This window comes from Alcaligenes faecalis (assembly GCF_041521385.1).
Taxonomy (GTDB): domain Bacteria; phylum Pseudomonadota; class Gammaproteobacteria; order Burkholderiales; family Burkholderiaceae_B; genus Alcaligenes; species Alcaligenes faecalis_E.
This window is the reverse complement of sequence record NZ_CP168006.1, coordinates 1,942,390-2,056,834: the sequence shown is the minus strand read 5'-3', so window position 1 is coordinate 2,056,834 and position 114,445 is coordinate 1,942,390. Positions and strand designations below refer to the sequence as shown.

General features: G+C 54.9%; 107 protein-coding genes and 1 tRNA gene (2 of these 108 running past the window's edge). 62 read left to right on the top strand and 46 right to left on the bottom strand.

What is annotated here, in order from left to right; all coding sequences use genetic code 11:
* The 12 genes from ACDI13_RS09285 to ACDI13_RS09230 form a co-directional block, all read left to right on the top strand.
* Nucleotides 1–895 carry the 3' portion of an ABC transporter substrate-binding protein gene (locus ACDI13_RS09285; RefSeq protein WP_316989830.1) on the top strand. 641 nt of this gene lie to the left of the window's left edge, so 895 of the gene's 1,536 nt are visible here — the last part of the coding sequence; the start codon falls outside the window, past its left edge; its stop codon occupies nt 893–895.
* Entirely contained in the window at nt 877–1,710 is an 834-nt protein-coding gene (locus ACDI13_RS09280; RefSeq protein ID WP_316989829.1) for an ABC transporter permease, read from the top strand. The genes ACDI13_RS09285 and ACDI13_RS09280 overlap by 19 nt, the downstream gene beginning before the upstream one ends.
* On the top strand, nt 1,682–2,620 hold the full coding sequence (locus ACDI13_RS09275; RefSeq protein ID WP_316989828.1) for an ABC transporter permease: 939 nt from the start codon (nt 1,682–1,684) through the stop codon (nt 2,618–2,620). The genes ACDI13_RS09280 and ACDI13_RS09275 overlap by 29 nt, the downstream gene beginning before the upstream one ends.
* Complete coding sequence (locus tag ACDI13_RS09270; RefSeq protein ID WP_316989827.1) at nt 2,620–4,227, top strand: ABC transporter ATP-binding protein; 1,608 nt, start codon at nt 2,620–2,622, stop codon at nt 4,225–4,227. The genes ACDI13_RS09275 and ACDI13_RS09270 overlap by 1 nt, the downstream gene beginning before the upstream one ends.
* A gap of 131 nt (nt 4,228–4,358) precedes the next feature.
* Nucleotides 4,359–5,441 carry an iron-containing alcohol dehydrogenase PsrA gene (gene psrA / locus ACDI13_RS09265; RefSeq protein ID WP_316989826.1) on the top strand — a complete coding sequence of 361 codons (1,083 nt, stop codon included), beginning with the start codon at nt 4,359–4,361 and terminating at the stop codon, nt 5,439–5,441.
* A gap of 138 nt (nt 5,442–5,579) precedes the next feature.
* Nucleotides 5,580–6,875, top strand: coding sequence for an MFS transporter (locus ACDI13_RS09260; protein ID WP_316989825.1), 1,296 nt, complete (start codon nt 5,580–5,582; stop codon nt 6,873–6,875).
* 18 nt (nt 6,876–6,893) lie between these two features.
* A complete protein-coding gene (locus ACDI13_RS09255) occupies nt 6,894–7,763 on the top strand; it encodes a LysR substrate-binding domain-containing protein (protein WP_316989824.1) in 870 nt (289 codons plus the stop codon).
* Nucleotides 7,764–7,804: 41 nt separating this feature from the next.
* Nucleotides 7,805–8,632 (top strand): phosphonoacetaldehyde hydrolase, encoded by an 828-nt coding sequence (gene phnX, locus ACDI13_RS09250; RefSeq protein ID WP_316989823.1) that lies wholly within the window; start codon nt 7,805–7,807, stop codon nt 8,630–8,632.
* A gap of 114 nt (nt 8,633–8,746) precedes the next feature.
* Entirely contained in the window at nt 8,747–10,669 is a 1,923-nt protein-coding gene (locus tag ACDI13_RS09245; protein ID WP_316989822.1) for a sigma-54-dependent Fis family transcriptional regulator, read from the top strand.
* 191 nt (nt 10,670–10,860) lie between these two features.
* Nucleotides 10,861–12,678, top strand: coding sequence for an NAD(P)/FAD-dependent oxidoreductase (locus tag ACDI13_RS09240; protein ID WP_316989821.1), 1,818 nt, complete (start codon nt 10,861–10,863; stop codon nt 12,676–12,678).
* A 596-nt stretch (nt 12,679–13,274) separates the two neighbouring features.
* Entirely contained in the window at nt 13,275–13,619 is a 345-nt protein-coding gene (locus ACDI13_RS09235) for a BON domain-containing protein (RefSeq protein ID WP_316989820.1), read from the top strand.
* A 53-nt stretch (nt 13,620–13,672) separates the two neighbouring features.
* A complete protein-coding gene (locus ACDI13_RS09230; RefSeq protein WP_009456875.1) occupies nt 13,673–13,870 on the top strand; it encodes a CsbD family protein in 198 nt (65 codons plus the stop codon).
* A 97-nt stretch (nt 13,871–13,967) separates the two neighbouring features.
* On the opposite strand, the gene ACDI13_RS09225 is transcribed toward ACDI13_RS09230, so the two are convergent.
* Nucleotides 13,968–14,873 carry a LysR family transcriptional regulator gene (locus ACDI13_RS09225; protein WP_316989819.1) on the bottom strand — a complete coding sequence of 302 codons (906 nt, stop codon included), beginning with the start codon at nt 14,871–14,873 and terminating at the stop codon, nt 13,968–13,970.
* A 108-nt stretch (nt 14,874–14,981) separates the two neighbouring features.
* On the opposite strand from ACDI13_RS09225, the gene ACDI13_RS09220 reads away from it, so the two are divergent.
* The 3 genes from ACDI13_RS09220 to fabG all read left to right on the top strand — a co-directional run bounded on the left by ACDI13_RS09220 (nt 14,982) and on the right by fabG (nt 17,583).
* Entirely contained in the window at nt 14,982–15,863 is an 882-nt protein-coding gene (locus ACDI13_RS09220) for a pirin family protein (protein ID WP_316989818.1), read from the top strand.
* Nucleotides 15,864–16,016: 153 nt separating this feature from the next.
* Nucleotides 16,017–16,643: an isochorismate family cysteine hydrolase YcaC gene (ycaC, locus tag ACDI13_RS09215; protein WP_316989817.1), complete on the top strand. Its 627-nt coding sequence runs from the start codon at nt 16,017–16,019 to the stop codon at nt 16,641–16,643.
* 199 nt (nt 16,644–16,842) lie between these two features.
* Nucleotides 16,843–17,583 (top strand): 3-oxoacyl-ACP reductase FabG, encoded by a 741-nt coding sequence (gene fabG / locus ACDI13_RS09210; RefSeq protein ID WP_316989816.1) that lies wholly within the window; start codon nt 16,843–16,845, stop codon nt 17,581–17,583.
* 409 nt (nt 17,584–17,992) lie between these two features.
* Here the strand turns inward: fabG and ACDI13_RS09205 are convergent, their stop codons facing one another.
* Complete coding sequence (locus ACDI13_RS09205) at nt 17,993–18,937, bottom strand: LysR family transcriptional regulator (RefSeq protein WP_316989815.1); 945 nt, start codon at nt 18,935–18,937, stop codon at nt 17,993–17,995.
* 107 nt (nt 18,938–19,044) lie between these two features.
* Here ACDI13_RS09205 and ACDI13_RS09200 point away from each other — a divergent pair, with 107 nt between their 5' ends.
* From ACDI13_RS09200 to ACDI13_RS09175, 6 genes are all read left to right on the top strand, one after another.
* Nucleotides 19,045–20,529, top strand: coding sequence for a D-aminoacylase (locus ACDI13_RS09200; RefSeq protein ID WP_316989814.1), 1,485 nt, complete (start codon nt 19,045–19,047; stop codon nt 20,527–20,529).
* A gap of 122 nt (nt 20,530–20,651) precedes the next feature.
* The gene (locus ACDI13_RS09195) at nt 20,652–22,064 is read left to right on the top strand and encodes a gluconate:proton symporter (protein ID WP_316989813.1); all 1,413 of its coding nucleotides are present in this window, start codon (nt 20,652–20,654) and stop codon (nt 22,062–22,064) included.
* A gap of 19 nt (nt 22,065–22,083) precedes the next feature.
* Complete coding sequence (locus tag ACDI13_RS09190; RefSeq protein WP_316989812.1) at nt 22,084–22,929, top strand: serine hydrolase; 846 nt, start codon at nt 22,084–22,086, stop codon at nt 22,927–22,929.
* A 22-nt stretch (nt 22,930–22,951) separates the two neighbouring features.
* Nucleotides 22,952–23,776, top strand: coding sequence for a carbon-nitrogen hydrolase family protein (locus ACDI13_RS09185; RefSeq protein WP_316989811.1), 825 nt, complete (start codon nt 22,952–22,954; stop codon nt 23,774–23,776).
* Between the two features lie 29 nt (nt 23,777–23,805).
* Entirely contained in the window at nt 23,806–24,609 is an 804-nt protein-coding gene (hutG, locus tag ACDI13_RS09180) for an N-formylglutamate deformylase (RefSeq protein WP_316989810.1), read from the top strand.
* Nucleotides 24,610–24,690: 81 nt separating this feature from the next.
* On the top strand, nt 24,691–25,539 hold the full coding sequence (locus tag ACDI13_RS09175) for a putative RNA methyltransferase (protein WP_316989809.1): 849 nt from the start codon (nt 24,691–24,693) through the stop codon (nt 25,537–25,539).
* Nucleotides 25,540–25,558: 19 nt separating this feature from the next.
* Here the strand turns inward: ACDI13_RS09175 and ACDI13_RS09170 are convergent, their stop codons facing one another.
* A complete protein-coding gene (locus tag ACDI13_RS09170; RefSeq protein ID WP_316989808.1) occupies nt 25,559–27,148 on the bottom strand; it encodes a sensor domain-containing diguanylate cyclase in 1,590 nt (529 codons plus the stop codon).
* Between the two features lie 263 nt (nt 27,149–27,411).
* On the opposite strand from ACDI13_RS09170, the gene acnA reads away from it, so the two are divergent.
* Both acnA and ACDI13_RS09160 read left to right on the top strand, forming a co-directional pair.
* The gene (gene acnA, locus ACDI13_RS09165) at nt 27,412–30,165 is read left to right on the top strand and encodes an aconitate hydratase AcnA (protein ID WP_316989807.1); all 2,754 of its coding nucleotides are present in this window, start codon (nt 27,412–27,414) and stop codon (nt 30,163–30,165) included.
* A 124-nt stretch (nt 30,166–30,289) separates the two neighbouring features.
* Complete coding sequence (locus tag ACDI13_RS09160) at nt 30,290–31,705, top strand: MFS transporter (protein WP_316989806.1); 1,416 nt, start codon at nt 30,290–30,292, stop codon at nt 31,703–31,705.
* Between the two features lie 2 nt (nt 31,706–31,707).
* Here ACDI13_RS09160 and ACDI13_RS09155 read toward each other — a convergent pair whose 3' ends face one another.
* Nucleotides 31,708–32,556 (bottom strand): aldo/keto reductase, encoded by an 849-nt coding sequence (locus tag ACDI13_RS09155; protein WP_316989805.1) that lies wholly within the window; start codon nt 32,554–32,556, stop codon nt 31,708–31,710.
* 300 nt (nt 32,557–32,856) lie between these two features.
* Here ACDI13_RS09155 and panB point away from each other — a divergent pair, with 300 nt between their 5' ends.
* Together panB and ACDI13_RS09145 are read left to right on the top strand one after the other, a co-directional pair.
* On the top strand, nt 32,857–33,678 hold the full coding sequence (gene panB, locus ACDI13_RS09150) for a 3-methyl-2-oxobutanoate hydroxymethyltransferase (RefSeq protein WP_316989804.1): 822 nt from the start codon (nt 32,857–32,859) through the stop codon (nt 33,676–33,678).
* 100 nt (nt 33,679–33,778) lie between these two features.
* Nucleotides 33,779–34,708, top strand: a complete 930-nt coding sequence (locus tag ACDI13_RS09145; protein ID WP_372373064.1) for a LysR family transcriptional regulator — start codon at nt 33,779–33,781, stop codon at nt 34,706–34,708.
* A gap of 62 nt (nt 34,709–34,770) precedes the next feature.
* Here the strand turns inward: ACDI13_RS09145 and ACDI13_RS09140 are convergent, their stop codons facing one another.
* From ACDI13_RS09140 to ACDI13_RS09125, 4 genes are read right to left on the bottom strand one after another with little or no spacing between them, the layout of a single operon-like run.
* Complete coding sequence (locus ACDI13_RS09140; protein WP_316989802.1) at nt 34,771–35,148, bottom strand: RidA family protein; 378 nt, start codon at nt 35,146–35,148, stop codon at nt 34,771–34,773.
* Nucleotides 35,145–36,053 (bottom strand): alpha/beta hydrolase, encoded by a 909-nt coding sequence (locus ACDI13_RS09135; protein ID WP_316989801.1) that lies wholly within the window; start codon nt 36,051–36,053, stop codon nt 35,145–35,147. Before ACDI13_RS09135 ends, ACDI13_RS09140 begins: the two co-directional genes overlap by 4 nt.
* Nucleotides 36,053–36,925: a tryptophan 2,3-dioxygenase gene (gene kynA, locus ACDI13_RS09130; RefSeq protein WP_316989800.1), complete on the bottom strand. Its 873-nt coding sequence runs from the start codon at nt 36,923–36,925 to the stop codon at nt 36,053–36,055. Before kynA ends, ACDI13_RS09135 begins: the two co-directional genes overlap by 1 nt.
* A gap of 19 nt (nt 36,926–36,944) precedes the next feature.
* The gene (locus ACDI13_RS09125; RefSeq protein WP_316989799.1) at nt 36,945–37,124 is read right to left on the bottom strand and encodes a hypothetical protein; all 180 of its coding nucleotides are present in this window, start codon (nt 37,122–37,124) and stop codon (nt 36,945–36,947) included.
* Between the two features lie 114 nt (nt 37,125–37,238).
* On the opposite strand from ACDI13_RS09125, the gene ACDI13_RS09120 reads away from it, so the two are divergent.
* The 13 genes from ACDI13_RS09120 to ACDI13_RS09060 all read left to right on the top strand — a co-directional run bounded on the left by ACDI13_RS09120 (nt 37,239) and on the right by ACDI13_RS09060 (nt 52,027).
* The gene (locus ACDI13_RS09120) at nt 37,239–37,727 is read left to right on the top strand and encodes an Lrp/AsnC family transcriptional regulator (protein WP_316989798.1); all 489 of its coding nucleotides are present in this window, start codon (nt 37,239–37,241) and stop codon (nt 37,725–37,727) included.
* Between the two features lie 170 nt (nt 37,728–37,897).
* Nucleotides 37,898–38,590, top strand: coding sequence for a GntR family transcriptional regulator (locus ACDI13_RS09115; RefSeq protein WP_316989797.1), 693 nt, complete (start codon nt 37,898–37,900; stop codon nt 38,588–38,590).
* A 35-nt stretch (nt 38,591–38,625) separates the two neighbouring features.
* The gene (gene ilvD, locus ACDI13_RS09110) at nt 38,626–40,338 is read left to right on the top strand and encodes a dihydroxy-acid dehydratase (RefSeq protein ID WP_316989796.1); all 1,713 of its coding nucleotides are present in this window, start codon (nt 38,626–38,628) and stop codon (nt 40,336–40,338) included.
* Nucleotide 40,339: 1 nt separating this feature from the next.
* Nucleotides 40,340–41,236 carry an NAD(P)-dependent oxidoreductase gene (locus tag ACDI13_RS09105; RefSeq protein WP_316989795.1) on the top strand — a complete coding sequence of 299 codons (897 nt, stop codon included), beginning with the start codon at nt 40,340–40,342 and terminating at the stop codon, nt 41,234–41,236.
* A gap of 13 nt (nt 41,237–41,249) precedes the next feature.
* Entirely contained in the window at nt 41,250–42,080 is an 831-nt protein-coding gene (locus tag ACDI13_RS09100; RefSeq protein ID WP_316989794.1) for a TIM barrel protein, read from the top strand.
* A 3-nt stretch (nt 42,081–42,083) separates the two neighbouring features.
* Complete coding sequence (locus ACDI13_RS09095; protein ID WP_316989793.1) at nt 42,084–43,031, top strand: NAD-dependent epimerase/dehydratase family protein; 948 nt, start codon at nt 42,084–42,086, stop codon at nt 43,029–43,031.
* Between the two features lie 52 nt (nt 43,032–43,083).
* Nucleotides 43,084–44,124: a TRAP transporter substrate-binding protein gene (locus ACDI13_RS09090; protein ID WP_316989792.1), complete on the top strand. Its 1,041-nt coding sequence runs from the start codon at nt 43,084–43,086 to the stop codon at nt 44,122–44,124.
* 68 nt (nt 44,125–44,192) lie between these two features.
* Complete coding sequence (locus ACDI13_RS09085) at nt 44,193–44,696, top strand: TRAP transporter small permease (RefSeq protein ID WP_316989791.1); 504 nt, start codon at nt 44,193–44,195, stop codon at nt 44,694–44,696.
* On the top strand, nt 44,689–45,981 hold the full coding sequence (locus tag ACDI13_RS09080; protein ID WP_316989790.1) for a TRAP transporter large permease: 1,293 nt from the start codon (nt 44,689–44,691) through the stop codon (nt 45,979–45,981). Before ACDI13_RS09085 ends, ACDI13_RS09080 begins: the two co-directional genes overlap by 8 nt.
* A 15-nt stretch (nt 45,982–45,996) precedes the next feature.
* Complete coding sequence (locus ACDI13_RS09075; RefSeq protein WP_316989789.1) at nt 45,997–46,326, top strand: NIPSNAP family protein; 330 nt, start codon at nt 45,997–45,999, stop codon at nt 46,324–46,326.
* Nucleotides 46,323–47,273, top strand: coding sequence for a 2-hydroxyacid dehydrogenase (locus tag ACDI13_RS09070; RefSeq protein WP_372373060.1), 951 nt, complete (start codon nt 46,323–46,325; stop codon nt 47,271–47,273). Before ACDI13_RS09075 ends, ACDI13_RS09070 begins: the two co-directional genes overlap by 4 nt.
* Nucleotides 47,274–47,739: 466 nt before the next feature.
* The gene (locus tag ACDI13_RS09065) at nt 47,740–48,873 is read left to right on the top strand and encodes an alpha-hydroxy acid oxidase (RefSeq protein ID WP_316989787.1); all 1,134 of its coding nucleotides are present in this window, start codon (nt 47,740–47,742) and stop codon (nt 48,871–48,873) included.
* Between the two features lie 724 nt (nt 48,874–49,597).
* On the top strand, nt 49,598–52,027 hold the full coding sequence (locus ACDI13_RS09060; RefSeq protein ID WP_316989786.1) for a glycosyltransferase: 2,430 nt from the start codon (nt 49,598–49,600) through the stop codon (nt 52,025–52,027).
* An 88-nt stretch (nt 52,028–52,115) separates the two neighbouring features.
* Here ACDI13_RS09060 and ACDI13_RS09055 read toward each other — a convergent pair whose 3' ends face one another.
* Both ACDI13_RS09055 and ACDI13_RS09050 read right to left on the bottom strand, forming a co-directional pair.
* Entirely contained in the window at nt 52,116–52,931 is an 816-nt protein-coding gene (locus ACDI13_RS09055) for a prolyl oligopeptidase family serine peptidase (protein ID WP_316989785.1), read from the bottom strand.
* Between the two features lie 71 nt (nt 52,932–53,002).
* Complete coding sequence (locus ACDI13_RS09050; protein ID WP_316989784.1) at nt 53,003–54,286, bottom strand: ATP-grasp fold amidoligase family protein; 1,284 nt, start codon at nt 54,284–54,286, stop codon at nt 53,003–53,005.
* Nucleotides 54,287–54,875: 589 nt separating this feature from the next.
* On the opposite strand from ACDI13_RS09050, the gene ACDI13_RS09045 reads away from it, so the two are divergent.
* From ACDI13_RS09045 to ACDI13_RS09020, 6 genes are all read left to right on the top strand, one after another.
* Nucleotides 54,876–56,147, top strand: a complete 1,272-nt coding sequence (locus ACDI13_RS09045) for a tyrosine-type recombinase/integrase (protein WP_372373057.1) — start codon at nt 54,876–54,878, stop codon at nt 56,145–56,147.
* 117 nt (nt 56,148–56,264) lie between these two features.
* A complete protein-coding gene (locus ACDI13_RS09040; protein WP_316989782.1) occupies nt 56,265–57,122 on the top strand; it encodes a hypothetical protein in 858 nt (285 codons plus the stop codon).
* A gap of 325 nt (nt 57,123–57,447) precedes the next feature.
* Nucleotides 57,448–57,840 carry a helix-turn-helix domain-containing protein gene (locus ACDI13_RS09035; protein ID WP_316989781.1) on the top strand — a complete coding sequence of 131 codons (393 nt, stop codon included), beginning with the start codon at nt 57,448–57,450 and terminating at the stop codon, nt 57,838–57,840.
* Nucleotides 57,833–58,060, top strand: a complete 228-nt coding sequence (locus tag ACDI13_RS09030) for a hypothetical protein (RefSeq protein WP_316989780.1) — start codon at nt 57,833–57,835, stop codon at nt 58,058–58,060. Before ACDI13_RS09035 ends, ACDI13_RS09030 begins: the two co-directional genes overlap by 8 nt.
* Nucleotides 58,061–58,122: 62 nt before the next feature.
* Complete coding sequence (locus ACDI13_RS09025; protein WP_316989779.1) at nt 58,123–58,545, top strand: hypothetical protein; 423 nt, start codon at nt 58,123–58,125, stop codon at nt 58,543–58,545.
* Nucleotides 58,546–59,075: 530 nt separating this feature from the next.
* Entirely contained in the window at nt 59,076–59,450 is a 375-nt protein-coding gene (locus ACDI13_RS09020; protein ID WP_316989778.1) for a hypothetical protein, read from the top strand.
* 268 nt (nt 59,451–59,718) lie between these two features.
* Here ACDI13_RS09020 and ACDI13_RS09015 read toward each other — a convergent pair whose 3' ends face one another.
* The 3 genes from ACDI13_RS09015 to ACDI13_RS09005 form a co-directional block, all read right to left on the bottom strand.
* Nucleotides 59,719–60,666 (bottom strand): YpsA SLOG family protein, encoded by a 948-nt coding sequence (locus tag ACDI13_RS09015; RefSeq protein ID WP_316989777.1) that lies wholly within the window; start codon nt 60,664–60,666, stop codon nt 59,719–59,721.
* Between the two features lie 78 nt (nt 60,667–60,744).
* Nucleotides 60,745–61,260: a Sir2 family NAD-dependent protein deacetylase gene (locus ACDI13_RS09010; protein ID WP_316989776.1), complete on the bottom strand. Its 516-nt coding sequence runs from the start codon at nt 61,258–61,260 to the stop codon at nt 60,745–60,747.
* 296 nt (nt 61,261–61,556) lie between these two features.
* The gene (locus ACDI13_RS09005; protein WP_316989775.1) at nt 61,557–62,198 is read right to left on the bottom strand and encodes a hypothetical protein; all 642 of its coding nucleotides are present in this window, start codon (nt 62,196–62,198) and stop codon (nt 61,557–61,559) included.
* 571 nt (nt 62,199–62,769) lie between these two features.
* On the opposite strand from ACDI13_RS09005, the gene ACDI13_RS09000 reads away from it, so the two are divergent.
* Together ACDI13_RS09000 and ACDI13_RS08995 are read left to right on the top strand one after the other, a co-directional pair.
* Nucleotides 62,770–62,979, top strand: a complete 210-nt coding sequence (locus tag ACDI13_RS09000) for a helix-turn-helix domain-containing protein (RefSeq protein WP_372373055.1) — start codon at nt 62,770–62,772, stop codon at nt 62,977–62,979.
* 96 nt (nt 62,980–63,075) lie between these two features.
* Nucleotides 63,076–63,699 (top strand): hypothetical protein, encoded by a 624-nt coding sequence (locus ACDI13_RS08995; RefSeq protein ID WP_316989773.1) that lies wholly within the window; start codon nt 63,076–63,078, stop codon nt 63,697–63,699.
* A gap of 239 nt (nt 63,700–63,938) precedes the next feature.
* On the opposite strand, the gene ACDI13_RS08990 is transcribed toward ACDI13_RS08995, so the two are convergent.
* Nucleotides 63,939–64,014: transfer RNA gene (locus ACDI13_RS08990), tRNA-Thr, on the bottom strand.
* Nucleotides 64,015–64,260: 246 nt separating this feature from the next.
* On the opposite strand from ACDI13_RS08990, the gene cysP reads away from it, so the two are divergent.
* Genes cysP through cysW form a run of 3 tightly spaced genes read left to right on the top strand, consistent with a single transcriptional unit; the run spans nt 64,261 to nt 66,998 of the window.
* Nucleotides 64,261–65,265 (top strand): thiosulfate ABC transporter substrate-binding protein CysP, encoded by a 1,005-nt coding sequence (gene cysP / locus ACDI13_RS08985; protein WP_316989772.1) that lies wholly within the window; start codon nt 64,261–64,263, stop codon nt 65,263–65,265.
* A gap of 3 nt (nt 65,266–65,268) precedes the next feature.
* A complete protein-coding gene (gene cysT, locus ACDI13_RS08980) occupies nt 65,269–66,159 on the top strand; it encodes a sulfate ABC transporter permease subunit CysT (RefSeq protein ID WP_316989771.1) in 891 nt (296 codons plus the stop codon).
* Entirely contained in the window at nt 66,156–66,998 is an 843-nt protein-coding gene (gene cysW / locus ACDI13_RS08975) for a sulfate ABC transporter permease subunit CysW (protein ID WP_316989770.1), read from the top strand. The genes cysT and cysW overlap by 4 nt, the downstream gene beginning before the upstream one ends.
* A gap of 298 nt (nt 66,999–67,296) precedes the next feature.
* Here the strand turns inward: cysW and ACDI13_RS08970 are convergent, their stop codons facing one another.
* From ACDI13_RS08970 to petA, 5 genes are all read right to left on the bottom strand, one after another.
* Entirely contained in the window at nt 67,297–67,722 is a 426-nt protein-coding gene (locus ACDI13_RS08970; RefSeq protein ID WP_316989769.1) for a ClpXP protease specificity-enhancing factor, read from the bottom strand.
* Nucleotides 67,723–67,727: 5 nt separating this feature from the next.
* Nucleotides 67,728–68,336, bottom strand: coding sequence for a glutathione S-transferase N-terminal domain-containing protein (locus ACDI13_RS08965; protein ID WP_094198005.1), 609 nt, complete (start codon nt 68,334–68,336; stop codon nt 67,728–67,730).
* 126 nt (nt 68,337–68,462) lie between these two features.
* Nucleotides 68,463–69,317 carry a cytochrome c1 gene (locus ACDI13_RS08960; protein WP_316989768.1) on the bottom strand — a complete coding sequence of 285 codons (855 nt, stop codon included), beginning with the start codon at nt 69,315–69,317 and terminating at the stop codon, nt 68,463–68,465.
* A 19-nt stretch (nt 69,318–69,336) separates the two neighbouring features.
* Nucleotides 69,337–70,725: a cytochrome bc complex cytochrome b subunit gene (locus ACDI13_RS08955; protein WP_042485705.1), complete on the bottom strand. Its 1,389-nt coding sequence runs from the start codon at nt 70,723–70,725 to the stop codon at nt 69,337–69,339.
* Nucleotides 70,726–70,775: 50 nt separating this feature from the next.
* On the bottom strand, nt 70,776–71,420 hold the full coding sequence (gene petA / locus ACDI13_RS08950; RefSeq protein ID WP_316989767.1) for a ubiquinol-cytochrome c reductase iron-sulfur subunit: 645 nt from the start codon (nt 71,418–71,420) through the stop codon (nt 70,776–70,778).
* 126 nt (nt 71,421–71,546) lie between these two features.
* Here petA and mscL point away from each other — a divergent pair, with 126 nt between their 5' ends.
* Nucleotides 71,547–72,002 (top strand): large conductance mechanosensitive channel protein MscL, encoded by a 456-nt coding sequence (gene mscL, locus ACDI13_RS08945; RefSeq protein ID WP_316989766.1) that lies wholly within the window; start codon nt 71,547–71,549, stop codon nt 72,000–72,002.
* Between the two features lie 181 nt (nt 72,003–72,183).
* Here the strand turns inward: mscL and ACDI13_RS08940 are convergent, their stop codons facing one another.
* Complete coding sequence (locus ACDI13_RS08940; protein ID WP_316989765.1) at nt 72,184–72,960, bottom strand: Nif3-like dinuclear metal center hexameric protein; 777 nt, start codon at nt 72,958–72,960, stop codon at nt 72,184–72,186.
* Nucleotides 72,961–72,985: 25 nt separating this feature from the next.
* Here ACDI13_RS08940 and ACDI13_RS08935 point away from each other — a divergent pair, with 25 nt between their 5' ends.
* Nucleotides 72,986–74,146 (top strand): trypsin-like peptidase domain-containing protein, encoded by a 1,161-nt coding sequence (locus ACDI13_RS08935; protein ID WP_316989764.1) that lies wholly within the window; start codon nt 72,986–72,988, stop codon nt 74,144–74,146.
* A 178-nt stretch (nt 74,147–74,324) separates the two neighbouring features.
* On the opposite strand, the gene tatC is transcribed toward ACDI13_RS08935, so the two are convergent.
* The 23 genes from tatC to ACDI13_RS08820 form a co-directional block, all read right to left on the bottom strand.
* Nucleotides 74,325–75,092: a twin-arginine translocase subunit TatC gene (tatC, locus tag ACDI13_RS08930; RefSeq protein ID WP_316989763.1), complete on the bottom strand. Its 768-nt coding sequence runs from the start codon at nt 75,090–75,092 to the stop codon at nt 74,325–74,327.
* On the bottom strand, nt 75,089–75,580 hold the full coding sequence (gene tatB, locus ACDI13_RS08925) for a Sec-independent protein translocase protein TatB (protein ID WP_316989762.1): 492 nt from the start codon (nt 75,578–75,580) through the stop codon (nt 75,089–75,091). The genes tatC and tatB overlap by 4 nt, the downstream gene beginning before the upstream one ends.
* A gap of 17 nt (nt 75,581–75,597) precedes the next feature.
* Nucleotides 75,598–75,831, bottom strand: a complete 234-nt coding sequence (gene tatA, locus ACDI13_RS08920) for a Sec-independent protein translocase subunit TatA (protein ID WP_316989761.1) — start codon at nt 75,829–75,831, stop codon at nt 75,598–75,600.
* 12 nt (nt 75,832–75,843) lie between these two features.
* The gene (locus ACDI13_RS08915; protein ID WP_316988358.1) at nt 75,844–76,212 is read right to left on the bottom strand and encodes a histidine triad nucleotide-binding protein; all 369 of its coding nucleotides are present in this window, start codon (nt 76,210–76,212) and stop codon (nt 75,844–75,846) included.
* 83 nt (nt 76,213–76,295) lie between these two features.
* Entirely contained in the window at nt 76,296–76,649 is a 354-nt protein-coding gene (locus ACDI13_RS08910; RefSeq protein WP_316988357.1) for a phosphoribosyl-ATP diphosphatase, read from the bottom strand.
* Nucleotides 76,646–77,050, bottom strand: a complete 405-nt coding sequence (gene hisI, locus ACDI13_RS08905; protein WP_316988356.1) for a phosphoribosyl-AMP cyclohydrolase — start codon at nt 77,048–77,050, stop codon at nt 76,646–76,648. Before hisI ends, ACDI13_RS08910 begins: the two co-directional genes overlap by 4 nt.
* Nucleotides 77,050–77,841: an imidazole glycerol phosphate synthase subunit HisF gene (gene hisF / locus ACDI13_RS08900; RefSeq protein ID WP_316988355.1), complete on the bottom strand. Its 792-nt coding sequence runs from the start codon at nt 77,839–77,841 to the stop codon at nt 77,050–77,052. Before hisF ends, hisI begins: the two co-directional genes overlap by 1 nt.
* Nucleotides 77,838–78,578: a 1-(5-phosphoribosyl)-5-[(5-phosphoribosylamino)methylideneamino]imidazole-4-carboxamide isomerase gene (gene hisA, locus ACDI13_RS08895; RefSeq protein ID WP_316988354.1), complete on the bottom strand. Its 741-nt coding sequence runs from the start codon at nt 78,576–78,578 to the stop codon at nt 77,838–77,840. The genes hisF and hisA overlap by 4 nt, the downstream gene beginning before the upstream one ends.
* A 78-nt stretch (nt 78,579–78,656) precedes the next feature.
* Nucleotides 78,657–79,304, bottom strand: a complete 648-nt coding sequence (hisH, locus tag ACDI13_RS08890; RefSeq protein ID WP_094197991.1) for an imidazole glycerol phosphate synthase subunit HisH — start codon at nt 79,302–79,304, stop codon at nt 78,657–78,659.
* A gap of 20 nt (nt 79,305–79,324) precedes the next feature.
* Nucleotides 79,325–79,912: an imidazoleglycerol-phosphate dehydratase HisB gene (gene hisB / locus ACDI13_RS08885; RefSeq protein WP_316988353.1), complete on the bottom strand. Its 588-nt coding sequence runs from the start codon at nt 79,910–79,912 to the stop codon at nt 79,325–79,327.
* A 25-nt stretch (nt 79,913–79,937) separates the two neighbouring features.
* The gene (gene hisD / locus ACDI13_RS08880) at nt 79,938–81,242 is read right to left on the bottom strand and encodes a histidinol dehydrogenase (RefSeq protein WP_316988352.1); all 1,305 of its coding nucleotides are present in this window, start codon (nt 81,240–81,242) and stop codon (nt 79,938–79,940) included.
* 129 nt (nt 81,243–81,371) lie between these two features.
* On the bottom strand, nt 81,372–82,046 hold the full coding sequence (gene hisG / locus ACDI13_RS08875) for an ATP phosphoribosyltransferase (protein ID WP_316988351.1): 675 nt from the start codon (nt 82,044–82,046) through the stop codon (nt 81,372–81,374).
* Nucleotides 82,046–83,305, bottom strand: coding sequence for a UDP-N-acetylglucosamine 1-carboxyvinyltransferase (gene murA / locus ACDI13_RS08870; protein WP_316988350.1), 1,260 nt, complete (start codon nt 83,303–83,305; stop codon nt 82,046–82,048). Before murA ends, hisG begins: the two co-directional genes overlap by 1 nt.
* Complete coding sequence (locus ACDI13_RS08865; protein ID WP_009455487.1) at nt 83,298–83,546, bottom strand: BolA family protein; 249 nt, start codon at nt 83,544–83,546, stop codon at nt 83,298–83,300. Before ACDI13_RS08865 ends, murA begins: the two co-directional genes overlap by 8 nt.
* A 4-nt stretch (nt 83,547–83,550) precedes the next feature.
* The gene (locus tag ACDI13_RS08860; protein WP_316988359.1) at nt 83,551–84,309 is read right to left on the bottom strand and encodes an ABC transporter permease; all 759 of its coding nucleotides are present in this window, start codon (nt 84,307–84,309) and stop codon (nt 83,551–83,553) included.
* Between the two features lie 95 nt (nt 84,310–84,404).
* The gene (locus ACDI13_RS08855; RefSeq protein WP_009455490.1) at nt 84,405–85,196 is read right to left on the bottom strand and encodes an ABC transporter ATP-binding protein; all 792 of its coding nucleotides are present in this window, start codon (nt 85,194–85,196) and stop codon (nt 84,405–84,407) included.
* A 185-nt stretch (nt 85,197–85,381) separates the two neighbouring features.
* Nucleotides 85,382–86,053 (bottom strand): ABC transporter substrate-binding protein, encoded by a 672-nt coding sequence (locus ACDI13_RS08850; protein WP_316988349.1) that lies wholly within the window; start codon nt 86,051–86,053, stop codon nt 85,382–85,384.
* 38 nt (nt 86,054–86,091) lie between these two features.
* A complete protein-coding gene (locus ACDI13_RS08845; protein ID WP_316988348.1) occupies nt 86,092–86,871 on the bottom strand; it encodes a VacJ family lipoprotein in 780 nt (259 codons plus the stop codon).
* Nucleotides 86,872–86,909: 38 nt separating this feature from the next.
* Nucleotides 86,910–87,386, bottom strand: coding sequence for an outer membrane lipid asymmetry maintenance protein MlaD (gene mlaD, locus ACDI13_RS08840; protein WP_094197984.1), 477 nt, complete (start codon nt 87,384–87,386; stop codon nt 86,910–86,912).
* Between the two features lie 21 nt (nt 87,387–87,407).
* Nucleotides 87,408–88,193: a lipid asymmetry maintenance ABC transporter permease subunit MlaE gene (gene mlaE / locus ACDI13_RS08835; RefSeq protein ID WP_316988347.1), complete on the bottom strand. Its 786-nt coding sequence runs from the start codon at nt 88,191–88,193 to the stop codon at nt 87,408–87,410.
* On the bottom strand, nt 88,190–89,014 hold the full coding sequence (locus ACDI13_RS08830; protein ID WP_316988346.1) for an ABC transporter ATP-binding protein: 825 nt from the start codon (nt 89,012–89,014) through the stop codon (nt 88,190–88,192). Before ACDI13_RS08830 ends, mlaE begins: the two co-directional genes overlap by 4 nt.
* Before the next feature lie 188 nt (nt 89,015–89,202).
* Complete coding sequence (locus ACDI13_RS08825; protein WP_316988345.1) at nt 89,203–89,733, bottom strand: chromate transporter; 531 nt, start codon at nt 89,731–89,733, stop codon at nt 89,203–89,205.
* Entirely contained in the window at nt 89,730–90,305 is a 576-nt protein-coding gene (locus ACDI13_RS08820; protein WP_316988344.1) for a chromate transporter, read from the bottom strand. The genes ACDI13_RS08825 and ACDI13_RS08820 overlap by 4 nt, the downstream gene beginning before the upstream one ends.
* 723 nt (nt 90,306–91,028) lie before the next feature.
* Between ACDI13_RS08820 and ACDI13_RS08815 the strand changes: the two genes are divergently transcribed.
* The 3 genes from ACDI13_RS08815 to ACDI13_RS08805 all read left to right on the top strand — a co-directional run bounded on the left by ACDI13_RS08815 (nt 91,029) and on the right by ACDI13_RS08805 (nt 95,229).
* Complete coding sequence (locus ACDI13_RS08815) at nt 91,029–93,383, top strand: 3-hydroxyacyl-CoA dehydrogenase NAD-binding domain-containing protein (RefSeq protein WP_316988906.1); 2,355 nt, start codon at nt 91,029–91,031, stop codon at nt 93,381–93,383.
* A gap of 19 nt (nt 93,384–93,402) precedes the next feature.
* Entirely contained in the window at nt 93,403–94,596 is a 1,194-nt protein-coding gene (locus ACDI13_RS08810; protein WP_316988902.1) for an acetyl-CoA C-acyltransferase, read from the top strand.
* A 180-nt stretch (nt 94,597–94,776) separates the two neighbouring features.
* Nucleotides 94,777–95,229: a hypothetical protein gene (locus ACDI13_RS08805; RefSeq protein ID WP_316988901.1), complete on the top strand. Its 453-nt coding sequence runs from the start codon at nt 94,777–94,779 to the stop codon at nt 95,227–95,229.
* A gap of 99 nt (nt 95,230–95,328) precedes the next feature.
* Here the strand turns inward: ACDI13_RS08805 and ACDI13_RS08800 are convergent, their stop codons facing one another.
* Nucleotides 95,329–96,234, bottom strand: coding sequence for a DMT family transporter (locus tag ACDI13_RS08800; protein ID WP_316988900.1), 906 nt, complete (start codon nt 96,232–96,234; stop codon nt 95,329–95,331).
* Between the two features lie 81 nt (nt 96,235–96,315).
* Nucleotides 96,316–97,707, bottom strand: a complete 1,392-nt coding sequence (locus ACDI13_RS08795) for a PLP-dependent aminotransferase family protein (protein ID WP_316988899.1) — start codon at nt 97,705–97,707, stop codon at nt 96,316–96,318.
* Between the two features lie 126 nt (nt 97,708–97,833).
* Between ACDI13_RS08795 and ACDI13_RS08790 the strand changes: the two genes are divergently transcribed.
* Complete coding sequence (locus tag ACDI13_RS08790) at nt 97,834–98,697, top strand: DMT family transporter (RefSeq protein ID WP_316988905.1); 864 nt, start codon at nt 97,834–97,836, stop codon at nt 98,695–98,697.
* Nucleotides 98,698–98,919: 222 nt separating this feature from the next.
* Here the strand turns inward: ACDI13_RS08790 and ACDI13_RS08785 are convergent, their stop codons facing one another.
* Nucleotides 98,920–100,410 carry a nucleobase:cation symporter-2 family protein gene (locus ACDI13_RS08785; RefSeq protein ID WP_316988898.1) on the bottom strand — a complete coding sequence of 497 codons (1,491 nt, stop codon included), beginning with the start codon at nt 100,408–100,410 and terminating at the stop codon, nt 98,920–98,922.
* A 1,001-nt stretch (nt 100,411–101,411) separates the two neighbouring features.
* On the opposite strand from ACDI13_RS08785, the gene ACDI13_RS08780 reads away from it, so the two are divergent.
* The 7 genes in view from ACDI13_RS08780 to ACDI13_RS08750 are tightly spaced (at most 42 nt apart) and all read left to right on the top strand, a layout consistent with a single transcriptional unit that may run on beyond the window.
* Nucleotides 101,412–108,986 (top strand): SDR family NAD(P)-dependent oxidoreductase, encoded by a 7,575-nt coding sequence (locus tag ACDI13_RS08780; RefSeq protein ID WP_316988897.1) that lies wholly within the window; start codon nt 101,412–101,414, stop codon nt 108,984–108,986.
* The gene (locus ACDI13_RS08775) at nt 108,979–110,319 is read left to right on the top strand and encodes an aminotransferase class I/II-fold pyridoxal phosphate-dependent enzyme (RefSeq protein ID WP_316988896.1); all 1,341 of its coding nucleotides are present in this window, start codon (nt 108,979–108,981) and stop codon (nt 110,317–110,319) included. The genes ACDI13_RS08780 and ACDI13_RS08775 overlap by 8 nt, the downstream gene beginning before the upstream one ends.
* A 2-nt stretch (nt 110,320–110,321) precedes the next feature.
* A complete protein-coding gene (locus tag ACDI13_RS08770) occupies nt 110,322–111,521 on the top strand; it encodes a polysaccharide biosynthesis/export family protein (RefSeq protein WP_316988895.1) in 1,200 nt (399 codons plus the stop codon).
* 42 nt (nt 111,522–111,563) lie between these two features.
* Nucleotides 111,564–112,352 carry an ABC transporter permease gene (locus ACDI13_RS08765; RefSeq protein ID WP_316988894.1) on the top strand — a complete coding sequence of 263 codons (789 nt, stop codon included), beginning with the start codon at nt 111,564–111,566 and terminating at the stop codon, nt 112,350–112,352.
* Nucleotides 112,349–113,011: an ABC transporter ATP-binding protein gene (locus ACDI13_RS08760; RefSeq protein WP_316988893.1), complete on the top strand. Its 663-nt coding sequence runs from the start codon at nt 112,349–112,351 to the stop codon at nt 113,009–113,011. Before ACDI13_RS08765 ends, ACDI13_RS08760 begins: the two co-directional genes overlap by 4 nt.
* Entirely contained in the window at nt 113,008–114,195 is a 1,188-nt protein-coding gene (locus ACDI13_RS08755; protein ID WP_316988892.1) for a chain-length determining protein, read from the top strand. The genes ACDI13_RS08760 and ACDI13_RS08755 overlap by 4 nt, the downstream gene beginning before the upstream one ends.
* 24 nt (nt 114,196–114,219) lie before the next feature.
* Nucleotides 114,220–114,445: the 5' end (the start) of a hypothetical protein gene (locus ACDI13_RS08750; protein ID WP_316988891.1), read on the top strand. Its footprint extends 2,816 nt past the window's final position; only the first 226 of its 3,042 coding nucleotides appear in the window; the start codon lies at nt 114,220–114,222; its stop codon lies beyond the right edge, outside the window.

The following is a 114,445-nucleotide window of genomic DNA, read 5'->3' as shown; positions in this document are numbered from 1 at the left end:
TTACCTGGACTCCTTGGTGTTTGACCTTCAGGGCAATAAGGATAATAGCTTAGGGTTGCGAGCCGGTGATCTGCAGGTGGCTTATGTCGCCGCGGATCGTCTGCCCGGCTTGCGCAAGAGCAATTTCGAGATTCAAACCTTAAAGGACAGTGCTTGGTACTTTTTGTCGTTCAATAATCGCAAACCTTCTGCGGTGATGAGCGAACCCTTGGTTCGAGAAGCGATTGCGGCGGCGATTGATAAAACGGCGTACATGAACTTCATTGCTGGCGATGCGGCAGTCATCAGCAATCAAGCGATGAAACCGGGAACGTATTACTGGGACTCAGCGTTGGAGCAAACGGATACGGCCGCCTTACCTAATCTACGCAAAGCTCAGGAGTTGCTGGAGCAGGCTGGGGTCAATCCTCAAGAACACACCTTGAAAGTCGTTTCCTGGCAAAACGAGTACGCGCAGGTTGCTGTCCAGATGGTGCGTCAGCTGGGTTTCAAGGTGGATCACCAAGCCTTGGATGATATCGGTGCCCAGAAGTTATTAAGTGAGTACCAATGGGATTTGGCCCCGTTCCATTCGGGGCCGAGAGCAGATGTGTATTTGCGGTATGCACGCTTTCTCAGTGATGGCCCCAGCCCTATGCTGTGGGGCGGTATTCAGGACGCGCAATTGGATGCCCTGATCCAGAAAGCGGTGGCGTCGTCGTCGGCTGAAAAAGCACGTCAGCTTTATCTGCAAGCCTGGAAGCATGTTCTGGACAAGCAGTACACCGTACCGATTGGGCATGCTGCCGACGCAATCGCGCTGGCTCCCCAAGTCAGGGGCTACCAGACCGGTTACACCTGGAGCCAGAACCGAGTGGATGGCGGAGTCGCTAGGGTATGGCTGGCAAAAGAGTAAGTTTTTCCTGGCCTTGGATGGTGCTGCTGGCTTTGGGTTTATTGGGGCTGGCAGCCCAGTTCGGGGCTTTTCAGGATCCCTACGCCCAGAGCTTTTTACTGCGTAACCAGGCCCCTAGTATTAACCATTGGTTGGGCACCGACCTGTTTGGCCGAGATCTTCTGGCGCGCTTGGCGCATGGTGCCTGGATTACGCTGAGTGTGGCGCTTGGAGCGACGTTGACGGCACTCCTATGCGGTGCGGTGACCGCTTTAATAGCCTGTGTGATCGGTGGTTGGTTTAGGGCGGCTATTTTCTCTGTGTTTGATTTGCTGCGAACCCTGCCGTCCATCCTGTTGGGTTTGGTGATCATGACCTCTGTGGGGGCAGGCACCAGCGCAGTGATCATGGCCATCGGCATCACTTTTGCACCTTTGCTCGCTTACGTGACGGCCGGCGCCTACGACCGGGAGCGGGTAGCGGGTTATATGGTGTCAGCGCGCTTATTGGGTGGGGGGCGCTTTGACGTGATCTACAAGCACTTGGTGCCCAATATCGTTGGTACCTTGTTAGTGCAGATTGTGATTGTGATTCCTCGTGCGATCACAACCGAGTCGGTGTTGAGTTTTCTGGGTTTGGGGGTAGCGCCGGACACGCCGACATGGGGACGAATTATTGCTACGTCGTCTGATTATGCTGAGCAAGCTCCCTGGGGGCTGGTGCTACCGGTTGCCTGTCTAGCCTTGACGACCTTGGCCCTGTCGATCTTGGGGCAGCGTATTAATAGAACGATGCAATTCGGGTTGGATGAGAATCAAAGGTCACGTGATGAATAGATATGTTCGATCCAGTGTCAGGTCTTTGTCGTATTTGCTGTTCAGTGTTTTCTCTATTTCGTTCTTTGTCTTTTATTTGATACGGGCCGTACCGGGTGACATAACAGACTTATATGCCGTATCTGGCGATATGTCTGCTGATCAGCAAGAGGCCCTTCGTCAAGAGCTGGGCCTGGATCAAGCTGTTTTGGCGCAGTTTGTCAGTTTTGCCTCTTTAATGATGCAAGGGGATTGGGGCGTCTCGCTGCGTTACTCCACGCCTGTTGTAGATATGTTGCTGCAAGCGGTTCCACTGACTTTACTGCTGGCCCTGAGTGCCCTGGTGTGTGGCTTGTTGTTAGGAGCCGTCATTGCGTTGTTGGCCTGTGCTTATCCAGACAGTCGGTGGCGCCAGTTGGTTGAAGGGCTGAATGTCTGGTCCATTGCCTTGCCTTCATTTTGTATTGGTGTTGTGGCGGTTTTGGTGTTTTCTATTTGGCTCCAGTGGCTGCCCATCAAGGGCCAGCTTCTGATGCCTGTCTTGATCTTGAGCTTGGATGTGGCGGGTCAGGTTGTTAAACCTTTGTATGAGGAGTTAATGAGCATCACCCGCTGTGGCTATGTGCGCACGGCACGAGCCAAAGGCTTGGGGAACTGGGTGATTGTGGCGCGTCATATTCTGCCCAATACCTCGGTAGTCATGCTCAATTTGATTGGCGTGGTGTTTGGGGGGCTGGTAGGTGGCACGCTCACGATGGAGGTGATTTTTGGCCTGAACGGAGTAGGGGGCTTAACGTTCACTGCCATACAGGGCCGTGACTACCCCTTGATACAGGCAGGGATTACGTGGTTGGCCCTGATGATTATTTTAATGAATCTGGTTACGCGTTCCATCAGTGTCTGGGTTGATCCCCGATTAAGGAAGCAGTAATGGGTGCTTATTTATTAGACGTGCAAAACCTGCATGTGTGCTCGGACAAACACCGCTTGGTCAAAGGCGTCACCTTCAAGCTGCAAGAGGGGGAGATACTGGCCATTGTCGGGGAGTCTGGCAGTGGAAAGTCACTGACTTCAATGGCATGTAGTGGCCTGCTGCCCCCAGAGTTATTCACGATGGGTGAGGTCTTTTTTGATCGTCAGGAAGTTCTTTCGATACCGGCATCCTCGTGGAAAGGCTTGCGCAAAAATGGGATAGGCGTGATTTTTCAGGATCCCATGGCGGCGTTAAATCCCTTGATGCGCATTAGTGCCCAGTTAGCGGAAACGCTTGATGGGAAGGCCAGGCTGTCTCCTGCGAAGAAAAAGCAAATTTTAGCCTTGCTCGATGAAGTCGGTATTCGAGATAAAGAGCGCATCTTGAATGCGTATTCGTATGAGCTGAGCGGAGGACAGCAGCAACGCATCATGATTGCAATGGCCTTGGCCAGCAACCCTAGACTCTTGATTGCCGATGAGCCCACCACGGCGTTGGATGCCTCAACGCAGAATCAGGTGACCGATTTGTTGTTGCGCTTATGTCACCGACGAAAAATGGCCTTGCTGATTGTGACGCATGATCTTTTTATTGTGGAAAAGATGGCCAATCATGTGGCCGTGTTTCACGATGGTCATTGTGTGGAGCAGGGGAGCGTCCATCAAGTGCTTAATACGCCGCAACATCCCTATACGCAGACCTTGGTGGCTGCCAATAAAAAGCAGTTGGAGACCGGGGTGCTGTGTCGTACCCAAGAACACGCTTCTGTTCTTAAGGTGGACCAGGTGTCGTATCGTTATTCGGGTGCTGCTTCATTGGCAATGAACCGTGTCAGCCTGGAGTTGATGCGGGGTGACTGTTTAGGAGTAGTGGGTGAGTCCGGGTCAGGTAAAAGCACCTTGGCCAAGTTGATCGTAGGCTCGCTGCTGCCAGACTCTGGCCACATTAGTGTGTTGGGTATGCCCGTTCAGCAACGCTGGTCTTCGGATGCTGAAAACCTGCGTTTTGCGCGGCAATGCCAGTATGTTTTCCAGGATGCCACCAGCAGTTTGAATCCTATGCTAAGTATCCAGCAAACCTTGAGTGAAGCCGTGCGGCTACGGCGTGACCCCCCTACGGATGTCAGCCTTGAGGTGCGGCGTTTGATGGCTGAAGTAGAGCTCTCTTCCGAGTTGCTGCGCCGCAAGCCTGCTGATCTATCCGGTGGCCAGCGCCAGCGCGTGGTGCTTGCGCGGGCTCTTGCGCTGAATCCTGATGTTCTGGTGTGCGATGAGCCAGTCTCGGCCTTGGATGCGCATTTGCAAAAACAGGCCGTGAGTCTGTTGATTACCTTGCAGCGCAAACGTGCTTTGTCTTTGGTTTTTATTGGTCATGATTTGGCGATGATGAGCCAGTTTTGTACTCAGCTGGCGGTCATGGACGCTGGGCAGCTTGTCGAATCAGGCAGGACAGAGCACGTGTTAGCTGATCCACAGTCTGACGCCTTAAAGACCTTGATTCATCACACCTGGCACGATCAGGACAAAGAGGAGGGTGCTGGCTTGGATCACGCCTTATGTGCGTAAGGGACTTGTCCCGTACGTGCATTGCCCCCAGGAAGAGCCTATTGGTTTTTCCGATGGCCTGGGCCGATTAATCGATTTGTCCCCCTCGGTATGCCCCTCTACGATGAACTTCAATAATGAGGAGGCAAACAATGGCAACGCAGTTTTCAAATCCGGTACGTACGTACTTTGGGCCCGGAAGCTTGAAAGAGATTTCCGGGCTGGCCGCGAACAAGAAAATAACGCTGGTGACCTTCCCGGAGGCACGCTCTTTGGGTCTGGTCGCTCATATCCAGGGCTTGTTGGGGGAGAGTCTGGTTCACATCGTGGAGGATGTGCAACCTAATCCCGATGTCAGTTATTTAAAGGATGTGTACGAGACCTTCTGGCACAAGGCCGGGGACAGTGACATTGTGCTGGCTGTGGGAGGCGGCAGTGCGATTGATACGGCCAAGGCCTTGATTGTGGGGACCCGAACCGGGACATTTCAGGAGCTGCTTGATCTGTTGTCTACCGGCAAAGCGTTTACCCCGGTGGACAGCAAGGCCTTGATTGCGGTTCCCACGACAGCGGGTACCGGCAGTGAAGTGACTCCCTGGGCCACGATCTGGGATCAGCAGGCCCAGAAAAAATATTCCCTGCATCTGGAGCAGACCTGGCCAGCCGTGGCCATTATTGATCCGGAGCTGATGCTGAGCGTGCCGGAAAAAGTGACGGTGTCCACGGGCCTGGATGCTTTGTCCCACGCCTTGGAATCGATCTGGAATGTCAATGCCAACCCGATTTCGGATACTTTTGCGATCTCGGCTATTGAAGATATTTTGCTGTATCTGCCGCAGTTGCAAAAGGATCTGGGGAATATCCAACTGCGCTCAAAAATGGCACTGGCCGCCTTGAAGGCCGGGATGGCTTTTTCCAATACCAAAACTGCGCTGGCGCACTCCATTTCCTATGAAATGACGCTGCGTTATGGCTTGCCGCACGGCATTGCTTGCTCATTTACCTTGCCTTATGTGCTTGGCCTGGCATGGGGCTGTGATCCATCGCGAGATCAGGTTTTTGAAAAGCTGTTTGGCCGTGATCGTCAGCAGGCCCAGGCTAGGCTGCGTCACTTCTTGCACAGCGTGGGCGTCAAGACCGAGTTTATCGACTATGGCGTACAGGCCCAGGAACAGGACGACATGATTGCTTACGCCATGCAGGGCGCACGGGGCAAAAATTTTATTGCCGCCTGAGTGTCGCCTGACAAATACATACAACACGAGACAAGACACAAAGGTAGAGAGGACTGAAGTCCCCCCTTTTTGATACAGCAAAAAAGAGCATCCCACAGGCCGTGACGTGTCAGGGCCAAAGGGTGAAAGGAGCTGATTATGACTCAAGCATCCAGCTTGTCGGGGATGACCCGAGCACCGAGTTTGTCGTTCAGGAAAGCGCAGTGGCGCATGCTGCTGGCTGCGATGTTCTGTTATCTGTTTTTCTATACCGGACGGCAGACGTTTGGGTTTGCCATTCCTGGCTTGCAAGAGGAGTTCGGATTCAGCAGTGCCTCATTGGGTTGGGTCTCTGCTGTCTTGTTGTGGGCCTATGCCGTGGGTCAGGCCATTAATGGCAACTTGGCAGACAAATATGGTGGTCGCCGCATCATGACGGCTGGCGCTGTGTTGTCGTGCGGCGCTAATTGGATTGCGAGTTTTGCCACTGGCTTTTTTAGCTTGCTGATCCCGTGGGGAGCCAATGGCTATTTCCAGGCTTTGGGCTGGGCGCCAGGCAGCCGCCTGATATCCAACTGGTGGGGTATTTCCGAGCGTGGTCGCGCCTATGGTTTATACGTGTTTGCGGCTGGCTGCGCCTCGATCTTGTCCTATGTGACGTCTATGGTGGTTATTGATGTGATGCAGTTGGATTGGCGCTGGATCTTCCGATTGCCCGTTTTGTTGATGCTGGTGGGTGGGATTGTGTTTTATCTGGTGGCACGCGAGCGCCCCGAGGATATGGGCTTTGAGCCTTTGGCTGATACCGGTGTTGCCAATGCGGATGATGCCTCTAAAGCACTGGAAGGCGAGGCCGAAACATCATGGCAGCGTTACAAGGCGGTACTGAAAAACAAACGCTTGCTGATTGCCGCCTTGTCTTTGGGTTTTCAGAATGCTGCCCGTTATGGCTTGATTGTGTGGGTGCCCGTGCATTTTCTGGGTGTGGACTGGAAATCGGGTGACGGCCTGATCGACCCTAAATGGATCACGATTGCGCTGCCCGTGGGCATGGCTGTTGGGGCTTTGAGTAACGGCTGGATATCAGATCGCCTGTTTGGTTCCAAACGCTACTTGGCCATCATGCTCTACACAGGCCTGGGTGCCTTGATGAGCCTGTGGATGTGGTCCTTGCCAGTGCATAGCTCCTTGGGATTGGTGGCTTTGTTCCTGTGCGGTTTCTTTGTTTACGGTCCGGCGACTAGTTTCTGGGCTTTATGCCCCGACCTGGTGGGAGCCAAGCGTTCGGGCACTGCTACCGGCGTCATGAACTTCTCTTCTTACTTGTTTGCTGGCCTGGCCGAGCCAATGATTGGGAGTGTGCTGGACTCGACGGGCGATACCTCCTTGATCTTTGTAATCGTCCTGATTGCATGTGCATGTAGCGCGCTGGTGGCACTATTTATTCGTCGCTAACTTAAATAAAGGCTGTTCATGCACCACTATCACAAATGGTTGAGGTCGTTTTATGCCGTGGCCTATACAGGCGGGTTCACCTCGGCGGCACGGTATCTCAGCATTGGACAGCCCACTGTTAGTGAGCAAGTGCGAGCCTTGGAGCAGCGATTTGACGTGGAGCTTTTCTACCGTTCTGGCAATCAGTTGGCCTTAAGCGCCGCGGGCAAGCAGCTTTACGAAATTACCAGGCCTTTGTTTGATCTGGAGGAAGAAGCCGTCCAGTTGCTGGAGAGCTTCAAGCAGCGCAAATCGGGCTTGCTGCGGATTGGTGCCGTATCACCACCAATCGCCATGGATCTGGTGTTCAAGCTGGGTGAAAGCCAGCCTGATATCGAGTTTAAAACCTACTTTTCGTCTGCTTCCAAGGTGTTGGAAAAGCTGTATGACTTTGATGTGGATGTTGCCATGCTGGCGCATCCCAAGGCAGATCCAAGTTTGTATACGCGTTTGTATCAGCGTTACCCGGTCGTGGCTGTGGTGCCGGAGAAGCATCCGTGGTGTACCCAGGAAAAGGTGAGTCTGGAGCAGTTAAGCCAGGAGTCGGTGATTTTGCGGGAGGCTGGTTCACGGACACGGCAGACGGTGGAGGAAGGCTGTGCGCGACATCAGGTTGCCATCCATTGTGTGATGGAGCTCAACAGCCGAGAAGCCATTGTTCACGCCATTATGAAAGGGGTGGGCATTGGTTTTGTCTCGGCCCCTGAGTATGTGGATACGCCCGGCACCCGTGCCATTTGCTTTGAGCAGCACCCTTTTTACATCGACTATTACTTGTGCTGCCTGGAGCTAAGAAAAGAGCGCCCGCTTATTAGTGATTTGTTCAAGGGTTTTGAAACGAGCAGTTAGTTTTTTATTAACGATAGTCAGTTAAGGGTGTGGAGAACAATATGTCTTATCAGCAAGTGCAACAGATTCAGGCTGTGATTTTTGATTGGGCCGGTACGGTAGTGGATTTCGGCTCGTTTGCGCCTACGCAGATTTTTGTCGAGGCCTTTGCCGAGTTCGGGGTGCAAGTTTCTTTGGAAGAGGCGCGCGGGCCTATGGGTATGGGCAAATGGGATCACATTCGTACTTTGTGCAACGTGCCGGAGATTGCTGAACGCTACAAAACGCAGTTTGGCCGTACGCCTACCGATGAGGACGTCACTGCCATTTACAAGCGTTTCATGCCCTTGCAGATTGAAAAGATTGCGGAGCACTCGGCCTTGATTCCGGGGGCGCTGGAAGTGATCTCTAACCTGAAAAGCTCGGGGGTGAAAATAGGCTCTTGCTCCGGTTACCCCAAAGTGGTGATGGACAAGGTGGTCGAGCTGGCCGCAAAGAACGGCTATATGGCGGACTACGTCGTTGCGACGGATGAAGTACCCAACGGACGCCCTTATCCTGCGCAGTCTTTGGCGAACGTGATCGCGCTGGGCATATCGGATGTAGCTGCCTGCGTCAAAGTGGACGACACCTGGCCCGGTATTGTGGAAGGACGCAGTGCTGGGGTGTGGACGGTGGCACTGACCTGCTCGGGTAATGCCCTGGGTCTGACCTACGACGAGTTCAAGAAGCTGCCTGCCGACAAGCTGCAAAGCGAACGCGAGCGTATTGGGGCCATGTTCAGCGATTCACGACCGCATTATCTGATCGATACCATTGCAGATTTACCGGATGTGCTGGCAGACATTAACCGCCGCTTGGCCAACGGGGAGATGCCTCAAAGCAGTTGATTTGCTGCACCGCATCTCAAGGAAAACCTCCATGTACGGCAGTGAAGCATGGCGGCACACTGGAAGAGAGGCCGCGCCCGTCCGGGGGCAGGCCTGTTTTCGGGATGAGCTCTGATGCAGTCTTCACATGTGGCACACGTCCAAGAGATCACGGCGGTTTGGCAGGGCAGCCTGTCCCGGCGCGATCAGGCCGTGGTCCATAGCTGGCGACGGTGTATTGAGCATCACAGGCTGGACCCGGCGCAGGCGTGCGAGGCCTATATCGTGCCCGATTCCCAGTTGCGCGAGCACCGTCAGCAGTCCGAAGCCCTGATCAATATTGCGCGCTCCGGGCTGGAGCGTCTTTATCAGCAGGTTTCCGGGCTGAATTACGTGTTGCTGCTGTCCGATAACAAGGGCGTTACGGTGGATTTTCTGGGCTCGGATGGTCAGCGCGATGCCTTGCGGCAGGCCGGTTTGTATATGGGCTCGGAATGGTCTGAAGAGCGCGCGGGAACGTGCGCGGTGGGCACTTGCCTGCACACGGGCGAGGCTCTGACCATTCATCAAAACGATCATTTCGATCATATGCATGCGCCCCTGTCCTGCACGGCGGCACCCATCTATCACGATGATGGCAAGCTGGCGGCGGTGCTGGATTTGTCCTTGTTGCAGTCGCCGGAGGCCAAGGCCAGCCAAGGCTTGGCACTGCATCTTGCCAATGCGGCGACCCGTCGCATTGAGCTGGCCAATTTAATGGCCTGCCATCGGCAGGAATGGATTTTATGTTTGTCGCAGTCGCCGGAGTTTCTGGATATTGATCCGGAAGCGGCGATTGCGATTGATGGCTCTGGCCGTATCAAGGGCATGACGCATACGGGTGCTCGCATTCTGGCGCGGGCGGCGGGGGTGGACTGGCGCAACCCTGCGGGCCTGCTCGGGCAGAGCTTGGCGCGCTTTTTGCATCTGGAAGTGGATCAGTTACCTACCTTGATGCGCTATCGCCCTACGCAGGAACGGGTCGTCATGGCGCGGGATGGTAGTGTGCTGTTTGCCCATGCCATTGAACCCCGACGTGTGATGAGTAATCGGTCTGTGGGGATGGATGGGGCCGCCGTGGATGCTGCCTTGCCACCGGCATTGCGTGGTTTGGCGGGCACGGATGCGGCCATGCAGTCCATGCTGTTGAAGGCCGCGCGTTTGGCGACGCGAGAAATGCCAGTGCTGTTGCAGGGCGAGACGGGCTCGGGCAAAGAGTATCTGGCGCGTGCGATTCATACGGCCAGCGGTCGTCGCGGAAATTTTGTGGCTGTCAATTGTGCAGCCTTGCCCGAGAGCCTGATAGAAAGCGAATTGTTTGGTTATCTGGCCGGCACCTATACCGGCGGCGCTGCACGGGGCCGTGCGGGTTTGATCGAGGCGGCCGATGGCGGCACTCTGTTCCTGGACGAGATTGGCGATATGCCGCTGGCCCTGCAAAGCCGCTTGCTGCGCGTGTTGGCCGAGTCCGAGGTAATGCCTTTGGGCGCACGCACAAGTAAGCGCGTAGACCTGCGTGTGATTTCAGCCAGCCATCATGATTTAAATGCCTTGGTAGAGCAAGGCTGCTTCCGTGCGGATTTGCTGTATCGCTTGAATGCGGCTGTGCTGACCTTGCCCGCCTTACGTCAGCGCAGTGACCTGGAATGGCTGGTGCAGCAGATATTGCATCGGCGTAATAAGGGCGATGTGCCCGGTTTGTCGCCCGAGGCCTGGCAAGCACTGCAAGCGTACGAGTGGCCGGGTAATTTGCGCGAGCTGGACAATGCGCTGGTGCTGGCGTTGGCCTTGGCGGAAGGTTCCTGCATTGAGGTACAGGATTTGCCAGAGGTGTTGCGAGAGCGGCGTCTGGCTACATCGACAGGCAGCCCGGCGGCAGCGCCCGTTTCTGCCGGAGAATCCTCTTGGCAGCAGGTTTTACTGGCCTGTGGTGGCAACGTCAGCGCAGCGGCTCGGCAGCTTGGTATCAGCCGGTCCACCTTGCATCGTTATATCAAACGGGCAGGCCTGACTCACTAAGACTCGACCTGTGACACAGGCTGCGACACCTGATGCACCACCTGTGTCATCGCTGGCACAGTTTTATCGTCTTCAAACAAGCAATACCTCTTTAAAACAAGCCATTTCCGGTTTGGCACGGTGTTTGCTATGTACTCCATAGCTGGGCAGCAAAAGCTCGGCGCAATAGTAAAACGATATGGAGACAAATCATGCAAACACAGCAGCAACTGCAGTCGGCTGCGCGACAGTTGGACACGGTTCTTGAACAGTTGACCCATGCGCTTGCCAGCAATGCACCGGACGATGCGGCAGCCCTGTTTGCCGAAGAATGCTTTTGGCGTGATCTGGTCATGTTCACCTGGAATATCCGAACCATGGAAGGGCGTGACCAGATCCGTGACATGCTGAGGCAGCAGCAACAAGGCGCCGTGTCAGGCAGGTTCGAGCGCGACAGCGCGGAGCCGGTCAGTGATGATGGTCAAGGTCTGGTGGAAGGCTGGTTCCGTGTGGAAACCGATGTGGCGCGTGGCTACGGCCATATCCGCGTAAAGGATGGGAAGATCTGGACCTTCCTGACCACCATGTCGGAACTGAAAGGGCACGAAGAGCCTTTGGGTGTTCGCCGTCCCATGGGGGCCGAGCATGGCATTCGACGTGGACGTCAGACCTGGCAGGAGCGTCGTCAGCAGGAGCAGGCAGAACTGGGCACCTCGGAGCAGCCTTATGTGCTGGTGATCGGCGGCGGGCAGGGCGGTATTGCGCTGGGTGCGCGTCTGCGGCAGTTGAATGTACCCACGCTGATCATTGACCAACATGCTCGCCCTGGCGATAGCTGGCGCAAACGCTACAAGTCTCTGTGCCTGCACGACCCCGTCTGGTACGACCACCTGCCTTACATGCCTTTCCCCGATAACTGGCCGGTCTTTGCGCCCAAGGACAAGATTGGTGACTGGCTGGAAATGTACGTCAAGGTGATGGAACTGAATTACTGGAGCAGCACGGTATGCAAGAAGGTGCGCTATGACGAGGATAGCCAGACCTGGGAGGTGGAGATCGAGCGTGATGGCAAGCCCATGACGCTACGGCCACAGCAATTGGTCTTTGCCACGGGCATGTCCGGCAAGGCGAACGTGCCCAGCATGAAGGGGCAGGATGTCTTCAAGGGTGAACAGCAGCACTCCTCACAGCATCCCGGACCGGAAGCCTATGCGGGTAAGAAGGTAGTGGTGATCGGGGCCAATAACTCAGCTCATGATATTTGCGCCGCGCTGTGGGAGGCAGGGGCGGACGTCACCATGGTGCAGCGTTCGTCCACCCACATTGTGCGATCCGACTCCTTGATGGAGATCGGTTTGGGCGATCTGTATTCCGAACGGGCACTGGCATCGGGAGTCACCACGCGCAAGGCAGACTTGCTCTTTGCCTCCCTGCCATACCGCATCATGGCGGACTTCCAGATTCCTGTGTACGACAAGATCCGCGAGCGCGATGCACAGTTCTACCAGAAATTGGAGGCGGCAGGCTTCATGCTGGATTGGGGGGATGATGGCTCCGGCCTGTTCATGAAATACCTGCGCCGTGCGTCGGGCTACTACATTGACGTGGGCGCTTGCGAGTTGATTATTGATGGCAGCATCAAGCTGAAGTCTCGCACTGACATCAGCCATTTAACCGAGAACGCCGTGGTGCTGAGCGACGGCACGCAATTGCCTGCGGACCTGGTGGTGTATGCCACCGGTTACGGCTCCATGAATGGCTGGGTGGCCGATCTGGCAGGCCAGGAAATGGCGGATAGGGTAGGCAAGTGCTGGGGGCTGGGCTCGGAAACCACCAAAGATCCCGGGCCGTGGGAAGGTGAGCAGCGCAATATGTGGAAGCCTACTCAGCAGCCGAATCTGTGGTTTCACGGGGGTAATTTGCATCAGTCACGTCATTATTCACAGTACCTGGCCTTGCAGTTGAAAGCGCGTCAGGCAGGCCTGCCGGTGCACGTATATGGAACGCAGGAGGTACATCATCTGCGTTGATTGATATTGACTTTGTTGTTCGAGGCGGGGTGCGTCGGTCTGCCTCTTGGTTTGATTTCGGCCAGATTGTCGACATGATGATCTGGCTTGTTTTTGCGTGTGTTGGGCGTGGTAGCCGTACTCGCATCGCGAACACCGTCGCTAAGGTGGCGTTTTTGTTAGCAGCCCTGCTCAACTTTTTACCTTATGTATCTGGTCTGAGTACCCTCGCTCCATAGGACGAAGCACGGCTTGACGACTCTGCTTGTGCTTTGGGCTTTCCGCTTCAAGGTGGCCATGGCCTTGTTGAAAATGTGTGAACACCAGGGGTGGCGTGTGCCGGGGGGATTGAGTCCAGTCGGTATGGTGGTTTGGCTCGGGTGGCTAAAGCAGCTTGCCATCGTCCGGATGAATAGGGTTGAATGAAAAATAGAAGAGATTTTTATAAAGAAAATGCTTGTAGCATTTCGTATTTTGCGGGGTGGTCGGAAATGTTACGGTAGAACCATCCATTGGAAGCAACGAGATTTTTGTTGATTGAATTGGACTCCTTTTAATAGCAGGAATAAGAGAATTTTGGATTCTAAAAATACTCTTTCTGATATTGGAGAAAATCTATGAAGAAATCTGCCATCCTATCCAGTTTTTTAATGGCTTCGGCTTTGAGTTTTGGTTTGCAAGGCGGTGCAATGGCCAATGAGCCAGCCGTTAATCAGGACCACTCCGCAACTGCGGGTGAAGCCGTCAGCGATACGTGGATCACTACCAAAATCAAGGCTGATCTGGCCAGTACCAAGGATTTGAAAAGCACGGATATCTCTGTTGAGACCAATAACGGTGTTGCAACATTGACCGGTACCGTGCCCAGCGAAATTGAGCACAAGAAAGCCGTTGCTGCAACGGAAAGTGTGAAAGGCGTTGTGAAAGTCGATTCGTCGGGATTGAAAGTAAAACCGGAATAAAAGTTTCGTTGTCAGTCCTAATTGTGAATTCCCATTGAAACAGGAGAACGACTATGAATGAAGATACGATCAAAGGTAAATGGAAACAGTTGTCTGGCAAGATTCAGGCCAAATGGGGAAAACTGACCAATGATGATATTGATGTTGCCGAAGGCAATACCGAATATCTGGTCGGTAAAATTCAGGAACGCTACGGTATTGCACGTGAAGAAGCTGAAAAGCAAGTTCGCGACTTTAATGGCGGCGCCTGATCCCTTGGCTTGATTGCCCAGGACTACAAAACGCCCTGCATCGGTAGGGCGTTTTTGTGTGTGCCTTACTGCCTGCACGTGAACTGCCAGATTGCTGTCAGTCCTCATCCATTTGCTGGTAGCGTTCGACCAGGTAATCCAGCAACGCCCGCACAGCAGGCATCTGCCCCCGGCGGGAGGAAAACACCGCATGAATGATCTCGCGTCGTGGGGCCCAGTCCGGAATCAGTTTCACCAACGAGCCGTCGGCCAATTGATCGCAGACTACCAGGGTAGGCAACTGCACCACACCAACGCCTTTTAATGCTGCGCAGCGCAAGGCCGTCATATCCGTGGTAATCAGGCGGGGAGTGTGATGCAGCACGGCTTGTGCGCCATCGGGACCATACAAGGTCCAGGTATGGCTTTGCTGTGGCAGCCCCAATGCCAGGCTGGGATAGTCCGCCAGATCAGCTGGCGAACCGGGCATGCCTAGGCGGGCAATCAGCTCCGGGCTGGCTATTAAACATTGGCTTCGGTCGGACAGAACACGCATCACCAGATCGCTGTCTTGCAGGGGGGGCGGGCGCACGCGAATTGCCATATCCAGCGATTCCCCGATCAGGTCGACGCGCCGGTTGGTGGCATCCAATTGCACCGTTACATGCGGGTAGCTGACCATGAAGTCGGCCAACATATCACTGACATGGGCGTTCAGTAAGGTAATGGGACAACTGAGGCGCACCACACCGCGCGGCTCGGCGCGTGTCAGTTCGATGGCTGCCTGCGCAGCTTCAGCCTCTACCAGCATGGCCTTGCAGTGCTCGTAATACGTCTGTCCGATCTCGGTCACGGTAAAGCGGCGGGTAGAACGCTGAATCAGCCGTACCCCTAAGCGTTCCTCCAAAGCTGCCAGCCTGCGGCTAAGGGTGGACTTGGGTAAACCTAATGCGCGACTGGCTGGGGAAAAACCTCCGTGATCCACAATCTGAACGTAGAAGTACAAGTCGTTTAAATCTTGCATGGCAGTTTTATCGTTCCATAAATGGAACATAGATGGCCGGTTTAGGGGGCTACAGGTTTCGTTGTCCCGAGTTTATGCTGTCTCTTATGTTGAAACAAGGAGATGGACATGAAGAAGATTCTTGGTATCTATAGTGCTCCCCGTCCTCATTGGGTGGGCGACGGCTTTCCCGTTCGCTCCCTGTTTTCGTACCACACACACGCAAAACAGTTGAGCCCCTTTCTGCTGCTGGACTACGCCGGGCCTGCCGAGTTTGCACCTGGCCAGCACAAACGCGGCGTTGGCCAGCACCCACATCGTGGTTTTGAAACCGTCACCATTGTCTACAAGGGCGAGGTGTCGCACCACGACTCCACGGGCCAGGGCGGCACGATTGGCCCTGGTGACGTGCAGTGGATGACGGCTGGTTCGGGCATCTTGCACGAGGAGTATCACTCCGACGCGTTTGCGCGTTCGGGCGGCACTTTGGAAATGGTGCAGTTGTGGGTCAACCTGCCAGCCAAAGACAAGCGTGCTCCCGCTGGCTATCAAGCCATTACCGACCAGCAAATTCCTGTGGTCGCACTGCCTGATGCTGCTGGCGTAGTGCGTGTGATTGCCGGAGAAAAGGACGGTGCCACTGGTCCTGCCAAGACCTTTACGCCCATGAATGTCTGGGACCTGCGCCTGAATCAGGGTGGGATTGCCGAGCTGGAAAGCCCGGAGGGTTGGACGGCTGCTTTGGTGGTTCTGCACGGCACGGTGCTGGTCAATGGTCAAAGCGTGGCACGTGAAGGGCAATTGGTGGTGCTGGATCGGGCTGGTAGTCAGTTCGGCATCGAAGCCAATAACGACGCTGTGGTTTTGATGATCAGTGGTCAGCCCATTGATGAGCCCATCGTAGGACACGGTCCGTTTGTCATGAATAGCAAGCAGGAAATTCTGCAGGCTATGGATGACTTCAATAGCGGTCGCTTCGGTGCCATGGCACCCACTACGGCGGTCTTGTAAGGCAAGTGGGTGAGGGCGGCCTGGCCCGCCTTCACTACCTCTTTGCTGGCATGTTTCACCGATTTGATTCGCAGCGCCAATACCTCTGCGCTGTTGCAGTGCCGGGTGCCGTTCCTGCACCCTTCCTTTTCAATCCCTTTGAGGAGAACTGAGATGACTACGTCCTATAAACGACTTGATAAAGACCAAGCTGCTGTTTTGCTGGTAGACCATCAAACCGGATTGCTGTCCCTGGTTCGTGACATTGATCCTGACAAGTTCAAGAACAATGTGCTGGCCCTGGCTGATCTGGCCAAGTACTTCAACTTGCCCACCATCTTGACTACCAGCTTTGAAGAAGGTCCGAATGGTCCTTTGGTTCCCGAGCTGAAAGAAGCCTTTCCTGATGCGCCTTATATTGCCCGTCCTGGCCAGATCAACGCCTGGGATAACGAAGATTTTGTGAAAGCGATCAAGGCTACCGGCAAAAAGCAGTTGATTATTGCCGGTGTAGTCACCGAAGTGTGCGTGGCGTTTCCGGCCCTGTCTGCTCTGGAAGCAGGTTTTGATGTATTTGTGGTAACCGATGCGTCGGGCACTTTTAACGAGTTGACGCGTCATTCCGCCTGGGATCGTATGTCTGGCGCCGGTGCTCAACTGATGACCTGGTTTGGCGTGGCGTGCGAATTGCACCGCGACTGGCGTAACGACGTGGAAGGTCTGGGCGCCTTGTTCTCCAGTCATATCCCCGACTACCGCAACTTGATCAACAGCCATACCAAATTCACTTCTGGCAAGTAAGCGTTTGCGTGTAGTGCGGTTCATTGTGGGGCCATTGCCTTTGGGATGAAATTTGCTCACTTTAACTGGCGATCTGTACGTGATCGGAGTACAAAACAGTGTGCTGGTGTGAACGAGTTGGCAGGCAATGGTCTGTTTGGCTGCGGTAAAAACCTGTGTTTGCATGACAGCGTGGAGCGATTTTTAAAAGGTAGCTGGAATGCGATTGAAAGATAAAGTGGCGGTTGTGACCGGGTCGGCTGCAGGCATTGGTTTGGCAACAGCCAGGAAGTTTGTCCAGGAAGGAGCGGTTGTGGTGTTGTGCGATCGTAATGCGGATGCTGTCAATCAAGCAGCGCAGTCGTTAAGTGGCAATGGCGTTACGGCTGTGGGCTATACCGTGGATGTGACGGACCGTGTGCAGATTGATGCCATGGTGGCGGATGTGAAGCAAAAGTTTGGCCGCATTGATGTGCTGGTGAACAATGCCGGGATCACCAAAGATGCCAAGCTGGTGCGCATGACCGAGCAGCAATTTGACGATGTGATTGATGTCAACCTGAAAGCTGTTTTCAACTTTACCCAGGCTGTGGCGGCGGTGATGCTGGAGCAGGAAAGTGGCTCCATTCTGAACGCTTCCAGTGTAGTGGGTTTGTATGGCAATTATGGTCAAACCAATTACGCAGCCAGCAAGTTTGGGGTGATTGGTTTTACCAAGACCTGGGCCAGGGAATTGGGCCCCAAAGGGATACGCGTTAATGCGGTCTGTCCTGGTTTTATCGAGACAGATATTCTGAAAACCATCCCGGAAAAAGTGCTGCAAGGCTTTCGTGACCATTGCTGGCTGCGCCGCATGGGCAAGCCTGAAGAAATCGCCAATGTGTATGCGTTTTTGGCTTCGGATGAAGCCAGCTTCATCAATGGCACCACGCTGGAAGTGTCGGGCGGTTTGACGGTTTAATGCCGCGTAGACAAAGACTGAATCGCTGTTCGTTTCTATTTAACAGTGATGGAGACTAACAGCACGAAAAAACGGGTCTGAGCGTTTTGTTCAGGCCCGTTTTAAATGTGCTGGTATGTAGGTGGAGCGTTCAAGGATAGGAGGGCGGGCAGGCATGCAGGGGAAAGGCCATGGTCTTAGATGGCCGACGTCCAGATAGGACAGAATTAGCCCAAGCAGGAGGGGGCTGCTCGCCACGATGATCAGGGATAGTACTTTCTGATGACCGAACTGATCCCCCCATCAGCCCGAAGAGCACACCGCGCCCACAGGCCTTACCAAAAAGGCACCGAAAAGGAGCACTGGCATGACGGCATTCTGATCAGGCGAGGCGTGGGGGGATTCTACGTCCGGCTTCGCGGTCCGCCTCTCACAGAGCGCGGCATCCTGGTGGCAAAGGGGCTTTTTTCACGTAGGTTCGTACTTCCTTTGCCAGGGCGGCAGCAGCAGGGGTCAGATCATGCTCCAGATGGAACATCAGGCACAAGGTACGGACCAGTGTGGGGGCTTGCAGCAAGGAAAAGCTCAGACCGGGCATCAAGACCCGTTGTGCGGCCAAGGCGGGTAGCAGGGCAATGGCCAGACCACTTTGCACCAGTGCTGCTTGTGAGGTCGTACTGGAGGCTTCATAGAAAGGGGCTGAGGTTTCGATGGGTAGGTCTGGGCGCGATTGCAGCACGGCCATGATGCCTGTTTCGTCCACCACGCCCACCAGCTTGCGTTCATTCAGGGCAGACCAGCTGACCGTGTTATCGGCATCGGGTTTGATCTGCGGGTCGTCGCTGCGATAGAGCACACCAAACTGGTCTTCCAGCAAAGGCTGACTGTCCAGCCCTTGGACATCTGCCCAGGGGCTGGTCAGACCAAAGTCGATTTCTCCTGCCACGATCTGACGTTGAATGCGGCCCGAGTTGTCATCCCGTAAATACAGACGCACCGCCGGATGCTGCTGCGAAAAATTCGCGGCGGCCGGCGCAATCAAGTCCGTAATGGCCGACGGAGCGGCGGCCACACTGACCCGCCCGCTTTTCAATTCCCCATAACGCATGACATCACTGATGGCGCCATCAAAGTCCGCCAGCAGGCGGGTGATGCGCGGCAGGAACTCCTGACCAATAGGTGTCAGGGATACACGCCGACTGGTGCGGTTGAACAAGGAGGTGTTCAGGGCAACTTCCAGTTGTTGAATCAGGCCAGTGACCGAGGATTGTGTTTGGAAAAGGCGGCGTGCGGCATGGGTGAAACTGGCCTCCTGGGCCACGGCGACAAACGCGTTCAAATGCTTGAGCGTGATGTGCTTGGGAAGTCTGTCCATATCATTTTCTGATTAATCAATTAACTTAAACAATTTTTCATATTAATAATACCTTTGGATAATGCGGTCAACTTCCCCTTTTTGTGGGAGGACGAGTGGAGACGTAGATGCAGGCAGACGACCGCAGGCTGGACGTCAAGATCAGCAATGGCTGGATTATTGATGGCTTGGCCACCCCGCGTTGGCGTGGTGATGTGGGTATTCGAGAAGGGCGTATTGTTGCCGTGGGCGACTTGAGTGCCTGGCACGCCGATCAATCGGTGGACGCCAGCGGCCATGTCGTGGCTCCCGGCTTTATTGATACCCACGGCCATGATGATTTGATGTTCATCGAACGGCCTGTTCTGGACTGGAAAACCAGCCAGGGCATTACGACGGTTGTGGTCGGCAATTGTGGTGTCAGCGCCTTCCCCGCTCCTTTGCCGGGCAACTCGGCAGCGGCTTTGGCCCTGCTGGGCGATTCGCCCTTGTTTGAAGACATGGCGCAATACGTGCAAGCCGTCAGCCAGCTAAAGCCCATGATCAACGTGGCAGCTTTGGTCGGTCACGCGAATTTGCGCATGGCCGTGATGCAGGACCCCTTGTCCCAGCCGAATGCCGATGAGCAAAAGGCCATGGAAGCCTTGCTGGTCAAGGCCTTGGAAGAGGGTGCCGTGGGCTTTAGTACTGGCCTGGCTTACGAGCCCGGCTGCATGGCCGAAGCAGCCGAACTGGAAGGTCTGGCCCGTGTTGCCGCTTCCAAAGGTTCCTTGCATACCAGTCATATTCGCAATGAAGGCGACATGGTGCAGGAGTCGGTAGAAGAAGTGCTGGCGGTAGGTCGCCAGACGCAGTGTGCCACCCTGGTGTCGCACCATAAATGCATGATGCCAGCCAACTGGGGGCGCAGCAGCCATACCTTGGCCAATATTGATCGGGCCCGCGCCGAGGGCGTGCAGGCCACCCTGGATATTTATCCCTATTCGGGCAGCTCCACGATCCTGATCCCTGAGCGTGCCCACACCATAGACCAAATTCGTATTACCTGGTCCGAGCCTCACCCTGAATGCAATGGCCTGTATCTGGTCGAGATTGCCGAGCAGTGGGGTTGCGACCGGGAAACAGCCGCACGGCGTTTGCTGCCTGCTGGCGCGATTTACTTTGCGATGGACGACCAAGAAGTCCAGCGCATTTTCAGCCACCCATGTTGCATGGTGGGCTCGGACGGATTGCCTGCGGATGCGCACCCCCACCCTCGTTTGTGGGGCAGTTTTACGCGCATTTTAGGGCGGTACGTACGCGAAGATGGCCTGATGTCGCTGGAGCAGGCGGTCGCCAAAATGACGGCCATGCCTGCTTCGGTTTTCGGGCTGGAAAACCGCGGCGTGTTGCAAGTCGGCGCCTGGGCGGATCTGGTGGTGTTTAATCCCGAAACGGTGCAGGATTGCGCCACCTGGGAAGAGCCCACCTTACCGTCTCAAGGTGTGCAGACCGTGTTTGTGAATGGTGTGCAGGTGCATCCTGCCGCCCCGGAGCAGCGGCCCGGACAGGTGCTTGATCGCGCCTTTGCCGCTCAGGCGCAAAGCCTGGATGCGCCGATTATCCCGCTATAAGCGGTGCATCGGACAAGAAGACAGTCGCCGGGACCTGGGGTAGTCAAGCAGGGCGGGGCGATTGCATCACATGCAGGCCGGTTATTGATGACTGGTCGGGGAAGGATCGTTAAGGAGACGACATGAGTGTCATTCAGCAACAAATGCCAACGGGCAAGCGCAATGCGGCCATGGTGGTGTTTTTAATTGGCATGGCGATTGCCTTGTATACCCACTTTTACATGCCGGGTGAAAGCTCCCTGTGGGGCTTGACGCCGGTCGTGGTGTTTGCGCTTATCGCCTTGTTGGGGGTGGACATTGTTCTGGCCACGATTGGTGCGATTGTATTGGGTGCCATCATGACCAGCACCACACCGATTGCCATGGGTAAACTGCTGGCCGAGTCCCTGGGCTCGTTCATTGCAGTAGTGGGTTTGATTATTGTGCTGGGCGCCGGAGTGGGTGAAGTGGCCGCCCGTACGGGGGCTGCCGAGCAATTGGTGCGAGCCATTGTCAAGCGTATCGGCTTGTCCAATCCGACTCGTGTGCGTCTGGGCATCATGGTGGCGTCCACCCTGATCTGTGGCGCTCTGGGTACCTTGGCAGGTGGTAACGCCATTATTGCCGCTGTGGTGATCCCGATTGCCGCCGCTGTGCGTCTGTCCCCCCCTGCTGTGGCGGCTTTGTTCCAAAGTGCCGGTTCCGCCGGTCTGGTACTGGGCCCATTCACCCCTAACGTGGTGACGGTAACGGGTCTGACAGGTCTGAGCTACACCGACTACCTGCTGGTTGCCGGTCTGCCTATGGCCGCTGCCACCTTGCTGACGGGCTGGTTCATGTCCGGTCGTATCCAGAAGATGACCAAGGATCAGTTCCAGTACGAAGAAGCCTCGCAAGGTCAGGCTGCGTTTGACGTGAACGCCAAGGCTTCGCCCAAGGCTGTGCGCGCTGCCTGGGCGTTCTGCATCACCATCGTCGGTCTGGCGGCTGTAGGTATCGCCTCCAAAGCCGGTTTTGCCTACGCCATTATTGTGATGGTGTCCCTGGGCGCCACCACGGGTCTGGCCGGTGGCATGAACCCGCGCGAAATTCTGCAGGCCATGTATGCCGGTGCGGGCAAGCTGATCTGGATCTTCTTCCTGTTCTGGCTGTTCAACCCGGTGCTGGTGCTGGTGGACCAACTGAACGCCTATCATGCCTTGCTGGATGCGGTGCAGCCATACTTGATCGGTATCAGTGGCGCGGTGCTGTGCATGTTGATTGTGGCCTTTAACGTGGTCGGGCACATTCCGGGTGCCGCTGTGGCGCAGATGACCTTCACCGCCAAGATTTTTGGTCCCGTTCTGGCTGCGGCCGGTGTGGGCCCTGCTGCAACCGCCGCCGTGATTTTGGGCAGCTCGCAGATCGACTGGTTTGGTCCTTTCCCTTCTTCAGATATGTTCGGCCAGATGGGCCTGGCGCGCTCCACTCAGCTCAAATACATGTTGTATAACGGCTGGGCGGTCATGACGGTCAACTTGTTGATGTTCGTCGGCCTGTTCCTGATTTTGGTCTGAGTGTTGAAGGAGTGTTTGTATGTTTACCTTAGGAAGCGAGTTGTTGGATGTGTCACAGGTTCGTGAGCGCCTGCAAGAACGACTGGAGCCTTTGCTGACCCAGGAGTCCGCCCGTATTTCGATGGCGGTCTACGCTACCGACGGTACCTCCTTGTTTGAGTGGCAGGCGCAGCGCGTCATGCCCTCGGCCAGCCTGATCAAGACGCCCATGCTCCTGTGCCTGCTCGAGCAGGTGGCACAGGGCAAGCTGTCGCTCGATACGGTTTACCCTCTGCCCGAGGGTGACCGGACCCCCGGCACCGGCATTTTGAGCCAATTGCCCGGCGTGCCCAGCCTGAGCCTGCGCGAGCTGGCCTTGCTGATGATCATTCTGAGCGATAACGTTGCCACCAATGCCCTGATCGATTTGCTGGGCATGGATAACATCAACGCCTGGAGTGTCCAGGCCGGTTTGCAGCATACCGATTTGCAGCGTCACATGATGGACATGAAGGCACGCGAGGCCGGCAAAGACAACTGGACCACGGCCCAGGATGCTTGCTCGACCTTGTTGTACCTGTTGCATTCGCCTGCTTTGCCCGAAAACCTGCGTCAGCAGGGGCTGGACATGTTGGCTGATCAGCGTGAACGAGGTCACTTTGCGGCACTGCTGCCTTCTATCGCTCAACTGGCTCACAAGACCGGCTCCTTGCCCGGTTTGCGTCACGACGCCGGTATCTTGACGATGGGTGAACGCAGTGTGGTGTTGGCTGTGCTGGCCGATGGTTTTACCGATGGTCGCACCAGCACCTCTTTATACGGTGGTCAGGGAGCGGGTGTCTTGTCCCGTCTGGCCTTGGAAACGGCCCGCGCGCTGCAGTACTGAGCCGGCCCGAAAGGATAAAAGTATGTCTACGACACGTGTTGCCCTGGTTCAATTGGATAGTGGCCGTGACCTCCAGACCAATCTGGATCAGCTAGAGCATTGGGTGTTGGCTGCTGCCAAAGACGGGGCACAATTGATTGTGACCCCCGAGTACAGCGATGTCCGTGGTGATACAGAATGGTTGCAGCAACACGCCACGCCCATTCCGGGGCTGGTGACCGATCACATGGCCAGCCTGGCGCGCCGCACCGGTGCCTGGATTCATCTGGGTTCCATGCACGAGCGCCGTCCTGATGATCATCGCCTGGGCAACACGAGCGTGACGTTCTCCCCAGAGGGCGAGATCGTGGCGCAATACCGCAAAGTGCATTTGTACGATGCAGTGGTGAACGGTCTGGAATATCGTGAGTCCGACGATTTCTGCCACGGCCAGCATCTGCAAAATGTGCCGGTCGGCGATCTGAATCTGGGCCTGAGCATTTGCTACGACATGCGCTTTGCCGAGCTCTTTCGTACCTTGCGTGCCCGTGGTGCGAATGTGTTGGTGGTGCCAGCAGCCTTTAATGTGCATACTGGCCGTGATCACTGGGAGGTCCTGTTGCGTGCCCGTGCCATTGAGAATCAATGCTATGTGTTGGCCGCTGCGCAGATCGGTGGCCCCGGTCCCGCCATGCCGTGTCTGGGCCGCAGCATGATTATTGATCCTTGGGGCACGGTACTGGCATGTATGCCGGATCACCCAGGTTATATCTGTGCCGATCTGGACCCCACGCGTGTGCAGCGCATGCGTGAATCGCTTCCGGCCTGGCAGCACCGTCGGGGTGATTTGTATCCTATTCCTTCTTGATTGTGTGCTGACACAGACTGGAGTCTGCCATGACCGTTCCTGCGGCCTTTGAGTTTTATCCGGGCACTGCCCCCTTGTTGATTTCCATGCCCCATTCGGGCACCTATGTGCCAACGGCTTTGCTGGCGCGTTTTACGGAGTCAGCGCGTCAGGTGCCGGATACGGATTGGCATATTCCCCGCCTATACGAGTGCGCTCAGCATTTGGGCGCGTCCGTGCTGGTGGCGACGTACTCGCGCTTTGTGGTGGACCAGAACCGTCCGCCGGACAATGCCAGCCTGTATCCCGGCCAAAGCGTGACCAGTCTCTGTCCTTTGGACACCTTTGACGATGAGCCTATTTACCAGCCTGGGCAGGAGCCGGACGAACATGAGATTGCCCAGCGCCGCGAGAGCATCTGGCTACCGTATCACCAGAAACTGGAAGAAGAGCTGACGCGCTTGCTGACCTTGCATGGTCGCGTGGTCCTGTGGGATGCACACTCGATTCGGTCGGTGGTTCCGCGCTTTTTTGAAGGCCGTTTGCCGGATCTGAATTTCGGGACTGCCAGCGGCGATAGTTGTGATGCTGCCCTGAGTGATCGTCTGATGAAAACAGCCTTGGCCAACAAAGATTACAGCAGTGTGCTGAATGGTCGTTTCAAAGGTGGCTACATTACTCGCCACTACGGACGTCCTCAGCAGAACATTCATGCTGTGCAGCTGGAGATGGCACAGTGCTGCTATATGCAAGAGCAGTGGCCCTTTGAGTACAAAGAAGAGGCCGCCCGTAATATTCAGCCCTTGCTAGAGACCTTGCTGCGCGACGCGCTGGCCTTTGCGTCCGAATCGTAAATTTGTCGTGGCCCCCCGGTACAGGCAGGCCGGGGCGCTACACTATTGCCTTGGCCACGGTGGCCGTAGAGCGATTCATTCATGTCTGACTTTTCCCCGCCCCTCTTTGAGCAATTGTGCTGTCCCTTGGACGGCTTGCCGCTCTCGTTTGAGGCTCCCAGTTGGCGCTGCCCGGCAGGCCATTGTTTTGATACGGCCAGTCAGGGCTATATCAATCTGCTTCCTGTACAAAACAAGCGTTCACGTGATCCGGGCGACAGCAAGGAGATGGTGGCGGCGCGGCGTCGTTACCTGGAGTCCGGGGTGTACGAGCCCATCGCTGCTGGCGTGTGGCGTATTTTGATGGATGAATTGGAAGGGGAGGCGCCCTACGCTTGTTTGGATGCGGGCTGTGGAGAAGGTTATTACCCGCGTTATTTGCGTCAGCAGGATAAAAACGGGCAACTGGCTTTGATTGGCCTGGATATCTCCAAATGGGCGGCCATGGCAGCCGCACGCAGTTCGCCCGACATACGTTGGCTGGTGGGCAGCAATGCACAATTGCCTGTCCCCGATGGTGCGTTGGATGCTGTGCTGTGCATGTTTGGTTTTGCCGTGCCCGATGAGTTTCTACGGGCGCTGAAACCCGGCGGAATTTGGGTGCAGGTGCAAGCAGGTGCAGACCATTTGCTGGCGTTGCGTCGTATTATTTACACCAGTCTGAAGCTTGATAAGAGCCAGGAGCAAACCGTGGCAGCCGGTTTTAGCCTGGAGCGCAGCGAGCGCATCTGTTTTGAGGTATCGCTATCCACCCAGCAGCAAATTGCAGACCTGTTGTTGATGACCCCTCATATGTTTCGTGCCAGTATGCCGGGTCTGGAGCGAGTGCGTCAGTTGACAAGTCTTGACCTGCAGGTGGATGTGCAGGTCAAGGTTTTGCGCCGTCTTTAAGTTGGCCCAGTGTTGTTGCTTAGCGGGAAGGGGGCAGGCTTTTCACCTGACCGGTCTGGGTGCTGATTTCAACGCGGTTGCGGCCATTGCGTTTGGCGGTATAGAGAGCTTCATCAGCTAGCTTCAAGACGGCACTGTGTTCACGAGCATGGATGGGCCAATGTGCCACGCCGATGGAGATGGTAATGGGCGCGCCTGTGGGGCTGTTGGTTTTACTGATCAAGATGCGAAGACGCTCGGCCAGTTGTACGGCTTGGTCAATATCCTGATCAGGCAGGAAAATACTGAACTCTTCTCCGCCGACTCGACAGACCAGATCCGTGTCACGGGTGCATGCGCGCATCGTATCGGCCAGAAAACCGAGCACCAAGTCCCCAACGTCGTGGCCGTAGGTGTCGTTGACACGTTTGAAGTGGTCGATATCGACGGCCAGAACGGAAAAGGGCATATCGGTATCTTTCCATTGCTGGAGCATGGCATTCATGCCGCGACGATTGGTCAGGCTCGTTAGCGGGTCGGTATTGCGTTCTATGTCCATGACATCCATCTTGCGATTGACGCGTTTCAGGCCCAGCAGCATGGCCAGCTTGATCTGGCGGGACTCAAAGTACCAGGCATGGACATTGGCAATACGTGAACTGGCCTCGTTGGCGTCCAGGTGAGGTGCCAGTCGGGCCAACTGGCGCAAAGGCTTGGCAATAAGCATGGCCAGCATCCAGATCAGCGCCTGGACAGCAAGAAAAAATGGGATGGAATTGCGCAAGACCTTACCCAACAAGCCACTTAGCTCTTCAAATACGATATCGGTAGGGCTTTGAACCACCAGTCCCCATTGCACATCCTTGCTGGGGGCAAATCCGGTCAGCATGTCCGTGCCGCGAGAGTTCTTCAGGGCAAGTGCATCACTCTTGCCTTGGTTGACGGCATTGATCGCGGGGTTGTTGTTGACGACCTCGCCGATGCGCTCCTTGTCTTGGTGATAAAGCAGCCGGTTGTTTTTATCGACGACATAGATGTAGGAGCCGTCGCGATGAAAGTGCTCGCCCAATAACGTGTTCAAGCTGTTGGGTTCATGCAGATAGATGGATCCGCCTACCAGGCCCTGATAGTGTCCATCGGCGTTCAAAATGGGGTACGACAGAAAGATCAGCAGGCGGCCGGTGGCCGACATGTACGGAGAGCTGACCAGGGGGATTTTGCTGTTCAGGGCATGTCGGGTGCCCTCGCCACGCAATACGGTTCCCAATAGGCCGAGATTGTGAGGGGCATTGGCCAGGACGCGGCCTTTGGCATCCAGGATCAGCACCGAGTTGAAGCTGTTGTTCTGCTCGTGTAGACGGTTGACCTCCGTATTGAGCTGTTGCTTCGTTTTACGGGTGGGGCTCGAGAGCAGATTGGCACTATACCGAAGTTGCTGCTGCAAATTGGCAATGAAGGCATCTGTGCTGCTTGCCAGTTTCAGCGCATAGGCCCGGTTCTTTTCTAAAGCCTGTCCTATTAATAAGGTACGCTCTGCCCAGTAGGCTCCATACAGGGTGTAGCCCATGGTCAGCAGGCTGCTGGCGGTAGCCAGCAGCAGAATTAGCCGGCGCAGATCGACAAAAAACATGAGGATGGGCGGATGCTAGGATGAAAAAGGGCTGGAGGTGACTGGACAGGGTAAGAACGACCCTAATCCATTATACGTAAAGAATTTTTTTGGGGTCGTTTAAATGCGGTAGGAGACCATGGGCAGGGCAGTTCGCCCGGCAGGGTGCAACAGCAACGTGTAAGATGTGAAATGGTCTAGACCAATAGACAATTACCACATGTGTTTTGCTGGCTGGGTAAATTGAATGGTATCGGCCGGCACCTTTCCATGGAGATCCCGATATGAAAAGCGTAGATAGTTTCAAGGCTTTGCACCAGTTGGATGTCGACGGGCAGTCCTACGACTACTATCGGTTGGATGCGGTTCGTGGAGATGGCCTGGATGTTGCCAGCCTGCCCTATGGCTTGAAGATTCTGCTGGAAAACTTGCTGCGCACCGAAGATGGCGCCGATGTGACCGCCGATGACATCCGTGCCCTGGCCGCCTGGGATCCGGCCGCCGAGCCGGATCGTGAAATCGCCTTTACACCGGCACGCGTTGTGCTGCAGGACTTTACGGGTGTCCCCGCTGTTGTGGACCTGGCTGCCATGCGTGAAGCCATGCAGGCTTTGGGCGGAGATCCGCAGAAAATTAATCCTTTGGCTCCTGTTGAGCTGGTCATTGACCACTCAGTGATCGTGGACGATTTTGGCAAGCCCAGCTCGTTCGAGCGTAACGTGGAGATCGAATACGAGCGCAATATGGAGCGTTACCAGTTCCTGCGCTGGGGCCAAAGTGCTTTCGATAATTTTAAAGTCGTGCCACCGGGTACAGGTATTGTTCACCAGGTGAACCTGGAACATTTGGCCCGTGTGGTCTTTACGCGCGACGAACAAGGCCGTCAGTTGGCCTATCCCGATACCTGTGTGGGCACCGACTCGCACACACCCATGGTCAATGGTCTGGGTGTGGTAGCGTGGGGTGTTGGTGGTATCGAGGCCGAAGCCGCTATGCTGGGTCAGCCTATTTCCATGCTGATTCCCCGTGTTGTGGGTTTCAAATTGACGGGTCAAATGCCCGAAGGCACCACGGCGACAGACTTGGTGCTGACTATTACCGATATGCTGCGCAAGCACGGGGTGGTTGGCAAGTTCGTAGAGTTCTATGGCCCCGGTGTGAGTGCTGTGCCGCTGGCCAACCGCGCCACCATCGGCAATATGAGCCCCGAATATGGCTCGACGATCTCCATGTTCCCGATTGACGAGGAAACGCTACGTTATATGGCGTTGACAGGCCGCTCCAAAGAGCAGATCGACTTGGTGCGTGAGTATGCCCAGGCCCAGGGCTTGTGGCATGATCCACAGCACGAGCCGCGCTACTCCGAGCGTCTGGAGCTGGATTTGTCCACGGTCGTCCCCTCGATTGCCGGCCCCAAGCGTCCACAAGACCGCATTGCCCTGTCTTCGTCCCAATCCGCCTTCCGTACCTCGGTGCGTGATCTGCTGGGCGATGATGTGGCTACCTATGACGAAGCCGTTGAAGAGAGCTTTCCTGCCTCGGACGTGCCCTCGCACAAACCGCCTGCACCCCGTAAAGCCGCGGTTACATTCACCTTGGCTGACGGTAGCCAGTGCGAGCTGGATCATGGCTCGGTGGTGATTGCCGCCATTACCTCGTGTACGAATACGTCCAACCCCAGCGTGATGATGGCCGCAGGTCTGCTGGCCAAGAAAGCCGTGGAAAAAGGCCTGAACCGCAAGCCTTGGGTGAAAACCAGTCTGGCTCCAGGCTCGCGTGTAGTCACGGACTACTACGAACGTGCCGGCCTGACTCCCTATCTGGACAAGCTGGGTTTTGATCTGGTGGGCTATGGTTGCACCACGTGTATCGGTAACTCTGGCCCACTGATTCCAGAAGTCAGCCAGGCGATTAATCAAAACGATCTGGCGGTGGTGTCCACCTTGTCGGGGAACCGGAACTTCGAGGGCCGTATTCACCCTGAAGTCAAAATGAACTACCTGATGTCGCCGCCGCTGGTGGTGGCTTACGCCTTGGCGGGCACAATGGATATTGACCTGTACAAGGAGCCGTTGGGGCAGGGTAGCGATGGCAAGGATGTGTACCTGAAAGACATCTGGCCCTCCGCCGCTGAAGTGCAGGACGTGATCAGCAAGGCGATCGCCTCGGATATGTACCGCGATGGTTATGCTGATGTGTTTGCCGGTGATGAACGCTGGCGTTCGCTGCCTACGCCCGAAGGGGATCGTTTTGACTGGCAGGACTCCTCCACCTACGTGCGCAAACCCCCTTATTTCATTGATCTGCAGCGCGACCCCAGTCCTGTCACGGACATTCGCGGTGCGCGCGTGCTGGCCAAGCTGGGTGATTCGGTAACAACCGACCACATCAGCCCAGCCGGGTCGATTGCCCGTACTTCGCCTGCCGCCACCTATCTGATGGATCACGATGTGAAGCCGCAGGATTTCAACTCCTACGGTTCGCGCCGTGGTAACCACGAAGTCATGATTCGCGGCACCTTTGCCAACGTACGTCTGCGTAACCAACTGGCTCCGGGCACAGAGGGTGGCTATACACGCGACTTCACACAAGATGGTGCACCTGTGGCAACCATTTACGATGCCTCGCGCAACTACGTGAATGCCGCTGTCCCGCTGGTCATTCTGGCCGGCAAGGAATATGGTTCGGGTTCTTCGCGTGACTGGGCGGCCAAAGGCACGGTGCTCTTGGGAGTGCGAGCAGTGATTGCCGAGTCTTACGAGCGTATTCACCGCAGCAATTTGCTGGGCATGGGCGTGATGCCTTTGCAGTTCCCGGCTGGTCAAAATGCGGAAACCCTGGGTCTGACGGGCGATGAGGTCTTTGATATCGAAGGCATTACCGTCTTGAATCAGGACAAGATCCCCGAGAGGGTCAAGGTGCGTGCTGGCGATATTGAATTCGAGGCCCTGGTCCGGATTGATACGCCTAGCGAAGCGCATTATTACCGTCATGGCGGTATCATGCAGTACGTGTTGCGGGGTTTGTTGAAGGCGTAAGCTCGGCAGCAGGCCAAGGCGTGATGTGATACGCCAGCAGGTGCGCCAGTGGTGTCATGCCTCTGGCGCATTTGTGTGTTCAGGGGCCGGCTTTTTTGCCGGCCTTTTGCGTGGATAAAGAAAAATGGCGAATACCCAAGAAGCATCTTGGTCTGAGTTGTTGTCTGGTCGTAATGGCTTGCGCTCGCTGGCCTTGGCCGGTGGCGTGGCGGTTCACGCGATCAACGTGTATGTGGCGACCACGATTTTGCCCTCGGTGGTGGAGGATATTGGCGGGCTGGAGTACTACGCGTGGAATACCACGCTCTTTGTAGTGGCGTCGATTCTGGGCTCGGCCCTGTCACCACAGGTTCTGGAAAAATGGGGCCTGCGACACAGCTTTCTGGTGTCGCTGCTGTTCTTTGCGATTGGTACGACCTTGTGCGCGGCAGCGCCTTCCATGCCTTTCCTGCTCTTTGCCCGCACGATTCAGGGGCTGGGGGGCGGTTTGCTGCTGGGTCTGAGCTATTCCTCGATCCGGCTTGTATTTGAAGAAAGGCTCTGGCCGCGCGTGATGGCCCTGGTGTCCAGCATGTGGGGCGTGGCGACCTTGTCAGGACCGGCGATCGGCGGGGTGTTTGCCCAGATGGGCCAATGGCGTCTGGCCTTTTGGAGTGTCCTGCCGGCTGCCGCGTTGCTGGCGATTCTGGTCTGGACCCAGTTGCGCGATGCGCGTGCCCCTGAAACGCGTCAATCCGGTTCGACCTTGGGCAAGGTCTTGTTGTTGACCGCCTCGGTACTGGTTATGTCGGCAGGCAGCTTATCCACGTCCTGGATGATCAATCTGGCGGGTGTCGTAGGCGGTGCCGTTCTGGTCTATCTGATGGCCCGCGCTGACAGCAGATCCACCAGTCGTCTGTTTCCACAAGGAACGTATTCGATCAGCACGGCCTTGGGCAGTTTGTACGCTGGTATTGGTCTGGTCAGTGTGGCGGTGGCAACGGAGATCTTCATTCCTTACTTTTTGCAGATCATTCATCATATGAGCCCGTTGAAAGCAGGTTATCTGACTGCCTTGATGTCCGGTGGCTGGACCTTGGGCTCGATTGCCAGTTCCAGTCGTGGGCTGAAAGCAGGGGATCGCCTGATCATTGCAGGGCCGGTGTTGTCAGGCCTGTCCCTGGCCGCCTTGGGTGTGTTTATCCCGTGGGAGGGCCTGAGCGAAGGCAGGGATGATTCCTGGGCCTTGTACCTGTCCTTATTGGGCGTTGGAATAGGGATTGGTCTGGCCTGGCCGCACTTGCTGACGCGGGTATTTCATTCCGCGCCCAAGGGCCAGGAGAATATTGCTTCGGCTGCCATTACGACCCTGCAGCTATTTACGATGGCCCTGGGGGCTGCATTGGCCGGGATCATCACCACGGCCTCGGGCTTTGCAGACCCCGGTGGGGTGCAGGGCGCGCGCCAGTCAGCGCAGGCTCTGCTGTGGCTGTTTGCCCTGGCCCCTTTTCTTGCCGCCTTTTTGTCTGGGCCTGCGCGTCGGGTGCGCCCCAAGGCTTAGCCTTAGACGGTGCTTTTGGGCAAGCGGAACAATTCTGGATCCGGGCCAAGACGCCCTTCGGCCTGGTCCAGACCGGCAATGGCGGCCATGTCCTGCGCGCTCAGCTCGAAGCTGAAAATGTCCATATTGTCGCGCTGGCGCTCGGGGGAGGTGGACTTGGTAATCACCATATTGCCCAGTTGAATCTGCCAGCGCAGCATGATTTGCGCCACGGAACGGCCATGTTCCTTGGCAATCTTGTTCAATACCGGATTGTCCCACAGCGTGCCCAGCCCCAGCGGGCTCCAGGCCTGGGTCTGGATGGCGTGATCCTCATGGTAGTGGCGTGACTCCGCTTGCTGAAAACCGGGGTGCAGCTCAATTTGGTTCAGCACAGGCAAGACGCCGGTCTTGTCCAGCAAGGTTTGCAGATGCTGGGGCAGGAAGTTGCACACGCCAATGGATTTTACGCGGCCTTCATTGCGCAGATTGATCAGTGTTTCCCAGGTCTGGATGTACTGGCGGTTCTTGGGCACAGGCCAGTGAATCAGGTACAGATCCACGTAATCTAGCTGCAGCTTGTCCATGCTTTCTTCAAAGCCGGCGCGGGTGTTGTCATGGCCATGCCTATCATTCCACAGCTTGGTGGTTACAAACAGCTCTTGGCGTGGCACCTTGGACTGACGAATCCCTTGTCCGACCTCGGCTTCGTTGCCGTAGATAGCGGCAGTATCGATCAGGCGGTAGCCTGCTTCGATGCCACTGCACACCACGTCGGCCGTTTGCTCGGCAGGTACCTGCCACACGCCCATGCCCAGTTGTGGTGCACGGTTATCGTCGTGGAAGGTGATGCTTGGGGGGATAGTCGACATAGGTCTCTCCTCGGTAGAGTACACGGTAAAGCAGCCAAGGTTTGGCTGATGAAACCACCGCGCATGGGGAACGGTCAGGCCCTAGCGTACAGGCGGTGTCAAGGTAAAAGTCCTTAACAAGACCTGAATCCACACGGGCTGGACACGTGAAGCTTGTACGTAGGCAGGAAATTGGCTTATTGTTTTTTGTCCTGCGGCGATTATAGATGCGTCGACTGAATTTTTTATTAAGATGCTGCAATCTGCATCATTCATAATCCCATATCAGCGTTGTCCTATGGGGTTCCAGCTGGAGTAAGTATGAGCGTACATACCACGCAGGTTCGCATTAGCGTTCCCGCTCTGACCGCCTATAAGGGCAAACAAAAAATTGCGTCGTTAACAGCCTATATCGCGCCAATCGCACGAATGCTGGACGAGCATATGGATATGATCCTGGTGGGCGACTCGACCGCGATGGTAGGTTATGCCATGCCTGACACCCTAAGCATTACGGTGGATATGTTGGCTGCCCATGCTGCGGCCGTGGTGCGTGCAACGAAACACGCTTGTATTGTCGTGGATATGCCCTTTGGCAGCTATCAGGAATCACCCCAGCAGGCATTTGCCAATGCATCGCGTATGCTCGCGACCAGCGGCGCCCAGGCGGTGAAAATGGAAGGCGGACAAGCCATGGCTGAAACCACCCGTTTCCTGGTCGAGCGTGGTGTACCTGTGCTGGCCCATGTGGGTTTGATGCCTCAGTATGTGAACACCATGGGCGGTTACAAAGCTCAAGGCATGACCGATGCTGCCGCCCAGCGCGTGTTGGACGATGCTGTTGCGCATGCTCAGGCCGGTGCCTGGGGCGTGGTGCTGGAAGGAGTGGCGGAAAGTGTGGGTCGCCGGATTACCGAAACCATCGCCATTCCTACTATCGGTATTGGCGCATCACCTGCATGTGATGGCCAGGTCCTGGTGACCGAAGATATCCTGGGCCTGACAAACGGCAAAATCCCTAAATTTGCCAAACCCTACGCGGATGTGGGTGCCTTGATCTCCCAGGCAGCCGGTCAATACGCGGCTGAAGTGCGTGATGGTTCTTTCCCCACGTTGGAGCAGTGTTTCGGCGTGAAACGCTAGTCCTGCTAACTATTCCGCATTAGAATATTCCGTGTTGATCAATGCGGCATTCACATAGAACGACATGGAAATTCGCCAATTAGAAGCTTTTGCAGCTGTGATGTCCGCAGGCAGTGTGACCGCTGCCGGCCGCTTGCTGGATCGCTCTCAGCCTGTGGTCAGCCGCCAGATCCAGGAGCTGGAGCAGGAGCTGGGCTTTAGGCTGTTTACCCGCACCCGTCCGCAGGTCACCTTGACCGATCAAGGGCGCGAGTTTTATCTGGAAGCCAGGCCGATGTTGATGAATCTGGAGGTGCTGCAAAGCCGCGCCCTGGAAATCGCTCGTGGGGGCTTGCGGCCTTTGCGTATCGTAGCCACTCATGCGCTGGCTGTTGGGCTGCTGCCCCAGGCGCTGGGTATCATGGAGCATCACGATCCAGCCTTTAAGCAAAAGCTGATTATTGATACGGTAAAGCCGGAAGAGGTGGTGCAAGCCATTGACGAAGGGCGGGCAGATCTGGCTGTCACCAGTCTGCCGCTGGATATTGATGGCTGTACCTTGCACTGGTCAGGACAAAGCCCGTGTCTGTTGGGTATGGCATTGGATCACCCCTTGACCGAGCACGAGTTGGTGCGTCTTAGTGACATTCAGGGTACGCCCCTGATTTCTATTCAGAACCGCCATCGCCTGCGTCATACTCTGGCTACTGCTTTGCTGCGTGCCAGCCCACAAGCCCCGGAAGATATCCGCCATATCGAGGTCGCGTCCTCTTTGGAAGGCTTGGTTCTGGCCAGCCAGGGTGTTGGCGTCTCCTTGATCGACCCCTTCACCGCCCACGGCTTGCCACTGCCGAACGTCGTGCTGCGCCCCATTGATATCCACGTGCCTTATATGGTTGGCGTGGTGTCTTTGCGATCCCGTGAACTGCGTCCCGATGCGCAGCGTTTGGTCGAGGCCATGCGGCAGTATGTGCTGCAGTTCATTCCCCGCTTTGTGCTGGGGGATGATACGGGCTTGCCCAGCACGCATGATCCGTTCGACTCGCTGTAATCCATACACTTGTTGATCAAGGCTTGGGCGGCTTGCTTGATGCTGATCCGCCTCTGCAGGTCTTAGGGAATCATCGCGTACGACAGAACTTCCAGCTTCATGCCAGGCTCAACCAGGGCTGCGACGCCCACGCTGGCGCGGTTGGGGAAGGGTTCGATGAAAAATTCACGATAAACCGCGTCGATAGCGGCCATATCAGCCACATCCGTCATGTAAATCAGCACCTGAGTGACATTGTCCAAGGTGCCGCCCGCCGCGTGTACGGTTTGCTGCAGATTGGCGAAGGTCAGGCGAGCCTGCTGCTCGATGTGGCCTGTGTCTATGCTTCCGTCTGGGCGTACCGGCCCGTACACGGAAAACAGCATGTCCCCCTTGGCCTTCACCGCCCATGAAAAGGCTTGCTTGAGGGGCGGAAGACCCACGTCGATCACTTGTTTCATGAATTGCCCCCAGAAGAAGTGGCAGGCAGCGACGCAAAGAGCGCGTGCGTGGTGTCACCCAAGGCGGTACCGGAACGCGCCTGGTCAAGAATGACATCGAAGTGATTACGTGCTGGTACTTCGAGCGGGGGCAGATATTGGGCACCCAGTGCATTCAGTGCATCGGCAAAAGCCTGACTCTGACGCTTGAATTCCGAGGTTTCGATTTCTCCCCAACTGATGGCAGTGGGAGGGAATCCTTGCAGATCAAGCAGTTGAGGGCTAATCGCCCGTGCGCTTTCCACGTCCAGGGACAGTGCCTCATTGATGCTGGTGCCAATCAGGGCTTGCAGGTCGTAAATGCCGGAAACCAGCACTGCCGCTGCGGGCGCGCCTACCGGCAAATCGGCATCCTCTTTCCATCCACGCAAGCAGCACATGGCCGCCAGATGCGCTCCGGCAGAGCTGCCGGAAACGACGATACGTTGCGGGTCAAAACCCAGTTCTTGGCCGTGTTGATGCAGCCATCGCAGTGCCTGGCGGCACTCCAGCACCATGTCGTGGACAGAGGCTTGCGGTGCCAAGGTGTAATCAATGGCCGCAAAGGCGATGCCAGCGTCAGTGCAATCCGGGGCTGAGAACAAGGAGGAAGCCTTGGAAAGCTCTTGCCAGTAGCCGCCATGAATAAACAGCAACAAAGGCGGAAGCACCTCCGAATCGCGGGGTTCAGGCAGGAACAGGTCAAGCTTGTGCGTGGCCTTATTGCCATAGGCAAGCTCGGTATGCCGTGCTCCGCCTTGCAAGGCTGCTGCGCTAAGCGTGGCGTATGCCTCGATGTAAGGCGCGTAGTTTCCGCCTATACAGGAGCTGGGCGAATATTCGCGCTCGCGCTCCTGCGCGGAGAGGGAGTCGTGTGGAGCCTGCATTACAGCGCGGTCCGAACAGTCCAGATCTCGGGAAACAGCACCACATCCAGCATCTTGCGCAGGTAGCTGACGCCGCCTGTGCCACCGGTGCCGCGCTTGAAACCGATGACGCGTTCAACCGTCGTGACATGGCGGAAACGCCAAAGACGGAAGGCATCCTCAATGTCGGTCAGCTTCTCGCCCAGTTGGTACAGATCCCAATGCGCATGGGGATCACGGTAAACCTGCAACCAGGCGGCCTCGACGTCGGGGCTAGCCACATAGGGTTGCGTCCAGTCACGCTCCAGATAGTCGGCGGGAATGTCAAAACCCTGGCGGGCCAACAGGCGCAGTGACTCGTCATACAGCGAGGGGGCACGGTATGCGGCTTCAACCTGGCGGAGCAGTTCTGGACGGTGCGCATGTGGTTTGAGCATGGCGGCATTCTTGTTGCCCAAAGCAAATTCAATGCAGCGATATTGCGCACTTTGAAAGCCGCTGGAGCTGGCCAGATAAGGCCGCATGGCGGTGTATTCCGGCGGGGTCATGGTCGACAGCACGGTCCAGGCGCTGACCAGTTGTTCCATGATGCGCGAGACACGCGCCAGCATCTTGAAGCTGTCGGCGTATCGATCGGCGGCGACCGATGCCGTGGCCGCGTTTAGCTCATGCAGCATCAGCTTCATCCAGAGTTCACTGGTTTGATGCTGGATGATGAACAGCATTTCGTCGTGGGCAGGCGAGAGCGGGTGCTGGGCGCCCAGCACCTCGTCCAGGTGCAGGTAGTCACCATAGCTCATGGATTGGCTGAAATCCAATTGTGCTTTTTCTTCCGAAACAATGCGTTCTGTCTCGCTGATTCCCTTGTCAGCCGATGCTTTGGAAGCATTCATTTGTTTTGTTCCCGGTACGTTAATCATGACCTGTGCGACGTGTGGAACAGGTCGCGTGGGTCGCTGGAAAACCAAAGTCGTGTTGCGCGCCAAGGGCAGTGGGCAATGCATCTGGCCCGAAGGTCTCCATCAGCAGCACGGTGCAGGCACCCGAGCAGGCGGGCACAGGGGTAAAGCTGAAGTTTGTCTGTGGTTTCATTATCTAATCCCACTTAAATTTATGCGTTGATCTTAGGGATTTAAGGGTCTTGCGCCAAGCTGTTTTTTATAGAAGCATAATTTTTCCTGAAAAACGTTAAAAACAGGTTTTTTTATGCAAATAGAATTGGATGAGGTCGATGGCAGTTTACTGGCCGAGCTGCAAGGAAACGCCAGGCTCACCACAAGCGAGCTGGCGCAAAAAGTGGGTATATCGCAGTCACCTTGCTGGCGTCGGATTCGACGCATGGAAGAAGCCGGGCTTATTTCAGGCTACCACGCCCGGCTGGATCGTCGCGGCCTGGGCTATGGCGTGGTGGCCTTCGTCAGCATTAGTGTGGACTTTCAGAATGAAGAGCGTTCGGTGCAGTTTGTGGAAGCGGTACGCGATATTCCGGAGGTGGTGATGTGCCATGGCATTGCCGGGCCGGCTGATTTTTTGCTTATGGTGGTCGCCAAGGATCTGGACAGTTATTCGGAATTGTTGCAACGAAAATTGCATCGTTTGCCGGGGGTTCGACAAGCGCAGACCAGCTTTTCCTTGCAGGAATTCAAGGGCCTCAACGAACTGCCTATCCCAGCCGTGGCCAGCTCTACGGCCTGATTGACCGCATTGCAAAACCGGATGTGCGGCTTGCTTGCAAGGCTTGCCGCGTTGTCCATCAAGAATTAGGGGGCTAAGGGTTAGCTCTGATTGGTTGTCGTAGAAGTCCGTCCTTAGAATTGATCAAAAATCACAAATCTTTGCTCGAACCTATTTTGTGACGGAATTCAATGAAACATTCAGATGCTGCAAGCACCAGTGCTCCGCTCGAAGCTTTTCAACCCATTGTTCGGCAATCCGTTAACGAAGCGGTCTATCAAGCCCTACGCAACAAGCTGATGCATGGCGAGTACCGTGCGGGCCAAGTGCTAGGCATTCAGTATCTGGCCGATGCGCTGGGCACCAGCACCATGCCGGTGCGCGAAGCACTGCGCCGTCTGGTGGCCCAGCAAGGGCTGGAGCCCTTGCCCAATGGCACCACGCGTGTCCCCCTGATTACCAAAACCTGCCTGAGCGACATTCGCCGTGCACGCGTTCTGATCGAAGGCACCGTCACCGAGTGGGCCGGCCCCTTGCTGACGTCCTCCGTGCTGGATCAGTTAGAACAGTTGGCGCAAGAAATTACACAAGAGCGCCGTACGCCCAAAGGCGTGGCCAGCAGCCTGGAAAAAAACCGCATCTTTCATTTCACGATTTATGCCGCCGCTCAATCGCCCGTCATGCTCGCCATGATCGAAAGCTTGTGGTTGCAGTCGGGCGCTTATCTGCGCGAAACCCGCGAATCACTCCATAACGAGGACTCCTCAGACCAACTGCACGAATCCACCGTAACCGCGTTGCGCGACGGGGATTTTGCCCAGGCACGTCACTACATTCAGGAAGATGTCTCCTGGATATTTGACCGTTTGGATCTGCCCGATTGAATCAATCTTTCAACTACTCATCACCACCAAAGACCATGCTAAAAAAACATAGATCAAAAGCAGTGACCGAGGGCGTGACCCGCACCCCACACCGAGCCTTTCTGCGTGCAACGGGCCTGGACGATGATGATCTGAACCGCTCGATGGTTGCCATCATTGGAACCGCTGGAGACAACACCCCCTGTTCCAAATCGCTGGGCCCGCAGGCGGACAGCGTGCGCCTGGGGGTTGCACAGGGTGGTGGCGTGCCTGTCATGATGAACACGATTTCCGTGTCCGACGGCACCTCCATGAACCACGCTGGCATGCGCATGAGCCTGGTCTCACGCGAGATGATTGCCGACAGTATGGAAATAGCCGTGCGCGGCCACGCCTATGATGCTTTGGTCGGCTTGGGCGGTTGCGACAAGACGCTGCCCGGTACCTTGATGGCTATGGCACGGCTTAACGTTCCCTCTGTCTTCATTTACGGTGGCTCCATGCTGCCGGGTTACTCGCCCGATGGTACTGAAAACACGGTGCTGACCGCCATTGAAGGGGTGGGTCGTTATCAAAGCGGCGTGATTTCTCTGGAGCAGTTGCACGGCATCGAGCGCACCTGTGCCATGACAGTTGGCTCCTGTCCGGGCCAGTTCACTGCCAATACCATGGGTATGGTGGCCGAGGCTTTGGGCCTGTCCTTCCTGGGTTCTTCGACCACGCCAGCGGTTTACAGCCAGCGGCATGCGCTGGCCCGGCGTGCTGGTCGCCGTGTGATGGAGATTCTGGAAAATGGTGGTCCTTTGCCGCGTGATCTCATCACCCGCAAGAGTCTGGAAAATGCTACTGCTGCTGTGGCTGCGACGGGCGGTTCGACCAACGTAGCCCTGCATATTCCTGCCATTGCGCATGAAGTAGGTATTCGTTTCACCACGGACGATATGGCCGAGGTGTTCAACCGCACGCCATTGATTGCCGACTTGCAGCCCGGTGGCCGTTATCTGGCACGCGATCTGGACGTGATTGGTGGGGTGCCCGTAGTGCTCAAGGCACTCTTGAAAAGCGGTCACCTGCACGGTGATGCCTTGACCATTACCGGCGAAACCCTGGCCGAGGCTCTGGAGAGCTTCCCCGATGAAGATGGTCGTATCGTGCGCAGTAGCGATCAGCCTATTCATGCTTCAGGCGGTTTGGTCGTGCTCAAGGGCAATCTGTGTCCAGACGGTGCCTTGTTGAAGATTGCCGGTTTGAAGTCTCTGGTTTTTGATGGCCGCGCACGCGTGTTTGAAACCGAGGAAGACTGCATGGCCGTGGTGTCCAGGCAGGGCTACGAGGCGGGCGATGTGCTGATCATTCGCAACGAAGGGCCTAAAGGCGGCCCCGGCATGCGCGAGATGCTAAGCGTCACCGCTGCTATTTACGGCCATGGCAACGGCGAGAAAGTGGCACTGCTGACCGATGGCCGTTTCTCCGGTGCGACACGCGGTATGTGTATCGGCTATGCCAGCCCCGAAGCGGCTGCCGGTGGGAACATCGGTTTGGTGAAAGACGGCGACCGTATCACCATCGACGCCACGCAAAGCAGCATGCAACTGCATGTGTCCGAGGAGGAGCTGGCCGAACGCCGGGCGCAATGGAAACCCTACGTACGAGACCGTCTGGCTGGCGCGCTGGAGAAATACGCACGTCTGGTTGGACCGACCAACGAAGGGGCAGTGACCCATTCGGGTGCTGCCGAGTGGCCGCAAGAACAGCTTGAGGACATATAAGATGAAACTCGGTTTTTGCGGTTTGGGATTGATGGGCGCGGCCATGGTACAGCGCCTGTTGAAAGCGGGTCACGAGGTCAAAGTCTGGAACCGTTCCAGGGAGAAGGCCGAGCCGCTGGCGGCACTCGGTGCGCAGATTGTAAGTACGCCACGCGAAGCGGCGGAAGGCGTCGACGGTGTCTTGTTATGCCTGTTTGATGCCCAGGCTGCCGAGGCCGTGGTGTTCGGTGCGGACGGCATCGCTCAGGCAGCAGGTCTTAATTGGCTGGTGGACCACTCCAGCATCGACCCGGAAGCCACGCGCAACTTGGCTGCTCGCTTGGCGCAAAGCTGCGGCGCTGACTGGATTGATGCTCCGGTGTCCGGCGGTATTCCCGGCGTGGAGGCCGGTACGCTGGCCATCATGACCGGCGGCAGCGAAACCCATATGCCTGAAGCCGAGGCCGCCATGCGCGCCTACGCCGGCAATATCACGCATATGGGGCCTTCCGGTACCGGGCAGGCAACCAAGTTGTGCAACCAGGCCATCGTGGCAACCTCGATTGCGGCACTGGCCGAAGCCATTGGCTTTGCCCAACGCAATAACATCAATGTAGACAAGCTGGCGCCCGCACTGGCGGGCGGCTGGGCGGACTCCAAGCCCTTGCAGATCTTTGCCCCGCGCATGATAGAAGCACAGGCAAAAAGTATCGGTGCGCTGTCCACCATGCTCAAGGATATCGACACCCTGATCGCCAATGCTCAACAAAGCGATGCACCTATGCCGGTGGCGGCCAGCGTGCAGCAAATGTTGCGTGTGGCCAGCGCCATGGGGCTGGGTCAGGCTGAGGTGTCTGCCTTGGTCAGCGTTGTACTGCCCGAGCAGCGTGACGCCTTCCTGCGCCAGATAAGCACATAAGGCAGGCGGCCCCATGCAACTATCCGCTAACCTCAGTTGGTTGTATCGGCATCGGGACTGGAGCGAGCGCTTTGAAGCTGCAGCGGCCGATGGGTTTCAGGGTGTCGAGATTTTGCTGCCTTACGACTACGCTCCGGCCTGGTACGCCAGTCAGTTGCAAGCCGCCAAGCTGGAGCTGACACTGATCAATACACCAATAGGCGAGGGGCGGGGCAGGCTGGGTTGGGCCGCGATTCCTGGCGCACAGACCCAGTTTCAGGAAGCCTTTGATCGCGCCCGTGCTGTGGCACAGGCGACCGGCTGCCGCCGTATTCATGTGATGGCGGGTGACATCAGCCCTTTTGCACAGGAAGACTGTCGGGCCGCACTGCTCAGTAATCTGGAACAGGCTTTGGCCCTGGCTGAAGCGGATGATCTGGTGCTGACGCTGGAGGCGCTTAACCGCAGCGATATGGCCGGGTACTTCTATTATTTGCCCGAGCAGGTCATTGAGGTGCTCCAGCATTTCAAGTCTCCGCGCTTACGTCTGCAATTTGATTACTACCACTGTGTCAAAGAAAGCCTGGACGTCCTTTCCAGCGTGGCGGCCTGTGCGCCCTGGATTGGTTATGTGCAGATTGCGGGTGCCGATGGGCGTTACGAGCCTGATCTTGCACAGCATGCCTTGCTGGAAGGCGTCGCCGCTTTACCTGCCTTGGCTTACGATGGCTGGCTGGGCTGCGAGTATCAGCCCCGCGGATTGCCGTCAGAGGGTTTGACTTGGTGCCAGCCCTTGCGTGATCGCGGCGTGCTGGCTGCACCACGTCATCATGATGCTGCGTATATGCAGGCTGTCGGGAGATAAGCCATGAAGCATGTCTTGATTACTGGTGCTAACGGCTACATCGGACAAGCCCTTTCCCGTGCGGCGGCCCAGCTTTTGGCGGCCAATGAGATTGAAAGCCTGACGCTGATGGATCTGGCTTTTGACGAGCACGGCGATCACCACCTGCCTGGCCTGCGCTGTATTCGCGGCGACCTGTCCGATACTGCTGCGCTGCAGGCTGCTTTGATGCCTGCACCCGATACGGTTTTCCATCTGGCTTCGGTGACCAGTCGACTGGCTGAAGAGAATTTCGCGCTGGGTCTGCGTGTCAATATCACCGGCACGGTGAGCCTGTTGGAACAGTTGCGACAGCAAGACCAATGTCCCGTTGTGGTGTATGCCAGCAGTATTGGCGTCTTCGGTACACCGCTGCCTCGGCAGGTGGATGATGACACCCCCGTTGCTCCCACCTTAAGTTACGGGACGCAGAAGCGGATGATGGAGTTGCTGCTGGCCGATTACAGCCGCCGGGGTTTTCTGGATGGCCGCTCGGTTCGCTTGCCTACCGTGGTTGCCCGGCCCATGACGGCCGAAACGGCGCTGTCTTCCTTTGCGAGTGCTTTGATTCACGCCCTTGCCACTGGCAGTACGTACGAATGTCCCATCGGCCCACAGGGGTGGATATGGCTGCTTTCCTTACCGGCCTGTGTACGGCACCTTCTGACAACAGCGCGCCTGGAAACAGTGCGTTTACCTGCAGCTCGGGTGTGGAATCTTCCCGCCCAGCGTCTTCAGGTGGCAGACCTGGTACAGGCTGCCAAATCCCGCTATGGCCGGGGGGCCGATGCGGGATTGAGCTTTCAGTCCAACCCTCAGTTTGACCAGCAATTTGCCCAGTGGCCGCCTTTGACAACGGCAATCGCCACGCAACTGGGTATGCATCATGACGGCGATGCCACAACCTTGATTGAGCAGGCTCTTGTTTCCTGAAGGGCCTGACTAACTATACCTATAACGATCTACCACTAAAAAGGATTCCCCCATGAAGAACCGATGGATTTCTCGCCTGTTGGGTATGACCTTAACGAGCCTGGGTGTGGCGGCGGGCCCCGCCAAAGCGGACAAACCGGTGGAACTGACTTTTTCGGCCTGGATTCCGCAGACCCATGTTCTGGTCGCTAATTTCATGAAGCCCTGGGCCAAAGAGGTAGAGCAGGCCACCGACGGGCGCGTCAAGATCAACTTCCTGACCAAGGCGGCCACCAACCCGGTCGGGCATCTGGATGCGGTACGCAATGGTCTCGTTGATCTGGCCTTTATTTCCTATTCTTATTACCCCGGCAATTTCGACTTGATGAAATTTGCCATGCTGCCGTTTTCCGGCAACAGCGCCGAGTCCACCTCACTGGCCGCGTGGGATATCTACAGCAAGTACCTGCAAGATGCCAAAGAGCATCGCGGTATCAAGTTGCTGGGCATTTACGGTCATGGCCCAGGCAGTGTCTACACCACAGAAAAACAGGTACAGAACATGGCCGATTTCGAGGGTCTGAAGCTGCGGATTGGCGGTGGGATGCAAGCGGACCTTTCCAAGGCGCTGAATGTGAACGCGGTGGTCAAGCCCGCATCCGAATCATACGAACTGCTTAGTACCGGCGTGGTGGATGGGGTTCTTTTCCCGCCTGAGTCGGTTGTGTCGTTTCGTCTGGATAGCGTCGTCAAACATGCGACGGTTTTTCCCGGCGGTCTTTATGCCGATTTGCACGGCATCATCATGAATCCGGGTGCCTTTGATCGCTTGTCTGAAAAAGACCGCGAGATCGTGATGGGTCTTTCTGGTGAACATATTGCGCGTCTGGGGGGCAAGGCCTGGGGGGATGCGGATGTGGCCGCCCTGAAAACCCTGCAGGCAAGTAATGTGCAGTTTCACCCTGCCAGTGAAGAGCTGGTTGCCGCCGTCAAGGAGCGTACTGCCGCGTTTGAGCAAACCTGGCTTGCCGCTGCTAAAGCCAAGGGTATAGACGGGCCTGCCGTACTGGCCGAGTTCCGGGCCGACCTGAAAGCGCGGGAAGGTGGTCATTGATCCGCGCATTCAGACTGTCTTGAACCTGCTGTGCGCTTCGTGCGCCAGCAGCCCCGGAGCTACAAAGCATGAACTCCATTCTCTCTTTGTTAAGAGCGGGTCTGCGACGGTTGACCGAGTTGTTTATGGTCTCGCTGGCCTTGCTGACGTTGGCTGATGTATTAGGGCGCTATGTTTTCAATGTTTCAGTCATGGGGGCGGTAGAGCTGACCGAAATACTGATGGTGGGTGTCATTTTTTGCGGCATCGTGTTCGCCACCATGGAGCGTGAGCACGTTGTGGTCGATCTGGTGCCTGTTCCCGGTGGACAGAAGGGGGCGCGTGTCGTCCATGTCTCCAGCCACGTATTGGCAGCGGGAATCAGTGCCTTGCTGGCGATGGTCAGTTGGACGCAAGCCGAATCGGCAGCCGAGTACCTGGATCAGACTACCTTGCTGGGGCTGCCGCTGGCTCCGGTTGTTTATTTCATGAGCATCATGCTGTTTGTCAACACACTGGTGGAGTTGGGACAGCTTTGCCGAGACATGAACGCAGATACGGCCCGTCCGGAAGAAGAGGCACAGAATGACTGAAGCATTGATTGGCTTTGCAGCCATGCTCCTCTTGATTTTCCTGCGGGTGCCCGTAGCGTTTGCCATGGCTCTGGTGGGTTTTATGGGTGTTGGCATCATGCGTAATTGGCCCTCGGCCTACGCCATGACCGGCGCAGTGGTACGCGAGAGCGGATTTCAGTATTTGCTGTCCGTGCTGCCGCTGTTCATCTTGATGGGTAACTTCATTACCCAAGCCAAGTTGTCCAAAGAGCTCTATGCGGCTGCGTATGCGTTCCTGGGCCATCGTAAAGGCGGCTTGGCCATGTCCACGGTGGTGGCCTGTGGTGGTTTTGGTGCCGTCTGCGGCTCCAGCCTGGCAACGGCGGCCACCATGTCCAAGGTGGCGTATCCGGAAATGCGCAGACTGGGTTATAGCCGTGCCTTGGCGTCCGGTTCCATCGCTGCCGGTGGCACACTGGGTATTTTGATTCCACCCTCTATCGTCATGGTGGTCTACGCCATCTTGACTGAGCAAAGCATAGGCAAGATGTTTGCTGCCGGAATCTTGCCGGGGCTGCTGGCGGTGGGTCTCTACCTCTTGGCGGTCAGGTGGACGATATGGCGCGACCCCAAAGCAGGGCCCCCCGGTGAGCGCATGAGCTGGAAAGAACGCTTGCGTGCGTTGCGTGACGTCTGGGGTGTGCTGGTGCTGTTCATCATTGTCATGGGCGGTATTTATGGCGGGGTTTTCAGTTCTACTGAAGCGGCTGGGATTGGTGCTTGCGGTGCCTTTTTGTTCGCTTTGCTGCGTGGCCGTTTGACCTGGCAAGTGCTCTCCAATGTGCTGGTCGAGTCGGCACGTACCACGGGCATGTTGTTCATGGTGTTGATCGGCGCCTTGCTGTTTTCCAGCTTTATCAATTTCACCTCCATGCCTGGCGACTTGCAGGGCTGGGTGCAGCAGTTCGATATGAACCCGATCGTGGTGATTTTGCTGATTTGCGCCATTTACATCGTGCTGGGCAGCGTGCTGGAGAGCATGTCCATGGTCTTGCTGACCGTGCCTATTTTCTACCCGCTGGTGCAGCACCTGGGTTTTGACCTGGTCTGGTTCGGCATCATCGTGGTGGTGGTCACTGAAATCAGTTTCATCACCCCGCCCGTGGGCATGAACGTCATGGTTCTGAGAAGCCTGCTGCCCGACGTGAAGATGGGCACGTTATATCGGGGGGTCTTGCCTTTCGTGGTAGCTGATGTTTTCCGCCTGGCGGTGCTTTTGGCCTTCCCGGTCATTTCGCTGCTCTTGCCCAAATACCTTGGATAAAAACGGATTCGCAACATGATTATCGACCAAAGAACCTATACCATCCCCACCGGCCTGCTGCGTGATTTCCTGTCCCTGTATGCCACGGAAGGGCGTGCCGTACAAATCGAGCATCTGGGTGCTTGTCACGGTTACTACACCACAGAGGTGGGCGAGCTGAATCAGGTGGTTCATCTGTGGGCATACAAGGATATGGCAGACCGGGAAGCCCGTCGTAACGCGCTGGAGGCTGACCCGCGCTGGTTGGCCTATCGTCGCAAGGCCTCTGCTGCCGGCCATGTCATACGCCAGAGCAATGCACTATTGAAACAAGTCGATTTCGACGTCTTTACACGTGAAGCATGACCATGAGCCATAAGATTCTGCAAGCCTGTCCCTTGCCCCCACCGCTGGCGGGCAAACTGCCTGCCTTGTGCCCGGTCGAAACCCTGAGTGATGCGCCTGACCAAGCGGCGTTCTTGCGTGAGCACGGAGGTGAATTTACCGTGCTGATCACCACCGGAACGCAGGGCGCAGACAAGGCACTGATTGATGCCTTGCCAAACCTGAACGCCATTTGCAGCCTGGGTGTGGGCTACGATGCCATCGACCTGGATGCAGTTCGTGCGCGTGGGGTGATGCTGAGCAATACGCCGGACGTATTGAACGATTGCGTGGCTGACTTGGCGATCGGTCTGCTAATAGATACGGTACGGGGCGTCTCTGCTTCAGACCGTCATGTGAGGCGTGGCGACTGGCCGCGTGTCGGCCCCACCCTGCCTGGCACTCGGGTCAGCGGCAAGCGCCTGGGGATGCTGGGCATGGGACGAGTCGGGCAGGTCATTGCGCGTCGTGCGATTGGCTTTGATATGGATATCCGCTATCACACACGTAGCGCCAAACCTGAGTTGCCTTGGCCGCACGAGCCTTCATTGCTGGCTTTGGCGCAATGGTGCGATTTTCTTATCGTGGCTTGCCCCGGCAGCCCGCAAACTTACCATCTGGTGTCTGCCGAGGTCTTGAAAGCCCTCGGGCCCGAGGGCTACCTGGTCAATGTTGCTCGCGGCTCTGTGGTGGATGAAAAAGCATTGGTTGCAGCTCTTGAAAGTGGTCAATTAGGCGGGGCAGGGCTGGATGTGTTCGAGAACGAACCCGAAGTGCCTGCCGAATTGCTCAGCAACGAGCGCGTTGTAGTGCTGCCCCATGTAGGGAGCGCAACCCGTGAAACCCGAGCCGCCATGTGCGAGCTGGTGTTGAAGAATGTTGAGCGTTACGTTACGCAAGGCCGTCTTGTGACGCCGGTTGGAGTGTAAAGACTGCCCCAGGAATAACGCAGCGGTTTCAAGCTTCTGGCTTGAACCGCTGCTTCTTTCTGAGCAAGTGTTAGCCAGTATGGCCTGGTTTGCAAAGTTTGGAGTACTTGTTAAGCACCACGTCACGAAGTTGCCCTATTTACAGGGTTGAAGTAAAAGCTCTGCTTTCGACTGATGACCCAGTACCGAATCTGGAGATGGGTCGTAGTAGTGAGAAGTCCGTGCAGAGCAGGAGTTAGTCAGCCAAGGTGTCGGCGTATCTGTTTGGTTGACCCTTGTACGATCCACGGTCTGCCCGTTGTCAGCTAAGTCGCCTGTTCTTGCCAACACGTTCTCCTTTGGTTGAGCAGAAACAGACGTGTTTTCTTTGCATGGAGCGATGCATTCAGTCATATACTTGATGCTTAAACAATTAAGTTGAATCGGGTCTTGAGCACCCGGCATCAGGTGGGAGACAGCTTGTATCATGCGGCTCAATATTCAGGATTTTCAGGTAGCGGCTCAAGGCAGTCTGCCACGCTTTGTGTATGACTATGTCGCTGGTGGGGCAGAAGACGAACTCTGTTTGACTCGTAATCAGGCAGATTTGCAGACGCTGACTTTATCGCCGTGCAGTTTGCGTGATACGTCGGCGGTATCAACAGAAATAGAGGTCTTTGGACGCCGATGGGCTGCGCCTTTTGGTGTCGCTCCGGTTGGCTTGATCGATGTCGTGCGTCCACGTGGGGATCTGCACGTGGCGCGTGCTGCAGGCAAGGCGGGTTTGCCGTACATTTTGTCCACAGCGTCCAATAGCCCTTTGGAGCAGGTGCGTGAAGTCTGCGAAGGCCCATGCTGGATGCAGTTGTATGTGATGCAAGACAGGGGCATGGCCAATTCCATTCTGGATCGCGCCCGCCAAGCCGGGTTCGAGGCCTTGGTGTTGACCGTCGATGTGCCTGTAGGTGGCTATAGAGAAAAGGACATACGCCACGGCTTCAAATTGCCGTTCCGTCCAGGCCCCCGCCTGTTGCTGGATATGGCCTCGCAGCCCCGCTGGCTGTGGCGCCAGGCTTTGGCGGGACAGCCCCAGTTCGTCAACTTGATGCCTACAGAAGGGGCCAGTTCAGCCCAGGCGCAAGCGGCATTGCTGGCGCGAAGCATGGACCGTCGTCTGGTGTGGGATGATGTTTCCTGGTTGCGTTCCAAGTGGGACGGCCCGTTGCTGATCAAAGGGGTACTTCATCCCGAGGACGCGCGTCTGGCCTTGCATTACGGTGTAGATGGGCTGATCGTGTCCAATCATGGTGGCCGACAATTGGACTGTGCGCCTTCAACAATCAGCGTTCTTCCGCAAATCATGGATATCGTCAAAACGCAGATGCCGGTGTTTATCGACAGCGGCTTTCGGCGGGGTGCTGATGTCGCCAAAGCCATCGCTTGTGGGGCGACGGGCGCATTCCTGGGGCGCGCCGTGGCCTATGGTTTGGCGCAAGGTGGCGAGCAGGGTGTCTCAGAAGTGTTGAGCTTGGTCGCTCAGGAGCTGGAGCGGACGATGGTTCTGTTGGGGGCGACTCAACTTGTGGATTTAGTCGAATGTTTGAACTTTCCTCTTTCCTAGGCAAGAGTGTTGAGCCTTTGCTGCATCACGTCGCTGATTCATTCACTGTGTGTTGATAGTTATCGCTGCTGCTATCGGAATGTTTACGTGCTTTGACATACAAGAACGATTTCACGAGAGATGAAGAATATCTTTATTGTTGATTTTTGTCTTTTTCTTACAAAAATAAATTTTAGTAACTCTAAAATTGGTTTCAAAATAATACTTGTATCTGTTTTGTGGAAAGTGCTCGAGTATAGTTTCAAGTTCATAAAAATCCATCCTGACTCTGAGTGGGAAGAGGTCAGTGGCATGAATGGAAAATGTACATTATGCCTTCTTGATGGCCCTTTACTTTTAAAAGTGCCTCAGGCGAATTATGGTCGACTCCTTAGCAGTCGTTACGCTGTTTTAGGAGCGTCAGTCTGATATCGTCCTCCGACGTTCGGAATGTGCTGCTGTCAGCAGTAGGGAGTTTGGCTTTTATTCGCCACAGATACAGACATAGTGCGCCTTGTCTTTCTTTGCTAGAGATGAGGGTGCTTTGGAGCGAGAAATGCCAACCCCAAGTCGCCCCTTGTGACTTCACTAGAATTGATATATGTCGTTTGTTCTGATGCCGCGATCTGATGTGTTGCGCGGGGTTCGATAGTCGTTATGAAATCAAAATTGGCCAAAATCCCGGATTGATCCAGTTAGGGTATATGTTTGATCGACAGTTATATGGAAGAAGGAAGCAGTAACCATGATGCAGCTCAAAGTACGACTTGCAGCAGATGCGTTCTCGCGAGCGGAATATTCAACGGCTTACGAGCTCTACCAAGAGCTTTCAACGCAACTGGGTGAAAAGTACTTTAGTGTGAACTTGGAGCTTTGCCGTCGCAAGCTGGCCAGTAATGGGGATGGACAGGTTCTCTCCTCAGACTACGGCAGTGATAACAGTAGCAAGCTGGAGTTGAGCTATATCGATGTGCCTGTGTTCAAGTCGGCTGACCCTGTACTCCGGGAAAAGCTGGGTATTCCGAAAGGCGACACTGTAGTTTGTTATTTGGCCGGTTTAGGCCGCTCTGAGGAGCAGCAGGAAGTATTGATGTCGTTTGAACAATTGCAGCAGCAGTATGGCCAGCTTACTTTGCTTTGGGTTGAAGGCGATACTGTGCAGTCGTTCGAAAGCAGGAAGCTGACTGATCAGTACTCTACATCCTCGTGGCTGATCCGTCTTGAGTGCCATGCTCAGCAGGCTTTGGGTGATTACTATGCCCTGAGCGATATGGTGATATTGCCACAGCAAGCGCAGAAGGCATATCGGGCTGGTTCATCCTTTCAAAGAGGCTTGGATGCTCTTTACTTGAATGTACCTGTTCTGATTTCGAGTCAATGGCAACCCTCGAATGACTATTGGAGTAACGCCGTTTCTTACGAAGCGGGTCACCTCCAGGAAAAGCTTGAGGAAATGCTTCCTTTTGTTCATTGCGGGAAATATAAAGACGACAAGCTTGATTTGTTCCGTTATGGCTCTGCTGTTCATGCATCTGTGATTTTCCTGTCGAATGGGGAAGAGCTTGTTACTCCGCTTACCTTGAGATCTGCTATGGCTCGGGTTTTAGGAGATCGACAGAAGACTTTGTCTTTTGATGATGAGGAGCAATGGTGCGAGCTGGTGGCGACAGAGTTGTCTCAAGGAAAGATCAGTAACGCATTGGCATTAGCCAAGTATGGCTACGAAAAATCGGATAGCTACCGAACTTTTGAGTTGTATTTGAAAGCCTTGTTTCATGCTCAAAAGTATAAAAATATTGCTGATTTATGTGTTGAGCGAAAAGTACTGAATAAAACGGCCAATATCCTTCAGAAGAAAAGCGAGTCCTATTTGGCTCTATTTAAAGAGTATTTTCAATACTGCAGGAAGCAGGGGCAGGTTTTTACATCGTATTTTGATAAGAAGAAGTCTGTGTATTTTCTGCATAGCTCTTTGCCATATTTTTCGGGTGGATACGCAACACGAGCTCATGGCTTGGCAAGGTCATTGATAAAAAATGGTCTAGATGTCAGAGCTTATACACGTCCTAATTTTCCATATGATGTGAAGAAAGACCTTAAATCTGAAAGTATTACAGCGCAGATCGACGGGCTTTCTTATCACAAAACATTTTGTGAATCGGTCAGGATTCGTGATGAAGCAACGTATATGAAAGATTGCGTTGATGTGTTTGATGAAGTGCTGAAAAATGAGCAGCCTGATTATGTGCACGGACGTTCAACTTATCAAATATCTTTACCAGGTTTGATTGCTGCCAAGAAAAATGGCCTTCCTTTTGTATACGAAGTGTCGGGGCTTTGGGAGATTGTGCATGAGTCTCGCGATACGGCTCCACAACGCAAGCATGAAACTGAGAAAATTCGCAACTTTGAAACTATGGTGGCCAAACAAGCTGATTTGGTCTTTACCCTGACAGGAGCGATGAAGACAGAGTTGATTTCTCGTGGAGTAGAGGAGGAGAAAATTATCATTCTTCCCAACTGCACGAACCCCGAGGATTTTAGCCCTAGTGATAAATCCCAGGCGTTGTTGGACGAGCTGGGAATCAATAAAGATACTGCCATTATTGGCTACATTGGCTCTTTCCAAGATTATGAAGGCCTGGATGATCTGATATTGGCTTGTGAATTGATGAGCCAGAGAGATCCGTCAGTCGACTTCAAGATTCTCTTGGTGGGTGACGGGCCGTACTTCAGCAAGATCCAAGAGTTGGCTGAGGCAAGTAGCATTCGGGACAAAATCCTGCTGACAGGCCGAGTGCCGCATTCTTTGGCTGCGGAGTATTACTCCATTGTTGATATCGCTGCTTTCCCCCGAAAGTCTTGGCCAGTATGCGAGATGGTTTCTCCAATGAAACCGTTGGAAGCATTGGCCATGGAGAAGGCCGTATTGGTGTCTAGTGTTCAAGCCTTGGCTGAGATGGTTGTGAATGGAAAGACCGGTGTTGTGTTTGAAAAAGGCTCTTTGAGTAGTCTGGCGGAGAGTTTGTTAGAATTAATTGATGACCAAGGGAAACGCTCTAATCTGGGTTCTAATGCCCGTAAATGGGTAATGGAGAATCGAACTTGGGATGTAATTAGTGGGAAATTTATCGATGGGGTGAGAGATATGCTCTTAGGTCAGGTGAAATTCTAGATACTATATTGCGAATTAAATAAATAAAATCCCTTGCTAGTGTTTTCTATTAGCAAGGGATTTTTAATGGAGAATATTTAAAGCTGTGTTAAATATTTATCAGAGACGAAAAATCTTCACCAATTATTTTTTTCAACCCATTAATTGCCGGTGGATTATGCCCTAAGCCGGGGTTAGAAAATAAATGAGGTTTTAAAGCCACTTTAAATCCAGTCTTTGTTAATGAGTCACAGTATGGAAGCATATGCTCCAGGTGATGTATGACATCATCAGTGTTTTGGATATATATAATTTGAGAGTTTTCTTTGGCTTTTTTGAATCCCATTTGGATTAGAGAAAACCTTTGACGATCAGCTTCTGTTGATGTGTATTTTGAGGTTCTACCATACCAGTCTAAATATCGCCTTAAAGGCGGCTTTACTGGATACAATTCAATATCGGTTTGAGGATTCACGGCAATGGCCGTATCAAAGTATCCGAGCTGTAATCCTGCAAGGGCAGCAAACCCACCAGCTGATGAGCCGAATGAGACTATATGTGCATTAGGGGATCTTTGTAGAATATATTGCGTTAGTTTTTCTAAGGCATTAGGTAGATATGGGGTATTTTGAGGGCCCGTATACCAACCTAGATTTAAGCCATTTTCGCCATAAGTTGTAGGATCCGAAATAATAATAACCGGATGGCGAAATTGTGATGCCCATGACCATCTTTGAAACGTATATCCATCTCGACGTTGGCTTGGGCTGACAGCCCCATTGAACATTACGATTACTTTTGACCAGTCGTCGTTATTGTGAAAAAAATATTCTTGATACGATCCATGATCACTGTTCCACAGTTCATCAAAACTATTGTGTTGTTTTATTTCCTGGCTGATTAGGGAATCTATTTTTTGCGTCATGGATTGATTTTTTATGACCTATTATAAGAAACAAAATTTTAAAGTTAGTCTTATTTTTCCAAAATCCAGTTTTATGAAAAAATATTATTTATTGTTTTTTCTTTGAATATATGTTGCATAAATGCCCCTGGCGTTTTCGTGAATTCGCCAAGATAGATTTTATTATTCATATTAAATACGTCTAAGCTCACAAAATCTTTGTAGTTGAGTTTTTTCAATAAGTCTGAGCAAAAATTTAATATATTATCAATTCCGGCATTTTTTAGGGCATCTTCTAGCTCTTTAGCTATGTCTTTATTTGGGCACGGTAAAAGAACCAGCCGAGAGTCTTTCATTGGATTATCTTCAAATTCTCTTTTTGTTACATCAAATCCTTTGATGAATACGCTCCTATACTCTCGCTTATGGTTTCTATTAATTAGAAGAATGTATTTTGGTCGAGCATTCATACAATAGACTTTAATGTCTATTGGAATGACGCCAGATTCTTCTCCTAAGCGTTGTTCAACAATTACGCTTGGTAATGACGCTAACAGAGAAAGGATTGATGCACGATCATATTCCTTGCCATGCATTAAATCATAATATTTCTCACCATCTCTCTTGAATACGTATACATGCTGAGCACTGCAGCCTTCGCCGCCTTTAATAACAAAGCCATGTTTTTTCTCTATCCAGTTTGGAGTGTCTAGTAATATATCATCACCTGTTCGTATGTAATACATAGCAGGTGTTGATATTTTATTTTTCTCGCAAAATAGATATGTTTGTATTTTGTTGCCACTTACTTGTATCAATTCATGAGTTCTGGTGGATTTTTCAAAGTATTTTAATTTTTCTCCGTTTTGAATTAAATCTTCTTGTGTGAATTTTTTATTTATGAAATCATTGTGATATCTCCATATTAGTCTTTTTATGTATTTTTCATTTTCATTTTTTTTAAAATCAGTGATGAATTTATTGCTGGATAATATTAATTTATTTCCATTGTTGATTAGAAAAACCCCATTTTCTATTTTGTCTTGATTTTTTAATGAGTCTTGATCAATAGATATTAATGATTGGCCTGCGCATAAATTTGCGTCTTTAATGCATTCTGAGATTATTTTATCTTCGATTGTATTGAAACGAAGATAATTGATGTTGCGATATAGATAGTTCGGATATTTTTTATTTTTCCTCAAGTCGAAAACGACAGGGCCTGATGGAATATATTTCCCGCGAGTTTCGACGTATGGATGCTTTTCCCATCTTTGATATAGGGCTTTAAGAGCAGTTTTTTTCTTTTTTTCTAATTTCAGTTCTACTGAAGAATTACAGTCTGTAATCTCTTCAATGTTTGTAACATCAACCATTCTGTATGTGCCTTACGAAAACATGATCACATAAAGGAAGTACTGCTGATATGTACCGCGATCAGGTGCAGTTAGGTTCTGCGATTCTAGTAAAAAAATTTTGACCGATGATATCATGTGTACTGATACAACAGCTGTTAGCGTTAGTCACCAAGCTACCTACATTGCGTTCTGGGTGGGGATTTCGCACGTACCACTACACCTACGCTAAGTAGTAATAAAAAAAACGCCAAGCTTTCAAAAGCTTGGCGTTTTTTTATTCATGGTGCCGGCTAAAGGAGTTGAACCCTCGACCTTCGCATTACAAGTGGGAAAAAATAATGATTTCTGGGCGTTCATGCATGTTGATCGAGATTCTGTATAAAGCATGATAACAAGTAAACACGTACCTTTCGTCATGTTTACATAAATGTGAAGGTTGATTGATGTTGAAAGGCATTCCATAATATTGTTTACATAGTGCTTACATGGAAACCTTCACGCAATGACCAAGCGCGTAAAACTCACGGCAGGCAGGGTAAGGGATTTTGTTTGCCCAGCCGGAAAAGCCCAAGCCTTTTTATGGGATAGCGACGCCCCCGGTTTTGCGGTGCGTGCTACCGCAGGCGCAAAGGCTTATATCTTTCAGGGTCGGCTAGACGGTAAAAGCATCCGTGTAACCATTGGCGATGTAAGCGCATGGACAATTGATAAGGCACGCGAGAAAGCCCGTAACTTGCAAATCATTATTGACGATGGCCGCGACCCGCGAGAAGTTAAGGCCGAAGTGACTGCCGCAGATGCCGCCAAACGTGCCAAGGCAGCGAGCGACAAAGCACCCGCCATCGACGCATGGGACAAATACCTGAAAGCCCGCGCACGCAAATGGAGCGACCGCACGCTGCTAGACCATCAACGGCTATCGGATGCAGGTGGTAAGGAAAAAACACGAGGCCGCAAAAAGGGCGAGGGGGATAAGACCTTGCCGGGGCCGCTTCATGGCCTGCTGCAATCGCCGCTGGCGAAAATCGACCGCACTGCCGTTACTGACTGGCTCAGAGAGCAGCAACACCGTCCGACCGTAGCTCGTAGCGCCTTTGTTCGCTTGCGTGCCTTCCTTAACTGGTGTTCTGACCGCCCTGAATACAAAGCCCAAGCTCGGCCGGACGCATGCAGCACCAGTGTTATGCGTGCCGAACTGCCAAAGGCCCAAGCTAAGGATGATTGCTTGCAGCGTGAGCAGTTGAAGCTGTGGTTTGAGCACGTGCGGGCCATCGTCAACCCGGTTATCAGTGCCTACCTGCAAACTGCCTTGCTGACCGGCGCACGCCGCGAGGAAGTGGCCGGGTTGCAATGGACTGACGTGGATTTTCAATGGAACAGCATCCGCATTGCCGACAAGGTCGAAGGTGAGCGCACCATACCGCTGACTCCTTACGTTAAAAGCCTGCTGCTGGATCTGCAGCGACTTAATAGCGTTCAGCCCAATGTCCGCTACCTTGAACGCCTACAAGAGCAGGGCAAGCAGTGGAAACCGTCCAAGTGGGTGTTCTTTAGCCCGACCGCCGAGAGTGGGCGTATTCAGGAGCCGCGCGTGGCACACAACAAAGCTATACAGGCCGCTGGATTGCCGCACTTGACCATACATGGCCTTCGTCGCTCCTTTGGCACGCTGGCCGAATGGGTGGAGTGTCCTGCGGGCGTAGTGGCCCAGATTCAAGGCCATAAGCCGAGTGCTACAGCTGAGAAACACTATCGCCGCCGCCCGCTGGACTTGTTGCGTATGTGGCACACGAAAATCGAGGGCTGGATGTTGGAGCAAGCAGGGATGGCGCAGCCAAAGACCGAGGCAGCCAAGCCTAAAGTAATTACCGCCGCCTGACGGCTTCAGGCAACCGTTTTAAGCCAGCGTCTACCGCGACGGCGGGAAAAGCCGGACACCTTCACCGGCCTGATGCTGGCACCCTTTTTGTGAAGGATGCATTGAAGGTGGCAAAACATGGGCAATGAACGCTTGATTATTGAAATCGGGGGGCGCAATGCCATCCCAGTACGGGCGATTCCATACATAACAGGATGGCGTTTATCGCCGGACAAAGTTGCCCGGCAACTCTCGGGCGATGCAGAAACAGCTATCAATGTTCTCGGTGGCATGACGGCGTATCGCCTCGTTGCTAATGTTCCTATGCAAGTTCTTTCTAAAGAATGGGACGCTATTCTTGCTAGCCTTTATATGCTTCAGCATCAATTGAAAATGCAATATCCGGAAGATGAAAATGACCATGTCAGCCCGGATTTTGGCTATGCCGCATGGCGTGAGCAGTCTCCCTTCAAGCTGCCAGCCAACGTATTTGTCTGGAAGGATGAATTTGAGTCCGCATTCTATGATGCCTATTCACCTAAGAACCTAATCATCTTGGACGAGAGGCCCGGTGATCGTGAGTTAACCTACGCTCCATTGTTACCGGAAGGGGTAACTATTGGTGCGCTACTTGAGGCCTTTAATGCCACGGGGGGGCAGATCGAGACAAGACGGGTTGATGTCGTCGCCCCCTCGTCTGTGGTTGGTGTCGATAAGAAGCAGGAAAACCCCGCCGACTGGAAGGAACAGGCCCGCGCTATTGCCGACGAACTAGATACGCGTGATGCCAAGGGGGGCACATATAGCAGTCTGACGGATATGGCCGACCGCGTGGCCGCCGAAATGCGCAAGCGTGGAGTCAATGGGCAGCGTGGTCCGGTATCTGGGGCAACGGTTAAGCGTGAGGCGTTGCAAGGGGGGCTTTGGACACGTCCGAGAGACAAGAAAGAAGCGGGGGAAAAAGGGGAAAGCGGGGGAACCACAAGTACAGAATAGTTCCCCCGTCGCTTGAAATCCGTCTAAGCCTTTATTCATGAGGGTTTCAGGCGGTTTTTGTTTTTACGATACTTGGCTGGATGGGGGGTATTCCCCCGCGTGAAGTGGCGTTATTTAAACTTGATTGAGATAACGCCATGACGAATACACACCTTTCGACTGAAACCTTAGCGCAGAGCTTGGGGATTAAGCCACAAACTCTTCGTGCCGCCCTGTGTCGCAATGGACACTATTACGGCATTCGCCCGGTAAAGCTGCCTAACCGCCTTTTACTGTGGCCTGCTGATGCTTTGGAGCGACTGACCGCAAAGAAGGGAGGCAAATAATGAAAAATGCCCGTCCCCACGAGCAAACAGAAACGAGCACTAAAGACCAAGGCCATTCCATCACTGTCACGACTGGCAAGACGGAACCACGCAATGATTCTCGTTTGATGGCTCAACATAACACTATCGAGAGCCGTAGTACCACCACGCAAGCGCAACGTGCCAGGCTGATTGCTTTATTGCGCACCGCTCCACGCCATACGCATGAGTTGCGTGCAAACGGCATTTCTCACCCGGCAGGACGCGTTCAAGACCTTCTCAAGATGGGATTTGAAATCAAATCAAGTCGCACTGTCACAGTTGATTCGGATGGCTTCGCCCATTACAGCGTAGCAATGTATGTCCTGATCTCCGAACCGAATTTCTCGAAGGCAGGTGTCGATCATGAATAACGCCATGAATAAGCACGAGCGATTCATTCTAGGCACGCTACTGCCTGCCGTAATCGGTCATGCCAAGCGTATCGGTGTCGGATCGGATGAAGCGGCGTTAGCGTCATTCCTGAGGCTTGGCCCGATCCTGCAAACCAAAGGCTTTACCGCTGATAGGCTGATGGTAGCCATCAAAGCGAGCACCCTACATACCCATGACGCATCGGGGAGGCTGCAATGAGCGAGTTGCAGGTGGTTCTATACTGGCTTTGTGTGTGGTTGTCCGGCAAGGGGGCGCGATGAATGTCCAGATTCAAACGCAACCGCAGCGACGGCAGCCGCTTTTTATTGATGCCGTTTACCGTATTGGAGAGCCAGGCCTATTTGTCACTGACGGGTCAGCAGACGCGATTGCTTATCGACATAGCCCATCAGTACAGGGGCGACAACAACGGGCGCTTGCTGGCCGCCTGGACGTACCTTAACGAGGAGCGCGGCTGGACCTCCAAGCAAACCATAGCGACGGCGCTCGAGGTGCTCTTGAGTCGTGGTTTGCTGTTCAAAACAAGGCAGGGACAACGGCCAAACAAAACAAGCTGGTATGCCCTCACATGGCAGCCTCTCGACCATCACCCCGATATGGACGTAGGACCGCAGAGTCTAGAGAGAGCCGCTTACAAGGATTGGAGGCCAGAAAAAGCACAACAGAAACAGACCCCCGATTAATGGACACATACAGACCCCTACAGCCTCGATTATCGGGGGTCAAGAATCGCTATGTGTCCAATCATCAGGGCTATGCGGGCAGTTTTTCACATTCTATTTGTCCAATTTTCGTACACCTATCTAGAAATACCATCTATAGAGGGAAGGGATTAAGAGAAGGCAGAGAAGGTAAGCAATAGTCAGTCCCTGCCGCTCCCTTGGGATAACGCATAATCGCTGACCATTGCATGCCTTGGCATCGAGGTACGCATTGCTTATCTCGAAACCAAGCCATCAACCCACAAGGAACTGAAAATGAAATCAGCCATCCGTTTGTTAAAGGGGCTTATCCGGCTCCTAACCTTCGGCCACTACCGACGGAACATGAACGCCTGGTCGGACCTAGTTCATGCTCAGTCCATCCTCCAACCGTTAACTTACGAGTCGGGCCGATTCGAGGATGACATGCGAGACCGATACATAGTCGAGGCGGCGTACTACATCGATAATGCAATGCGCAACCTCTACGGGGAAAGGTACACAGGTGGAAAATGAGCACGGCAAACAATAACGCACAACGGCTGGCTGCGTATCGGCAACGCCTTCGAGAGGCTGGTTTTCGGCGTGTCAGCACCTATGTGTCGCTTGACCTGATTGCGTTCCTTCAAAGCCAGAATGTGCAAGGTGAATGCGTTGGACGCACGCTTGAGCGACTTCTGCTTGGTAGCGCCCGGGTTCGCCCACAATACTATTCCGATGAGGAAATTGCCCAGCAGGAAGCACAGCGGCGCGAGTGGGTGGCGAAGCGTGCTCAAGCGCGGAAAGCAGCCCGAGCCGAACTGCGCGTGCTTCGTCGGGTTGAATGGGAGAGGATGCGGCAGGAGGCTATGGAACGACTTGGCCTGTGGAAAAAACCTCAATTTTGAAAGTAGTACAGGTGCGCTTGCGCGCGATGGTGGTGGTAGGCGTGGCGACATGGGCGGCCCGAATGTTGACTTTTGTTAGCCTTTTTAGTTTGACGGTTCGGCTCGGCTGTGGCTTGTACCGGTATTGGCTCGCTTTTGTTTCAGTGCTCAGAGCAATTACAATGCGTTTGTTCCCGCCATCGCCTTGGGCGTTGGGATGCAGGGTGGATGTCAAGGTGTCCATATTCATCGTGGCGGGAAGCTCGCTGACCCTGTTTTGCGCGATGCCTTACGCCCTGGTGGCGATCGCGTCAAGCAGCTCACGTGTAAGGCAATAAATCCCTGGTCGTTTGCTCTCGCGCGGACCTGCCACATTCAGTGTTTGAATGCTGTGAGCCTGTAACCACTCGACAATGCATAGGGCAATGCTGTCTAGGGTGTCGGTGTCCAGTTGAGCAACGAAGTAAGGCCGTCCTAGTTTTTGCGCGAATGTCTTTGTTGCCAGCGTTCCGCCATCAAGCGCACCGATATTGATGATCAATGTGGCATTGCTATCTTCTACATTCCGCTTGGTCCGCTGTCGATATCCGCCTTCAGTCAACTCGATGAGTTGGTATTTCGGAGGAATGGGGCCATCCTCGGCTTCGCGCCGGCGTGGTGCCCAACCGCCGTAGGGGTAGCCATATTCGATAGCGAAGTCCAATGCGGCGCGATCCACGCCTGTCTGGCCGCCAGATATGATGCGTTGACAGAAGAACTGTAGCTCGCGCTCGTCACCGTCATCGCCTGGGTCATAGTCCTCAGGGTAGAGGTATCTCTGGATATGTTCGTTGTCTTCGTCAGTAGCTTCTCGGAGTAAAAGCCGTCTTAGATAAGTCACCACCGTGCCGTGATCCACAGATACCAGTTCCACTCCATCCTCGTCTGCGTGATGATCTTCGAGCCAGTCAAAACCGTCATCGGTTTGGGTCCACAACGCCAGTAGGGATGCGCGGTCTAGGTGGTTCACCTTGTCCAGCAAAATCTGATCAATGATTTCCTCGTAGGCCGACCAGTAAAACGACTCCTCTCCCTGCTGCTGGGCACAGATTTCATCCCATACATTGCGCAATGGCGAGTCTTCACCCGATAGCAAGGAGCCTCCTCCTAACTGACGTAGGCTACGCTTGGTATGGGCAATAACGAATGTTTCGACCCGCCTGGCCAACTTTCCGACGATGTTTTTTTCAATTCGCATGTTCTGATTTCCTCATTCCCGGTTCTATTGATGTTCGGTTGTGGGCGAAGGGAAGTCTTGGTGTGATGGAAATGTATCTTATGCTATTAGCAAAGTGTCGATTTTCTGTAGGGCCTGCATGCCCTCCATGGCTAGGCTGACGTGGCTAGGATTGCCGTAAATCGCAGGGTCTCGCGGGTTGATACGTATTACCGGCGCATGGAAATCAAACGCTATGCGATGTGTTAAGTCGCGGGTGGCGGATATGGCTGTTCCCGCCCCAATTTCGATGATTAGCAGGCGTTCGGCGCTACGAAGCCAATGCTCCAGCCTTCTACGTTGTGCTAAAGCCCGGTCTTCGAGCCATTCTTCGGCACCAAACATGTAGATATTGGGCCGCGCTAGATCGCCGCAATGAGGGCAGAGCGGCAGGTCATTGAGAAGCAGACAATTTTTCTCCTCCACGACGGGATGGAAGCCATCCACCGGCCAAATTTCATCAGTACAGCCGTCCAGGCATTGCAAATGATGAATTGACCCATGGCATTCAGTTATTCGGCTGGCTTCAAAGTCGGCCTTCTGGAAATGTCCATCTACGTTGGTGGTGGATGCCATGCAGCCATAAGGCGCACTGTCGCCCTATTTCTTCAATAGGTCGTAGCCAGCGTGTGGCGGGGTTTGCCGATAGAGATTGAGGCGATGGCCATAAAACCCCCACGCACGTTCGGGCCGCTGCAGAAAGGCTTGGGGCGAGGCGATGGAAGTGAAGTCGATGCCGCTACGCGCCAGAAGCCTGATTGCCGCGAAAGTCGGGTAGGCTGGAATCGACACCCATGCCTGCACCGGTGACGAACAGTAGCATTTCAGCGTCGTTGACTAGGCATGCAGCCTTCTCGGATTGGCTGGCTTCGTCAGAGCCCATAGCGTCCCCTTCCTCCTGCAAGGTCTGGGTCGTAGTGGGGATCGGATTTCAGCCAAAAGTGTGGTGCCTCGCAGTTTATGCCGTCGCACAAGCCCATGATTACTTGGAGAGCTTGAAGTAGCACATATATGATTTCGATCAGAAATGATAATGCCGCGAAAGTTGCCAGCCCCAGGAGCAAGCAGATTAGGGCTTTCTTGATGCCTGATTTGTGACGCTCTTGATAAATTATGAAGGAAATTATGGCAATAAATATTGCACTTATCCATAAAGGGGAGGCGTGCAAGGTTGTCACGACCCCAACAGCAAAAGCAAGGGGCAATAGCGTCCACCAGTATGTTTTTAGTTTATCCAATAGGTAGTCTGCAGTGCCCTCATAAACGGTGCTAGCAGCCAAGCCATATGCTTCCCTAGGGAGTCCAGCCTCGTTGAGTTGACCCTGAACTAAGAGTAGCTGTCCCCCCCGTTCTTCCCATAGCCGAACCCATTTTTTCTCGCGCCAGATGTATAGATTCCGATGTGCATCTTCACGGACGAGTCCAAATTGAGTGCGATACAACTTCTCGTCTCCGCGTTGATCTGAGGGGCTGGAATAAACCAGCTTCTTGGTGAAATATATTTGTTTTGGCATTTTCAACTCCCACCAGCAACAACTAGTATGGCGTAAGCTGCAGTGTAAGTATTTGTGTTTCCCGCTAGCTTTACTGACGGCGGTCCTCAATAACAGTTGTTGGCGCTGGCCTGTATTGAGGACGATGAAGCCCCGGATCATCGCTGTTTAGGCATTGGAATGTAGCAGTGTAGTTGTAGAAAGGGCGGTCGAAATCGGAAGACGTGTTTGTGACGAGCACCTCTTTGCTAAGACCTTGGCAATGGGAGTTCGCGGTTTGCAGGGCGCCAGCCTCGGCGGCGGTCGAACCTCCCGCCATATTGTGTCTAGAGGCGGAAACACGGTATGTATCGGGTCCCATTTTCAAAACACTCCCTGTCGAACCGCACCCTTGAAGGATCACCATTGTGGCAATGATCAAGCCAGCCTTGGATGGTTGCATGTTTTCCTCTTTATTTTATGAGATTTAAAAACAGTAGAGTTACATACTGTAGTGCATTAAGCAGTAGTCCGCCACTCTTCGTGCATGAGCACGAATACAGTTTCCATACCAACGGCGGTGCGTACCAGAATCGCAATAAACCTAAAGCGGTTGCGTACCGAGCGAGGCCTGAGCCAGGAAAGCATGGCCGAGTTGGCAGACTTTCATCGAACCTATGTCTCTCAGCTTGAGCGTTGCGTTACCAACATCAGCATTGATGGGTTGGAGCGTATTGCCCATGCGTTGGGCGTCGATGTCGTTGACCTGCTTGCGCCGACTTCGAGCGACGGGGAACAAGGTAAGCCGCACGCGGACAAGTGACAAGGAAAATCGTAGGGGAATTTTTAAGTGAGCTTGTTCAAGAGGAAAAGGAAAAGCAGCCCAGCAAAGGCTCCAACCGTAGATGAGCAGATCCCAATGTTCTCTAATCTCGTGCCTAGCCGAGAGTACGACGATCTCGCCTATGATGCCGTTGAATTAAGGGTTTGGCTGCCTGAGGCATGTCGTATCGCTTTGGATGAAGTTACGAACGTCATGAACGTGACCGAAGCGTTTTGGTTGCGTGTCGTACTTTTGATGCATCTGTATGGCGAGCATGAATATCGCCGGATGTTCGCACAAAGATCGGATTTTTTTGCGCCACCACGCACGGTGTCTCCGAAAAACGGCCGCTACGGGTTCTCGTTCAGTGCTGCGCCGGGGCCAACTGATCCGGAAAATCCGCTGCCAGAACCCACCACCTGGGTTGCCCCCAACCTGGGCAAGAATATGTGGCCCATCAAAGTGTTTGTGCCCAGACAGCTAAAGGCGGATTTGCAACATGCAGCGGCCAGAACAGGAGTGGCCCTATCGGTCTATGTTCGGGAAATACTGATTACGAAGCTGCTGGGACAGGCGATCGATCGAGATTCGCTTTCGCTCTTTTCACCTGAATTGTTGCATGCAGGCCAAGCCTGGGAGTCTGGGGTTGTTAATGACAGCGAAGTACTAATTAGTGCCGTCCAATCTGAGGGTGCGGAAATCACTCACCTAAGCGGCTGACATGTTGCGACTGCCCCGCACCCATTAGGGCGACACCTTTGGGCATATAAACATGTTGCTGGTGATAGGCTGAACAGTACTACTGCTGTACAAGAAATGCTACGGCCGGCACGAAATCGCCTTTGTAACGATAGGATAAATGTACGCAGCATTTCCCAAAACTGTTTACAAAGTGCTTACACGGAACCAGAAAAGCAAAACGCCACCCGGTTAGGGGTGGCGTATGTGCTTGATAACCATGGTGCCGGCTAAAGGAGTTGAACCCTCGACCTTCGCATTACAAGTGCGCTGCTCTACCAACTGAGCTAAGCCGGCGAATTGATGATTATAGCCGGGTTTTTTGCAAAGAAGCAATCACCAGAAAAATATTGCGGTGTCCAAGACGCACTGGCTCAGCCAGTCAGTAGGTTCTGGTTATAAGCGCATGATGAAAATGTCGTTTTAAATGCCTTTCCCCCTACCCATAATCTGATCTATCCAAGCTGCGCTTATATAGAAAGCACGCGATTGAACATCAGTGACGGGCTCCGAAGGCCGCGTCCGCGAACTCTGGGGAACACCATGAAATTGAAGTCTGTTGTTGGCTCCGCCTTGTTGTTGACGTCTTTGCTGGGTGGCACAGCCAGTGCCCAGGTTTCTTTGCTGAATGCCTCGTTTGACGTGGCGCGCGAGACCTTTGCGGCGATCAACCCCAAGTTTGTCGAGCACTGGAAAGCCACTACGGGTGAAGACATCAAGATTGATCAGTCTTTTGCCGGGACTTCCCGTCAGGCCCAGGACATTATTCAGGGTAAGAAAGTCGATACCGTGACCTTCAACCAGGTGACCGATATCGAGTTCCTGGCCGAGCGCGGCGCGGTGGCCAAGGACTGGGCCACTAAATTCCCGAACAACAGCTCGCCTTACTACAGCACCATCGCTTTCCTGGTGCGCAAGGGCAATCCCAAGAACATCAAGTCCTGGGATGATCTGGTGCGCGACGATGTGAAGCTGGTGTTCCCGAACCCCAAGACCTCAGGTAATGCCCGCTACACCTATTTGGCGTCCTGGTTGTATGCCAATGAAGCCTTCGGCGGTGATGAAGCGAAGATCAAAGAGTTTGTCGGCAAGGTGCTGGCTAATGTCGAGAGCTTTCCCACGGGAGGCCGTGGTGCAACGGTGGCTTTTGCCCAGAATGGTCAGGGCGATGTGTTGCTGACCTTTGAGTCCGAAGTGCTTAATATTGCCGCCAGCGACGAATTCAAGGGCAGCGAACTGGAAGTGGTGGTGCCCCCCGTCAGCGTATTGGCTGAGTTCCCCGTAGCCGTGGTGGACCGTGTGGTTGACCAGAAGGGCACTCGCAAGGAAGCGACCGAATACCTACAGTTCCAGTACACCCCGGAGATTCAGCGTCTGCTGGCTGGTTTCAACTACCGTGTAACGGATCCTGCCGTGGCCAAGGAGTTTGAGTCCAAATACGCACCAGTCAAGTTGATTAACCCTACCGACCTTCTGGGCTCCTGGACTGACATTCAAAGCCGCCACTTTGCTGCGAATGGCGTGTTGGACCAGTTGCTGGCCAAGTAATTCATGAGTCGCACTCTTGTGGGCGAGGCGCAGGATTCCGGGGCGAAGACTGCGCTAAAGCCCATCTTCTTTCTGCGCCGCCCTGTCATGCCGGGTTTTGGGCTGAGTTTTGGCTTTAGCGTCCTGTACCTGTCCATTATTGTGCTGCTGCCGTTGTCGGCCTTGTTCATGTATGTCAGTGACATGAGTCTGGCCGATTACTGGCGTGCGGTGACCGATAAGCGCGTCGTCAGCAGTTATCAGGTCACGATCAGCGCCGCTCTTTACTCCACCCTGACTGCCAGTGTGGTGGGGTTCATTATTGCCTGGATTATTACGCGCTTTGAGTTTCCGGGGCGTCGCCTGATCGATGCTTTGGTAGACCTGCCGTTTGCCTTGCCAACTTCGGTAGCGGGTTTGACCTTGGCGACGCTGTTTGTGCCTGGCGGCTGGTTTGGTCAGTTTCTGCCGGAAGGCTGGAAGATCGCCTATCAATACCCTGGCATTGTTCTGGCTATGACCTTCACCAGCCTGCCTTTTGTCGTACGTATTGTGCAGCCGGTGATTGAAGAGCTGGGAGCCGAGTACGAGGAAGTCGCCCATACATTGGGTGCCAGTGGCTGGCAGACGTTCAGCAAAGTGGTGTTCCCGCCGCTGATTCCGGCTCTGGTCACGGGAGCCTCCCAGGCTTTTATCCGTAGTTTGGGTGAGTTCGGTGCCGTCATCATGATTGCCGGCAACATTCCCTACAAAACGGAAGTGTCATCCCTGATGATTTTTGTACGCCTGCAAGAGTTCAACTATCCGGCGGCGGCGGCGATTGCCTCGGTGATTCTGATCGCCTCCTTGCTGCTGTTGCTTACCTTGCAGTGGGTGCAGAACCGTTTGTTGGGTTGGCAGCGGAGGGCACCATGAGAAAAACACCTAAAAGCACGGCTGACCGTTTGATTCTGACCGTGGGCATTGCCTTGGTGCTGGGTTTGCTGGTGGTGCCCCTGATACTGATTTTCTCCAAAGCCTTGGGTGATGGCTTGCCTGCCTTGTGGAGCAATCTGCAAGAGGACTATATGCTCCACGCCATCGGGCTGACTTTGTTCGTGGCGGTGCTGACGGTGCCCCTGAACATGGTCTTTGGCATCTTGCTGGCTTGGTGTCTGACGCATTATGAGTTCCGTGGCCGTCGTTTGCTCAGTACCTTGGTGGATTTGCCTTACGCCGTCTCGCCTGTGGTAGCGGGTCTGTGCTACCTGGTGGTCTACGGCGTGGAGTCGTCCCTGGGGCAGTGGCTAAGCGCGCGTGATATCCAGCTCATGTTTGCCTGGCCCGGCATTCTGATGGTGACCATCTTTGTGACGACGCCTTATGTGGCTCGCATTCTGATTCCTATCATGCAGGCGCAAGGCTCGGACGCGCAGGCAGCGGCGTTAAGTCTGGGGGCCAATGGTTGGCAGATCTTCTGGCACGTCACCTTGCCGGATATTAAATGGGCCTTGCTCTATGGCGTGGTGCTGACCAATGCTCGTGCGATTGGCGAGTTCGGCGCGGTGTCCGTGGTGTCTGGCACCATCATGAATCAGACCTTGACCTTGTCCCTGCTGGTGGATCAGTTGAACAACGATAACAAGGCGGCTGCGGCCTTTACAGCGGCTGCGCTGCTGGCGGTATTCGCGATTGTGTCGGTGATGCTCAAGAGCCTGCTGGAGTGGCGTGTGGCGGCTGGTCGTCGCCGTAATCAGGAGGAGGCGGTGCAGTAGGGGTAGAACTTGGCGTGTGTGAGATAGTGGTGCAGTGCCTTCGTTCAACATCATTGAGCGCAGTATTGATGGTAGGCGTGGAAAGCCCAGTCTTCTGGGCCAGTTGCTTAGCACTTAATGTAGCAATTGATGTTCTTCTTTACTAAGAGAGAAGCTAAAGTAAGCGTCCTTAATTAAAGAAAGTGTTATTGGCTGTGCTCAGTGACTATGCACGTTGTTGGGCGACCTGTTCTGCTACAGATTACTCAAGAGAAAAAAGGCTCCGTAGGGAGCCTTTTTTGTTTGCATCGAACGCGCCTTACTTGACGATCTTCAGGTGCGAGACCTTGTCCGCGTCTTTTTTGGCAGTGGGTGCTTCTGGTGCCGCTTCAGGAGCTGCATCCTGTGCTTCGCCTTCAGCGTACGGTTCGGATTCCACGACTTCAAAACCCATACCAGCACCTGTTTCACGTGCGTAGATAGCCGACACCGCTGCCACGGGCACAAAAATGTCTTCCGTGACACCGCCAAAGCGGGCCTGGAATTCAATGTAGTCGTTACCCAGAATCAGGCCATTGGTGGCCAGATGTCCAATATTCAGGGTGATTTGACCATCCTGAATATGGCCGCGTGGAACAACGGTGTTGGCGTCAACCGTGACCACAATGTGTGGTGTGTATCCGTGATCGGAACACCATTCGTGTAGAGCGCGCAACAGGTAGGGTTTGGTCGAGGTCTCTTGCATATGGATTAGCGGCGCATGACTTTTTCGGAAGGAGTCAGTGCTTCAATGTAAGCGGGGCGCGAGAACACGCGCTCGGCGTACTTTTGCACAGGAGCGGCGCTCTTGGGCAGTTCGATACCGTAGTGGTCCAGGCGCCAGAGCAGGGGAGCGATCGCCACGTCCAGCATGGAGAACTCTTCACCCAGCATGTATTTGTTCTTGAGCAGGATCGGAGCCAACTGCGACAAGTGGTTGCGGATTTGCTGACGGGCCAGTTCTTGTGCTTTGGCATCCGTGTTGCGGCGGTCTTCCAGGGCAGCCACGTGTACAAACAGTTCCTTCTCGAAGTTGTACAGGAACAGGCGAGTACGGGCGCGCATGGTAGGGTCCGCAGGCATCAGCTGAGGATGCGGGAAACGCTCATCAATGTATTCATTGATGATGTTCGATTCGTACAAGATCAGGTCACGTTCTACCAGGATGGGCACCTGTCCGTAGGGGTTCATGACGGCGATATCTTCAGGCTTGTTGTACAAGTCGATGTCGCGGATCTCGAAATCCATGCCTTTTTCAAACAACACGAAACGGCAGCGTTGTGAGAATGGGCAAGTTGTTCCAGAGTAGAGCACCATCATGGTAGGAGATTCCAGTCGTAGAAATAAAAACAAGAGCCTCACGGCTCAGAATTTAAAACCCTGCAAGGGGTTTTAACAATAAAAAGCCGGGCAGGCTAGTTAGGCCTGCCCGTCTAGCATAGCGTTTTACTTGATGTCTTTCCAGAAAACGCTGTTCAGGCGCCATGCAACGGCAAAGAACAAGAGCAGGAACAGGATCACGCCCACACCAATTTTCTTGCGCTCCAGTTGCACCGGTTCAGCCATCCAGTCCATGAAGTTGGCCAGATCAGCGACATCGTTGTCGTATTTGGCAGCGGCCTTGGCGTTAACTGGCTCAAGCTTGACGGTGTCAGTAGCGTGGCCGGTGTAATCGGCCAATACTTCTTTCTTGACGTCGGAGAAGCCAGCTGGATCGTAGGTAGCCGTGGTCTTGACCCATTCCTTGCTACCGTCGTCCTTGGCGGTTTCAGCCACGGTTGTACGGTGCAAGGTCACGCCACCTTGGCGCTCCCACATGGCGTGAGGCATACCCACACTTGGGAAAACCAGGTTATCCCAGCCAGTTGGGCGGGACACGTCACGGTAAAACGTGCGCAGGTAGGTGTAGATGTAGTCTGCGCCGCTAGGGCCCAGGTTGGTGGACTTGGCGCGTGCAATCACGGACAGGTCAGGAGGAGCGGCACCAAACCACTTCTTGCCCATTTCCGGGGTCATGGCGATCTTCATCAGATCACCCACCTTGTCCGAGGAGAACAGCAAGTTTTTCTTGATGTCCTCTTCGGTCAGGCCGATGTCTGTCAGCTTGTTGTAGCGCATGGAGTTGGCGCTATGACAGTTCAGACAGTAGTTCACAAACAGTTTTGCGCCATTTTGCAACGCCGCCATGTCATTCATGCGGTCGGGCGCGCGCTCCAGGGCATAGCCACCTCCGGCGGCACCAGCCACCGTGCAGGTCAGGGACAAGGCCAGAGCGCCAAGCAGTTTCTTAATCATGGTCATTCCGTTTCGTGTTGGGGGCCTAGTGAGGGCGGAAAGTCACGCGATCAGGTTCGGGTTTGAATGTACCCATGCGGCTCCATACCGGCATCAACAGGAAGAAGGCCAGGTAGATCACCGTACCGATCTGGCTCAGCAGGTTGAACAAGTCGTTCGGGGCCTGCGTGCCCAGGTAACCCAAGATCAGGAAGTTGATGATGAAAATCGCGTACAGCACTTTGTGCCAGGTAGGACGGTAGCGAATCGACTTCACAGGCGATTTGTCCAGCCAAGGCAGGAAGAACAGGATCACGACCGTACCACCCATGGCCACCACGCCCCAGAACTTGGCGTCGATAACACGCAGCAGCACAGCAACAGCGATCAGGACAGCGGGTACGACCAGGCGCCAGATACCGGGCAGCTTGCCTTTGACGAACAGCACCAGAGCGCCCAGCACGGAAGCACCGGCCAGAACCCAGGTAAAGTCAGCCGTTGTGGCGCGCAGCATGGAGTAGAAAGGCGTGAAGTACCAGACAGGCGCAATGTGTGGAGGAGTCTTTAGCGCATCGGCAGGGCTGAAGTTGTTGAACTCCAGGAAGTAGCCGCCCATTTCAGGGGCAAAGAACACAATCGCGGCAAATACAATCAGGAAGCCAGCCACACCCAGGATGTCGTGCACCGAGTAGTAGGGGTGGAAGGGGATGCCATCCAAAGGACGGCCTTGGGCGTCTTTGGGGCCTTGCTTGATTTCGATACCGTCGGGGTTGTTGGAGCCCACTTCGTGCAGAGCGATCAGGTGAGCCACAACCAGACCCAGCAGGACCAGAGGCACAGCAATCACGTGCAGAGCAAAGAAGCGGTTCAAGGTGGCGTCGGACACCACGTAGTCACCACGGATGAAAATAGCCAGGTCAGGACCAATGAAAGGGATGGCCGAGAACAGGTTAACAATCACCTGGGCGCCCCAGTAGGACATCTGGCCCCATGGCAGCAGGTAGCCCATGAAGGCTTCAGCCATCAGACAGAGGAAAATGGCCACACCAAAGATCCAGACCAGTTCACGTGGCTTGCGGTAGGAACCGTAGAACAAGCCGCGCAGCATGTGCAGGTACACCACCACGAAGAACATGGAAGCGCCTGTGGAGTGCATGTAGCGGATGATCCAGCCGCCGGGCACTTCACGCATGATGTACTCGACCGACTCAAAGGCCAGCTTGGCATCAGGCTTGTAGTTCATGACCAGGAAAATACCTGTCACGATCTGGATAACCAGCACCAGCAGTGCCAGAGAACCAAAGAAGTACCAGAAGTTGAAGTTCTTCGGCGCGTAATATTCTGACATGTGCTCTTTGTACATGGATGTCAGGGGGAAGCGCCTGTCAATCCATCCCAAGAGTCCTGTCGTTTCGACGGTTTTCTCGCCAGCCATGAAACGGCTCCTTTATCTTTTTAAATAGTACGTATTGGGTTACAGCCGCCTTAGGCCTTGTTGTTTTCGTCTACGCCGATGGTAACCATCGTGCCGTCAGCCGAGAACTGGTAGGGCGGGATTTCCAGATTGTCTGGAGCAGGCTTGTTGCTGTAGACACGGCCGGCCAGGTCAAATGTGGAGCCGTGGCAGGGGCACAGAAAGCCGCCTTCCCAACCACCGGGCAGACCGGCGCCAGCGCCAGCGGCCAGATGCGGGGTCGGGGAGCAACCTAAGTGGGTGCAAATACCGATACAGATAAAGATTTCAGGGCGACGCGAACGGTATTCGTTCTTGGCGTACGCAGGGGTGTAGCCGGGACGGTCCGAGTCAGGGTCGGCCAATTGGCTATCCAGTTTGGGTAGGGCGTCCAATTGCTCTTGGGTGCGGTGCAGAATCCAGACGGGTTTCCCGCGCCATTCAACGGTGCGCATCTGACCGGGGGCGATACTGGAAATATCAACCTCTACGGGAGCGCCGGCCGCTTTTGCCTTCTCCGAAGGAGCAAAGGAGCTGACAAAGGGAACAGCGGTGGCCACACCAGCGACACCACCTAATGCACAGGCGGTGGCGACCCAGGTGCGGCGCGAAGGATCGGGCGGAAGATTGAAATCAACCGCGCCTATGGCATCGGGCTGTGTCGTGTTCTGACTCATTCTAGTATCCTTATTCCTGCCCGATTCGGGCAATACCACAATTTACGGATTTGGGCCTGGGTATATTATTCAACCGCACATTATACGCGTTACCCAGCGCAGCATAACTTGATCAAAGGTGAACATATGAACAAGGCTCGAGGTTTCCTGAACGAATTCCGGGAGTTCGCCGTTAAGGGCAACATGATGGACCTTGCGGTCGGTGTCATTATTGGCGCTGCTTTCGGCAAGATTATTGACTCGCTGGTAAAAGACGTTGTCATGCCCGTCATCAGTTTCATCCTTGGCGGCGAGGTGAATTTTACCAATCAGTTCACAGTCTTGCGTAGACCAGAGGGCTTTGCCGGCCCAGAAACCCTGGAAGCTTTGAGGTCGGCCGGGGCTGTTGTTCTTTCGTGGGGTAACTTCCTGACCATTTTGATCAACTTCATCTTGCTGGCCTTCGTGGTGTTTTGCATGGTCAAGATGATTAACCGTATGCGTGCCACGGTGGCCAAGGAAGAAGCAGCGGAAGTCGTTCCCGCGCCAACCCCTGAAGACGTGCTGTTGCTGCGTGAGATCAGGGATTCGCTGAAAAAATAAAAGCCCAAACGAATCAAAGCTTTAAGGTGCCTTTCGGCACCTTTTGTTTATGTAAACCCACCGGCAGGGCCAAGTTTGCCCACGCCGGATGCCTGATTTTAGCCTTTCCTGGCCTGGGCTTGTCTAGCCATGCGGTTCGTTAAAGCTTGTTCAAGGTCATATCTGCTGGCTTTTGGTGCAATTAGATCGGGTTGTCCATGTCGATAAACTCCACGTCAATACCGAACCGGCGAGCGATTTCTTCGCCCAAGGCCTGAGCTCCGTAGCGTTCGGTGGCATGGTGACCGGCAGCCATGAAGGCAATATTGTTTTCCTGTGCGCTGTGAAAGGTCTGTTCTGAGGCCTCGCCGCTGATATAAAGATCGGCTTGGGCGGCAACGGCACTCTCGATAAAGCCCTGCGCGCCTCCCGTGCACCAGGCAATTCGACGAACTTTTCGTTGTAAATCACCAACAATCAGTGGTTTGCGGTGTAAGTTATTGCAAACTGTCAGGCCGAATGTTTCCAGTGAGACAGGGGCTGGCAGTTCGCCCAGCCAGACCAATCCGTCCGGACCACAGGTTTGTGCCAAGCCGTTTGCGTCGCGAAGCACCTCAATGCCTAATTGCCGGGCCAATTGAGCGTTGTTGCCGAACTCGGGATGCGTATCCAGGGGCAGGTGATAGCCCAAGAGGTTAAGCTGATGCGACAGGACGCGTTCGAGACGAGTTTTGCGGGTGCCAACAATACATGGGTTCTCGTTTTTCCAGAACCAGCCGTGGTGTACCAAAATAGCGTCCGCCTGGCGGGCAATAGCAGCATCAATCAGTGCCAGCGAGGCCGTCACGCCGGTGACAAGCTTGCCAATATAGGGCTTGCCTTCGACCTGGAGCCCATTGGGGCAGTAGTCCTTGAAACGGGTGATATCCAAGGTGCTATTGAGCCAGTTGACTAGTTCTGCTGTTGAAACCTGAGTCATGGAAATCCTTATCTGAAAGAGTGCTATGCGTCGATTGTGGCTAGTATTTGCTCAAGCAGTGACGATCTGCTTGGCGGGTTTTTTTATTGTGGTGACATTGCGGCCCCAGTGGGTTGGGGTACCCCAGGCACCTGCCCGCACGACTGATGTGGTGGCCTTACCGGCGCCGGCTTTGCTTGCGACGGTCGCGCAGGAGAAACCGTTGTCTTATGCCTCGGCGGTCACCCATGCCGCACCGGCTGTCGTTAATGTGTACACCAGCAAGCATTTGGAAGGCAATTCTCCCTTGCTGGAAGACCCCGACTTGCAGCGTCTGTTCCGTGAGCTGCCTGATCTGATGGGGCGTCGTTCCACCATCAATCTGGGTTCGGGCGTGATCGTACACGAACAAGGTTATATTTTGACCAACTACCACGTGATCGAGGCAGCCGATGCCATTGAGGTGGCGTTGTCGGATGGGCGTCAGGCCAAGGCCCGTCTGATTGGTTCGGATCCGGAAAGCGACCTGGCTGTGCTCAAGATTGACCTGCCCAAGTTGGCGGCCATCCGGCCCCCAGCTCAAGACCAACTACAGGTCGGTGATGTGGTGCTGGCCATCGGCAATCCTTTCGGGGTGGGCCAAACCACGACGATGGGCATTGTGTCCGGACTGGGGCGCAATCGTTTAGGTATCAATATTTACGAGAATTTTATCCAGACCGATGCGGCGATCAATCCGGGCAATTCTGGTGGTGCCCTGGTGGATGCAGCAGGCCGATTGGTAGGTATCAATACCGCTATTTATTCTGAAACGGGTGGGTCGCTGGGTATCGGCTTTGCCATTCCTGCTTCGACCGCCTTGGCCATCATGGACGAGATCATTCGTAATGGAGAGGTGACACGGGGTTGGCTCGGGCTGGAGCCGCAGGACATTACGCCGGATTTGCTCAAGAACTTTCAGTTGAAAAGTGATGCGGGTGTGATTATTGCCAGCGTGCAGCGTCATGGTCCGGCTGCCGAAGCACATTTGCAGGTTGGGGATATCGTGTTGCGCTTGAACGGTCAGCCAGTCACTGATTCGATTGGCTTGCTCAACCAGATTGGCCCAGTGCAACCGGGGCAGACCGTGACACTAAGCGTGCTGCGTGATGGCAAGGAGCGGGATATTCCCGTCAAGGTAGGCATGAGACCTCAGGTGCGCAAGTAAGGCCTGCCGCTTCCCGCTGACGTTCATTTAGCTACGCTGTTGTGCAGATCGTAGTGGCGTAAGGGTAGTGAAGAAAATGGCTCTCTGGACGGCTCCTTTCGGAGCAGGGCAAGAGAGCCATTTTGGGGGCTGCGCTGACAAAACCTAGCGTCTACAGACTGATGCTGCTTTGATCGTTTTACGTGTCCAGCTCACGGCCTTCACTACTTTCTGCTTCTCGTTTTTTGATCAGGCTGGCGGCTAGAATTCCTAACTCATAGAGCAAGCATAGCGGCGTTGCTAATAGAAGCTGGCTGACCACATCTGGTGGAGTCACAATAGCGGCGATGACAAAAGCACCCACAATGACATAGCCACGGATTTCACGCAGTTTGGCCACCGTTACAACGCCTGTTTTAACCAGCAAGATCACTGCGATCGGCACTTCAAACGTAATGCCAAATGCCAGGAACATGGTCATGACAAAACCCAGGTAGGCTTCGATGTCCGGAGCTGGCGTAATCGATTGTGGGGCGAACGTGGCGATGAAATGGAAAACGGTGCGGAACACCACGAAATAACAAAATGCCATGCCAGCGATGAACAGCAAGGTGCTGGTCATGATCAGGGGCAACGCCAGCTTCTTTTCGTGGTTATACAAGCCAGGCGCAATAAAGGCCCATGCCTGATAAAGCACAATCGGCAAGGCCAGCACGAAGGCGGCCATCAGGGTGACTTTGACCGGCACCATGAAAGGGGTAATCACTCCCGTGGCGATCATGCGTGTGCCCTCGGGTAGAGAGCTCATCATGGGCTGTGCCAACACATCATAAATGGCCGAGGCACCTGGGTAGGTGAACAACACGATGAAAATTCCCACCACAGCAATAACGGCGCGTAACAGGCGTGTGCGCAGTTCTACCAAGTGAGAGATAAAGGTGTCTTCTTGAGGCGCGTCGGTGCTCATGCCGTAGGTCCTTTAGCGGGTTGGGCGGGAGCATCCGTAGGACGGGGAGCGTCGTCACTGGCAGGCGCGCTAGGCGCTGGCGGGGCGGCTGCATCCGTGCTCGGCTGGCTGGCAACCGGTTCTGTTAAAGCGGCGTCGGGCGTTGCAGTGGCACTGTCAGAGGTATCTGAGAAGGCCTTACGCGCGGACTCCGACGCATGTTGCAGGGTGTCGCGAGCTTCGGTCAGAGGCTGGCTCAGGCTTTTGCCTGTGTCCTCGACTGAACTACGCACTGAGCGCGCAGCGTCCTCCATCTGGTCTTTGAGCTTATTGACCTCGTCCAGATTGATTTCACGTTGGATATCGGACTTGACCTCGGTGACGTAACGCTGCGCGCGGCCAAGCAGATGCCCGGCTGTGCGAGCCACTTTGGGAAGGCGCTCCGGACCGATCACGATCAAAGCAACTACGCCGATCAGGAGTAGCTCAGTAAAACTGATATCAAACATGGAGACTCACGTAAAAGTCAGGTGCGATCGGACTTTTCCTTGGCCTGCACATCGATGGTTTGGGGATCTGCCGTACGCTGGCTGACGCTTTCGGGTGTTTTTTCTTCTTCACCCACGTCTTTCATGCCTTCCTTGAAGCCTTTGACTGCACCGCCCAGATCCGAGCCGATATTACGCAGTTTTTTGGTGCCGAAAACCAGGGCAACGATGACCAGAACGATCAGCCAGTGCCAAATGCTAAAGCTACCCATAATGTATCTCCCTTAAGCAGCCATGGCTGCGCGTTGTTGCCATGGGCGCTCACCGCCCAAGATGTGCATGTGTAAATGGTTGATTTCCTGCCCGCCATCCAAACCGCTGTTGATGACAATGCGGAAACCGCCTTCGGGGCCGGGGCGACAACCAGCCTTTGCGGCCAGGGAAGGTGCCAAAGCCATCATTTTACCCAACCATTCGCTATCCTGGCCCGATACGTCCTGCATGGACACGACGTGTTTCTTGGGGATGACCAGGATATGGATAGGTGCAGCTGGGTTGATGTCGTGAAATGCCAGAAAGTCCTCGTCCTCGTACACTTTCTTGGACGGGATCTGACCGGCAGCAATTTTACAAAACAGACAGTTCTCGCTCATAGCAACCTCGGTAGCGAAGCACCCGCTGAGCGAATGCTGAAAATCTAGGTATTAGGACAGTGTAGCGCGACTAGATGACAGGATTACGCTTGATCCTTAGGTCGCGAAGCTTTTTCTTCCAATCCCGATGTGCCTTCACGGCGCAGCAGTTCTGTCAGCACATCGCGAGGCCCCAGACCATAATAGGTCAGGGCCACCAGGCTATGAAACCACAGGTCTGCGGTTTCGCAGACAATGCGTTCGCGTTCCTGATCCTTAGCTGCCATGACCAACTCGGTCGCTTCTTCGCCGATCTTCTTCAAGAAGGCATCCGGCCCTTTGGCCAGAAGCCTGGCGGCGTAGGACGAGGAGGGATCCCCGCCTTGTGCCGGCAAACGGGACTTCAAGGTGCGGCCAAGATGATCGAGGATAGTCTCGACAGTAGGTTGTTCGCTCATCGGTAAATATGCTCCGGGTCTTTCAGGACGGGGTCAACCACCACCCATTGTGCTTGGTCGCTCTGGCCTTGCAACTGGCGATAAAAGCAGCTTTCACGACCCGTATGACAGGCGATCTGACCAAGCTGTTCCACGCGGAGCAAAATAACGTCGCCGTCGCAGTCCAGGCGCAAGTCGCTGACGTGTTGCACATGGCCGGATTCCTCGCCCTTGCGCCACAGGCGCTGGCGGGAACGCGACCAGTACACGGCGCGGCCGGTGCTGACGGTCTCTTGCAGGGACTCCTGGTTCATCCAGGCGACCATCAGGATTTTGCCCGTGGCTTGGTCCTGCGCAATCGCGGGGATCAGACCTTGTTCATCAAAGCGGATTTCAGTCAACCAGGTCGGTAAGTCTGCCATTAGCGTCTCACCTGAATACCTTGCGCAGCCATGAAATCCTTGGCTTGGGCAATGGTGTGTTGACCGTAGTGGAAGATGCTGGCGGCCAGTACGGCGCTGGCACCACCTTTGATCACGCCGTCGGCCAGATCTTGCAGGCCACCCACACCGCCAGAGGCGATAACGGGCACCGAGACCGCATCGGACACGGCACGAGTCAGCTCCAGATCAAAGCCGGATTTGGTGCCGTCGCGGTCCATGCTGGTCAGCAGCAGCTCGCCGGCACCATAGTCGGCCATGCGGGCTGCCCACTCCACGACATCTAGTCCTGTTCCACGACGACCGCCGTGGGTAAAGACTTCCCAGCGGGGTGCTTCGTTCTCATTGCTGACGCGGCGTGCATCAATGGCGACAACCATGCACTGTTTGCCATGGTGATCGCTGGCAGCACGCACCAGATCCGGGTTGCTGATGGCGGCGCTGTTAATGGAAACCTTGTCCGCACCGGCATTGAGCAGGCGCTGGATGTCCGTTACTTCACGGACACCGCCACCGACGGTCAGCGGGATGAAAATCTGGCTGGCCACCTGCTCGATGATCGGCAAGATCAAGTCACGGTTGTCCGAGGTGGCGGTAATGTCCAGGAAGGTCAGCTCGTCGGCACCCTGATCGTTGTACTTGCGGGCGATCTCGACCGGGTCTCCGGCATCGACCAGATCGACAAAATTGATCCCTTTGACCACGCGGCCAGCGGTCACGTCCAGACAAGGAATGATGCGGCAGGCTAATTCGTTGGCGACGTCCTGGCTCATGCCGGGTACTCGTCGGCAAAGGTTTGTGCCTCGGCAAAATTCAGGGTGCCTTCGTAAATGCTGCGACCTAAAATGACACCTTCAATCCCTTCGTGCTCTACGGCACACAGGTCTTCAATGTCTTTCAGATTGGTGACGCCACCGGAGGCGATGACAGGAATCTTGACGTGTTGGGACAGCTTGACGGTGGCTTCAATATTGACGCCGGTCAGCATGCCGTCACGGCCAATATCCGTGTAGATAATGGATTCGCAGCCGTAGTCTTCGAATTTCTTGGCCAGGTCCAGTACGTCGTGGCGAGTCAGCTTGCTCCAGCCGTCGGTGGCGATTTTGCCATCACGGGCGTCCAGACCAACAATGATGTTGCCAGGAAAGGCGCTGCAGGCATCTTGTAGGAAGCCTGGGCTTTTGACGGCGGCAGTGCCAATAATGACATAACTGATGCCAACGTCCAGGTAGCGTTCGATGGTGTCCAGATCGCGGATACCGCCACCGATCTGTACCGGAATCTCACCGTCAATGGCCGCAATAATGGATTTGATGGCTTCACCGTTCTTGGGCTTGCCGGCAAAGGCGCCGTTCAAGTCCACCAGATGCAGGCGCCGGGCCCCTTGCTCGAGCCACTGTGTTGCTATTTTGGCTGGATCATCCGAGAAAATAGTGGCGTCGTCCAGGTCACCCTGGCGAAGGCGCACACAACGCCCGTCTTTAAGGTCGATGGCGGGAATCAAAAGCATGGTCTTTAGCCGTAAAAAACGTAAGAAATACTGGGTCGGAAAAAGTCGAAAAGACGCCAGGAAGCTTTATTGAAAAAATCATGGCTTCCAGTTGGCGAAATTCCGGAACAGTTGCAGGCCGTTGTCCGCACTTTTCTCAGGATGGCATTGCAACGCAAAAATATTAGCGTTTGCTATCGCCGAGGTAAAGCGTTGGCCATAGTGCGTCGAACCACAAGTTTGATCTATATGCAGCGGATCGACAAAGTAGCTGTGCACAAAGTAAAAGAACGCGCCATCTTCAATGCCAGCCCATAAGGGATGGTCCTGAGTCTGGTGTACGCGGTTCCAGCCAATATGGGGCACTTTCAGCCCGGTGCCGGAGGCGTGGTCGCTGCTTTTGTAGTTTGGGCCTTCAAAACGGCGTACTTGGCCGGGAATCAGACCTAAACAGGGGACATTGCCTTCCTGGCTGGAGTCGAACAGCATCTGTTCGCCTACGCAAATACCCAATAAAGGTTTGCTGCGAGCTGCAGTCAGCAAGGCGTCGCGCAAACCGGATTGGTCCAGGTGGGCCATGCAATCGGGCATGGCACCCTGGCCGGGTAAGACAACCCGGTCCGCATCCAGAATGGCTTGAGGAGTTTGAGCAAGAACGATGCGCGCATCAGGTGCGGCGGCATGGAGTGCTCGGGCAACCGAGAAGATGTTGCCCGAACCGTAATCGACAATAGCGATAGTGGTCACGATGTGTGTCCGAAGGGCGTTTACAGAACCCCTTTGGTCGAAGGCACCACGCCTTCGCTACGTGGGTCCAGCTCCAGAGCCATGCGCAATGCTCGACCAAAGGCTTTGAACACGGTTTCGCACTGATGGTGTGCGTTTTCGCCGCGCAGGTTATCGATGTGCATAGAAACCAGGGCGTGATTGACAAAACCCTGGAAAAACTCGCGTGCCAAGTCTACATCGAACTGGCCGATTCGTGCGCGGGTAAAGGGCACAAAATAAAACAGGCCAGGGCGACCGGAGAAGTCCACGACCACGCGCGACAGGGCTTCGTCCAGCGGCACGTAGGCGTGGCCATAGCGGCGCAGACCGGCTTTGCTACCGACAGCCTTGGCAAATGCCTGGCCTAGCGCAATGCCGATATCTTCGACGGTATGGTGGTCGTCGATGTGGGTATCGCCTTCACAGTGCACGTCCAGGTCAATCAGACCGTGGCGGGCGATCTGGTCCAGCATGTGGTCCAGAAAAGGCACGCCGCTGTTGAGCGAGTGACGGCCAGTGCCGTCCAGGTTAACGGCCACGCGGATGCGGGTTTCATTGGTATTGCGGGTAATCTCGGCGGTACGCATATCAGAGCCGGCGGCAAGGCCGGTATCAGGATTGGTTCAATCGGAATTGCGCGCTGGCAGCGTGGGCATACAGCCCCTCGCCTTGAGCCAGCGTAGCGGCTATGGGTCCCAGTGTTTGGGCGCCTGATTCTGAAACCTGAATAATGCTGCTGCGTTTCTGGAAATCGTAGACGCCCAAGGGTGACGAGAAACGCGCAGTGCGTGCCGTCGGCAGGACATGGTTAGGCCCGGCACAGTAATCGCCCAGCGATTCAGAGCTGTAGGGGCCCAGGAAAATGGCGCCAGCATGGCGGATTTTGCCCAACAAGTCCTGGGCGTTCCGGGTAGAGACTTCCAGGTGTTCCGGCGCGATATGGTTGCTGATCTTACAGGCCTCGTCCAGATCGCGGACGTGGATCAGGGCACCGCGACCAGACAGGCTGCGACGGATGATGTCCTCGCGTGGCATGGTGGGCAACAGGCGTTCGATAGCGGCTTCAACCTGATCCAGGAAGTCGGCATCCGGGCATAGCAAGATGGCTTGGGCCAACTCGTCGTGTTCGGCCTGGGAGAACAGGTCCATGGCCACCCAGTCAGCAGGAGCACTGCCGTCGCTGATGATCAGGATTTCGGAGGGGCCGGCAATCATGTCGATGCCAACCACACCAAAGACGCGGCGTTTGGCAGCGGCGACATAGGCGTTGCCGGGGCCGACAATCTTGTCTACCGGCGGGATGGTGTCCGTACCGTAAGCCAAAGCGCCTACGGCTTGTGCGCCACCAATGGTGAACACGCGATCGACACCACCCAGGGCGGCAGCCGCCAGCACGATGGGGTTGCGCACGCCATCGGGTGTAGGCGTGACCATGATCAGTTCTGGAACACCAGCCACTTTGGCGGGAATGGCGTTCATCAAAACCGAGGAGGGGTAAGCGGCCTTGCCACCGGGAACATAGAGTCCCACACGGTCCAAGGGGGTAACTTGCTGACCCAGCACGGTGCCGTCGGCTTCCGTGTAGGTCCAGGTTTGTGCGCGTTGGTGCTCGTGATAGCGGCGCACGCGCTCGGCGGCCTGTTCCAGTGCCTTGCGCTGATCGGCAGGCAGGCTGTCCAGGGCCGCGAATAGCTCTTCCTTGGAGATTTCCAGTGCCGAGGCTTGTTCAAGGGCCAACCGGTCAAAGCGTTGGGTGTAATCCAGTAAGGCCGTGTCTCCCTCATGCTGGATACGATGCAGAATTTCGGCACAAGCGTGCTCGATAGACGCGTCTTCAGACGCTTCGTAAGCCAACAGCGTGCGCAGTTCGGCGTCGAACTGGGCGGATTGGGAGGTCAGGCGATGGATCAGTGACATGTCGCTATAGGAAAAAGCTAAGGAGCAAGGGCCAGTGTATAACATTTCGCTTGCGCAAAAGGCGCAGACCGCCTTTTGCTCAAACAGGATTGTCAGGCTGTTTGTCCCTTGGGAAAATCAGGGTTGGGTTTACTCGTCCAACGACGCCCGCGAGAAAGCGTCAATCAGGGGTTGTAGCTGTGCGCCGCGGTTTTTCATGGCGGCCTGATTGACGATCAAGCGCGAGGAAATGGGGGTGATGTCTTCCACTTCCACCAGCTTGTTGGCACGCAAGGTACCGCCGCTGGAGACCAGGTCCACAATGGCGTCGGCCAGACCGACCAGTGGAGCCAGCTCCATGGAGCCGTAGAGCTTGATCAGGTCCACATACACGCCCTTGCCGGCAAAGTGTTCGCGAGCTGCACGTGTGTATTTGGTGGCGATACGCAGGCGCGAACCCTGCTTGACAGCCGAGTGGTAGTCAAAGCCTTCTGCGACGGCCACACACAGGCGGCAACGGGCAATGTTCAGGTCCACAGGTTGGTACAGACCACCGGGGTGCTGTTCCATGTGCTCGTACAGCACGTCCTTGCCGGCAATCCCGATATGAGCGGCGCCGTATTGCACGTAGGTTGGCACGTCCGTGGCGCGCACAATAATCAGACGCAGGTCCGGGCTATTGGTGGGCAGGATCAGTTTGCGTGACGTTTCCGGGCTTTCCAGCACCTTGATACCGGCCTCTTCCAGCAAAGGCAGGGTTTCGTCAAAAATCCGGCCTTTGGACAAGGCCAGTGTCAGAGGTTGATTTAAACCGGCGGGACTCATTAGGTTTCCTTGCTGCTGATTCGCTCAATGTTGGCGCCTACGGCTTGAAGCTTGGCTTCCATACGGTCGTAGCCACGGTCCAGATGGTAGATGCGTTCGACGGTGGTGTCACCCCGAGCAGCCAGACCCGCAATGACCAGACTGGCCGATGCACGCAGGTCGGTTGCCATGACGGTGGCGCCTGTCAGGTAGGGAGCGCCGGTAACCACGGCCATATGACCTTCGATATCGATCTGGGCACCTAGACGGTTTAATTCTTGCACGTGCATGTAGCGATTTTCAAAGATGGTTTCCACCACCGAGGCGGTGCCGTCGGCAATGGTGTTCAGTGCCATCAATTGAGCCTGCATGTCCGTGGGAAAGCCTGGGTACTCGCTGGTGCGGAAGCTGACGGCCTTGGGCCGACCATTCATGCTGGCCTTGATCCAGTCCGGGCCGGTTTCAATCTGCAGGCCGGCTTCGCGCAATTTGTCCAGCGTGGCACCCATGGCGTCGGCATCGGTATTGCGTAAGGTCAGTTCGCCACCGGTAGCGGCAACAGCACACAGGAAAGTCCCGGCTTCGATACGATCTGGGCAGATCGTGTGCTTGGCACCGTGCAGATGCTCGACACCGTCAATGACGATGCGGTCGGTGCCATGGCCCTGGATCTTGGCACCCATTTTGATCAGCAGTTCGGCCAGATCAATAACTTCGGGTTCGCGGGCCGCGTTCTCCAGAATGGTTTGGCCTTCTGCCAGAACAGCCGCCATCATCAGGTTTTCGGTGCCGGTGACGGTGACCATGTCCGTACGCACTACTGCACCACGCAAGCGTTTGGCGCGGGCATGTACAAAGCCGTGCTCGACATGGATTTCTGCTCCCATGGCAGCCAGACCTTTGATGTGCTGATCCACAGGGCGTTGGCCAATGGCACAACCACCGGGCAGGCTGACGCGGGCCTCGCCAAAGCGGGCCAGCAGGGGGCCCAGCACCAGAATGGAGGCGCGCATGGTTTTCACCAGTTCGTAGGGCGCTTCCAGATTGGTGATGTTGCCTGCATTCAGCTCCAGCGTGCCATTGCGCTCCTGGGTGACACCTAACTGCCCCAACAGCTTCAAGGTGGTGTCGATGTCACGCAGACGCGGGACATTGTCCAGGTACACCGTGTCGGCAGTCAGCAGACTGGCGCACAGAATAGGCAGGGCGGCGTTTTTGGCGCCAGAGACGGTGATCTCGCCATTCAGGCGCTGTCCGCCCGTGATGCGTAATTTATCCATTCGGATTGGCCTTGTATTCGTCGGGGGTAAGCGTGCGCATGGACAGGGCGTGGATTTCAGCTTTCATCCGGTCACCCAGAGCCTTGTAGACCAGTTGGTGACGCGCAATCAGACGTTTGCCTTCAAAGGCAGTGCTGACGATCAGGGCCTCAAAGTGGGAACCGTCGCCTTGCACTTGCAGGTGCTCACAGGGCAGGTTGTCGGCAATGTATTGGTGAACTTGTTCGGGGGTCGGCAACATGAGATCAATTCCGTAATTTATAGCCTGAGGCAAGCAGGCGTAGCGAAATCAGACACAGCGCCACAAAGACGCTGGCGACAACGGTCAGGCTGAACCAGGGAGAAATATCCGAGGCGGCAAAAAAACCGTAGCGGAATCCGTCAATGGTATAGAGCAACGGGTTCCAGTGTGAAACAGCTTGCCAAAACGGTGGCAGGCTATGAATCGAATAGAACACACCCGACAAAAAGGTTGCAGGCATGATCAGAAAGTTCTGGAACGCGGCCAATTGGTCGAATTTTTCAGACCACAGACCGGCAATCAGGCCCAAGGTGCCCATAATGCCGCAAGACAGAACGGCAAAGGTCAATACCCACAAAGGGTTGGCCAGGGGCAGGGAGACGAAAAACAGGGACACCAGCCAGACACAGAGGCCCACACAGACGCCACGGGCGATGGACGCCAGTAGATAGGCGGCGAAAATCTCGCGGTGTGACAGGGGAGGCAACAGGATAAACACCAGATTGCCCGTGATGCGACTTTGAATCAGCGAGGACGAGGGGTTGGCAAAGGCGTTTTGCAACATGCTCATCATCATCAGGCCCGGAATCAGGAAGGCGGTGTAGGGCACGGAATCGTACACCGTGACGCGGCCTTCCAGCACGTGGGCGAAAATCAGCAAATACATCAGCGCCGTCAGTACGGGCGCTGCAATGGTCTGAAAGCCCACTTTCCAGAAGCGCATCAGCTCTTTGCGCAGCAGCGTGGGAAAGCCCGAACCCATCTTGGGCTGCGGGGGCAGGCTTAAGGTACCGATCTTGGTAGCGGGAGCGTCCGTGTTTTGAGGCACGCCCCAGTGTTTGGGAGACGGGTTTGGGTTCACAGGGCGACTCCCATTTTTCCTTCGTTGTGCATGATGCGCACAAATGCATCCTCCAGATCGTGGCCGCCTGCGCGTTCCATAATGGCTTGGGTGGTATCCAGGGCGACAATCTTGCCACTTTTCAGCATAGCCAGCCGGCCACAGAGGGCCTGGGCTTCTTCCAGATAGTGGGTGGTCAGCAAGATGGTGTGGCCTTGTTGATTCAGACGAATGATGAATTCCCACAGCGTGCGGCGCAGGTCCACATCCACACCGGCAGTAGGTTCATCCAGAATAATGACCGGGGGGCGGTGCACCAGCGCCTGGGCGACCAGAACGCGGCGCTTCATGCCGCCGGACAAGGCGCGCATGTTCACGTCGGCCTTGTCGCTCAGGGCGAGATTGGCCAGAATTTCGTCGATCCAGTCGTCATTGTTTTTCAGGCCAAAGTAGCCCGATTGCAGACGCAAAGTTTCACGGACGGTGAAAAAGGGATCATAAACAATTTCCTGTGGCACCACGCCCAGCGATTGGCGGGCTTTCTGGTACTGGGTGCGCACATCGTAACCACAGACGCTTACCTGGCCGCTGGTGGGCCGGGTCAGGCCGGCCAACATGGAAATCAGGGTTGTTTTGCCGGCGCCGTTCGGGCCGAGCAAGCCAAAAAATTCACCATGTTCAATAGTCAGGCTGACCTGGTCGACGGCCAGAAAGCCGGCATCGGAACGTGGAGGGGAGAACAGGCTTTTGAGTCCCCGGCTTTGGGGGGCGAAGCGTTTGCTGACGTTATCGAGTTTGAAGGCGGACATGGCAATTTGGTTGGCCTGACGCGAGTGTGGCGTTGGCGGTCGTCGCGGTAGCGTCTTTGTTAACTAAACAGGCCTACGCATGGGCGTAGACCTGTTTGAGGGTGATCAGGCTCTTTATTATAGAGTACGACTCTGGTCTGCTTAAGAAAGCCTGGCCAAAGTGCCCGTGCTTGCCACGGCCTGCCTTAGCCGTTTTGCTTGTTCAGTGCCTGAATCAGGCCATCAATACCATCTTGCTCAATTTGCTGGGCAAACTGGTTTCGGTAGTTTTGGATCAACCAGATACCTTCCACGTTCAAGTCATAGATTCTCCAGCCTTCCGGTGTTTTCTCCAGGCGGTAATCTACGCCAACCGGGCCTCCGTTGGACTGGGTCAGCGAGGAACGCACCACCACGTCGTCCGCATTGGCATCGCCACGGAACGGCAGGATGGTCAGTTGGGTTTTGTCATCCACACGGGACAAGGCACCGCTGTAGGTGCGAACCAAGGTGCCCTTGAACGCGTCGACCAGCTTCTGGCGCTGTTCGGGGCTGGCTTGACGCCAGTAGCGGCCAGCGGACAGGCGAGTGGTCTTTTCCAGGTTTACGTAGGGCATGATGTGTTCGTTCACAGCGGCCATGATGGCAGCACGATCACCCTTGCGGATGGCCTCGCTTGCCTTGACGACTTGCAATGCCTGATTGCCAACTGTTTCAACAAACTTGTTGGGCTCGCCTTTAGGATCGGCGGCTTGGGCTTGCGCGGCGACAGCATACAAAGACAGGGCCAATACGGCACAGATGGTCAGAACCCAGGAAATCAGGCGAGAGGGAGAGGACTGCAAAGCAGTCCCGCCCAGGGCGGGACGGGAAATCATAAAAAACTCCGGAAGAATGTTCGGCGGGCAGGGCGTTTTTATTCGTCTGCGTCCGAGTAGTCAGGCAGGTCCTGGCTGGTGTCGCCACCGGTGCGGCGGTCTTGAACCATCGCATGGCGTCGTTGCAGGTAAGCGTCGCGTATGAAGCTGTAGCGGTCAAGGGCGATGTCGTTAACAAGTTTTTCTGCATCCAGCACGCCAGCGCGGGCATCCAGTGCCCACAGACCCATGATGCTGTTGCGTACCGGTACATCCTTGATCGCCATGATCGGGCCCGTGGAGGAGAAGCCCTCCAGGAAGCTGGTGCCGCGTGCCAAACCGTCGCGAACGGTGCTGGGGCCAAAGAAGGGCAGAACCACGTAAGGTCCAGGCTTGATGCCCCATACGCCCAGCGTTACGCCAAAGTCGTTGGGAATGCGCTTGGAACCGTTCATGGTGGCCACGTCAATACAACCACCCAGACCCATGGTGGAGTTGAACAGGACGCGGCCCAAGGTATTGAAGAAGTCGACGTGTTCGCCTTGCAGGAAGCTGTTGACGGCCGACCAGGCGTCGCCCAGATTGTTGAAAATGTTGCTGATGCATGTGCGTGCGGGCTGTGGTGTCAGGGCGGTATAGCCCTCTGCAATCGGTTTGATCAGCGCGCCGTCCACGGTTTCGTTAAAGGCGTAGATGCCACGGTTCATGCTTTCCCAAGGGTCCTGGGGATTAGGGTTGGGCACACTGGCGCAACCGGCCACAAGGGCAGCACTGGCACCGACCAGACTCAAACGGACTCCACGAGGCAGGGAGTAGGAGTGGCTAGTTGTTGTATTCATGGTTGTGTCGTCTGTAATGAGCAGGTGTCGGCGGGGTACTACTCCGATTTGGAGCCGCCGTCATTGGAGGCCGTGTTGTAAAGGAACTTGCTGATGAGTTCCTCCAGCACAACCGCGCTTTGGGTATAGGTAATGGTGCTGCCGCTTTGCAAATTCTTGTCGTCGCCACCAGCAGTCAGGCCTATGTACTGTTCACCCAGCAGACCCGAGGTCAGGATGGAGGCTGACGTGTCTACGGGAAACTTGTAGTGTTCGTCCATATCCAGTGTGACCACGGCTTTGAAGTCCTGATTGTCAAAACCAATGGAGCTGACTCGACCAACGACTACACCGCTGGCCTTGATGGGCGCACGCGGTTTCAGGCCACCCAGATTATCGAATTTTGCCGATACCTGGTAGGTTTTGGCAAAGGAAAAAGAACTGAGGTTACCTGCCCGCAGGGCCAGGAATGCCAGTGCGACCAGCCCCAGCAAAACAAACAGGCCAACCCAGAAATCGGTTTTCTCGCGATTCATAACTGAGCAATTCCTAAATAGTTAACTGAACATAAGGGCGGTGAGCAGGAAGTCCGTGCCCAATACCGCCAAAGCGCCGCTGACAACTGTGCGTGTGGTCGCGCGAGACACGCCTTCGGGCGTGGCCTTGGCATGCCAACCCATATACAGCGCAATCAAGGTCACGATCAGGCCAAATACCAGGCTTTTGATCACACCGTTCAGGACATCATCAATCACATCGACACCGTTTTGCATTTGCGACCAGAAGGCGCCTGCATCAATGCCGATCATTTGTACGCCGACGATATAGCCGCCCAGGATACCGACCATGGAAAAGACGGCGGCCAGAATGGGCATGGCAATAATGCCGCCCCAAAAGCGCGGCACCAGCAGGCGGCGCAAGGGGTCTACCGCCATGACTTCCATGGCGGCAATCTGTTCACCGGCTTTCATCAGGCCGATTTCGGCAGTCAGTGATGTACCGGCCCGGCCTGCAAATAGCAGGGCGGTGACAACCGGCCCCAGTTCACGCACCAAAGACAGGGCGACCAGCAGACCGAGAGCCTCTTCGGAGCCGTAGCGATTCAGCGTGTAATAGCCCTGCAAGCCCAGCACAAAACCTACGAACAGGCCGGAAACGGCAATGATCAGCAGCGAATAGTTGCCAATAAAGTGGATTTGCTGGGAAATCAGACGCGGACGGCGCCACAGCAGCGATGAACGCGCTAACAAGGCGGCAAAAAGGCGGCTGAATGCGCCCAGCCCGTAAATGCTGTTGCGTATCGCAGCACCTAGCGCGCTAAGCGGGGCGGTAATGAAGTTCATGGGCGCGTCGTCCGATTTTGGAGCCAGGCTTCAAAAGCCGGGGTGACGGGATAGTTAAAGGCGATAGGGCCGTCGGGTTCGCCACGCAGGAACTGTTGCACGTAGGGATCTTTGGAGGCACGCAGCTCGGTAGGGGTGCCCTGGGTCAGCAAACGTCCCTGGCCAACCATATAGACTTGATCCGCAATGGCAAAAGACTCGGCCACATCGTGCGTAATCAGTACCGAGGCGCAGTTCAAGCGGTCGGTCAGGTCTCGAATCAGTTGTGCGGTAATGCCCATAGAAATAGGATCCAGGCCGGCAAAGGGTTCGTCGTACAGAATCAGCTCGGGTTCCAGCACAATGGCGCGGGCCAGGGCAACCCGGCGGGCCATACCGCCGGATATTTCATTGATGCCCAAATGGGCGGCGGCACGTAGTCCAACCGCGTTCAGCTTGTCCAGCACACGGTCTTCAATGGCGGCTTCGGAGTCGTCTGTCAGCTCCCGCAGGGGAAAAGCCACGTTTTCAAACACGTTCAGATCGGTAAACAGGGCACCCTGCTGAAACAGCACGCCCATGCGTTGGCGCGTCTGGCGCAAGGCCTCGCCGTTCAGTTGGGCCAGGTCCTGGCCAAAAACAGTCACAGTCCCTTTCTGAGCACGAATTTGTCCGGTAGCAGCACGCAGAAGTGTTGTTTTTCCGGAACCCGAGCCCCCCATCATGGCGACAACCTGGCCTTTCTGGACGGTCATGGACACATCCGCCAGCACGGTAAAGGCACCATAGCCCAGCGAGGCAGAATCCAGATTTAGTACGGCTTGGTCAGTATTTACAGCCATGTCGCGGGCAAAAGGGGGGTAAAAGGACCTGCCATTGTACTGCTTGCAGCTATGCTGGCTCAATGTCTTGCGCGTTCTGAACACAGGATCGTGACGCTTTTATGACCTATTTTGTGGCTCTTGATACAGCCACTTACTTCCAGGTGGATATAAGTGCCAATTGGGCCTTTTTATGTGGCAAATGTGTGTTAGCCAACAGGTTGTATCAGGGTGAATAGCAATCCACCCCCCGCCAGTAACCATAAAGGGTTGATGCGGCTAAACAGCAGGATGGTTGTACAGGCCAGTGCCGTTCCCCAGGCCCATAGCCCACCTTGGGCTGCTTTCAGAATCGTGCCGCTGGCTGCCAGAATCATTCCGGCGGCAATAGGCAGCAGACCGATCTCGATGGCGCGAATGAGGCGCGTACCTTCATAGCGTTTCCAGATCGTTGCCAGGTAATAGATCAGCAAGGCCGACGGCAGAAAAATGGCGACGGATGCTGCCAATGCCCCTGCCCAGCCTGCTGCTTTCCAGCCCACCAGGGTGACCAATAAGGATTTCGGGCCGGGTGTCAGGCGTGACAGGGCGAACAGATCCAGAAACTCCTGGTTGTTGAGCCAACCATGAATGTCCACTGATTGCCGGTGAATTTCCGGAATGATGCTTTGACCCCCACCGATGGTAAGAAAGGATAGGGGAGCGAACACGCGCATGAGTTGGAGTAGAACCGTGATCATGATTGCTTCGCCGCTTTATCCCCAAGCTGCAGCCAGGCGTACCAGATGGAAAGCGGCGCACAGATCAGAATAACGGGGATCAGGCTCCATTCCATGACGAAAATGCCAATAAAAACCGCCAGCATCAGTGCCATCGGCACGATTCCAGTGGCTGCGCTGCGTGCCGATCGGACGCCCATCTCAAGGGAAAGACCAATAGCGGCAGCGGCAATTCCGGCCATGACTTGTGGCACCAGGGTAGAGCCTGTTAGTTGTTCCAGACCAATCAGCATGAAAATGGCTAGCAGCAGCGGGGGGAGCACCATGCCCAGCGTGGCCACTAAAGCTCCAGGTCCGGCCAGCAGACGGTAACCAATCCAGATAGAAAGGTTCACCACATTGATGCCGGGCAGCGCCTGAGACAAGGCGAGGCCGCTAAGAAAATCTGCTTGGCTCATCAGGCGTCGCTGGACGACGAACTCTCGCATTAACCAGCCGCTCAAGCCTCCGCCAAAGCTGGTCAGGCCGATGCGGGCAAAGATCAAAAACAGGGCGCTTAAGGATAAAGGAGCGGCTTCTTGGGACCGGGTCATAGGGCGATGAAGGCAGATAGGGCTCGGCAATAGTAGAGGTTTGAGCATTCTGGCATACAAAGTAAGCCGTTTTTGCTCTCTCGTGTGTGTGGTCAAGAGGCTGATCTTCCCGGTCGGAGCGGCGGTGGGGGCTGGATGGGCAAGAGTGTGGTTGCTGGGCAGGGATTGCCCACGTTCTTTTTATCCCCCTGAGTGTTTCTTGTTTGTTTGAAAAAATTAAAGAAAAAATTAATTAAAGCAGCTTTAGAAATTAAATAAAAAATGAATTGAAATAAATAAGAAAAAAATTAAATAAATGACTTGAGGCCATGTGCGATGCCAGCTTGAGGGAGTCTGTCATGATCGTTGATAAGGAGTGAGAAAATGGGCTGGTTATGGCTTCAATGCGTTGAAATAAAAGATATTGAAACGATCGTTTGAAATTCGGATGGGGCGTTGAAGAGGATGGGCAGGCTGGTCAGGATCAGAACATGGACAGTTTTATGAAGTTGGATTTGATCTATACCCATCTTTGATTGAAAATAAAAAAGACTTTTGGGTCTTAATGCCGGTTGTGCGTGTACGATTATTCGATTGCCTCGCATCGTAGAGCGTCCGTTTGGGGCCTTATGCTGCGTGGGGTTTCAGTTTCCTGGAGACAAACCTATGACATCTAGTTCAGCCAGTGCAGTGACGGGCAGTGCCCGTACCTTGCGTCGGGTCGCCGTGTGCGGTGCCGGCGTCATGGGCGCGCAAATTGCCGCCCATTGCGTGAATGCAGGCATACCAGTAGTTCTGTTTGATCTGCCCGCCCGCGAGGGGCCAAAAAATGGCATCGCCATCCGTGCCATTGCCAATCTGCGCAAAATGAATCCTGCTCCTTTGGGTACGCCAGACCTGGCCGACCTGATCGAGCCCGCCAACTACGAGGACAATCTGGATCGTCTGGCCGATTGCGATCTGGTGATCGAAGCTATTGCCGAGCGTCTGGACTGGAAACAGGATCTGTACCGCAAGATCGGGCCCGCACTGAATCCCAACGCTATCATCGCCAGCAACACGTCCGGCCTATCCATCACCTCTTTGGCAGATGTTCTGCCAGAGGCCTTGCGTCCACGTTTTTGTGGCGTGCACTTTTTCAACCCACCGCGTTACATGAGCTTGGTGGAGCTGATCCCCACGAAGTACACCCAGCCCGAGCTGCTGGATGTTCTGGAAGCCTTCCTGGTATCACAACTGGGCAAGGGTGTGGTGCGCGCCAAAGATACCCCCAACTTCATCGGTAACCGCATCGGTGTTTTTGGCATTCTGTCTGTATTTGAGCAGGCTCGCCGTTTCTCCCTGACTTACGAGCAGGTTGATGAATTGACGGGCACTCGGCTGGGGCGCGCCAAATCGGGTACTTACCGTACTGCTGACGTGGTTGGCCTGGATACCCTGGCACACGTGATCCGTACCATGCAGGATCAGTTGCCTGATGACAGCTTCAAAGCACACTTTGGCCTGCCCCCAGAAGTGCAGGGCCTGATTGATGCAGGCGCTTTGGGTCAAAAGACCGGTGCCGGTTTCTTCCGCAAGAAGGGCCGTGAAATTCAGCGTTTTGATGCCCAGCAGCGCGATTACGTGGCCGCTGACCAGAAAATCGATCCCGATGTCGCCGCCATTCTGGCCGTACGTGACCCGGCTGAGCGCCTGCGCCAGTTGCGCGAGTCCGACAAGCCTCAGGCTCAATTCGTGTGGGCCGTGCTGCGCGACACGTTCCACTACAGTGCTATTCACCTGCAAGACATTGCCGACAACGCCCGTCAAGTGGATCTGGCCTTGAAATGGGGCTTTGGTCACAAGCAAGGCCCGTTCGAGATCTGGCAAGCTGCCGGATGGCGTCAGGTGGCCGAGTGGATCAACCAGGATATCCAAGACGGCAAGACACTGAGCAGCCAGCCGCTGCCAGACTGGGCTACCCGTGGCCCCGTGTGGGAAGCGCAAGGCGTGCATACCGCTGCTGGTTCCTGGAACCCTGCACAAAGTCGCTTTGAGGGCCGTAGCGATCTGCCCGTTTACCTGCGCCACATTGGTACACCTTTGCTGGTGGGCGAGGTCGAGTCCCTGGAAACCACCACGGTTTTCGAGGATGAATCGGTACGCTGCTGGACGCTGCCTGCGCCGCACCCACAAGATGTGTTGATTGTGTCTTTCAAGACCAAGATGCACACGCTGAGCCCTGGTGTGGTCAATGGCATGTTCAAGGCGGTTGAACTGGCTGAAGCTTCGTATCAGGCTCTGGTGGTGGCCCAGGATGGGGATCCATTCTCCGCTGGCGCTGACCTGAAAGCCATTTTGCCCGTGTTCGAGAAAGAAGGCGTGGCCGGTGTTGAGCCGGTAGAGCGCGCCATGCAGGACATGGTTCTGCGTATCCGTTACGCCCAAGTACCTGTGGTGGCTGCGGTTGCTGGTCTGGCTTTGGGTGGTGGTTGCGAACTGGCTGTGCATTGCGCGCACCGCGTCGCTCACTTCGAGTCCTACATTGGTCTGGTTGAAGTGGGTGTGGGTCTGGTTCCAGGCGCAGGTGGTCTGGCTTACTCGGCTCGTCGCTCGGCTGAACTGCAAGCTATGGGAGCACCTGATGCCCCGCTGCTGGCTTACCTGAAGCGTTTTGCTCTGGCGATCGCCAGCGCACAGGTGTCGCGCTCCGCTCTGGATGCTCGTCAGCTTGGCTTCCTGAAAGAGTCCGACACCATCGTCATGAACCGTCAGGAACTGGTGTACGTGGCCGTCCGTCAGGCACAGGCTCTGGCCAGCGCCGGTTGGCGTGCTCCGTTGCCACGTCGCTTCCCGGTTGCCGGCCGCGATGGCATCGCCACGCTGAAAGCTCAACTGGTGAACATGAAAGAAGGTGGTTTCATCTCGGAATATGACTTCCATATTGCCGAGAAGGTCGTAACCGTGATCTGCGGGGGCGATGTGGATCCAGGCTCGCTGGTGGATGAAGCCTGGATGATGGCGCAAGAGCGGCAGGCTTTCCTGGAGCTGCTCAATTCCCCCAAGACCCAGGAACGTATTACTGGGATGTTGAGCACTGGCAAGCCAGTGCGTAACTAGAGCGGATCAAGGAGTAGACATGACTGTACAACAAGCTTATATCGTCGCTGCCAAGCGTACGCCCATCGGAAAAGCGCCTCGCGGTGTGTTTTCGTCCTACCGCCCTGACGAGCTCTTGGCGGAAGCCATTCGCGGCATGCTGGCCGATGTGCCCAAACTGGACCCTGCCGCCATTGAAGAAGTGGTAGCCGGTTGCGCCCTGCCTGAAGGCCCGCAAGGTTTTAACGTTGCGCGTATCTCTGCCTTGCTGGCAGGCCTGCCGCACACCGTAGCCGGGATGACTGTCAACCGTTTCTGCGCCTCGGGCTTGAGCGCCATTGCGATTGCTGCTGACCGTATTCGTACGGGTCAAGCAGATATCATCGTGGCTTCGGGTGTGGAATCCATGAGCCAGGTGCCGGTAATGGGCGTGAACACCACGTTCAGCCCCGAGATTTTCGCCTCGGACGAAAACTACGGTATTGCCTATGGCATGGGGCTGACCGCTGAAGAAGTGGCGCGTCAGTGGAAAGTGTCCCGTGAAGATCAGGATGCGTTTGCCCTGGCTTCGCACCAGAAAGCCGTCAAGGCCTGGGAATCAGGCGAGTTCACGGGCGAAGTTCTGCCTGTGAGCGTGACGCGTCGCCAACCGAACCTGAGCACTCAGGAAATCTCCGTCAAAACCCAAGTGGTTGATCGTGACGAAGGTCCACGTCCTGATACCAGCCTGGACGTGCTGGGCAAGCTGCGACCTGTGTTTGCTGCGCGTGGCTCGGTCACGGCTGGCAACAGCTCGCAGACCTCGGACGGGGCAGGTGCCTTGCTGGTGGTGTCCGAGCGTGCTTTGCGCGAACACAATCTGACACCGCTGGCCCGTTTCGTGACCTTCTCGGTCCGTGGTGTGCCACCCCAGATCATGGGTATCGGCCCTAAAGAAGCCGTGCCTCATGCGCTGGCCTTGGCTGGCCTGAAGCAAGACCAGATGGACTGGATCGAGCTGAACGAAGCCTTTGCTGCTCAATCTCTGGCGGTGATTCGTGATCTGGGCCTGGACCCCGAGCGCGTCAACCCGCTGGGTGGTGCTATCGCCATGGGTCACCCTCTGGGTGCAACGGGTGCCATGCGTGCCGCTACCGTGGTTCATGCCTTGCAGCGTCGTCAACTGAAATACGGCATGCTCACCATGTGTATTGGTACCGGCATGGGAGCCGCCGGAATTTTCGAGCGGACATAATTTCCGATCTGCTTCTGTTTCTATCGTTGCTGGACAAAGCCGCCTGCGGGCGGCTTTTTTATGGGCTTGCCCCCTGTGTGAGTGGCTAATGGATTGATATGATTAAGATAGTTTTCGTAAAACCCGCGGTGTGATCGATATACTGATTCAGGACATACGCATCCCTACGGAGGTTCGACATTGAAAACGCACACTGATCCCGTTAAGTATGACGCCGTAGACTGGCATGTTGGGGGAGACTATCCCGCCGATCTGGGCCCGCAAGGAGGTCGTACACACATAGGCATGTATTTGTCTTGGTTGGTGGAAAAAGACCTGCTGGCGAAGGCTTTTGTGGATCGCTTCCCTAACGAGGTTCGCCAGTGCCGTGATCACATGCTCAAAGGCTCACACCTGCTGCAAGCGTGTTGCGAGGATGTGTTGGTCAGCGAAGACTTGTCTGAGCTGGGTAAAGCGTTCAGCGATTTTTATTACGACGAGCTGTTTCTGGACGATTACGTGGATACGCTGGACGACGCGGCCCTGCCATCGATTTATCACGTGTCCGACGATTGGGACAACTATGAAGCCTTGCGCCTGGTGCTGGAACAACGCTATCAGCATTGGCGGCATGAGCAGGGGCTGGATGATTAGCATTGCTGACCGTCTTAGGCATCGCCAGTGAATTTACGTGAAATTGGACGGTGAGGTAGAGCCGTCTGCTCTCTATTTTCCATGGACGGCGTCGCTGATCTACGCTGCCTTGCGCTGGCCGATCAGTCCTGTGGCCAGCACGGTGCCAAACAGCACGGTGCTCATACCGATCAGCATCTGCGCGGTCAGGGCTTCGTCCAGTAGCAAGGCACCCCACAACACTCCGAAAGGCGGCACCAGAAAGGTCACGGTAATGGTTTTGGAGGGGCCGACATTGGACAGCAGGCGGTAAAAAATCAGGTAGGCGACCGCCGTACACAGCAAGGATAAAGACAGCGCCGCGCCCCAGGCGTGTAGACCCGGAAACTGGGTGGGCCACCAGTAAATAGCGGCTGGCAATAAAACCAGCGTTGCGCTGACCATGCTACCTGCGGCTACAGCCTGTGGCGGCACGCCGCGCAGGTAACGGGCAGTAAAGTTGGCGGCAATACCGTAGAACACGGTAGCCAGCAAAGATGCCAGTACGGCCCAGCCTTCGGCACCTTTATTGAAGCTAAGCTTGTCGTACACCAGAATCAGAATGCCCAAAAAACCCAGACAAAGCCCCAAAATGCGGCTGGGTGTCAGGTGCTCTTTCAGCCAGACTCGAGCCACCAGTGCACCGAACAAGGGAGCCATGGCATTCAAGACGGCCAGCAGCCCCGATTCCAGCCGCAAGGCGGCAAAGGCGTATAAGGAGAAAGGCACAGCGGCATTCAGAATACCCAGTGCAAAGATGGGTTTCCAGTTCGCCAGAAAGGAGGGTAAACGTCCGGTGACGGTGATGTAGCTCATCAAGGCCAGGGCGCTGAAACCGACGCGTACGGCAGTCAGTGGAAAGGGGCCAAAATCGGGGACCGCTTGTAGCGTAAATAAAAACGAGCCGCCCCAGATGGCGGCCAGCAGGAATAAATCGCGTAAGTCTTTGGGGGACATGGGAGTGGGGGCAGTGGTGGTGGTCCGCATGGCTCGCATAACAGAGCAGATTGTAATCCTCTGTGCATGCTCGGAATACTGAATGGGTCTTGGTGGCAGGAGGTCTGAAATTTACACAGACAGCTCCTTGTCCAGTGCACGTTTCAGCACGCTAAAAACGCGTTTGTCACCGCACTGTGCGGCGTTGAAACGCAGGAACTGGTTGGCATCAGGGGCTTGGCTAAATACAGGACCTGGAGCCAGTATCACGCCATGTGGCAGGCAGGCACGGGCCAGACTCAGGGCATCATGTCCAGCAGGTAGCCGTGACCATAGAAACATACCCTCGCGGGGGCGTAGCCAGGGCGTCAGACCGAGCTGCTCCAGTTGTGTCACGCTGTGGTCCATTGCTTTGGAGAGCCGGTATCGAACGCGTTCCAGATGCTTGCGATAGCCGCTGTCGCTCAGCGCACTATTCAAAATTTGAGCAGATAGGTGGTTGCTGCTGAAGCTGGTAGCGGTACGCAAATCAACCAGACTTTCGATCCAGGCAGTCTGGGCAGCGATGTATCCGCAACGCAGTGAGGCTGACAGTGTTTTGGAAAAACTGCCTATTTGCACGACGCGGGACAGGCCATCCAGTGCGGCTAGCCGGGTAGCAGGTCGGGTTTCCAGATCTCCAAAAATGTCGTCTTCAATAATGTAGAGGTCGGCACCTTGTGCCATAGCCAGTACGCTATGTGCCGTCGTCGCCGACAGGCGAGCGCCGGTTGGGTTGTGTATACCAGAGTTGGTGATATAGAGGCGGGGCTTGTGCTCTTGCAGTGCTGCTTCAAAAGCGACCAGGTTGGGGCCTTGATGGGTGTAGGGCACACCGACGACCTTGGCGCGGTGGGCGCGCAATAAAGCGTGAAAATTGAAGTAGCACGGGTCATCCACCAGGACGGTATCGCCTGGCTCCAGAAAAAAACGACAGATCAGATCAATGGCCTGTGTGCCCGAGTCGGTCAGCATGATTTGATGGGGAGCGGCATCAATTTCGGACAGCACCAGACGGCGGGCCAGCAGTTGGCGCAACGCTTCCAGGCCTAGCGGTGAACCGTAGTCTGTTAAGTCCGCACTGTGACTACGCGCTGCCTTGCGCAGACCCCGGCGCACCCCTTGGTCGTACATCCAGTCCGAGGGTAACCAGCCACAGCCTGGCATGACGACATCTGCATTGGCTTCCAGAGATTGGCGCGATATCCATAAGGGGTCAATATCCCGCTCCAAAGCCGGGTCCAGGGTGGCCAAGTTCAGGGGGGCCAACGGAGCTGTCACGTAAAAGCCTGACCCTGCACGGGCTTGGATCAGGCCTTCAGCCGCCAACCTGTCATAGGCTTCCACGATGGTGGACACGGAAACCCCTGCTGTCTGGGCTTGGGCGCGTACCGAAGGCAGTCGGGTGCCGGGTGGATAGGTTCGTGCCGCGATGCGTTCACGCACGGATTGCATGATGAGGTCTATACGGGTGACGGCAGGCATGAAGCGGGCTCGGACAGAGTGTATGGGGCTAATTAGCAGTACAGTTTTTTAAAACTGTATTGGACTGTGCCTGTGTATGCTGGCATAGCTGTGTTGTACTGACAAGCATCTTTGTCGGAGCGAATGATGGATAGCAAAGCAGTCAGTTGGCTAAACGGCTTTATGGGCGTCGCAATCTTTGCCGGTTCTTTACCGGCGACCCGTGTTGCTGTGCTGGGTATGGACTCTTTTTTCCTGACTGGAGCGCGAGCGGTAGTGGCGGCGTTGCTGGCTACGATCTGGCTGCTCGTTGGGCGAGTTGCGCGGCCGCAGCGAGCCGATCTGCCCTCCCTGGCTCTGGTCGGTTTTGGGGTGGTTCTGGGCTTTCCCTTGTTGACGGCCTTGGCCTTGCAGTACATCACCTCGGCGCATTCCATTGTGTATCTGGGCTTGCTGCCTTTGTGTACGGCCGTGTTTGGTGTGATTTTGGCGGGTGAACGCCACAAGCCCGTTTTCTGGGGTTTCTCTATTCTGGGCAGTTTGGTGGTCATGACTTATGCCGCACAAGAAGGCCTGGATGCTGCCTGGCAAGGCGATTTGTACATGTTGGCCGCCGTGGTGGTGTGTGGCATGGGCTATGCCGAGGGCGGACGTTTGTCGCGGCGTTTGGGGGGCTGGCAGGTTATTTGCTGGGCGCTGGTGCTGTCCGCACCCTTTATGTTTGTGATGATGGTTTGGTTCTGGCCGCAGAGCGTTAGCAGTGTGAATGCCTCGGCCTGGCTGGGCTTTGGCTATGTGTCGGTCTTTAGCATGTTTTTGGGTTTTGTGTTTTGGTACCGGGGGCTGGCGCATGGCGGGATTGCTGCGGTAGGGCAGTTGCAGTTGTTACAGCCTTTTATGGGTCTGGGTCTGGCTGCTGCCTTATTAGGAGAGGCTGTTCATGCCAGCATGATTTGGGTTACGTTGGGGGCGGCTTTATGTGTGGCCGGTGCGCGTCGCTTTGCGTCGTGATGACAGAAAAAGACGGGCTGTGCATCGCAGCTTGGGCCTAATGCCTCCCAAGGGGGGCGTTTCTAGCCTTGGGTGGCTCAGCAAGAAAAATAACTCATATGCCTGTTGCCGTTGGCCGCATCTGAGCGAGGCATCGTTACTTGATACCTAGCCGGTCGGTAAAAACCGGCCTATCTTTCTGGGAAGAGACAGGCCGGTTTCAAGACACGCTCGGCAAGTGTTTCAGGCTTCGGCGTGCTTGGCCGCTTCTACCGCTGCATGCGTATCTTCTTTAGCACCATTAAAGAACAGGTTCAGTAAAACAGCCGCAATCGAGGTCAGCAAGATGCCCGATTCGATCAGCGGGTGAATGGCGTGAGGCATCCATTGCATGTAGTTGGGAGCAACCAGCGGAATCATGCCCACGCCAATGGAGATGGCCACAATCATGGAGTTGTTGCGGTTGGTCTTGTAATCCACGCCGGACAGAATGCGGATGCCGGTGGCTGTTACCATACCGAACATGACAATCCCGGCGCCACCCAGAACGACCGTGGGCAGGGACTCGACCAGGGCAGCCATCTTGGGCAGCAGGCCCAGAATGACCAGAATCACACCACCGGCCACGCAGACAAAGCGGCTGCGCACGCCAGTGACGGCGACCAGCCCCACGTTTTGCGAGAAGCTGGAGTACGGAAAGGTATTGAAGATACCACCCAGCAAGGTGCCTAGGCCGTCGGTACGCAGGCCGCGCGCCAGATCTTTCTGATCTACTTTTTTGCCTGTCATGTCGCTCAACGCCAGGAACATGCCGGTAGATTCAATCAGCACGACAATCATGACCAGGGTCATGGTCGCAATGTGCAGAATGTTGAATTTGGGCATGCCAAAGTGAAACGGCAGAACCAGATCCACCCAGGCAGCGTTGGCCACTTTTTCGTAAGTCATGATGCCCATGGCCGATGCCACAACTGCGCCAATGACAATACCCAGCAATACGGCCACGTTAGCCAGAAAGCCTTTTGCAAATTTAGCGATCAGCAGAATCGAGGTCAGTACGATGGCCGCAATACCGAGACCGCTCAGGTTGGCATAGCGAGGGTTGGGCACGGTAGCCTTCAAGGCCAGGCCCTCAGGGGGCGGGGGCAAGGCAGAACCGGGCATGGCCGCGGCCGATTGTGCGTGCTGAATCCAGGCCAGGTGGTCGGGGTTAATGACCGTGGGGGCGGTAGGGCCAACAGGATTGCCGAAAATCCAGTTGATCCCCACACGCATCAGCGTAATGCCGATCATGGCAATAATGGTGCCGGTCACCACAGGTGGGAAAAAACGCAGCATGCGACTAACGGCAGGGGCGATGATCATGGTGATGATCCCCGCTCCGATTACGGTGCCAAAGAGCAACTGGGCTCCTTCCTGGCCAGGATTGGCCTGCGCCATGGATACCATGGGGCCGACAGCGGCAAAGGTCACGCCCATCATGACGGGCAGCTTGATACCAAAATACTGTGTAAAGCCCATCGATTGAATGATGGACACGATGCCGCAGACAAACAGGTCAGCCGCAATCAGGATTGATACTTCTTCAGATGTCAGGTTCAATGCCCGGCCCACAATTAGTGGAACCGCGACAGCACCGGCGTACATTACCAAAACGTGCTGCAAGCCCAGCGCCGCCAGCCTGCCGTTTGGTAATCGTTCGTCGACGGGTGCGGTAGTCGCGTTCGTACCCATGAAATGTCTCCAGAGTGGATTAATTATTAGATCAAGCCACTTCAATGTAACGGCGTGCGACAGTCAGGCCATAAGGCAATTCGTATAGAGCCTAGGTGAACCTAGCTATAGATAAGGGATAACCCCCGAAAAAATGTCCTGATTCGGGCGCTTTTGAGGCGGCTAAGGGAAAACACTGCTTTGGCAACACAGGGGGGCAAGTCAGAAAGGGGGGCGTCGTATACCGGCATCAATAGCGGTTTTGCGCTACTTGTCCGTATGTGGTGTTTGTATCAAAAATGAGTTTTTAGATACGATTGGCTGGTCTTTTTTCTCTTGTTGTAACGTACTTGAGTGTCAATTATGGCTGGCCTGTAAGTTGCCTGATAGTCCTGCAGAAGCTTGGTTGATGGCTTTAGTGCAGCATTGGATTGTTACAGTGAGCCTGGCCTCATTTCAATTCTATATAGATTAGAACAACTACGTAATGGTAACATTCCGAGCTGCTAATGTTTTTGCAGTGCGGCAGATGACAGCCAAGAGGGAAAAGTTTTTGGCAAGTAAAAGTCTTTGCTTAATATCAAATTTAAAATTCATTTTGCTTAAGGTGGCAGTGAAGTGAAAATGCCTTCGATATTTTGCCTGGGCGGCTTGATTAGGCTTTCTTGGTGAATATATCTAGGGTTTTGTTGTTTTTCAAACACTCATTTTTTGTTGTAAGCAATAAATAGAACAATATTAATAGTGGATATTTAATTTGGATATTTTATTTTTTTGTGTGAGTAATTAAATAAAAGTCAAAAATGAATATTATTAAATTACATGGAAATTTTATGATTTTCATGTAATTTTCGTTTGTAAGTCATAGTAACGGGTTGTAATTTTTGCCATTGTTTACTGGTGTGCTGCCTAGGACACGACTATGTCAGAAGTCGTTGTCCAAAATAGCGTTTTATCAAATATGACTATTCCGTGCTTCGCGGTGATAGGGCAAGTCAGTAAAGATCGAAAGGGTAGGGTGCGTGTCTCAAAATACAGGCAAGGGTGCTGAGGGCTTGGAAGCATCCCGTACGGATATTAATAAAAGCAATACTGCGTCAGGAGCAATCGCCATTATTGGTATGGCGTTTCGCTTTCCCGGCGATTTATCGCAACCCTATCAGTTCTGGAACGCTTTAATTGAAAAGCGTGATCTGGTTACGGAAATTCCTGCCGACCGCTGGGCGACCGTCGAGTTGCAGCACGACACTAGGTCTGAGCCTGGTCGCAGCATCACGTTTTCGGCTGGCGTCCTGTCGCGTATTGACCAGTTCGATGCGGATTTTTTTGGTATCTCCCCACGCGAAGCTGCCTGGCTGGACCCTCAACAGCGTTTGTTGCTGGAGCTGTCGTGGGAAGCTATGGAAAATGCGGGCGTTGTACCGTCCTCCATGGCCGGCAGTGACTGTGCGGTGTATGTCGGTATTTCCGGTCTGGATTACGGCATGCGCGGCCTGGATGATTTGGCCAGCCTGACTGCCCATATGATGACCGGCAATACCATGAGCATTGCGGCTAACCGTCTGTCTTATATCTACGACCTGCACGGACCGTCCATGGCGGTGGATACCGCTTGCTCGTCTTCCTTGGTGGCCCTGCATCAAGCGTGTTCAAGTTTGCGTAATGGCGAGGCCTCCACCGCTTTGGTCGGTGGCGTCAATCTGTTGCTGCACCCTTATCCCTTTGTTGGTTTTACCAAAGCGTCGATGTTGTCGGCAGACGGCCGCTGCAAGGCGTTCGATGAAGCCGGTAATGGCTATGTCCGTTCTGAAGGCGGTGCGGTACTGATGCTCAAGCCCTTGGAGCAGGCGCTGGCCGACGGTGATTCGGTACAGGCTGTTATTTTGGCAACGGGCGTGAATGCCGATGGTGCTCGCAAGACGGGTATCACCATCCCTAGTTGCCAGGGACAAATTGAGTTGATGCGCTCCGTGCTGGAGCGCAGCGGCCTGACTGCGGGGGATGTGGACTTTGTCGAGGCTCACGGTACGGGTACAGCAGTCGGTGATCCTATTGAAACCACCGCAATCAGTGCGGTGTATGGCAAATCGCGCGAACAGCCTTTACCGATAGGCTCGGTTAAAGCGAATCTGGGGCATATGGAATCGGCCTCTGGCATGGCCGGTTTGGTTAAAACAGTGCTGGCTTTGCAGCATCAGGCCCTACCGCCTGCTTTGCATTTGAAAACACCTAATCCCGCGATTGATTTTGACGGCTTGAATCTGGAGCTGTTGCCTGAGGGTCGTGAGTTGCACCGTACCGACGGCAAGCCTTTGGTGGCGGGGCTTAATTCTTTTGGGTTTGGTGGTGCCAACGCGCACGTTTTGCTACAGGCTCCCGTAGCGACTGCCGTTCAATCGACAGTTGTGCCGAGCTCGGCTTTACCGCCTTTGGTCTTGTCGGCCAAGACAGAAGCGGCGCTGCGTGAGCAGGCAGGTAATTATGCGGACTTGCTGGACGGCAAGACTGCAGAAGCGTTTTACGATGTCAGCTATGCAGTAGCGTACCGTCGCCAGACCTTGGCTCGTGCGTTGATCATTCAGCCTGACACAGTTGAAACAGGCGTGGAGCAACTGCGTGCTTATGCGCAAGGGCAAGACTTGCAGGGTCTGCAAACGGTAGATACCTTGGGTAAAGAAGGCCAACTGGCTTTTATCTACGCCGGTAACGGAGCGCAGTGGTTGGGCATGGGCGTGACCTTGTTGCGCGAGTCCCCCCGTTTCGCGGCTTTGCTGTCCGAGCTGGAAGCCATGATGAAGCCTTTGGCGGGTTTCTCGCTGCGGGAGCAATTGCTGGCCGATTCTGCCGCTTCCCGCATGGATGACACAACCGTTGCCCAGCCCTTGTTGTTTGCCCTGCAAGTTATTGTGACGCGCATGTTGCGCGAAGAGGGCATTGAACCTGATGCGGTGGCCGGACACAGTGTGGGCGAAATCGCTGCCGCCTGGGCCGCCGGTGCTTTGGATTTGGAACAAGCCATACGCGTGATTTGTGCGCGCAGTCAGGCTCAAGGTCTGACTCGTGGCCAAGGCCGGATGGCTGTGATTGGTCTGTCACTGGAAGCGGTGAACACCTTGCTGGACAGTGTGGGTGCGGATTTGGGTGTGAATGTGGCGGGTGTGAACAGCCCCTCCAACATCACGCTGTCCGGCAGTCTGGAAGGTTTGCAGCGCATTCAGTCTAGCCTGGAAGGCCAAAGCGTTTTCTTCCGTCTGCTGGATTTGGATTACGCCTTTCACAGCCCTTATATGGATGGCTTGCTGCCGCATCTGGAAAAGAGCCTGGGCGATTTGCAGCCCGGCCAACAGGCGCCGCAAGCCCGTTTTGTTTCGACTGTTACCGGCCAGGAATTGTCCCCACACGAACTGGGGGTGGATTACTGGTGGCGCAACATTCGTGAGCCTGTACAGTTCGAGCAGGCGATTGATTGCCTGGCCAAACAAGGTTGCCGTGTTTTTCTGGAAATTGGCCCGCATGCCATTTTGCAGCGTTATATCCGTGAAACCCTGACTCAGGCCGATGTTCAGGGTGTGGTGCTGTCCAGCCTGCGCAAGCATGACGATGGCCCACAGCGTCTGGTCGATACGGCCCTGCATACCTTGGCTCTGCTGCCGTTGCAGTTGAAAGCCCGTTTCCCTGTGCCTGGCCAGCCGGTGGAGTTGCCTGTGTATCCGTGGCAGCGCGAGCGTCACTGGTACAAGACCAGTACCGAAGGGATGCGTTCTATCGAACGCCGTCGTGTGCATGATTTGCTGGGCTGGCGCTTGCCCGATAGCGATATCAGCTGGGAAAACGTGCTGGACCCGGTGATTCTGCCTTGGCTGGCTGATCACAAAGTGGGTGGGGCCATGGTGTATCCCGGCGCTGCTTATCTGGAAATGGCCTTGGCTGCTGCCCGTGAGTGGTTGGGTGACGCACTGATCCTGGTGGATGAGCTGGATATTTTGGCTCCGCTCGTTTTTGACGGTGAGCATGCCCGCAGCCTGCGTTTTGTGCTGAACCCGCGTGATGGCAGTTTCTACATCAAGAGCCGCCAACGCCTGAGTCAGGACGAGTGGGTGGTACACGCTAGTGGTCGCATTCTGGCTTCGGATGAACGCATGCCCAAGCCTGAGCTTTCGCCTTTGGCCTCGGCTGAACTGCAGATTGAGCGTGATCACCACTACCGTCTGGCGCATTCCCTGGGCCTGGATTACGGCCCGGCTTTTCAGGGTTTGAAAGCCTCGCAGGTTCAAGATACGTACCTGAATGCGGAACTGGAAATGCCCGTCGGCCTGGAGCAAGACGGCTATCTGTTGCACCCGGCCTTGATGGACGTGTGCTATCAGTCCTTGGTGGATTTCTTCGCACACGATATTGAAGCAGGCCAAGGCGTGGCTTTGCTACCTGTGAAAGTGGGCCGCTTTACCTTGTCCACTGAAGGGCAGGTGACGCATTTCCGTGCACATTTGCGTCGTAGCAGTGCCCGTTCAGTACTGGCGGATTTTGAGCTGTATGGTGCGGATGGCCGCTTGCTGGCCAGCGCCCAGGCTTGCCGTTTCCGCGCGGCACATTTCTTGCGCCAGGATCGCCACGCGGTCTCCACCTGGCAAATTACCCCGTATCTGCGCCCTCATCCTTGTGATGAGCGAGCCGCCGTTACGCTCTCGCCTGAACAATTGGCGCAACGTGGCTGGGCAGCATTGGCTGATCAACAGCAAGAACGCGAAACATGGTTTCAGCAAACCTTGCCCTTGCTGGATGCCTTGAGCCTGTCCTTTGTTTATGAGGCTTTCCAGGACGTAAAGCCTTCCGAACTCAGCCCTGAAGTATTGAATAGCCCGTATGTCCGCTGGATGAGCGAGCTGCTGCGTGGTGAAAATCTATTGCAAGATGGCGAAGGCTGGCGTGTGGTGGAGCAGGCCGATATACCTGCCGCCCAGGATTTGTGGCGCATGATTTTGCAGGACTCGCCGAGCAGCTTGCCACAACTGACCCAGATTGGTTCGGTGGGCCGCCAACTGCCCGCTTTGTTGCGTGGAGAGCTGTCGGGCGAAGAACTGCTGGCTTCCTTGCGCCGTTCTCCGGTGGTTGAAGTGCTGTATGACGATGACCCCATGTATCTGGGTGTACGTCTGGCACTGGAAGCTCAGTTGCGAGAGCTGGCTACGAACTTGCCCGCTTCCCAGCGATTGCGAGTGCTGGAAATCGCCGTAGGCCCAAGCGATTTGCCCAAGACTCTGGCTGCTTGTCTGTCTGAGGACCAGTTTGAGTATGTCTTGGCCTTGCCGGATGCCGATTTGCAGGCACGTCAGGCGACGCAACATCATGCTTTGGCCAATGTGCAGGTGGTCGGTGTTGACCTGCAAGAGTGGCGACTGGAGCAGGACGACAATACACCGTTTGATGTCGTGATTTTGCGTCATAGCCTGCACCGTACCGTGCATGTGCCGCCAGCCCTGATGCGTAGCAAGCAATGGCTGGCAAGCGGTGGTGTCTTGCTCTTGGCCGAGTGCCACCCTGACTGGCATGCCGATTTTCTGTCCGGTTTGGATCAGAACTGGTGGTATGCCGCCGGTGAGTCGCAATCCTCCTCTTTGTTATCGCCAGAAGGCTGGAAGAAGGCTTTGGAGCAAGCGGGTTTTGAGCCGATTCAAACTGCACTAGAGCTTGCTGCCCAGGAATTGAGTGAAGGGGCTTACTTGCTTCTGGCCAGCGCCGCGACAAAGCAGGAGGGTCACAACCCAGACACGGCCACTACAGCACAGTGGCTGCTGGTGTTTGACGAGGCGTCCCAAACGCAAGCCCATTCTTTGCAGGCCCGTTTGGAAGCCGCTGGCCAGACGGTCAACACCCAAGCCTGGCCACTGAGTGCCGACGCGTTGGCTGATGAAAGCACTCTGAACGTGGTGCAGATGCTGGGTTGGGCTGACACCGCTGCTGCTGCCAGCCAGACCAGCGCGCAATTGCTGACTTTGACGCAAGACTTGTCCGCCCGTACCGCTGCAAGTCGCCTGTTTCTGGTGACGCAAGGTGGTGCCTTGCCGGCGATGGCAGAGGAATTGGATTGGGCGGTGAATCCAGCCCAGTCGGCCTTGTGGGGTTTTGGGCGTGTCGTGATGAACGAGCTGCCGGCCTTGTCCTGCACCTTGATTGATCTGGCCGGGGATGTGAGTGCCAGCAATATCGCTCAGCGTCTGGAGCGCGAGCTACTGTGGCCAGATGGTGCGACAGAAATTGTCTTGTCCCAAGACGCGCGCCATACCTTGGTGTTGGAAGAGGCTACGGCGGCAGCGACGGCTCGGCAAAGCCAGGATGCTCGCTTCAAGTTGGACTTCCAGGTGCCCGGACAGTTGCGTAATCTGGAATGGCAGGCTGCTCAAACTCCGAGTCTGGCTGCGGATCAGGTTGAAGTCCGTACCATGGCAGCGGGTCTGAATTTCCGTGACGTCATGTATTTGATGGGTTTGTTGCCGGACGAAGCTGTGGAAAACGGCTTTGCCGGTGCCAGTCTGGGCCTGGAGTTCTCGGGCGTGGTGACACGCGTTGGCGCTGATGTCGCCAATGTGGCTGTTGGCCAGCCCGTGATGGGCTTTGGCTCTTCCTGCTTTGCCAGCCATGTGGTGACACGCGCGGATGCCGTCGCCCCTATGCCCGAAGGTTGGAGTTTTGAAGCGGCTGCAACGGTTCCCACCGTGTTCTTCACGGTGTATTACGCCCTGACGCATCTGGCTCATATCCAGCCCGGTGAAAAAGTACTGATACATGGCGCGGCAGGTGGCGTAGGGATTGCCGCAATCCAGTTGGCCCGCCATTTGGGCGCAGAGATTTATGCTACCGCCGGTACGGACGAGAAACGTGTGTTCGCCTCCTTGCTGGGCGCTGATCATGTGTTCGATTCGCGTAGTCTGAGCTTCGCCCAGGACGTGATGGATGCCACGGGCGGTGAAGGCGTGGACGTGGTGCTGAACTCGCTGGCGGGTGAAGCCATGCGTCGCAGCCTGGATGTGTTGAGTCCGTTTGGCCGCTTTCTGGAGCTGGGCAAGCGTGACTTCTTCGAGAATACGCCGATTGGCTTGCGCCCCTTCAAGAGCAATATCAGCTATTTCGGCATTGATGCCGACCAGTTGCTGACAGGGCGCCCAGCCTTGGCGGGACGTTTGTTCAAGGAAGTCATGGCGCTGTTCCATGATAGCGCGCTGTTCCCACTGCCTTACCGTAGTTTTAGTGCCGAGCATGTGCTGGATGCATTCCGTGCCATGCAGCAGGCTCGTCATATTGGCAAGCTGGTGGTGTCCTTGCAAGATGCCCAGCCCCGCCTGCCCGTAAAACCAGCGGCTGACCTTATCGACCTGTCCGCACAGGGTACGTGGTTGGTAACGGGTGGTTTGTCTGGTTTCGGTTTGGCCTCAGCCCAATGGTTGGTCAAGCGTGGTGTGCGCTCTCTGGTCCTGGCGGGTCGCCGTGGTGCTGATACCCCTGGTGCGCAAGACCTGTTGGAGCAGTTCCAGGCACAAGGTTGTCGTGTGCAAATCGTGGCGTGTGACGTTACTGATTCTGTCGCAGTGCACGCCCTTGTCGCCCAGATTCAGGCAGGTGATAGTCCACTGACCGGCGTGTTGCATGCTGCTGCCGTGTTTGATGACCGTCTGATCGCTAATATGGATCGGGACAGTCTGGACAAGGTGCTGCAAACCAAGTTGGTGGGTGCATGGAATCTGCACCTGGCTACTCACGATTTGCAGTTGTCCCACTTCGTGCTGTATTCCTCCGTGACGACCTCTATTGGTAACCCTGGACAGGCGAACTATGTGGCTGCCAACGCGGGTCTGGAAGGTCTGACGCGCTTGCGCCAGAACCAGGGTCTGGCGGCTTCTTGCATTGCCTGGGGGCCGATTGGCGACGCAGGTTACCTGACACGCAATGAAACCGTTAAGGACAGCCTGGGCAAACGTCTGGGCAAGGCACCTTTGCAGTCGGATCAGGCGCTGAATCAACTGGACCGCGTATTGGCCGTCAATGGTGAAGTCTCCATCGTTGCCAACTTCGATTGGAATGCCTTGGCCCGTTTGCTGGCTTCGGCCCAGAGCGAACGCTTTGCCATTTTGAACCGTGCTCGCAAGGACCATGATTCTGGTAGCGACAGCCAGGATATTCATACCTTGATCGCGGGTAAAACGCCCGAGCAAATTCACACATTGGTGGCTGAGTGGGTGGCGCAAGAAGTCGCGAACATTTTGCGTACTGAAGTAGACCGTATTGAAACCCAGCGATCCTTGCATGATCTGGGCATGGACTCCTTGATGGCGGTGGAATTGGCCTTGGGTTTGGAGCAACGCTTTGGCGTACAGTTGCCCGCCATGGTTCTGAATGACTCTCCCACCGTGTGGAACGTCGCGACCCGCATTGTGGACAAGTTGATGGCCGGTAGCGAGGACTCGGCAGAGCAGGATGCTGGGCATTTGGTGGCCGATGTGGTGCGTCAGCACGGGGACGATATGTCCGAGGCGGACTTGCAAGGTTTGGCGCAAGATGTACAGCGATTGGCAGAAACAGGAACATCATTGATCAATGAGTAAGAACGATCTGGCGCCAGGCAGTAAAGCACAACTGATCCAGCGCATTCTGGGACGTAAAACCGGGCAAGCGGCCAGCAATGGCCGCATGGCCGAGCAGTCTGCAAGCCATCAGGGCGCGGCCAGCCATATTCCGGAGTCCTACACCCGCTTTGACCGCCACCCCGGTTACGAGAAAATGTTGGTGCCCAAGGCCATGGCCGATCGTATGGGCGTGCGTAACCCCTTTTTCCGCAGCCACGACGGTGTCGCCGCCGCGCACACCCGTATCGACGGGCGCGACTATCTGAACTTTGCCAATTACAATTATCTGGGTCTGTCTGCACACCCCGAAGTGAATGCGGCCGCCAAAGCCGCGATGGACCAGTACGGCACCTCCGCCTCGGCCAGCCGTTTGGTCGCGGGCGAGCGCCGTGTACAGCGTGAGCTGGAAGAAGAGCTGGCGCAGAACTACGAGGTGGATGATTGTGTGGTTTTTGTCAGTGGACACGCCACCAACGTCAGCACCATTGGTTACTTGTTTGGCCCCAAGGATCTGGTCATTCACGATAGCCTGATCCACAACAGTATTTTGCAAGGCATCCAGTTATCGGGTGCCGCCCGCCGTTCCTTCCCTCACAACGACAGCGCCGCTCTGGAGCGCATTCTGGCTGACATTCGTGGCCAGTTCGAGCGTGTACTGATTGTGGTCGAAGGCTTGTACAGCATGGATGGCGACATTCCGAATCTGCCCGCATTTATTGACATAAAACAGCGTTATAAAGCGTTTTTGATGGTCGATGAAGCTCATGCTTTGGGTGTGCTGGGCAAAACGGGCCGTGGTTCACACGAGTATTTCGGTGTGGCAGGCCGTGATGTCGATATCTGGATGGGCACCTTGAGCAAGACCCTGGCAAGTTGCGGCGGCTATATCGCAGGCAATCGTGCGCTGGTAGAGCTGCTTAAATACGCTGCTTCCGGTTTTGTGTACAGCGTGGGTATTTCCCCCGTGCTGGCGGCTGCTTCACTCAAAGCCTTGCAGATCATGCGTCGGGAGCCGGAGCGTGTACAGAACCTGCAAGAGCGTGGCAGTCAGTTTCTGAATTCGATGCGCTCGTTGGGAATCAATACCGGCTTTGCCCAAGGCTACGCCGTCATTCCTGCGATTACCGGCAGTTCTCTTAAAGCAGTCAAATTGTCCGGCCAGTTGTTTGATGCCGGTTTGAATGTGCAACCCATTATCCATCCTGCGGTAGAAGAAAAAGCAGCACGTTTGCGCTTTTTCCTGTCTTCCACGCATAGCCAGGATGACATAGACCTGGCGTGTGAAACCGTTCATACGCTCATGAAGAAATAAGCATGGCTCAATTACTACACACAGCAGTAAGCAAGATTGCAGCAATCGGACGACCCGTACTGGCCAGCACCCTGGTTGCGGTACTGGCCGGATGTGCCACGATGCCGGACTGGATGCCAGCCGATGGCCCCAGCCGACAGCAAGTACAGGAACGACGTGAAGGCCGTATAGAAGGCATCACCCTGGTCAACGTGACAGACGAGCTGACCAAGAAATTGGCCGCTAAAAAACGCATGGGTGACTTTGCAGCCCAGTTTCCCAGCACCGGCTCGAACAATTACCTGATTGGCCCTGGCGATGTGCTGGAAGTGTCTGTATGGGAAGCCCCGCCTGCCATGCTGTTTGGCACGATTTCGCTGGATCCCAAAGCAACGGCAGCAACGACCAATGCTGTTGCTTTCCCTCAGCAGATGGTCACGCCCGACGGCATGATCAGCATGCCCTTTGCAGGCCGTATTGCCGTCCAGGGCCGCAATACCCAACAGATTGAAGAAAGCATTGCCAAGCGTTTACAAGGTAAGGCCAATAACCCTCAAGTGCTGGTGCGAGTCATCCAGAACAACACGTCCAACGTAACCGTGGTGGGTGAGGTCAATCAAAGCACCTTGATGCCCTTGACACCGAAAGGCGAGCGTTTGCTGGATGCCTTGGCTGCGGGTGGTGGCGTTAAACAGGCGGTCAACAGTATTGCCATTCAGCTCTCGCGTGAGCAGAACACATCAACAATGGCCTTGGATACGATCATCCGTAATCCCAACCAGAACATCATGTTGAAGCCGGGCGATGTGATCACGGCGCTGTACCAGAACCAGAGCTTCTCTATTTTGGGTGCAACCGGCAAGAACGAAGAAATTCCGTTTGAAGCCAAAGGCATCTCTTTGGTTCAGGCCCTGGCCCGTTCTGGTGGCCTGGATACGTCGCGCGCGGATGCTCGCGGTGTGTTTGTTTTCCGCTTTGAAGATGCCGCGCTGGTGGACGGCGCTGCTGAATCGCCTCTGCTGGACAAGCAAGGCGTCGTACCCGTGGTGTACGAGATCGACCTGCGCGACCCGGCTTCTTTCTTCGTTACCCAGAACTTCCCGGTTCAGGACAAGGACGTGATCTATGTTTCCAACTCGCCAGCGGCTGAGTTCCAGAAGTTCCTGCGTCTGGTGGTATCGGTGGCTGTGCCTAGTACGACCTTGAACAATATGGTGAATTGATGAACCTCATGGTTGCACTCAACATTGTTAGTAGAGGCCGAGATGAGTAATCAGGTGCGCAGCCCCATGGCCGTCACCTGGTCGGTCTGGCGGGCGCTGTTTCTCCGTGAGGCGCTGGATCGTCTGTTTGATATGCGTGCTGCCTGGTTTTGGCTCTTGATGGAGCCGGTGCTGCATATCAGTTTCATGACATTTGTGTTTACTGTTATCCGGATGAAGACAGTAGGTGGCATCGACGTCATGATCTGGATTGTGGTTGGGATGTTGGCCTTTTTTACTTTTCGTCGTACGGCTGTTCAAGTGATGTACGCCGTTGATAGCAATAAACCTTTATTTGCCTATCGTCAGGTTCAACCTTTTGATGCATCAGTTGTGCGTGGCAGTTTGGAGGCGTTTTTGATGGCGTTGGTAGCAGCGGTGATCTTGACGGGAGTTGCGTTGCTTGGGCATGACATCCGGCCTGATGATCCGATACAGGTTATGACGGCGGTGTTTGGGTTGTGGCTGTTTGGTATGGGTTACGGATTGGTTGCTTCAGCATTAATGGCGTTGGTGCGTGAGACGGAACATATTCTTAAGATTTTGATGCTTCCGCTTTACTTGATTTCGGGCGTGATTATGCCGATTTCAGCGATTCCTCGGCCATATCGTGACTGGTTGTTGTTCAATCCGATCGCGCATGGCCTTGAGTTGGTTCGTCACGGATTTTCCAGTTTCTATCACGTGGTGCCAGGTGTCAGTATGGGCTACCTGTATGCATGGGGTGTCGCTAGTTTGTTTCTGGGCTTGCTCCTGTACCGACGTTTTGCCTTGCAGTTGGTGATGAGATGATCATCGTCGATGATGTTTACAAGCGATATAAGACAGCGCACGGCGTTGGCAAGTGGGTACTGGAAGGGGTCAATCTGACTATTCCGCCTAAAGTAAACGTAGGTCTTATTGGCTCCAATGGTGCTGGAAAATCCACGCTTTTACGTCTGATTGGCGGAGTTGATCATCCCAGTAAAGGAACTGTGCAGCGTTTATGTCGTGTCTCTTGGCCTATGGGTAATGGTGGCCTGGAAGGGAATTTGACTGGACGCCAGAATGCCAAGTTTGTTTGTCGGGTGCATGGTCATCAGGAGGATTTGGCTGATCGACTGGCCTTCATAAAGGATTTCTCCGAGCTGGGACAGGCTTTTGAAGAGCCAATTTATACCTATTCCTCGGGCATGCGTTCTAGGCTGCAGTTTGCCTTGTCTTTTGCCTTTAATTTTGATGTGTACATTTCCGATGAAGTGACCGCAGCAGGTGATGCTGCTTTTCGCAAGAAAGCGGCGGATGCGTTTAAAACCATGACCAATCGTGCAGGCCTGATTATGGTGGCTCACGATAATAAAACCTTAAAACAATTCTGCCAGGCTGGTGTCTGGCTGCATAAAGGAAAAGCGCACTGGTTTGACCAGATTGATGATGCGCTCAATGCCTACAAGGACTCGCTTCCCAAATGACTGAAACCCCCAGCGCATCCGCACAGGTTAGTAGCTCTCCTGTACGGGTCTCATCAAAACGACTCACTCTCTTGGATCGAGTGAAGGCGTGCTTTTCATTCCGCTTGTTTGATCATGCGGTAAATCTGATTCTGATTTTGGCGGTCCTTACATCCGTGTATTGGTTGGCGTTTGCCTCTGAGCGTTATGTTTCTGAGGCGAATGTCATTATCCGTAAGACAGACTCGGTCGGAGCACCAACATTTGATTTAGGCATGCTTGTATCAGGAGTGGCCTCGGTAGATCGGGCGAATCAGTTGTTGCTACGCGACTATTTGCTGTCTATCGATATGCTCAAGAAGCTGGATAAATCGTTGGATTTGCGTACTCACTACAGCTCGTCAAAGCATGACTTGGTGTCTCGTATGTGGTTTCAGGATGCTTCCATGGAATGGTTCCACAGGCATTATTTGAGCCGTGTTCAGGTTGAGTTTGATGAGTTCTCAGGCGTGTTGCGTATTAAAGTGCAGGCGTATGACCCTGAGATGGCACAAGCAATAACTCAACAGCTGGTTCAGGAAGGGGAACGCTATATGAACGTGCTTGGTCATGAGATGGCCCAAGTGCAGGTTGACTTTTTGGTGACGCAGGTCGATCAAGCTCAGCAGCGTTTTCAAAAAGCAAGTCAGGATCTGCTGAACTATCAGAACAAGGCCGGCCTACTTTCTCCACAGGCGACAGCAGAAAGCATTAATGCAATTGTGGCAGCCTTGGAGTCCCAGCGAGCCCAGTTGCAGACACAGTTGGCTTCATTGCCCAAATCTTTGGACCGCGATCATCCGAATATTCTGATGTTGAAACAGGCTTTGAAGGCTGTGGATACGCAGATCAAGGAAGAGAAGCTGAAGTTGGCGACGCCCTCGGGTGGGACTTTGAATAAGTATGTAGAAGAGTTTTATCGCTTGGAGATGAATGTGCAGTTCACCCAGGAGCTATACAAGTCTTCTTTGAGTGCCTTGGAAAAAGGGCGTATTGATGCCACTCGAATGTTGGAGAAGGTGTCCGTGCTGCAGTCTGCGACTTTGCCTGAGTATCCGCTGGAGCCTCGCCGTTTGTATAACACCTTGGTGACGCTATTGGTGGCGTTGATCCTGGCAGGGATTTTGAAGCTGCTTAAGAGCATTGTCTTGGACCATGTGGACTAATAGATAATTTTGGAAAAAAACCTCATGACTATCGAGCCTGTTACTCAGCCTGTGCCGGGTGGGGATGAGCCAGAGACTATGCAGCTTCATATCCTGCAGGATGAAAACCGCCTTTTATTGGAGCAATTGAAGATTGTGCAAGAGGAGCTGGAGCGTATGCATTACCAGCCGCAAGTAATTGCGGCCAATGTGGTGCCTACTGTGATTCAGATTGCTCCTGTGGATGAACGGCTGATTCAGATTGAAGCCG

Bases quoted from the DNA above. Each gene is read 5' to 3' on its own strand.
- ACDI13_RS09280 (WP_316989829.1), top strand. From the start codon at position 877: ATGGCTGGCAAAAGAGTAAGTTTTTCCTGGCCTTGGATGGTGCTGCTG.
- ACDI13_RS09275 (WP_316989828.1), top strand. From the start codon at position 1,682: ATGAGAATCAAAGGTCACGTGATGAATAGATATGTTCGATCCAGTGTC.
- ACDI13_RS09270 (WP_316989827.1), top strand. From the start codon at position 2,620: ATGGGTGCTTATTTATTAGACGTGCAAAACCTGCATGTGTGCTCGGAC.
- psrA (WP_316989826.1), top strand. From the start codon at position 4,359: ATGGCAACGCAGTTTTCAAATCCGGTACGTACGTACTTTGGGCCCGGA.
- ACDI13_RS09260 (WP_316989825.1), top strand. From the start codon at position 5,580: ATGACTCAAGCATCCAGCTTGTCGGGGATGACCCGAGCACCGAGTTTG.
- ACDI13_RS09255 (WP_316989824.1), top strand. From the start codon at position 6,894: ATGCACCACTATCACAAATGGTTGAGGTCGTTTTATGCCGTGGCCTAT.
- phnX (WP_316989823.1), top strand. From the start codon at position 7,805: ATGTCTTATCAGCAAGTGCAACAGATTCAGGCTGTGATTTTTGATTGG.
- ACDI13_RS09245 (WP_316989822.1), top strand. From the start codon at position 8,747: ATGCAGTCTTCACATGTGGCACACGTCCAAGAGATCACGGCGGTTTGG.
- ACDI13_RS09240 (WP_316989821.1), top strand. From the start codon at position 10,861: ATGCAAACACAGCAGCAACTGCAGTCGGCTGCGCGACAGTTGGACACG.
- ACDI13_RS09235 (WP_316989820.1), top strand. From the start codon at position 13,275: ATGAAGAAATCTGCCATCCTATCCAGTTTTTTAATGGCTTCGGCTTTG.
- ACDI13_RS09230 (WP_009456875.1), top strand. From the start codon at position 13,673: ATGAATGAAGATACGATCAAAGGTAAATGGAAACAGTTGTCTGGCAAG.
- ACDI13_RS09225 (WP_316989819.1), bottom strand. From the start codon at position 14,873: ATGCAAGATTTAAACGACTTGTACTTCTACGTTCAGATTGTGGATCAC.
- ACDI13_RS09220 (WP_316989818.1), top strand. From the start codon at position 14,982: ATGAAGAAGATTCTTGGTATCTATAGTGCTCCCCGTCCTCATTGGGTG.
- ycaC (WP_316989817.1), top strand. From the start codon at position 16,017: ATGACTACGTCCTATAAACGACTTGATAAAGACCAAGCTGCTGTTTTG.
- fabG (WP_316989816.1), top strand. From the start codon at position 16,843: ATGCGATTGAAAGATAAAGTGGCGGTTGTGACCGGGTCGGCTGCAGGC.
- ACDI13_RS09205 (WP_316989815.1), bottom strand. From the start codon at position 18,937: ATGGACAGACTTCCCAAGCACATCACGCTCAAGCATTTGAACGCGTTT.
- ACDI13_RS09200 (WP_316989814.1), top strand. From the start codon at position 19,045: ATGCAGGCAGACGACCGCAGGCTGGACGTCAAGATCAGCAATGGCTGG.
- ACDI13_RS09195 (WP_316989813.1), top strand. From the start codon at position 20,652: ATGAGTGTCATTCAGCAACAAATGCCAACGGGCAAGCGCAATGCGGCC.
- ACDI13_RS09190 (WP_316989812.1), top strand. From the start codon at position 22,084: ATGTTTACCTTAGGAAGCGAGTTGTTGGATGTGTCACAGGTTCGTGAG.
- ACDI13_RS09185 (WP_316989811.1), top strand. From the start codon at position 22,952: ATGTCTACGACACGTGTTGCCCTGGTTCAATTGGATAGTGGCCGTGAC.
- hutG (WP_316989810.1), top strand. From the start codon at position 23,806: ATGACCGTTCCTGCGGCCTTTGAGTTTTATCCGGGCACTGCCCCCTTG.
- ACDI13_RS09175 (WP_316989809.1), top strand. From the start codon at position 24,691: ATGTCTGACTTTTCCCCGCCCCTCTTTGAGCAATTGTGCTGTCCCTTG.
- ACDI13_RS09170 (WP_316989808.1), bottom strand. From the start codon at position 27,148: ATGTTTTTTGTCGATCTGCGCCGGCTAATTCTGCTGCTGGCTACCGCC.
- acnA (WP_316989807.1), top strand. From the start codon at position 27,412: ATGAAAAGCGTAGATAGTTTCAAGGCTTTGCACCAGTTGGATGTCGAC.
- ACDI13_RS09160 (WP_316989806.1), top strand. From the start codon at position 30,290: ATGGCGAATACCCAAGAAGCATCTTGGTCTGAGTTGTTGTCTGGTCGT.
- ACDI13_RS09155 (WP_316989805.1), bottom strand. From the start codon at position 32,556: ATGTCGACTATCCCCCCAAGCATCACCTTCCACGACGATAACCGTGCA.
- panB (WP_316989804.1), top strand. From the start codon at position 32,857: ATGAGCGTACATACCACGCAGGTTCGCATTAGCGTTCCCGCTCTGACC.
- ACDI13_RS09145 (WP_372373064.1), top strand. From the start codon at position 33,779: ATGTCCGCAGGCAGTGTGACCGCTGCCGGCCGCTTGCTGGATCGCTCT.
- ACDI13_RS09140 (WP_316989802.1), bottom strand. From the start codon at position 35,148: ATGAAACAAGTGATCGACGTGGGTCTTCCGCCCCTCAAGCAAGCCTTT.
- ACDI13_RS09135 (WP_316989801.1), bottom strand. From the start codon at position 36,053: ATGCAGGCTCCACACGACTCCCTCTCCGCGCAGGAGCGCGAGCGCGAA.
- kynA (WP_316989800.1), bottom strand. From the start codon at position 36,925: ATGAATGCTTCCAAAGCATCGGCTGACAAGGGAATCAGCGAGACAGAA.
- ACDI13_RS09125 (WP_316989799.1), bottom strand. From the start codon at position 37,124: ATGAAACCACAGACAAACTTCAGCTTTACCCCTGTGCCCGCCTGCTCG.
- ACDI13_RS09120 (WP_316989798.1), top strand. From the start codon at position 37,239: ATGCAAATAGAATTGGATGAGGTCGATGGCAGTTTACTGGCCGAGCTG.
- ACDI13_RS09115 (WP_316989797.1), top strand. From the start codon at position 37,898: ATGAAACATTCAGATGCTGCAAGCACCAGTGCTCCGCTCGAAGCTTTT.
- ilvD (WP_316989796.1), top strand. From the start codon at position 38,626: ATGCTAAAAAAACATAGATCAAAAGCAGTGACCGAGGGCGTGACCCGC.
- ACDI13_RS09105 (WP_316989795.1), top strand. From the start codon at position 40,340: ATGAAACTCGGTTTTTGCGGTTTGGGATTGATGGGCGCGGCCATGGTA.
- ACDI13_RS09100 (WP_316989794.1), top strand. From the start codon at position 41,250: ATGCAACTATCCGCTAACCTCAGTTGGTTGTATCGGCATCGGGACTGG.
- ACDI13_RS09095 (WP_316989793.1), top strand. From the start codon at position 42,084: ATGAAGCATGTCTTGATTACTGGTGCTAACGGCTACATCGGACAAGCC.
- ACDI13_RS09090 (WP_316989792.1), top strand. From the start codon at position 43,084: ATGAAGAACCGATGGATTTCTCGCCTGTTGGGTATGACCTTAACGAGC.
- ACDI13_RS09085 (WP_316989791.1), top strand. From the start codon at position 44,193: ATGAACTCCATTCTCTCTTTGTTAAGAGCGGGTCTGCGACGGTTGACC.
- ACDI13_RS09080 (WP_316989790.1), top strand. From the start codon at position 44,689: ATGACTGAAGCATTGATTGGCTTTGCAGCCATGCTCCTCTTGATTTTC.
- ACDI13_RS09075 (WP_316989789.1), top strand. From the start codon at position 45,997: ATGATTATCGACCAAAGAACCTATACCATCCCCACCGGCCTGCTGCGT.
- ACDI13_RS09070 (WP_372373060.1), top strand. From the start codon at position 46,323: ATGACCATGAGCCATAAGATTCTGCAAGCCTGTCCCTTGCCCCCACCG.
- ACDI13_RS09065 (WP_316989787.1), top strand. From the start codon at position 47,740: ATGCGGCTCAATATTCAGGATTTTCAGGTAGCGGCTCAAGGCAGTCTG.
- ACDI13_RS09060 (WP_316989786.1), top strand. From the start codon at position 49,598: ATGATGCAGCTCAAAGTACGACTTGCAGCAGATGCGTTCTCGCGAGCG.
- ACDI13_RS09055 (WP_316989785.1), bottom strand. From the start codon at position 52,931: ATGACGCAAAAAATAGATTCCCTAATCAGCCAGGAAATAAAACAACAC.
- ACDI13_RS09050 (WP_316989784.1), bottom strand. From the start codon at position 54,286: ATGGTTGATGTTACAAACATTGAAGAGATTACAGACTGTAATTCTTCA.
- ACDI13_RS09040 (WP_316989782.1), top strand. From the start codon at position 56,265: ATGGGCAATGAACGCTTGATTATTGAAATCGGGGGGCGCAATGCCATC.
- ACDI13_RS09035 (WP_316989781.1), top strand. From the start codon at position 57,448: ATGAAAAATGCCCGTCCCCACGAGCAAACAGAAACGAGCACTAAAGAC.
- ACDI13_RS09030 (WP_316989780.1), top strand. From the start codon at position 57,833: ATGAATAACGCCATGAATAAGCACGAGCGATTCATTCTAGGCACGCTA.
- ACDI13_RS09025 (WP_316989779.1), top strand. From the start codon at position 58,123: ATGTCCAGATTCAAACGCAACCGCAGCGACGGCAGCCGCTTTTTATTG.
- ACDI13_RS09020 (WP_316989778.1), top strand. From the start codon at position 59,076: ATGAGCACGGCAAACAATAACGCACAACGGCTGGCTGCGTATCGGCAA.
- ACDI13_RS09015 (WP_316989777.1), bottom strand. From the start codon at position 60,666: ATGCGAATTGAAAAAAACATCGTCGGAAAGTTGGCCAGGCGGGTCGAA.
- ACDI13_RS09010 (WP_316989776.1), bottom strand. From the start codon at position 61,260: ATGGCATCCACCACCAACGTAGATGGACATTTCCAGAAGGCCGACTTT.
- ACDI13_RS09005 (WP_316989775.1), bottom strand. From the start codon at position 62,198: ATGCCAAAACAAATATATTTCACCAAGAAGCTGGTTTATTCCAGCCCC.
- ACDI13_RS08995 (WP_316989773.1), top strand. From the start codon at position 63,076: ATGTTCTCTAATCTCGTGCCTAGCCGAGAGTACGACGATCTCGCCTAT.
- cysP (WP_316989772.1), top strand. From the start codon at position 64,261: ATGAAATTGAAGTCTGTTGTTGGCTCCGCCTTGTTGTTGACGTCTTTG.
- cysT (WP_316989771.1), top strand. From the start codon at position 65,269: ATGAGTCGCACTCTTGTGGGCGAGGCGCAGGATTCCGGGGCGAAGACT.
- cysW (WP_316989770.1), top strand. From the start codon at position 66,156: ATGAGAAAAACACCTAAAAGCACGGCTGACCGTTTGATTCTGACCGTG.
- ACDI13_RS08970 (WP_316989769.1), bottom strand. From the start codon at position 67,722: ATGCAAGAGACCTCGACCAAACCCTACCTGTTGCGCGCTCTACACGAA.
- ACDI13_RS08965 (WP_094198005.1), bottom strand. From the start codon at position 68,336: ATGATGGTGCTCTACTCTGGAACAACTTGCCCATTCTCACAACGCTGC.
- ACDI13_RS08960 (WP_316989768.1), bottom strand. From the start codon at position 69,317: ATGACCATGATTAAGAAACTGCTTGGCGCTCTGGCCTTGTCCCTGACC.
- ACDI13_RS08955 (WP_042485705.1), bottom strand. From the start codon at position 70,725: ATGGCTGGCGAGAAAACCGTCGAAACGACAGGACTCTTGGGATGGATT.
- petA (WP_316989767.1), bottom strand. From the start codon at position 71,420: ATGAGTCAGAACACGACACAGCCCGATGCCATAGGCGCGGTTGATTTC.
- mscL (WP_316989766.1), top strand. From the start codon at position 71,547: ATGAACAAGGCTCGAGGTTTCCTGAACGAATTCCGGGAGTTCGCCGTT.
- ACDI13_RS08940 (WP_316989765.1), bottom strand. From the start codon at position 72,960: ATGACTCAGGTTTCAACAGCAGAACTAGTCAACTGGCTCAATAGCACC.
- ACDI13_RS08935 (WP_316989764.1), top strand. From the start codon at position 72,986: ATGCGTCGATTGTGGCTAGTATTTGCTCAAGCAGTGACGATCTGCTTG.
- tatC (WP_316989763.1), bottom strand. From the start codon at position 75,092: ATGAGCACCGACGCGCCTCAAGAAGACACCTTTATCTCTCACTTGGTA.
- tatB (WP_316989762.1), bottom strand. From the start codon at position 75,580: ATGTTTGATATCAGTTTTACTGAGCTACTCCTGATCGGCGTAGTTGCT.
- tatA (WP_316989761.1), bottom strand. From the start codon at position 75,831: ATGGGTAGCTTTAGCATTTGGCACTGGCTGATCGTTCTGGTCATCGTT.
- ACDI13_RS08915 (WP_316988358.1), bottom strand. From the start codon at position 76,212: ATGAGCGAGAACTGTCTGTTTTGTAAAATTGCTGCCGGTCAGATCCCG.
- ACDI13_RS08910 (WP_316988357.1), bottom strand. From the start codon at position 76,649: ATGAGCGAACAACCTACTGTCGAGACTATCCTCGATCATCTTGGCCGC.
- hisI (WP_316988356.1), bottom strand. From the start codon at position 77,050: ATGGCAGACTTACCGACCTGGTTGACTGAAATCCGCTTTGATGAACAA.
- hisF (WP_316988355.1), bottom strand. From the start codon at position 77,841: ATGAGCCAGGACGTCGCCAACGAATTAGCCTGCCGCATCATTCCTTGT.
- hisA (WP_316988354.1), bottom strand. From the start codon at position 78,578: ATGCTTTTGATTCCCGCCATCGACCTTAAAGACGGGCGTTGTGTGCGC.
- hisB (WP_316988353.1), bottom strand. From the start codon at position 79,912: ATGCGTACCGCCGAGATTACCCGCAATACCAATGAAACCCGCATCCGC.
- hisD (WP_316988352.1), bottom strand. From the start codon at position 81,242: ATGTCACTGATCCATCGCCTGACCTCCCAATCCGCCCAGTTCGACGCC.
- hisG (WP_316988351.1), bottom strand. From the start codon at position 82,046: ATGAGTCCCGCCGGTTTAAATCAACCTCTGACACTGGCCTTGTCCAAA.
- murA (WP_316988350.1), bottom strand. From the start codon at position 83,305: ATGGATAAATTACGCATCACGGGCGGACAGCGCCTGAATGGCGAGATC.
- ACDI13_RS08865 (WP_009455487.1), bottom strand. From the start codon at position 83,546: ATGTTGCCGACCCCCGAACAAGTTCACCAATACATTGCCGACAACCTG.
- ACDI13_RS08860 (WP_316988359.1), bottom strand. From the start codon at position 84,309: ATGGGTTCGGGCTTTCCCACGCTGCTGCGCAAAGAGCTGATGCGCTTC.
- ACDI13_RS08855 (WP_009455490.1), bottom strand. From the start codon at position 85,196: ATGTCCGCCTTCAAACTCGATAACGTCAGCAAACGCTTCGCCCCCCAA.
- ACDI13_RS08850 (WP_316988349.1), bottom strand. From the start codon at position 86,053: ATGATTTCCCGTCCCGCCCTGGGCGGGACTGCTTTGCAGTCCTCTCCC.
- ACDI13_RS08845 (WP_316988348.1), bottom strand. From the start codon at position 86,871: ATGAATACAACAACTAGCCACTCCTACTCCCTGCCTCGTGGAGTCCGT.
- mlaD (WP_094197984.1), bottom strand. From the start codon at position 87,386: ATGAATCGCGAGAAAACCGATTTCTGGGTTGGCCTGTTTGTTTTGCTG.
- mlaE (WP_316988347.1), bottom strand. From the start codon at position 88,193: ATGAACTTCATTACCGCCCCGCTTAGCGCGCTAGGTGCTGCGATACGC.
- ACDI13_RS08830 (WP_316988346.1), bottom strand. From the start codon at position 89,014: ATGGCTGTAAATACTGACCAAGCCGTACTAAATCTGGATTCTGCCTCG.
- ACDI13_RS08825 (WP_316988345.1), bottom strand. From the start codon at position 89,733: ATGATCACGGTTCTACTCCAACTCATGCGCGTGTTCGCTCCCCTATCC.
- ACDI13_RS08820 (WP_316988344.1), bottom strand. From the start codon at position 90,305: ATGACCCGGTCCCAAGAAGCCGCTCCTTTATCCTTAAGCGCCCTGTTT.
- ACDI13_RS08815 (WP_316988906.1), top strand. From the start codon at position 91,029: ATGGGCGCGCAAATTGCCGCCCATTGCGTGAATGCAGGCATACCAGTA.
- ACDI13_RS08810 (WP_316988902.1), top strand. From the start codon at position 93,403: ATGACTGTACAACAAGCTTATATCGTCGCTGCCAAGCGTACGCCCATC.
- ACDI13_RS08800 (WP_316988900.1), bottom strand. From the start codon at position 96,234: ATGCGGACCACCACCACTGCCCCCACTCCCATGTCCCCCAAAGACTTA.
- ACDI13_RS08795 (WP_316988899.1), bottom strand. From the start codon at position 97,707: ATGCCTGCCGTCACCCGTATAGACCTCATCATGCAATCCGTGCGTGAA.
- ACDI13_RS08790 (WP_316988905.1), top strand. From the start codon at position 97,834: ATGGATAGCAAAGCAGTCAGTTGGCTAAACGGCTTTATGGGCGTCGCA.
- ACDI13_RS08785 (WP_316988898.1), bottom strand. From the start codon at position 100,410: ATGGGTACGAACGCGACTACCGCACCCGTCGACGAACGATTACCAAAC.
- ACDI13_RS08775 (WP_316988896.1), top strand. From the start codon at position 108,979: ATGAGTAAGAACGATCTGGCGCCAGGCAGTAAAGCACAACTGATCCAG.
- ACDI13_RS08770 (WP_316988895.1), top strand. From the start codon at position 110,322: ATGGCTCAATTACTACACACAGCAGTAAGCAAGATTGCAGCAATCGGA.
- ACDI13_RS08765 (WP_316988894.1), top strand. From the start codon at position 111,564: ATGAGTAATCAGGTGCGCAGCCCCATGGCCGTCACCTGGTCGGTCTGG.
- ACDI13_RS08760 (WP_316988893.1), top strand. From the start codon at position 112,349: ATGATCATCGTCGATGATGTTTACAAGCGATATAAGACAGCGCACGGC.
- ACDI13_RS08755 (WP_316988892.1), top strand. From the start codon at position 113,008: ATGACTGAAACCCCCAGCGCATCCGCACAGGTTAGTAGCTCTCCTGTA.